The organism is Embleya sp. AB8, assembly GCF_049739465.1.
Classification (GTDB): domain Bacteria; phylum Actinomycetota; class Actinomycetes; order Streptomycetales; family Streptomycetaceae; genus Embleya.
The window spans coordinates 172,490-287,832 of the sequence record NZ_JBMHHY010000005.1 but is presented as its reverse complement, the minus strand read 5'-3'; the positions used below and the strand labels follow the sequence as shown (position 1 = coordinate 287,832).

85 protein-coding genes and 2 pseudogenes (1 of these 87 cut by a window edge) are annotated in these 115,343 nt (G+C 72.5%); 36 read left to right on the top strand and 51 right to left on the bottom strand.

What is annotated here, in order from left to right; translation table 11 throughout:
- A protein-coding gene (locus tag ABIA38_RS09630) for a methyltransferase domain-containing protein (RefSeq protein ID WP_424638075.1) crosses the window boundary here: on the top strand, positions 1-55 show its 3' end. It extends 1,151 nt beyond the left edge of the window; 55 of the gene's 1,206 nt are visible here — the last part of the coding sequence; the start codon falls outside the window, past its left edge; it ends in the stop codon at positions 53-55.
- 3 nt (positions 56-58) lie between these two features.
- Here ABIA38_RS09630 and ABIA38_RS09625 read toward each other — a convergent pair whose 3' ends face one another.
- Positions 59-874: an alpha/beta hydrolase gene (locus ABIA38_RS09625; protein ID WP_424638074.1), complete on the bottom strand. Its 816-nt coding sequence runs from the start codon at positions 872-874 to the stop codon at positions 59-61.
- A 307-nt stretch (positions 875-1,181) separates the two neighbouring features.
- Between ABIA38_RS09625 and ABIA38_RS09620 the strand changes: the two genes are divergently transcribed.
- A complete protein-coding gene (locus tag ABIA38_RS09620) occupies positions 1,182-1,454 on the top strand; it encodes a hypothetical protein (RefSeq protein WP_424638073.1) in 273 nt (90 codons plus the stop codon).
- A gap of 53 nt (positions 1,455-1,507) precedes the next feature.
- On the opposite strand, the gene ABIA38_RS09615 is transcribed toward ABIA38_RS09620, so the two are convergent.
- Positions 1,508-3,151, bottom strand: a complete 1,644-nt coding sequence (locus tag ABIA38_RS09615; protein ID WP_424638072.1) for an MFS transporter — start codon at positions 3,149-3,151, stop codon at positions 1,508-1,510.
- Between the two features lie 183 nt (positions 3,152-3,334).
- Here ABIA38_RS09615 and ABIA38_RS09610 point away from each other — a divergent pair, with 183 nt between their 5' ends.
- Positions 3,335-4,231, top strand: coding sequence for a helix-turn-helix transcriptional regulator (locus ABIA38_RS09610; protein WP_424638071.1), 897 nt, complete (start codon positions 3,335-3,337; stop codon positions 4,229-4,231).
- Between the two features lie 34 nt (positions 4,232-4,265).
- Here the strand turns inward: ABIA38_RS09610 and ABIA38_RS09605 are convergent, their stop codons facing one another.
- From ABIA38_RS09605 to ABIA38_RS09590, 4 genes are all read right to left on the bottom strand, one after another.
- Complete coding sequence (locus ABIA38_RS09605) at positions 4,266-4,745, bottom strand: MarR family winged helix-turn-helix transcriptional regulator (protein ID WP_424638176.1); 480 nt, start codon at positions 4,743-4,745, stop codon at positions 4,266-4,268.
- 76 nt (positions 4,746-4,821) lie between these two features.
- Positions 4,822-5,271 (bottom strand): DUF6196 family protein, encoded by a 450-nt coding sequence (locus ABIA38_RS09600; protein ID WP_424638070.1) that lies wholly within the window; start codon positions 5,269-5,271, stop codon positions 4,822-4,824.
- Between the two features lie 400 nt (positions 5,272-5,671).
- Complete coding sequence (locus ABIA38_RS09595; RefSeq protein ID WP_424638069.1) at positions 5,672-6,766, bottom strand: chitinase; 1,095 nt, start codon at positions 6,764-6,766, stop codon at positions 5,672-5,674.
- 190 nt (positions 6,767-6,956) lie between these two features.
- Entirely contained in the window at positions 6,957-7,616 is a 660-nt protein-coding gene (locus tag ABIA38_RS09590) for a TetR/AcrR family transcriptional regulator (RefSeq protein ID WP_424638068.1), read from the bottom strand.
- Between the two features lie 263 nt (positions 7,617-7,879).
- On the opposite strand from ABIA38_RS09590, the gene ABIA38_RS09585 reads away from it, so the two are divergent.
- Both ABIA38_RS09585 and ABIA38_RS09580 read left to right on the top strand, forming a co-directional pair.
- Positions 7,880-9,484, top strand: coding sequence for a flavin-containing monooxygenase (locus ABIA38_RS09585; protein ID WP_424638067.1), 1,605 nt, complete (start codon positions 7,880-7,882; stop codon positions 9,482-9,484).
- 78 nt (positions 9,485-9,562) lie between these two features.
- Entirely contained in the window at positions 9,563-10,735 is a 1,173-nt protein-coding gene (locus ABIA38_RS09580; RefSeq protein WP_424638066.1) for a MalY/PatB family protein, read from the top strand.
- 37 nt (positions 10,736-10,772) lie between these two features.
- On the opposite strand, the gene ABIA38_RS09575 is transcribed toward ABIA38_RS09580, so the two are convergent.
- Entirely contained in the window at positions 10,773-11,297 is a 525-nt protein-coding gene (locus ABIA38_RS09575) for a hypothetical protein (protein ID WP_424638065.1), read from the bottom strand.
- A gap of 176 nt (positions 11,298-11,473) precedes the next feature.
- Positions 11,474-11,989 (bottom strand): VOC family protein, encoded by a 516-nt coding sequence (locus ABIA38_RS09570; protein ID WP_424638064.1) that lies wholly within the window; start codon positions 11,987-11,989, stop codon positions 11,474-11,476.
- A gap of 335 nt (positions 11,990-12,324) precedes the next feature.
- Here ABIA38_RS09570 and ABIA38_RS09565 point away from each other — a divergent pair, with 335 nt between their 5' ends.
- On the top strand, positions 12,325-13,635 hold the full coding sequence (locus tag ABIA38_RS09565) for a helix-turn-helix domain-containing protein (protein ID WP_424638063.1): 1,311 nt from the start codon (positions 12,325-12,327) through the stop codon (positions 13,633-13,635).
- 146 nt (positions 13,636-13,781) lie between these two features.
- Here the strand turns inward: ABIA38_RS09565 and ABIA38_RS09560 are convergent, their stop codons facing one another.
- The 4 genes from ABIA38_RS09560 to ABIA38_RS09545 all read right to left on the bottom strand — a co-directional run bounded on the left by ABIA38_RS09560 (position 13,782) and on the right by ABIA38_RS09545 (position 17,124).
- The gene (locus ABIA38_RS09560) at positions 13,782-14,591 is read right to left on the bottom strand and encodes an SDR family oxidoreductase (protein WP_424638175.1); all 810 of its coding nucleotides are present in this window, start codon (positions 14,589-14,591) and stop codon (positions 13,782-13,784) included.
- Between the two features lie 53 nt (positions 14,592-14,644).
- Positions 14,645-15,385: a thioesterase II family protein gene (locus ABIA38_RS09555; RefSeq protein ID WP_424638062.1), complete on the bottom strand. Its 741-nt coding sequence runs from the start codon at positions 15,383-15,385 to the stop codon at positions 14,645-14,647.
- Between the two features lie 291 nt (positions 15,386-15,676).
- Positions 15,677-16,774 carry an Ldh family oxidoreductase gene (locus ABIA38_RS09550; protein WP_424638061.1) on the bottom strand — a complete coding sequence of 366 codons (1,098 nt, stop codon included), beginning with the start codon at positions 16,772-16,774 and terminating at the stop codon, positions 15,677-15,679.
- Positions 16,775-16,863: 89 nt separating this feature from the next.
- Positions 16,864-17,124, bottom strand: a complete 261-nt coding sequence (locus tag ABIA38_RS09545) for an MbtH family protein (RefSeq protein WP_424638060.1) — start codon at positions 17,122-17,124, stop codon at positions 16,864-16,866.
- An 832-nt stretch (positions 17,125-17,956) separates the two neighbouring features.
- Here ABIA38_RS09545 and ABIA38_RS09540 point away from each other — a divergent pair.
- The gene (locus tag ABIA38_RS09540; protein WP_424638059.1) at positions 17,957-20,284 is read left to right on the top strand and encodes a glycosyl hydrolase family 18 protein; all 2,328 of its coding nucleotides are present in this window, start codon (positions 17,957-17,959) and stop codon (positions 20,282-20,284) included.
- 118 nt (positions 20,285-20,402) lie between these two features.
- Here ABIA38_RS09540 and ABIA38_RS09535 read toward each other — a convergent pair whose 3' ends face one another.
- The 4 genes from ABIA38_RS09535 to ABIA38_RS09520 all read right to left on the bottom strand — a co-directional run bounded on the left by ABIA38_RS09535 (position 20,403) and on the right by ABIA38_RS09520 (position 24,998).
- Positions 20,403-21,260 (bottom strand): SAM-dependent methyltransferase, encoded by an 858-nt coding sequence (locus ABIA38_RS09535; RefSeq protein WP_424638058.1) that lies wholly within the window; start codon positions 21,258-21,260, stop codon positions 20,403-20,405.
- 279 nt (positions 21,261-21,539) lie between these two features.
- Positions 21,540-22,502: an agmatinase gene (speB, locus tag ABIA38_RS09530; protein WP_424638057.1), complete on the bottom strand. Its 963-nt coding sequence runs from the start codon at positions 22,500-22,502 to the stop codon at positions 21,540-21,542.
- A complete protein-coding gene (locus ABIA38_RS09525) occupies positions 22,499-23,410 on the bottom strand; it encodes a nitrilase-related carbon-nitrogen hydrolase (RefSeq protein ID WP_424638056.1) in 912 nt (303 codons plus the stop codon). The genes speB and ABIA38_RS09525 overlap by 4 nt, the downstream gene beginning before the upstream one ends.
- 1 nt (position 23,411) lies before the next feature.
- A complete protein-coding gene (locus tag ABIA38_RS09520; protein WP_424638055.1) occupies positions 23,412-24,998 on the bottom strand; it encodes a purine-cytosine permease family protein in 1,587 nt (528 codons plus the stop codon).
- Positions 24,999-25,143: 145 nt separating this feature from the next.
- Here ABIA38_RS09520 and ABIA38_RS09515 point away from each other — a divergent pair, with 145 nt between their 5' ends.
- Positions 25,144-26,784 carry a PucR family transcriptional regulator gene (locus ABIA38_RS09515; RefSeq protein WP_424638054.1) on the top strand — a complete coding sequence of 547 codons (1,641 nt, stop codon included), beginning with the start codon at positions 25,144-25,146 and terminating at the stop codon, positions 26,782-26,784.
- 57 nt (positions 26,785-26,841) lie between these two features.
- Here ABIA38_RS09515 and ABIA38_RS09510 read toward each other — a convergent pair whose 3' ends face one another.
- Positions 26,842-27,309: a DoxX family protein gene (locus ABIA38_RS09510; protein ID WP_424638053.1), complete on the bottom strand. Its 468-nt coding sequence runs from the start codon at positions 27,307-27,309 to the stop codon at positions 26,842-26,844.
- A gap of 113 nt (positions 27,310-27,422) precedes the next feature.
- On the opposite strand from ABIA38_RS09510, the gene ABIA38_RS09505 reads away from it, so the two are divergent.
- The 5 genes from ABIA38_RS09505 to ABIA38_RS09485 all read left to right on the top strand — a co-directional run bounded on the left by ABIA38_RS09505 (position 27,423) and on the right by ABIA38_RS09485 (position 33,697).
- Positions 27,423-27,599: a hypothetical protein gene (locus tag ABIA38_RS09505; protein WP_424638051.1), complete on the top strand. Its 177-nt coding sequence runs from the start codon at positions 27,423-27,425 to the stop codon at positions 27,597-27,599.
- A gap of 858 nt (positions 27,600-28,457) precedes the next feature.
- Complete coding sequence (locus ABIA38_RS09500) at positions 28,458-30,851, top strand: nitrate- and nitrite sensing domain-containing protein (protein ID WP_424638050.1); 2,394 nt, start codon at positions 28,458-28,460, stop codon at positions 30,849-30,851.
- Positions 30,848-31,360 (top strand): hypothetical protein, encoded by a 513-nt coding sequence (locus tag ABIA38_RS09495; RefSeq protein ID WP_424638049.1) that lies wholly within the window; start codon positions 30,848-30,850, stop codon positions 31,358-31,360. Before ABIA38_RS09500 ends, ABIA38_RS09495 begins: the two co-directional genes overlap by 4 nt.
- A 253-nt stretch (positions 31,361-31,613) precedes the next feature.
- On the top strand, positions 31,614-32,849 hold the full coding sequence (locus ABIA38_RS09490) for an ABC transporter substrate-binding protein (protein WP_424638048.1): 1,236 nt from the start codon (positions 31,614-31,616) through the stop codon (positions 32,847-32,849).
- Positions 32,850-32,899: 50 nt separating this feature from the next.
- On the top strand, positions 32,900-33,697 hold the full coding sequence (locus ABIA38_RS09485; protein WP_424638047.1) for a class I SAM-dependent methyltransferase: 798 nt from the start codon (positions 32,900-32,902) through the stop codon (positions 33,695-33,697).
- Between the two features lie 100 nt (positions 33,698-33,797).
- Here ABIA38_RS09485 and ABIA38_RS09480 read toward each other — a convergent pair whose 3' ends face one another.
- Positions 33,798-34,457: a response regulator gene (locus tag ABIA38_RS09480; RefSeq protein ID WP_424638046.1), complete on the bottom strand. Its 660-nt coding sequence runs from the start codon at positions 34,455-34,457 to the stop codon at positions 33,798-33,800.
- The gene (locus ABIA38_RS09475) at positions 34,454-35,653 is read right to left on the bottom strand and encodes a sensor histidine kinase (RefSeq protein ID WP_424638045.1); all 1,200 of its coding nucleotides are present in this window, start codon (positions 35,651-35,653) and stop codon (positions 34,454-34,456) included. Before ABIA38_RS09475 ends, ABIA38_RS09480 begins: the two co-directional genes overlap by 4 nt.
- A gap of 524 nt (positions 35,654-36,177) precedes the next feature.
- On the opposite strand from ABIA38_RS09475, the gene ABIA38_RS09470 reads away from it, so the two are divergent.
- From ABIA38_RS09470 to ABIA38_RS09450, 5 genes are all read left to right on the top strand, one after another.
- Positions 36,178-38,739, top strand: a complete 2,562-nt coding sequence (locus ABIA38_RS09470) for an ABC transporter permease (protein WP_424638044.1) — start codon at positions 36,178-36,180, stop codon at positions 38,737-38,739.
- Between the two features lie 54 nt (positions 38,740-38,793).
- Positions 38,794-39,495 carry a hypothetical protein gene (locus tag ABIA38_RS09465; RefSeq protein ID WP_424638043.1) on the top strand — a complete coding sequence of 234 codons (702 nt, stop codon included), beginning with the start codon at positions 38,794-38,796 and terminating at the stop codon, positions 39,493-39,495.
- A 205-nt stretch (positions 39,496-39,700) separates the two neighbouring features.
- A complete protein-coding gene (locus ABIA38_RS09460) occupies positions 39,701-40,291 on the top strand; it encodes a hypothetical protein (protein ID WP_424638042.1) in 591 nt (196 codons plus the stop codon).
- A gap of 164 nt (positions 40,292-40,455) precedes the next feature.
- A complete protein-coding gene (locus tag ABIA38_RS09455; RefSeq protein ID WP_424638041.1) occupies positions 40,456-41,601 on the top strand; it encodes a sensor histidine kinase in 1,146 nt (381 codons plus the stop codon).
- The gene (locus ABIA38_RS09450) at positions 41,598-42,278 is read left to right on the top strand and encodes a response regulator (protein WP_424638040.1); all 681 of its coding nucleotides are present in this window, start codon (positions 41,598-41,600) and stop codon (positions 42,276-42,278) included. Before ABIA38_RS09455 ends, ABIA38_RS09450 begins: the two co-directional genes overlap by 4 nt.
- A 19-nt stretch (positions 42,279-42,297) precedes the next feature.
- Here ABIA38_RS09450 and ABIA38_RS09445 read toward each other — a convergent pair whose 3' ends face one another.
- From ABIA38_RS09445 to ABIA38_RS09430, 4 genes are all read right to left on the bottom strand, one after another.
- Positions 42,298-43,497 (bottom strand): type III PLP-dependent enzyme, encoded by a 1,200-nt coding sequence (locus ABIA38_RS09445; protein WP_424638039.1) that lies wholly within the window; start codon positions 43,495-43,497, stop codon positions 42,298-42,300.
- Positions 43,498-43,627: 130 nt separating this feature from the next.
- Positions 43,628-45,355 (bottom strand): IucA/IucC family protein, encoded by a 1,728-nt coding sequence (locus ABIA38_RS09440; protein ID WP_424638038.1) that lies wholly within the window; start codon positions 45,353-45,355, stop codon positions 43,628-43,630.
- A gap of 52 nt (positions 45,356-45,407) precedes the next feature.
- Positions 45,408-46,823: an IucA/IucC family protein gene (locus tag ABIA38_RS09435; protein ID WP_424638037.1), complete on the bottom strand. Its 1,416-nt coding sequence runs from the start codon at positions 46,821-46,823 to the stop codon at positions 45,408-45,410.
- Between the two features lie 890 nt (positions 46,824-47,713).
- Positions 47,714-48,922: an ATP-grasp domain-containing protein gene (locus tag ABIA38_RS09430; protein ID WP_424638036.1), complete on the bottom strand. Its 1,209-nt coding sequence runs from the start codon at positions 48,920-48,922 to the stop codon at positions 47,714-47,716.
- A 279-nt stretch (positions 48,923-49,201) separates the two neighbouring features.
- Here ABIA38_RS09430 and ABIA38_RS09425 point away from each other — a divergent pair, with 279 nt between their 5' ends.
- On the top strand, positions 49,202-50,023 hold the full coding sequence (locus tag ABIA38_RS09425; RefSeq protein ID WP_424638035.1) for a siderophore-interacting protein: 822 nt from the start codon (positions 49,202-49,204) through the stop codon (positions 50,021-50,023).
- A gap of 45 nt (positions 50,024-50,068) precedes the next feature.
- On the opposite strand, the gene ABIA38_RS09420 is transcribed toward ABIA38_RS09425, so the two are convergent.
- Positions 50,069-50,992: a LysR family transcriptional regulator gene (locus ABIA38_RS09420; RefSeq protein ID WP_424638034.1), complete on the bottom strand. Its 924-nt coding sequence runs from the start codon at positions 50,990-50,992 to the stop codon at positions 50,069-50,071.
- A gap of 83 nt (positions 50,993-51,075) precedes the next feature.
- On the opposite strand from ABIA38_RS09420, the gene ABIA38_RS09415 reads away from it, so the two are divergent.
- Complete coding sequence (locus ABIA38_RS09415; RefSeq protein WP_424638033.1) at positions 51,076-52,011, top strand: EamA family transporter; 936 nt, start codon at positions 51,076-51,078, stop codon at positions 52,009-52,011.
- 15 nt (positions 52,012-52,026) lie between these two features.
- Here the strand turns inward: ABIA38_RS09415 and ABIA38_RS09410 are convergent, their stop codons facing one another.
- Positions 52,027-52,320, bottom strand: coding sequence for a DUF6343 family protein (locus ABIA38_RS09410; RefSeq protein WP_424638032.1), 294 nt, complete (start codon positions 52,318-52,320; stop codon positions 52,027-52,029).
- Positions 52,321-52,465: 145 nt separating this feature from the next.
- On the opposite strand from ABIA38_RS09410, the gene ABIA38_RS09405 reads away from it, so the two are divergent.
- Positions 52,466-52,753 carry a hypothetical protein gene (locus ABIA38_RS09405; protein ID WP_424638031.1) on the top strand — a complete coding sequence of 96 codons (288 nt, stop codon included), beginning with the start codon at positions 52,466-52,468 and terminating at the stop codon, positions 52,751-52,753.
- Positions 52,754-52,820: 67 nt separating this feature from the next.
- On the opposite strand, the gene ABIA38_RS09400 is transcribed toward ABIA38_RS09405, so the two are convergent.
- Both ABIA38_RS09400 and ABIA38_RS09395 read right to left on the bottom strand, forming a co-directional pair.
- Entirely contained in the window at positions 52,821-54,197 is a 1,377-nt protein-coding gene (locus ABIA38_RS09400; protein WP_424638030.1) for an MFS transporter, read from the bottom strand.
- On the bottom strand, positions 54,194-55,903 hold the full coding sequence (locus ABIA38_RS09395; RefSeq protein ID WP_424638029.1) for a CocE/NonD family hydrolase: 1,710 nt from the start codon (positions 55,901-55,903) through the stop codon (positions 54,194-54,196). Before ABIA38_RS09395 ends, ABIA38_RS09400 begins: the two co-directional genes overlap by 4 nt.
- 115 nt (positions 55,904-56,018) lie before the next feature.
- On the opposite strand from ABIA38_RS09395, the gene ABIA38_RS09390 reads away from it, so the two are divergent.
- On the top strand, positions 56,019-56,723 hold the full coding sequence (locus ABIA38_RS09390) for a TetR/AcrR family transcriptional regulator (RefSeq protein ID WP_424638028.1): 705 nt from the start codon (positions 56,019-56,021) through the stop codon (positions 56,721-56,723).
- A gap of 34 nt (positions 56,724-56,757) precedes the next feature.
- On the opposite strand, the gene ABIA38_RS09385 is transcribed toward ABIA38_RS09390, so the two are convergent.
- Positions 56,758-57,219 (bottom strand): ribonuclease domain-containing protein, encoded by a 462-nt coding sequence (locus ABIA38_RS09385; protein WP_424638027.1) that lies wholly within the window; start codon positions 57,217-57,219, stop codon positions 56,758-56,760.
- A gap of 14 nt (positions 57,220-57,233) precedes the next feature.
- On the opposite strand from ABIA38_RS09385, the pseudogene ABIA38_RS09380 reads away from it, so the two are divergent.
- Positions 57,234-57,710 (top strand): annotated as a pseudogene (locus tag ABIA38_RS09380) (RNA polymerase sigma factor); the annotation flags it as partial.
- A 194-nt stretch (positions 57,711-57,904) separates the two neighbouring features.
- A complete protein-coding gene (locus ABIA38_RS09375; RefSeq protein WP_424638026.1) occupies positions 57,905-58,537 on the top strand; it encodes an AAA family ATPase in 633 nt (210 codons plus the stop codon).
- An 18-nt stretch (positions 58,538-58,555) separates the two neighbouring features.
- Here the strand turns inward: ABIA38_RS09375 and ABIA38_RS09370 are convergent, their stop codons facing one another.
- Entirely contained in the window at positions 58,556-59,374 is an 819-nt protein-coding gene (locus ABIA38_RS09370; RefSeq protein ID WP_424638025.1) for a hypothetical protein, read from the bottom strand.
- Positions 59,375-59,503: 129 nt separating this feature from the next.
- Here ABIA38_RS09370 and argJ point away from each other — a divergent pair, with 129 nt between their 5' ends.
- Positions 59,504-60,700, top strand: a complete 1,197-nt coding sequence (gene argJ / locus ABIA38_RS09365; RefSeq protein ID WP_424638024.1) for a bifunctional glutamate N-acetyltransferase/amino-acid acetyltransferase ArgJ — start codon at positions 59,504-59,506, stop codon at positions 60,698-60,700.
- Here argJ and ABIA38_RS09360 read toward each other — a convergent pair.
- From ABIA38_RS09360 to ABIA38_RS09330, 7 genes are all read right to left on the bottom strand, one after another.
- Positions 60,688-62,376, bottom strand: coding sequence for a PucR family transcriptional regulator (locus ABIA38_RS09360; protein ID WP_424638023.1), 1,689 nt, complete (start codon positions 62,374-62,376; stop codon positions 60,688-60,690). The two genes, argJ and ABIA38_RS09360, sit on opposite strands and share 13 nt — an antisense overlap.
- A 317-nt stretch (positions 62,377-62,693) precedes the next feature.
- Positions 62,694-63,635: a GNAT family N-acetyltransferase gene (locus ABIA38_RS09355; protein WP_424638022.1), complete on the bottom strand. Its 942-nt coding sequence runs from the start codon at positions 63,633-63,635 to the stop codon at positions 62,694-62,696.
- Positions 63,632-64,585, bottom strand: coding sequence for an ATP-binding cassette domain-containing protein (locus ABIA38_RS09350; protein ID WP_424638021.1), 954 nt, complete (start codon positions 64,583-64,585; stop codon positions 63,632-63,634). Before ABIA38_RS09350 ends, ABIA38_RS09355 begins: the two co-directional genes overlap by 4 nt.
- Entirely contained in the window at positions 64,582-66,450 is a 1,869-nt protein-coding gene (locus ABIA38_RS09345; RefSeq protein WP_424638020.1) for a dipeptide/oligopeptide/nickel ABC transporter permease/ATP-binding protein, read from the bottom strand. The genes ABIA38_RS09350 and ABIA38_RS09345 overlap by 4 nt, the downstream gene beginning before the upstream one ends.
- A gap of 2 nt (positions 66,451-66,452) precedes the next feature.
- Positions 66,453-67,442 (bottom strand): ABC transporter permease, encoded by a 990-nt coding sequence (locus ABIA38_RS09340; protein WP_424638019.1) that lies wholly within the window; start codon positions 67,440-67,442, stop codon positions 66,453-66,455.
- A complete protein-coding gene (locus ABIA38_RS09335; RefSeq protein WP_424638018.1) occupies positions 67,439-69,013 on the bottom strand; it encodes an ABC transporter substrate-binding protein in 1,575 nt (524 codons plus the stop codon). The genes ABIA38_RS09340 and ABIA38_RS09335 overlap by 4 nt, the downstream gene beginning before the upstream one ends.
- Positions 69,010-70,488, bottom strand: coding sequence for a serine hydrolase domain-containing protein (locus ABIA38_RS09330; protein WP_424638017.1), 1,479 nt, complete (start codon positions 70,486-70,488; stop codon positions 69,010-69,012). Before ABIA38_RS09330 ends, ABIA38_RS09335 begins: the two co-directional genes overlap by 4 nt.
- A gap of 255 nt (positions 70,489-70,743) precedes the next feature.
- On the opposite strand from ABIA38_RS09330, the gene ABIA38_RS09325 reads away from it, so the two are divergent.
- A complete protein-coding gene (locus ABIA38_RS09325; RefSeq protein WP_424638016.1) occupies positions 70,744-71,592 on the top strand; it encodes a M55 family metallopeptidase in 849 nt (282 codons plus the stop codon).
- A gap of 71 nt (positions 71,593-71,663) precedes the next feature.
- Complete coding sequence (locus ABIA38_RS09320; RefSeq protein WP_424638015.1) at positions 71,664-72,566, top strand: serine hydrolase; 903 nt, start codon at positions 71,664-71,666, stop codon at positions 72,564-72,566.
- A gap of 366 nt (positions 72,567-72,932) precedes the next feature.
- Here the strand turns inward: ABIA38_RS09320 and ABIA38_RS09315 are convergent, their stop codons facing one another.
- Positions 72,933-73,667 carry a spermidine synthase gene (locus ABIA38_RS09315; protein WP_424638014.1) on the bottom strand — a complete coding sequence of 245 codons (735 nt, stop codon included), beginning with the start codon at positions 73,665-73,667 and terminating at the stop codon, positions 72,933-72,935.
- 592 nt (positions 73,668-74,259) lie between these two features.
- On the opposite strand from ABIA38_RS09315, the pseudogene ABIA38_RS09310 reads away from it, so the two are divergent.
- A pseudogene (locus tag ABIA38_RS09310) lies at positions 74,260-76,128 on the top strand (M4 family metallopeptidase); the annotation flags it as partial.
- Positions 76,129-76,808: 680 nt separating this feature from the next.
- The gene (locus tag ABIA38_RS09305) at positions 76,809-78,083 is read left to right on the top strand and encodes a DUF3533 domain-containing protein (protein ID WP_424638013.1); all 1,275 of its coding nucleotides are present in this window, start codon (positions 76,809-76,811) and stop codon (positions 78,081-78,083) included.
- A 287-nt stretch (positions 78,084-78,370) separates the two neighbouring features.
- Here the strand turns inward: ABIA38_RS09305 and ABIA38_RS09300 are convergent, their stop codons facing one another.
- A complete protein-coding gene (locus ABIA38_RS09300; protein ID WP_424638012.1) occupies positions 78,371-79,177 on the bottom strand; it encodes a GntR family transcriptional regulator in 807 nt (268 codons plus the stop codon).
- Positions 79,161-79,721 carry a GntR family transcriptional regulator gene (locus ABIA38_RS09295; protein ID WP_424638011.1) on the bottom strand — a complete coding sequence of 187 codons (561 nt, stop codon included), beginning with the start codon at positions 79,719-79,721 and terminating at the stop codon, positions 79,161-79,163. The genes ABIA38_RS09300 and ABIA38_RS09295 overlap by 17 nt, the downstream gene beginning before the upstream one ends.
- A gap of 181 nt (positions 79,722-79,902) precedes the next feature.
- On the opposite strand from ABIA38_RS09295, the gene ABIA38_RS09290 reads away from it, so the two are divergent.
- On the top strand, positions 79,903-80,328 hold the full coding sequence (locus ABIA38_RS09290; protein WP_424638010.1) for a hypothetical protein: 426 nt from the start codon (positions 79,903-79,905) through the stop codon (positions 80,326-80,328).
- Positions 80,329-80,487: 159 nt separating this feature from the next.
- On the opposite strand, the gene ABIA38_RS09285 is transcribed toward ABIA38_RS09290, so the two are convergent.
- From ABIA38_RS09285 to ABIA38_RS09265, 5 genes are all read right to left on the bottom strand, one after another.
- Positions 80,488-80,763: a hypothetical protein gene (locus ABIA38_RS09285; protein ID WP_424638009.1), complete on the bottom strand. Its 276-nt coding sequence runs from the start codon at positions 80,761-80,763 to the stop codon at positions 80,488-80,490.
- Between the two features lie 435 nt (positions 80,764-81,198).
- Complete coding sequence (gene menC, locus ABIA38_RS09280; RefSeq protein WP_424638008.1) at positions 81,199-82,308, bottom strand: o-succinylbenzoate synthase; 1,110 nt, start codon at positions 82,306-82,308, stop codon at positions 81,199-81,201.
- Positions 82,309-82,349: 41 nt separating this feature from the next.
- The gene (locus ABIA38_RS09275; RefSeq protein ID WP_424638007.1) at positions 82,350-83,138 is read right to left on the bottom strand and encodes a GNAT family N-acetyltransferase; all 789 of its coding nucleotides are present in this window, start codon (positions 83,136-83,138) and stop codon (positions 82,350-82,352) included.
- Positions 83,135-84,292, bottom strand: a complete 1,158-nt coding sequence (locus ABIA38_RS09270; protein ID WP_424638006.1) for a M20 family metallopeptidase — start codon at positions 84,290-84,292, stop codon at positions 83,135-83,137. Before ABIA38_RS09270 ends, ABIA38_RS09275 begins: the two co-directional genes overlap by 4 nt.
- A complete protein-coding gene (locus ABIA38_RS09265) occupies positions 84,289-85,326 on the bottom strand; it encodes a dipeptidase (protein WP_424638005.1) in 1,038 nt (345 codons plus the stop codon). Before ABIA38_RS09265 ends, ABIA38_RS09270 begins: the two co-directional genes overlap by 4 nt.
- A 410-nt stretch (positions 85,327-85,736) precedes the next feature.
- On the opposite strand from ABIA38_RS09265, the gene ABIA38_RS09260 reads away from it, so the two are divergent.
- The 4 genes from ABIA38_RS09260 (at position 85,737) to ABIA38_RS09245 (ending at position 90,931) form a co-directional block, all read left to right on the top strand.
- Entirely contained in the window at positions 85,737-86,864 is a 1,128-nt protein-coding gene (locus ABIA38_RS09260; protein WP_424638004.1) for an acyl-CoA dehydrogenase family protein, read from the top strand.
- Positions 86,865-87,117: 253 nt separating this feature from the next.
- Positions 87,118-89,106, top strand: coding sequence for a LodA/GoxA family CTQ-dependent oxidase (locus ABIA38_RS09255; RefSeq protein WP_424638003.1), 1,989 nt, complete (start codon positions 87,118-87,120; stop codon positions 89,104-89,106).
- Entirely contained in the window at positions 89,103-90,284 is a 1,182-nt protein-coding gene (locus tag ABIA38_RS09250) for a tryptophan 7-halogenase (protein WP_424638002.1), read from the top strand. The genes ABIA38_RS09255 and ABIA38_RS09250 overlap by 4 nt, the downstream gene beginning before the upstream one ends.
- Before the next feature lie 71 nt (positions 90,285-90,355).
- Positions 90,356-90,931 carry a Uma2 family endonuclease gene (locus tag ABIA38_RS09245; protein ID WP_424638001.1) on the top strand — a complete coding sequence of 192 codons (576 nt, stop codon included), beginning with the start codon at positions 90,356-90,358 and terminating at the stop codon, positions 90,929-90,931.
- Between the two features lie 42 nt (positions 90,932-90,973).
- Here ABIA38_RS09245 and ABIA38_RS09240 read toward each other — a convergent pair whose 3' ends face one another.
- From ABIA38_RS09240 to ABIA38_RS09220, 5 genes are read right to left on the bottom strand one after another with little or no spacing between them, the layout of a single operon-like run.
- On the bottom strand, positions 90,974-91,180 hold the full coding sequence (locus tag ABIA38_RS09240) for an MbtH family protein (protein WP_424638000.1): 207 nt from the start codon (positions 91,178-91,180) through the stop codon (positions 90,974-90,976).
- The gene (locus ABIA38_RS09235; protein ID WP_424637999.1) at positions 91,177-96,801 is read right to left on the bottom strand and encodes a non-ribosomal peptide synthetase/MFS transporter; all 5,625 of its coding nucleotides are present in this window, start codon (positions 96,799-96,801) and stop codon (positions 91,177-91,179) included. The genes ABIA38_RS09240 and ABIA38_RS09235 overlap by 4 nt, the downstream gene beginning before the upstream one ends.
- On the bottom strand, positions 96,798-100,070 hold the full coding sequence (locus ABIA38_RS09230) for a non-ribosomal peptide synthetase (RefSeq protein ID WP_424637998.1): 3,273 nt from the start codon (positions 100,068-100,070) through the stop codon (positions 96,798-96,800). Before ABIA38_RS09230 ends, ABIA38_RS09235 begins: the two co-directional genes overlap by 4 nt.
- Positions 100,067-103,237, bottom strand: a complete 3,171-nt coding sequence (locus ABIA38_RS09225) for a non-ribosomal peptide synthetase (RefSeq protein ID WP_424637997.1) — start codon at positions 103,235-103,237, stop codon at positions 100,067-100,069. The genes ABIA38_RS09230 and ABIA38_RS09225 overlap by 4 nt, the downstream gene beginning before the upstream one ends.
- A 2-nt stretch (positions 103,238-103,239) precedes the next feature.
- Positions 103,240-106,440 (bottom strand): condensation domain-containing protein, encoded by a 3,201-nt coding sequence (locus ABIA38_RS09220; RefSeq protein WP_424637996.1) that lies wholly within the window; start codon positions 106,438-106,440, stop codon positions 103,240-103,242.
- Between the two features lie 475 nt (positions 106,441-106,915).
- Between ABIA38_RS09220 and ABIA38_RS09215 the strand changes: the two genes are divergently transcribed.
- Both ABIA38_RS09215 and ABIA38_RS09210 read left to right on the top strand, forming a co-directional pair.
- Positions 106,916-107,119, top strand: coding sequence for a DUF6229 family protein (locus tag ABIA38_RS09215; RefSeq protein ID WP_424637995.1), 204 nt, complete (start codon positions 106,916-106,918; stop codon positions 107,117-107,119).
- Positions 107,120-107,210: 91 nt separating this feature from the next.
- Positions 107,211-110,111, top strand: coding sequence for a type 2 lanthipeptide synthetase LanM family protein (locus tag ABIA38_RS09210; protein WP_424637994.1), 2,901 nt, complete (start codon positions 107,211-107,213; stop codon positions 110,109-110,111).
- 65 nt (positions 110,112-110,176) lie between these two features.
- Here the strand turns inward: ABIA38_RS09210 and ABIA38_RS09205 are convergent, their stop codons facing one another.
- Both ABIA38_RS09205 and ABIA38_RS09200 read right to left on the bottom strand, forming a co-directional pair.
- Positions 110,177-112,042, bottom strand: coding sequence for an ABC transporter ATP-binding protein (locus ABIA38_RS09205; protein WP_424637993.1), 1,866 nt, complete (start codon positions 112,040-112,042; stop codon positions 110,177-110,179).
- A 250-nt stretch (positions 112,043-112,292) separates the two neighbouring features.
- The gene (locus ABIA38_RS09200) at positions 112,293-115,229 is read right to left on the bottom strand and encodes a helix-turn-helix transcriptional regulator (protein ID WP_424637992.1); all 2,937 of its coding nucleotides are present in this window, start codon (positions 115,227-115,229) and stop codon (positions 112,293-112,295) included.
- Between the last annotated feature and the right edge of the window lie 114 nt (positions 115,230-115,343).

Sequence of the window (115,343 nt, the reverse complement as noted above, 5' to 3'; positions counted from 1 at the left end):
CGAGCGCCCGCTGATCCCGCCGGCCCACGACTGGGCACGGATCGGCGGGGGTTGAGGGTCAGGCCGGCGGCGCGGGGAAGCCGGCGTCGGCAAACCAGGTCAGGCAGGTTTCGGCGAGTTCGGGCCAACCGTGGTCGACGATCAGCGAGTGGCCGCGGTTTTCGAAGCAGCGGTATTCGGTGCGGGCCAGGGAGTTGCGGTAGCGCGTGAGGGTGGCCCGGGTGAGCACGTCGGGAACGGTGTGGTCGAGCCCGCCGGACAGCAGCAGAAGCGGGCCGCGACTCTGGTTGCCGGTGGCCACCTTCGCGGCCGACCTCGGGGTGAGGTTGCCCAGGGCCAGTTGGAAGAGCGGTCGGGCCGGGCTGGGGATGGTCCACTGCTCGAACAACTCGTCCGACTCGCGCCTGGACACGGCGTTGGCGAAGGCGTAGCGGAACTGGTCCCGGTTCAGCGAGACCGCGCGCTTGGTGTTGGCCGGGTTGCGCAGGAACGCGAACGTCGACTTCGCCTGGGCGGGTCCGATCGCCTTGACCCCCTTGATCTGGCCGGGACTGATCGCCACCGCGGCGGCGGCGAGCCCCTGGCCCAGCAGGTGCTGGGCGATGAAACCGCCCACGGAGTGGCCGATCAGCACGGGTGGGGTGTCCAGGTCGCGGATCACCCGCGCGTGCGCTTCGGAGATCTCGGCGAGCCCGATCCCGGCCTGTCGGTCGGGTAGCCGGCGGGCCTCCGCGACGGTGTCGGGCACGCCCGGCCACTCCGGGGTCAGCGGTTCGTAACCCGCCTGGCGAAATCGCTCGACCCAGGGCTGCCAACTGGTCGAATGCAGCCACAGGCCGTGGATGAACACGACGGGAGTGCGCTTCGCTGCCATGCCTCGCCTCGCTCGCGGAGAGTCCGATTCGACGATCCTCGCCGGGCCGACGACCTCGTGCCGCGCCCGGCACCAGCCACCCGAAGATCCTTCGCCGCCACTGTCACACCGACCCGCCCCACGCCCGCCGACCGCACCGCGAACACGCCGAGCGCGCCGCCCGATTGCCGCAGTGCGGCCGCCTTGTCAAGGGGGCGGTCATGGGATTCCGGCTTCATGTATGGTTTCTACAGATGTGTAGAAGCTTGGTTTCGGCGGGCTCGACACAACGAGACCGCTCCGTCGCCTGCGGATCAGGGGTGGAACTGTGCTGAATGATCATCGAGAGCGGCCCACGGCCGACGGCCCGGATGTCGAATGGGTGCAGGCTCCTCCGGAGGAGGAGATCCGTCGCGTCTACGAACCGGTGGAGATTCGCAACCGCGACGGCAGTTGGACCCTGGGCCGGATCAACGCACGCTGGCACGGCCGGCACGGCGAGGACTGGTGCCGACTGCGGATCGTCGGCAGCCACCGTCCCGCGCAGTGGGTCCCGTTCGACCCCGAGGTGTTCGTCGAGTTGCAGATCGACGGCACCTGACCGACACCCCCTCCGACACCCCCGACATCCCGCACGGCCCGCCGACCCGCGGGTCAGCGTGCGGTCGTCGCGCACGGCTCCGGTCGACGCTCCCCGATCCCGCGACCGGCGGCCGGCGCGGCGGCCGACCCCGGCCCCGCCGATACCTGCACCGGCGCCGACACCGGCACCGAGTCGGCGGACCGGACCACCTGCCCGATCGCGCCCCGCCCGGCGCCCGTTTCGGCACTGCCCGGGCGCCGGCTCGGCAACAGCAGGGTCGCCGCGGCGGTCCCCGCGAGCAGCACGATCGCGACCATGACGCACTGCCGCATGCCCACCTGGAACGAGGCGTGTCGGGCGATCAGCGCGCCGAACGCCGCCACGCTCAACGCGCCGCCCAGTTGCCGACTCGTATTGAGGATCGCCGCCGCCGTACCGGCCCGTTCGGCCGCCACCGAGTCCAGGAGCATCGCGGTCAGCGGCGGTACGGTCAACGCGCTGCCGAGGCCGATCGGCACCAGCAGCAGCGCCACCAGCCACAGCGGCGTGTCCGCGCCGACCGCGAGCAGCCCGAACAGGCCCGCGACCACGATCAGTTGCCCGGTCAGGATCGGCAACCGAGGCCCGAAGCGCCGGGCCACGCCGGCCGCGCCGAGATTGAGCACCGCGAGCAGCCCGGTCATCGGTACGAACAGCAGGCCCGTATGCGCCGTCGACTGGCCGCGTTCGCGCTGGAGGTAGAGGCCGAAGAGGAACACCGTCCCGTAGAACGCCACGTTCAGCGCGAAGCCGATCGCGACCGACACCGACACCACCCGCTGCCGGAACAGTCCCAGCGGCAACATCGGTTCCGCCGCGCGCGCCTGGCTGCCGAGGAAGAGCGCGGCGGCGCCGACGGCCAGGGCCAGTACGGCCGCCACCCGCGTGCTGCCGAAGCCGACCGCGCCGCCCTCGATCACCGCGTAGGTCAGCGCGGCGAGCGCCACCACCCCGGTGATCTGGCCGACCGGGTCCAGCGGGGCCGGTCGCGGGGTCGACCGCGGCACCCGGGCCAGCATGGCCAGCGCCACCGCGCCGACCGGCAGGTTGACGAAGAAGATCGCCCGCCAGCCCCACAGGCCGGTCAACACGCCGCCGACCACCGGACCGGCCGCCGCCGCGACGGCGCCGCCCGCCGACCACAGCGCGATCGCCCGGGCCCGCCGACCGGCCTCGGGGTACGCCTGCCGGATCAGCGCGAGCGACGCGGGCAACATCAGCGCCGCCGCCGCGCCCTGCACGATCCGGGCCGCGATCAACGCACCGAGCCCGGGCGCCAGTCCGCAGCCGGCCGAGGACAGCGTGAACAGCACGAGCCCGATCCCGTACGCGCGACTCGCGCCGATCCGGTCGGACAACGCGCCCGCCGACAACATCAACGCGGCGAACATCAGCGTGTAGCCGTCCATCACCCACTGGAGCCCGGCCATGCCGCCGCTCAGGTTGTGCCCGATGTCGGACAGCGCGACATTGACCGCCAGCGCGTCCAGGGTGATCACGAAGAAGCCGAGCAACGCGGCGGTCAACACCAGGGCGGGTGCGGCCCGTTGCCGCGCGGGTTCGAGTCCGGATCCGGGTCCGGGTCCCCCGGATTTGGCTCGGCGTACCGAAGCGAAACGGTCGTACTGCGAGCGCATCGAAGACAACGACACCGACATCGACACCGACACCGACATGCGGAACTCCCCTGGATGGCCGGGCCGGACCCGTGCGGACCGGCCGTTCGCCCCGGCGACCTCGCCGGGCAGCACCCACCCTGCTCGTTCCGCGCGCGGCCGGGCAGAGCCGCGTCGTTCCTGGCCCTGTCACGGCCCCCCACCGCGTACCGCCCGCGGACCGGGTTTGCCACACTGGGCGGCATGAGCGAACAAGGCGGCACCGAGCTGGCCAGGTTCCTGCGGGCACGTCGGGCGCTCGTCCGACCCGAGGACGTGGGCCTGCCCACCGGCACCGGTCTGCGCCGCACCCCCGGCCTGCGCCGCGAGGAGTTGGCCACGCTCGCCGGGGTCAGCATCGACTACTACACCCGGATGGAACGCGGCCGGGAGCACCACCCGAGCCCGGCCGTGGTCGACGCGCTGGCCGGCGTACTGCGGCTGAACGTCGACGAGCGTGAGCACCTGCACGGCCTGGCCGCGCAGAGCACCCGCCGGGCCGCCGCCCCGGGGCCGACTCGCGAGCCGTCCCGCGCGGTCCGGCCCGGCGTTCGCCAACTGCTCGAATCGTTGCGCCCGAACCCGGCCTACGTGGTCGGCCGCACCAACGACCTGCTGGCCGCCAACCCGCCGGGGTTGCGTCTGCTGCACGGCATCGACGAATGGCCGGTGGCCCGGCGCAACCTGACCCGCTTCCTCTTCCTGCACCCGGCGGCCCGCGAGCTGTACGCCGACTGGGACACCGTCCTCCCTCCCAGCGTGGCCCACCTGCGGGCGATCGCCGGGACGGACCCGGACGTCCCGGGCCTGGCCGCGTTGGTCGGCGAACTGGTGGTGAAGAGCCCGGAGTTCGCCCGGTTGTGGAACCGCTACGAGGTGTGCGAGCGCAGCGCCGGGCACAAGCGCTTCCGGCATCCGGAGGTCGGCGAACTGACCCTGGGCTACGAGGTGATGGAGCTGACCCGGACCGACGGACAACGCCTGGTCGCCTTCCACGCGACCCCGGGCGGCCCGGACCACGACGCCGCCGTCCTGCTCGACCTGGCCGGCACCGGGGAACAACCCCGGACGGACCGCCACGAGCGCGACCTGCACGGCTGAGCGGCGGGATAGCCGCCGCGACTTGCCGTTCGCACTACGAACAATTATCGTTCGTAGCGCGAACGGATTCTCCCGTAGCCCCGTCGGCCAACTCCATGAAGACCACCGGCACCTCGTTGTCCAACACCATCCGGCCCAGCAGCTCGGCCAGCCGGGCCCGATCGGCGGCGGGCAGGGTCGCGGGCAGTTGCTCGACCCGCCGGCAGGTCTCGGCGTAGAACTCCTCCGCGAGCTCCGCCCCCTGCTCGGTGAGCGCGATCCGCACCGCGCGCCGATCCTGCGGATCCGGCTCGCGCCGCACCAGGTCGCGCTGCACCGTACGGTCCACCAGACCGGTCAGACTCGACTTGGCCAGCCCGAGCATGCCGCCCAGCTCGCGCATCCCGTACGGCTGCGGCATCAGTACGCACAGCAGCTGCCCCTGCTGCGGCGTCAGCCCATACGCCCGCCCCGACTCGGCATATACGGCATTCACCAAAAATGCCGAGCGCACCAATGCGGTGACAACCCCCATCGGCTCACCCGTGATTTTTCCCATTCCCTGAGAATAGGCCACGAATGGTCGACCACCGGGGGAATCAGCTGCTCGGTTACGGCCTCGCCCGCAACGACTCGACCACGGTGACGGCCTCGGGGAGCAGGTGGGTCGGGCAGCCCCAGTAGTCGTAGATGCCGCCTCGGGCGCGGTTGCTGCCGCAGACGACGAAGACGCCGGTGCCCAGGCGGAGTTTGAGGTGGGTGGCCAACCAGCCGACGAAGCCGCTGTTGTCCACCTCGGCCGGGAAGTGGAACGAGAAGACACCGAACCGCTCCACCTCGGCCGGCACGCTCGCGGCGTCGAACGGGACGAGCGCGCTCCACGAGTCCTCGTCGCGCACCACCGCCAGCAGATCCGCATCCGCGGACAACGTCGGCGGGTCGGACAGCGGCGTCTCCCGGAAGCACCACTCGCCGTCGTGCACCACGAAGGCGGCACGATCCAGGACGCCCCGAAGTCGGCGTTCCACCTGTTCCTGTGTCTCCATGCTCACATCCACCATCCGTCGACCCTAGAGGATCATCGGCGGGGCCGGTGGGGTTGAGGGTGCGGGTGCGCGGGGCGCGGGCGCAGGTGCGGGTGCGGGACGCGGGTGCGGGCCCGGAACGCGGGTGCGGGCGCGGGACGCGGAAGCGGGACGCGGAAGCGAGACGCGGACGCGGGTGCGGGGTGCGGGACGCAGGACGCGGGTGCGGGACGCAGGACGCAGGACACGGGTGCGGGACGCAGGACACGGACGCGGGTGCGGGCGCGCGACATCGGGCGCGGACACGGGCCCGGGACGCGGGTGGCGGAACGCGGGTGCGGACGCGGGCCCGGGACACAGGCCCGGAGCGCGGGACGCGGGCCCGGAGCGCGGGCCCTTGGGTGGGTCCGCGTCCGGGTCGGGTCGCCGTAGGGGCTCAGCGGCCCTGGAGTGTCTTCACGTTGTCTCCGAACGACCAGTTCTGGGAGCCGTCCCAGTTGAGGGACCAGGTCATCAGGCCCTTGAGGGCGCCGCCGTAGGTGTTCCACGCCTGGGCCACGTCGCCGGGGGCCATGTAGCCGCCGCCCGCGCCCGGTTGGGCCGGCAGGCCGGGGACCTGCTTGTCGTAGGGGACCTGGATCGTGGTGCCCTGGACGACCAGGCCGTTGTTGAGGCAACTGGTCTGCGCGGTGAAGCCGTCGACCGTGCCGGCCGAGTACGAGTCGCCGGCGCAGCCGTACATGTTGCCGTTGTAGTACTGCATGTTCAGCCACCACAGCCGGCCGTTGTCCACGTACTTCTTCACGATCGGCAGATACGCGCCCCAGATCGAGCCGTAGGTCACGCTGCCCCCGGTGACGTACGCCGTCTCCGGCGCCATGGTCAGCCCGAAGCCGGCGGGCATCTGCGCCAGCACACCGTCGATGATGTACTCGAGGTTCGCCTGCGACGTGGACGGCGTGTTGATGTCGCCGCCGCCGACGAGGCCGGTCTCGATGTCGATGTCGATCCCGTCGAAGTTGTACGCCTTCAGGATCGGCACCACGGTCGCGATGAACCGGTCCGCGACGGCCCGCGAGTTGAGGTCGATGCCCGCCGCCGCGCCGCCGATGGACATCAGGATCGTCGCGCCGGCCGCCTTGGCCTGGCACATCTCGGCCGGGGTGGACACCTTCACCGTCGAGTCCATGCCGTCCTCCCACAGGACGGTGCCGTCGCCCTGGATCACCGGGAAGGCCGCGTTGATCACGTTGTACCCGTGTGCGGCGATCCGTGGATCGGTGATCGGAACCCACCCGAACGGCGGATGTACGCCGTTCACCGCGCCGTCCCAGTTCTCCCAGTAGCCCTGGAGCACCCTGCCGTCGGGCCGCGGCTTGGTCGGACACCGGTTGTCCGGTGGGTCGGCGGCCTTCGCGGGGTGCGAAGTGCCGGTGGTTCCGGTGTTGTTCGGCGCCGCGGCGACCGACCCGGCCACGGCGAAGGCGATCGCCAGGGCGACCCCCAGGAGACGTGACGTCCGACCCATCATGCGCTGTTTCCCTTCCGGCACGTCGAGCGCGGCCGGGCACGGAAGGAACGTCCTGCGTGGCACGCCTACCTCCCGGGCGGGGACGGGCCCGGAGACTCACGTGGTGCGATTGCCACGACCGTAGAGTGGTCCGGACCTATCCCTCAATAGGTCTGGACCACTGGCAAACTCCGGCAAATGGCCGCCAAGTTCAGCGTGGCGGGGTGGGGGCCTGGTAGATGGCGGCGAGCCAGATGGCGAGGAGGGTGTCGACCGCTTCGGGCTCGGCCAGGGCCGGGGGTTCGGCGGCGAAGGTGGCCAGCAGGACACGTTCGTTCATCGAGGTGAGCGCGATCGCCAGGGCGCGCGGGGGCAGCCCCTCGGGGGCCGCGCCCCGGGCCCGTTCGGCGGCGATCGCCCGGGCGGCCCGCTGTACCCAGCCCTCCATCACCCGCGACCACAACTCGCGTACCTCACGGTTCGTGCCGTGTGCCCGGGCCGCCGCCAGGGTGACCGCGCGGTGTGCCCGGAAGGTGGCGAAGAAGGCGTCGATCGCCGCGCGCCAGTGCCCGACGGGGTCGAGGGCCAGCCCGTCCGGGGTGCCCGGTGAGCCGGCGTCGGCCTCGGCGATCACCCGGTCGATCAGGGCCAGCAGGACCGCCTCCTTGGCGGCGAAGTAGAAGTAGAACGTGGGCCGGGAGATGCCCGCGCCGCGCGCCAGGTCGTCGATGGAGATCTCGGCCAGGCTCCGCTCGCCGAGCAGTCGCTCGGCGGTGGCCAGGATCGCCTGTTCCCGATCGTCGCCCGAGGGACGCGATTCGCGCCGACCCCGGCGCGGGCGGGCGGTGTCCTTGGCGGGGGATTCGGTCACGCCCGCACCCTACCGTCCGGCGATGCGGACGACGTCCTGATGTTCGACATAGTGTTGACTCGGTCAACGATGTGTCGATAGCGTGGTCTCGCTACCTCCCCGCGGGCGCGTACCGTTCCGAGGCGTCGCTCCGGGTTGCCCTGTGTATCGCCCGATCCCGGGTGCCCGGCACCCGGTCGCCCCGACATCCGGTGGCCGCGACGTTCGGTCGCCGCAGACATCCGGTCGCCGCAGACAGCCGGTTGCAAAGATGGGGGAACGGCATGGCCACGGAACACGTCGACGTCCTGATCGTCGGGGCCGGTCTCTCCGGCATCGGCGCCGCGTGTCATCTGCGCCGGCGCTCGCCGGGCAAGTCGGTGCTGATCCTGGAGGGTCGGGAGGCGATCGGCGGCACGTGGGACCTGTTCCGCTACCCCGGGATCCGTTCGGACTCGGACATGCTCACCCTGGGCTACTCGTTCCGCCCGTGGACCGGCGCCGAGACGATGGCCGAGGGGGCGGCGATCCGGGACTACATCCACGACACCGCCCGCGAGCACGGCGTGGACCGGCTGGTGCGCTTCGGCCATCGGGTGCTCGGCGCCGAGTGGTCGAGCACGACGGCCCGTTGGACGGTACGCGTGCGACGCCCGGCCGGCGGCCCCGAGCGGCGCGGCGCCGCACCCGCCGACCCGCCGCCGACCGCCGAGCGGTCGAAGGACCGTCCCGACGCGACCGAAGTGGTCGAGCTGACCTGCTCGTTCCTGTTCGCCTGCACCGGCTACTACCGCTACGACCAGGGCTACACCCCCGAGTTCCCCGGCGTCGAGGACTTCGCCGGTCGGGTGATACACCCGCAGCATTGGCCCGAGGATCTCGACTACGCCGACCAGCGCGTAGTGGTGATCGGCAGCGGTGCCACCGCCGTCACCCTGGTGCCCGCGATGGCCCCCACCGCCGCGCATGTGACCATGCTGCAGCGCTCCCCCGGCTATGTGCTGGCGCTGCCCGCGCGCGACACGCTGCGCGGACGGTTGCGCCGAGCGTTGCCGGACCGGGCCGCGTTGCCCCTGGCCCGGGCGAAGAACGTGGGCATGATGATGTTGGCCTTCCAGCTCTCCCGCCGCGCGCCGGGCCTGATGAAGTCCGTGGTGCGCCGGGAGGCGGTGCGCCGGCTGCCGGTGGGCTACGACGTGGACACCCACTTCGCGCCGCGCTACGACCCGTGGGATCAGCGGATGTGCTTCGTCCCCGACGGCGACCTGTTCACCGCGTTGCGCGACGGGCGCGCCTCGATCGTCACCGACACCATCACCCGCTTCACCCGGTCCGGACTGCTCCTGGACTCGGGCACCGAACTGCCCGCCGACATCGTGGTGACCGCGACCGGCCTGAATCTGCTGGCCCTCGGCGGCCTGACGCTGACCGTGGACCAAACCCCGGTCGAACCGTCCGAAACGGTGGCCTACAAGGGCATGATGCTCTCCGGGGTGCCCAACTTCGCCCTCGCCCTCGGCTACACCAACGCCTCCTGGACGCTCAAGTGCGACCTGGTCGGCCACTACGTCTGCCGGTTGCTCAACCACATGGACGCGCACGGCTACCAGGTGTGCACCCCGCAACCCCCGGCCGCCGACGAGCCGTTGGAGCCGTTGATCGACCTGAAGTCCGGATACGTGCTGCGCGGTACGGCACTGATGCCCAAGCAGGGGCCGCGCACGCCGTGGCGGCTGCACCAGAACTACCCGCGCGATGTGCTCCTGCTCAAGCACGGCTCGCTGCACGATCGGGGCATGCGCTTCGGCCACGCGGCGCGGCGGGCCGACGCCGGCACCGAAGCCGCCGCGCCGGCCGATCGGTTCGACGCGCCGACCGTGCCCGGGTAGGCGTAGGCGTAGGCCTAGGCGTCGGTGCGACGCGTGCAGGCCGCCGGCGGACCCCCTCGCTCGCCTATCGTGGAGGTCATGACCACTGAGCGGGGACACATATCCGACGTCGCCAACCCGTTGCGCGCACTCACCCTGGCCGAGCTGCGCCGGCGGACCAGCATCAAGTGGCGCGAGTATCCGCCGGACGTCCTGCCGCTGTGGGTGGCCGAGTTGGACGTTCCGCTGGCCGAACCGATCGCCCGGGCGATCGTCGACGCCGTCGGCATCGGCGACACCGGCTACCCCTCGGGCACCGGATACGCCCAAGCCCTGGCCGACTTCGCGGCCCAGCGGTGGGATTGGCACACCCTCGCCGTGGAGCGCACCGCGATCGTGCCGGACGTGATGCTCGGCGTGGTCGAGTTGCTCAAGCTGATCACCGACCCCGGCAGCCGGGTGATCGTCAACTCGCCGGTGTACCCGCCGTTCTACGCGTTCGTCACGCACCTGGACCGGCAGGTCGTCGAGGCCCCGTTGGGCGCCGATCACCGGATCGACTTCGCCGTACTGGCCGAGGCCTTCCGGACCGCGACCGCCTCCGGCGGACGGGTCGCCTACCTGCTGTGCAGCCCGCACAACCCCACCGGAACGGTGCACACCGCCGCCGAGCTGACCGCCGTGGCCGAGTTGGCCGCCGAGTACGGGGTGCGGGTCGTGGTGGACGAGATCCACGCGCCGCTCGCGCCCCCGGACCGCTACGTCCCCTATCTGAGCGTGCCCGCCGCGGCCGACGGCATGTCCTTGATGTCCGCGTCCAAGGGTTGGAACCTGGCCGGCCTCAAGTCCGCCCTCGCGATCGCCGGCCCGGCCGCCGCCGCGGACCTGGCCCGGCTGCCCGAGGAGGTCTGGCACGGCTCCAGTCACCTCGGCGTGATCGCGCACACCGCCGCCCTGCGCGACGGCACGGCCTGGCTGGACGCGCTGCTCGCCGGTCTGGCCGAGAACCGCCGCCTGCTCGCCGAACTCCTCGCCGAACACCTGCCGTCCGTGCGCTACACCCCGGCCGAGAGCACCTATCTGGCCTGGCTCGACTGCCGCGCCCTGGCCCTCGGCGACCGCCCGGCGGCGCACTTCCTCGAACACGCCCGGGTGGCCCTGGCCTGCGGCCACGACTTCGGCACCGGCGGCGCCGGCCACGCCCGCCTGAACCTGGGCACCCACCCCGACGTGCTCACCGAGGCCATCCACCGCATGGCCGGCTCCCTCTGACCCCGGCGACCCCTCGGGCACCCGGCTCGCCGCGAGGTCAGTGCGGCGGGTCGGAGTCGGCCAGGTGTTGCAGGGCGTGTACGAGGTATGCGGCGGTCGGGGCGGTGTGGCCGGTGCGCAGCGCCCAGCGGGCCACCTCGGCCGGGAACTGTACGTCGGCGAAGCTGATCACCACGCCGCTGCCGTCGAGGAACAGCCGGCTGCGGGCGCTGCCCAGGTCGATCCAGGTCTCCGCGACCGCCAGCGCGGCGGCCTCGTCCGCGCACGGCAGGTAGGCGAATCGGCCGTCGACCAGGTCGGCGGGCAGGATCCGGGCGGCGCGGCGGACGTGTGCGAGGTGGTCGGCGAACGCGGCGGCGTGTTCGGCCTCGGTCCAGGGCAACCGCGAGCGCCACAGCAGGCATGTACACCACGCGGTGAATTCGTCGGACGAGTCCGGATCGGGCGCGGCGCGCATCGTATGGCGGGTCCGGATCCGCTCGTAGGTCGGCTCGGCGGCCTCCGGTCGTTCCTCGTTCTTGTCCTTCTCGCTGTTCTCGTCGTGCTCGTTCTTCTCGTTCAACGCGCGCTTCCGTTCTCGGTGCTGCCGGGGTGTTCGTCGCTCGGTGGGGTGTACGTCCACGTCATCCGGCACCGTAGTGCAACCGCCTGGTGCCGCGCCCGGCACTGGCGGCCCGGTCCGCGCCGCTCCGGGCGATGGACCGCTCGGGCCCGCCCGCCGAACGCACGGTCGCCGGCTCAGGACGGTGCCCCGGCGGCGGAGCCGGTGGCCAGTCGGCCGCCCCAGCGTTGCCTGGCCCGGTCGAAGTCGAGGGGGGCGCGGCGCAGTTCGTCCGCGTAGGACCAGTCCTCGGCCGGCACCCGCCAGATGATCTCCACCGCGATCCCGTCCGGGTCGTGCCCGTAGACGGACAGGTGCATCCCCTGGTCCAGGTCGCTGCCCAGGGCACCGGCCGCCGCCAGGCGATGGCGCAGGTCCTGGAGTTCGTCGATGGTGCCCACCTCGAACGCGGCATGGAACAGGCCCGGTCGGCGCAGCCCGTCCGCCGCCGCGTCGGCGTTCGCGATCAGGCCCAGGTCGTGATGGTTGGTGGAGTCCGGCGTCGAACGCAGGAAGGCCATCGCCGGCCAGTGCGCCGTACCGGCCAGGCGGGCGACCACCCGCAACCCCAGGACGTCTCGATAAAACCGGGTGGAGACGTCGAGATCACGAACGGACAGGACGATGTGGTTGATCCGACGGATGGTCATCATGACTCCTTGATACCGATATGTACGACCCGCGACGGCGGACGAGCGCGACCGATCCGCCGCTTCGCGGCTTGTTTGGCGCGTTTGCCTCTGCCCCGATAGCCGCCTGTTCACCTAAGGTGACTCTCTGGATGGGTGACACCTCGTACCCCCCTGCCCATCCACCGCTTCGCCGGCTCTCGCCCGCCGGTACAGCCGATTTCCGGACGGCGGTTCCGCGTCCGGAGAGCGCTCCACAAGAGCGCGCAGGCCACCGGCGGCAGCACGGTCGGACACCCCACAACCGGTGTACGGCCGGGCAGTGCCGACGGAATTCCAAACAGGAAAGGTTCGGTCCCGTGCAGCAGGTGAACTTGGACGATCACACGCTGTCGTTCGGTGCGGCGCTGCGCCACCACCGGCGGCAACAGGGCCTGTCCCTGCGCCAGTTGGCCGGGTTGGTGGCCTACAGTCCGGGCTGGCTGAGCCGGATCGAGAACGGCATGTCGACGCCGACCATGCAGCTCGCCCGGCTGTGCGACCGCGAGTTGGCGACCGACGGCGTGCTGGCCGCGCTGGCCGGCTCCGGGCTCGCCACCCGCCCCGGCCGGCTGCGACCGGCGCAACTCCCGGCCGGGCCGGCGCAATTCGTCGGCCGTGAGCACGATCTGCGGGCCCTGGACGCGCTGTTGGCGCACAGTACGCAGACGCACAGCCCGCTGACGGTGTCCATCGACGGTCCCCCCGGCGTGGGCAAGACCGCGCTGATGATCCGCTGGGCCAACCAGGTCTCCGCCGCCTTCCCGGACGGCGTGCTGTATCGGGATCTGCGCGGTCACTCGGCCGACGCCGAACCGATGCGCCCCACCGACGTGTTGGCCGACTTCCTGGCCGCATTGCAGATCTGCGCGCCGGCGGTGCCGGCCGACGTGGAGCAGCGGGCGGCGATGTTCCGCAGTGTGCTGGCCGGGCGGCGGATGTTGGTGATCCTGGACAACGCGGCGGACTCGCGACAGGTCGCGCCGCTGCTGCCGGGGACGGCGGGCTGCGCCGCGGTGGTGACGAGTCGGCGCCGGCTGACCGGGCTCGCGGTGCGGGCGGGGGCGGCCAAGGTGTCGCTCGGGCCGATGTCGCCGGAGGAGTCGTTCGCGTTGTTGTGCGCGGTGGTCGGCCCCGAGCGGATCCTGGCCGAGCCGGACGCGGCGCGCGATCTGGGCTGGCGCTGCGCGTACCTGCCGTTGGCACTGCGGATCGCGGCCGAGCAGCTGGCCACCCGGCCGCATCGCTCGGTTGCCCTGCTTGTCGGCGAACTGGCCGACGACGGCGATCGGTTGAACGTACTCTCCGACGGCGACGATCCCAACCTGGCGGTGCGTTCCGCGTTCTGGGGCTCGTATCGCGAACTCGACGCCGAGGCGTCCCGGGCCTTCCGGCTGCTCGGCCTGTATCCGAGCAACCGCATCCAGGCCTCCGTCGCCGCCGCGCTGATCGAACGCCCCCTGGCGCACACCCGCCGACTCCTGGAGAGCCTGGTCAGCGTGCACCTGCTGGAGGAGACCGGCCCGGACCGCTACCGTCTGGCCAACCTGCTCCGGGCCTACGCGGCCGAACGCGCGGATGCCGAGGACGCCCGGGTGGGCGACAACGACGCGGCGACGTCGGGTCGTTGAGTCCACCGCCCGGGAGCCCGAGTCGGCGGCGACCCGACGCGGCCCGGTCGTCGACCGCCGCGCCACCACCGGGCCGACCGCGCCGGTGGTCGCCCGGGGCGCTGCGCCCGGCCGCCGCGGGGCCGAACTCGCGGGCCGGCGTGGGGTCATCGGACTCGGTACCCGCCGTCCACCGCGAGCAGGCTGCCGGTGATCTGCCGGGCGTCGTCACCGGCCAACCACAGCGCCGCCCCGGCCACGTCGGGCTCGGTCGGCACGTTCGTCCGACGCGCGGGGAGGGACGTGGTCTCGGGCTCGTCGTAGCGCCCGGCCACGGACGTGTAGGGCGATTCGCCGGTTCCCGGGTCGTCGTGCAGCGTGCCGGGGCACAGTGCGTTGACCCGGACGCCGTAGGGGGCGTAGTCGAGGGCGGCCGCGCGGGTCAGGCCGATCAGGCCGTGTTTGGCCGCCACATACGCATCGAAGTTGCGGTAGCCGACCAGGCCGGCGGTGCACGAGACGATCACGATGCTGCCGCCGCGCCGCTTGACCATCACCGGCGCCACCGCCCGGATCAACCGCCGGGCGCCGCCCAGGTCGACCTCGACCAGGTCCTGCCACTCCTCGTCCCGGATCTCGTGCACCGGCCGGCCGGCGGGGGTGACGACCCCGGCGTTGTCGAGCACCACGTCCACACCGCCGAACCGGTCCAGGGCCAGCCCGATGGCCCGGTCGATCGCCGACGCGTCGGCCATGTCGACCGCCGAGGTGACCACCTCGTTGCCGAACTCGGCGCACTGGCGGGCGGTTTCCGCCAACCGGGTCGGGGACGCGAGCGGATAGGGGGCGCCCGGGACCTTCGAGGCGACGTCCAGCAGCAGCAGATCCGCGCCCTCCTGCGCGTAGCGCAGCGCGCAGGCCCGCCCCAGACCCCGGCCGGCCCCGATGACCACGGCGATCTTGTCCGCGAGTCGCATGGCGATCTCCTTGTCGTCTCCTCGGCGCCCGCCGGCCCCGAGTTCGGTCCGGGTCACCCACCGAATCCCGGTCCGGCCGGCCACCGGCCCACCGGTTGGCCCACGGTTGCCGCGATCAGCCGCAGCAGTTCGTCGGCGTGCCGGTCGGGGTACAGGTGCCCGCCCGGGAGTTCGGCACTCAACAACGGCATGGTGGTGGCCGGTTGCCACTGCTCCGTCTCCCGGGCCGAGACCAGTTCGTCGGCGGAACCGCGAACGGTCAGGATCGGCACGGGCAATCGCCGGGCGACGGGCGGCCGATACCGTTCGTACATCTCCAGATCCGCCCGCAGGGTTGCGAGCGTCGCCTCCCGAAGCTGCGGATCGTCCAGGGCCGCCGGCCGGTGACCGGCCACCTCCCGTACTCCGGCGGCGAGTTCGCCGTCCGACAGGTCGCCGACCCGCGGTCGGCGGCGCTGCCGAGGACCGGGCGCGCCGCCGGCCACCAGGACCGCGACGGAGACCCCGGCGACATCGACCAGCCGGTGGGCCAGTTCGTAGCCGAGGAACGCCCCCACTCCGTGGCCGAATACGGCGACCTCGGTGCGTCCGCGCAGGGCGTCGAGCACTCGTGGGATGAGATCGTCGATGGCCTCCTCGACGCTGCGCAGCGGTTTGTCGTCGATCAGCTCCTCGCGGCCGGGCAGTTGCATCGGCAGGATCACCAGGCCGTGTCCCTCGCGTCCCCACCAGGCGCGGAAGACCGAGGCACCGACCCCGGCGAAGGGCAGGCAGAGCAGCGGCAGGGGCTTCATCTCTACTCCGTTTCCGATCCGCTTCCCCGCGTCGCGAGCCGATGCGGTGGGGCGTCCCCGGCCCGGAGGCCGGGGCGGGTCCGGTTCCGGCCCGGACGGGTGCGAACGACGTTTCGGGTGACCGGTGTTCGGGTACGCGGTGCCCGGGTCGGCGCGGACCGCGCCGCGCGGGTGGCGAGGCGGGCGATCCGTACGTTCGGCTCTCGGTCGGAGCACGGCCGACCGACGCCGGCGCCGCCACCCGGGCATCCGCGTACTCCCTCCGGTGTGTCGGGCCGGCTCGGGCCCGGGTCAGGGCCGGCTCGACGCTTCCTCCGCACCGCGCGCGGCCACCGACTGCGGACTGCCTTCCGTAGCGGCGTCCCACGGGCGCGGCAGCCGGGTGGGCACGTCGAATCGGGCGCCGACCGCGATCAGGTCGGCGACGACCGAGCGCGGCAGCGGGATGCCCGCCGCGCGCGCCTGCCGACTGCGGTGCTCCGCGGCGCCGGGGAGCGGGCCGCCGGCCCCGTCCGGGTCGGCGCCCGCGAGCAGCAGGATCGTCTCCGCGACCATCGCCCGATAGGGCTCCAGGCCCCCGAACGCGTCCGGGTCGATCGCGATCAGACAGACCCCGCCGACCTCGCGCGCACCGTCGCCGATCGCGGCCAGACCGCCGAGCAGCGCGGCGCCGACCGCCAACCCGAATCCCCGCTGCAGCGCCGGGAATTCCGCGCCGTCGCCGGACCACCCGGGCCCGTCCTCGGGCGACGCGGCCCGGCTCCCGGGCTCGGCGAGCGACGCCGTCGACATGTCCACGAGCACCGGATGCGCGGTGCCGGGCACGCCCAACGCCCACGCGTCGGCCGCCGGGAACCGACCCACCCGCGTCCCGCGCCCGCCCCGGGCCGACTCGACCGCGCTCGCCGCCGCCGCGTGTCGACCCGCCGCGCCCACCGTGAGCAGTCCGACCAGACCGGCGTGCGCGAGGAGTTCGCAATAGTGCCCGAGTCGGCCCAGCCCGCCGCAGTGCCGAATCGTCGCCACGCCCACGCCGTGCCGGATCGCCGCCGACGCCACCAACTCGCTGGCCGTGCGGGCCGCGTAGGGCCCGAAGCCGCGACGCGCGTCCAGGAGCACGCTCGCCCCGCCGCGCCGCAACACCTGTGGTCGGGCGGCCGGGACCAGCTCGCCGCGCTCGGACTCGGCGACGTAGTGGGCCAATCGCGCCACGCCGTGCGCGTCGTGCCCGGCCAGGTTCGCCTCGATCAGATGCTCGGCGACCTCCGCGGCCACCTGTCCGGGGGCGCCCAGACGGCGACAGATCGAGTCCACGAACAGGGTCAACTCGCCGGGTGCCACCCGGATCGCGTCCGCGTCGGCGGCGGGCCGCCTCGTCTCAGTCGACATCGGATCGCCACCATCGGATCGTGGACCCCGGCGCGCCCGAAGCGCGCTCCCGGGGCGTCAGCTCACGCATCGCCTTCGTCGCCTTCCGCTCAGCCGGCCGCGGGGGCGGAATCGGCGCGGCGCCGCTCGGCGTCGGCACGCCGAGCCAGGCGCTCGCGTAAACTCCTGGGCCGCAGGTCGATCCACACCCGTTCGATATGCGCGAGGCATTGCTCCCGCGACCCCTCGACCGCGACCCCGTCGACGCGCACGATCCGCCAACCGGCGGGCACCGCGCGGCCGGCCGCCTGGATCGAGTACTGGTCCTCGTCGTTGACCACGACCGTCCACCGCGTGTTCTCGCTCGTCACTGCCGCTCTCCGCTCGTCGCGATCCGGTTGAAGAAAACGCGTTCGGCCGGCGGCTCGACGAACCCGCGCCGTCGGCAAGGAACTCGCCGACCGGGTGAGGCTCGCCGGGGTGACCGGGGACTCCGGAGGGTTGTCGGCCTCGGGGGCCGACGCGGACACCGCCGGCACCCCGACGAACCGGTCCATCACCTCGGCCGGAGCGCGGGTGGCATCGGGCGCGGCGGGCGCGAGGGCTTGGGTCGGGTCGGCCGCGGACCCGAAGGTCTCGGTCGCCCCGGCTCGGGTCCCACTCCCGGACCCGCCCACGGGTTCGCCGGATGTGCCGATCGGCGCCGGGGAGCACCGGCCACGGTCCGGGCCGAGCCGTTCGATCGAGGCCGGATCGTCCGACCGACCGCCCGGCCGACCCTTCGGCTCCCACGACTGGCTCGACATCGCCGTTCTCCATTCGCCGACGTACGCACCCGCCGGGTGCCGGGTGTCCGGCCGCCCGTTTCCCGCGTCGATCCGGCCCGCACCGCACCGTACGAACGCATGCCGACCACCCTCGACGGACCGTTGGGAGGGCGAAAGTGTTGCCCTGTTGCCCATTCGAGGAAACAGCCCGCAACTGTGGCCGCCGGTCCGGGCAACACCGCCGCGAACATCCACTGTTGACCTTTTGGTCCAGACCAATTACCGTCCAATAGTCGTTTTGGTCCAGACCAATTCGCGATGCGACTGCTTCTCGGTCGCGGTCGAGGTCCCCAACCCGTCGATCGTGACCACCCCGGTGAGGCGCGCGCGTGCACGGTTCCGCACCGCCCTGTTCCACGCACACAGGGAGAGAGCCATGTCCCCACACCAGCGCCGCGGATTCCCGTTCCGCGACCGATTCCGCAGCAGACTCCGCAGCCGGGTGGTCGCCCTGCTCACCGTCCTGGTCCTGCCCCTCGCCGTGCTCACCGGCCTGTCCGCCGGCACCGCGCAGGCCGCCGGCAAACTCACCGCGACGTTCTCCATCCAGGACAACGGCTCGTGGTGGAAGGGCAGTTACGTCGTCCACAACGGCGGCACCGCCGCCGTCACCGGCTGGCAACTCGAGTTCGACCTGCCCGCCGGCGTCACCGTGACCGGCAACTACTACGGCGACGCCACGGTCACCGGCAGCCATGTCTCGGTGAAGAACGCCTACTACAACGGCACCATCGCCGCGGGCGGCAGCACCGACCCGTTCAGCTACTGGTTCATCGGCAACGGCCCCGCCTCCCCGCCCACCCACTGCACGGTCGACGGCGACAAGTGCGACGGTACGCCCGACGCGCCGCCCACCGCGCCCGGCGCGCCGCACGCCGGCACCGTCACCGCGCACTCGATCTCGCTCGACTGGCCCGTCGCGGCCGGCGGCGACTATCCGGTGGCCGGCTACGAGGTGGTCTCCGCCGGCAACCCGGTGGCCACCACGGCGACCAACTCGGCCACCCTGACCGGGCTCACCCCGGCCACCGCGTACACCTACGCGGTCCGGGCCAAGGACACCCGGGGCAACCTCGGCCCGCTGGGTCCGCCGACCACGGTGACCACCGTGGATCCGGCGAGCGATCCCATTCCGCCCACCGCGCCGGGCAACCTGCGCAGCACCGGCAAGACGTCCTCGACGGTGTCCCTGGCCTGGACCGCGTCGACCGACAACGTCGGCGTCGCGGCCTACGACGTCTACCGCAACGGCACGCTCGCCAAGACGGTCGCGGCCGGCACCACCGCGGCGACCATCGACGCACTGTCCCCGGTCACCACGTACACCTTCACCGTCAAGGCCCGCGACGCGGCGGACAACGCCTCACCCGCCTCCAACGCGCTCGACGTGACCACGGACGACATCGCCGGCACCGGGAAGAACCTGCGGGTCGGCTACTTCGTCCAGTGGGGCATCTACGGCCGGCAATACTTCGTGAAGAACCTGGACACCTCCGGTTCGGCGGCCAAGCTGGACGTGATCAACTACGCCTTCGAGAACATCGATCCGGTCAACCTGACCTGTCTGGCCGGGGTCACCAAGGGCACCACCGCCAACCCGCAGGACCCCGACCAGGGCACCGGCGCGGGCGACGCGGACGCCGACTACGCCCGGCCGATGTCGGCCGAACAATCGGTCAACGGGGTGGCCGACGACGGTTGGGCCAAGCTCCGCGGCAACTTCAACCAGCTCAAGCAACTCAAGGCGAAATACCCGCACTTGAAGGTGGTCGTCTCGCTCGGCGGCTGGACCTACTCGAAGTTCTTCTCGGACGCGGCGGCCACCGACGCCTCCCGGCAGAAGCTGGTCAAGTCCTGCGTGGACACCTGGATCAAGGGCGACCTGCCCGCCTACAACGGCGCCGGCGGCCCGGGCACCGGGGCCGGCATCTTCGACGGGATCGACGTGGACTGGGAGTGGCCCGGCTCGGCCGACGGCCACGCCGGCAACCACTACAACGCCGCCGACAAGCAGAACCTGACCCTGCTGCTCGCCGAGTTCCGCAAGCAGCTCGACGCCACCGGCGGCGAGCGCAAGCTGCTCACCGCCTTCACCCCGGCCGACCCGGTCAAGGTGAACGCGGGCTGGGACACCTCGAAGATCTTCGACTCCCTGGACGTGGCCAACATCCAGGGCTACGACTTCCACGGCGCGGGCAGCGACAACTCGTGGGAGCCCAACCGCACCGGCCACCAGGCCAACCTCTACACCGACGCCCAGGACCCCTACCCGACCCACTTCAGCATCGACGACGCGGTCAAGATCTACACCAACGCCGGCGTCAACCCACGCAAGCTGACCATCGGGTTCCCGTTCTACGGGCGCGGCTGGCAGAACGTCGCCGACGGCGGCGCACACGGCGAATGGCAGTCCGCGAACGGCGCCGCACCCGGCCAGTTCGCCGAGGAGGCGGGCACCCGCGGCTATCAGAATCTCCTGAGCAGCGTGCCGAATCTGACCGTCTATCACGACGAACAGTCCATCTCGACCTACGGCTACACCGGCGCCGGCGGCCAGTGGTGGACGTTCGACGACGCGTGGTCGATCGGCAAGAAGACGGCCTATCTCAAAGCCAAGAACCTGCTCGGCGCGATGATCTGGGAAATGTCCGGCGACACCCCGAACGGGGGCCTGATCACCGCACTCGACAACGGCCTCAAGTAGCCGGCTCCCACCCCGAGTCCGGCACCGAGTCCCGCGCCGTGTCCCGTACCGCCGTCCGGTCGTCCCCCGGGCGGCGGTACGGCCGTGCTCGGGCCGGACTCGCGGCGGCGGCCGGCGATCAGGCGTCCGGTATTCGGCCCAGACCGCCGAGCATGGTCAGACCGGCCAACTCGGCCCGATCCGGGATCGGCTCGTCCGGGCGCCAATGCGGCAGCAACACCACACCGGGCTCGACGAGTTCGGCACCCGCGAAGAAGCCCTCGATGGTCTCCCGACTGCGGAACCGGCCACTGCCCAGGGTGGACAACAACACCCGTTCCAGCTCGCGCCCTTCGGGGGTGGAGTCGGAGAAGTGGGTGATCAACACGAAGCTTCCGGGGGCGAGGGCCTCACGATAGGCCCGAACCACGCCCGCCGGGTCGTCCTCGTCCGCGAGATGGTGCAGGACCGCGACCAGGAGCAGACCCACCGGCCGGTCCAGGTCCAGGAGTTCGACGATCTCCGGCCGGGCGAGCACATCCGCGGTGTCCCGCACATCGGCGGTCACCACCCGGGTACGGTCGTTGTCGGCCAACATCGCCCGGCCGTACGCGAGGACGATCGGATCGTTGTCGACGTAGACGACCCGAGCCTTCGGGTTCTCCTGCCGGGCCACCTCGTGCGTGTTGCGCACGGTCGGCAGACCGGAACCCAGATCCAGGAACTGATCGATGCCCTGCTGCGCCATGTAGCGCACGCCGCGTTCCAGGATCGCCCGGTTGAGCCGGGCCCCGGTACGGGCGTTGGGCATCGCGGCCATCGCCTTGTCCGCGATCGCCCGATCCACCGCGAAGTGGTCCTTGCCGCCCAGAATCGCGTCATACACGCGCGCGACGCTGGGCACCCCCGCATCGATCCCGGTCGGCAATCGGCTCGGCGAGGTCCGCGCCTCGTCCTCCGGCTCGATGCTCGACGGAATCTGCCATTCATCGGACACACTGCCCCCTGACCGGTGCTGACGTAGCGTCACACCCAGTAGCCCCCCGCGCAGGAGGTTAGCCGCCGAGGCGCGCACGTCGAGCGGAATCCACACTCCGTGCCGGGACTGTTACCCCACCGAGCATCGACCCGTCACACATCGCGCCGATTTCCGCACCCGAGGTACCACCCGACCGACGCGGACCCACTGCCGGCACTGTGAGCACGCACGATCACCCGTCTCGGCCGGCCGTCCCCCGTGCGGCCGGCCGAGACGGGTGGCTGCGCCCCCGACCCGTCAGTCCTGGAGGCCGTCGCGACGGTTGCGGGCCAGGACGGACAGGAGTTCGTAGCCGACGTGCGCCGCGGCGATGCCGGTGAGTTCGGCGTGGTCGTAGGCCGGGGCCACCTCGACGATGTCCGCGCCGATCACGTTCAGCCCGACCAACCCGCGCAGTGTGTTGAGCAGTTCGCGGCTGGTCAGGCCACCCGCCTCGGGCGTGCCGGTGCCGGGTGCGTGGGCCGGGTCCAGCACGTCGATGTCCACCGAGACATACACCGGCCCGCTGCCGAGCCGGCGCCGCATACGCTCGACCACGGATGCGACGGTGGCGTCCTGGTAGTCGTCGCTATGCACGACCTGGAAGCCCAGTACGCCGTCCTCGCGCAGGTCGTCGGGCCCGTACAGCGGCCCCCGGATGCCCACGTGCAGGCAGCGCGTCGGGTCGAGCAGACCCTCCTCGGACGCGCGGCGGAACGGCGTGCCGTGCGTGTACGGCTCGCCGAAGTAGGTGTCCCACGTGTCCAGGTGCGCGTCGAAGTGCACGACCGCGACCGGGCCGTGCGCCGCGGCCACCGCGCGCAGCAGGGGCAGTGCGATGGTGTGGTCCCCGCCGATGGTCAGCAGCCGGGTGCCGCGCGCGGCGAACTCCCGGGCGGCGGCCTCCAGATCGGCGATCGCGGCGCCGATGTCGAACGGGTTGACCGCGATGTCGCCCGCGTCGGCGACCTGTTGCTCGGCGAACGGCGAGACGTCCAGGGCCGGGTTGTAGGGCCGCAGCAGCTTGGAGGACGCGCGCACATGGGCCGGGCCGAATCGGGCGCCGGGCCGGTAGCTGACGCCGCTGTCGAACGGCACGCCCACGACCGCGACGTCCACGTGCTCGACCTCGTCGGCGCGCGGCAGCCGGGCGAAGGTGGCGGGGCCGGCGAAGCGGGGTACGCGCGTGGCGTCGATGGGGCCCTGGGGAGCGCCGGTCATCGTTCGGTCCTTCCGGTGGTGCGGTCGTCGGAGGCGTTGGAGGCGTTGGAGGCGTCGGGAGCGTTCGAGGTGACGGATGAGTCGAGGATCGGGCCGTACAACTCCGGTCTGCGGTCGGCGAACACGTCGTTGTGCGTGCCGATCCGCTTGTCCCGGGCGTCGGCGAGCCGGCAGCGGGCGATCAGGAGGTGTTCGGCGTCCTCGGCGGGCGGTCCGGCCAACGGGAAGCCGTCCGGGTCGACGATGATCGAGCCACCGACCCACGACGTGCCGCGCTCGGGCCCGGCCCGGTCGCACGCGGCGACGAAGACCCGGTTGACCGCCGCGTTCGCCTGCACCCGGGTGTCCTCCGCCGGCCGCTCGCCGGCCGGGCGCGGCGCGAACGGCCAGTTGACCGGTGCGCACAGCAGCTCCGCGCCCCGCAGCGTCGCGGTCCGCACCCATTCGGGGAACTCCACGTCGTAGCAGACCAGCACCCCGATCCGGCCCACCGCAGTATCCACCACCGGCGGCAACTCGCTTCCGGGAACGAAGAGTTCGGCCTCGCGACCCCACAGGTGCGCCTTGCGGTAGAGCGCCCGCACGCCGCTCGGGTCGACCAGCACCGCCGAGTTGCGGATCGCGCCGTCGGCGTCCCGCTCGGCGAACCCGCCGACCACGATCAGCCCGTGCCGTCGAGCCGCGTCGAGCCAACCGGTCACGGTCGGGCCGTCGACCGGTTCGGCCAGCGCCGCCGCCTCGGCCGTGTCGCGCAACACGTAGCCGCTGTTGACCAGTTCGGGCAGCACGACCACCTCGGCACCGGCCGCCGCGGCCCGCTCGATCGCGGCCAGCGCGGCGCGCCGATTGCCCTCGACGTCGCCGACGGACAGCACCAGCTGTGCGCAGGCCACCACGGTCTCGGTCACGTCACACCCCCGACGCCGCGCCGGCGCCCTCGAGTTCGGCCTCGCCGGCAGCCTCGGCGGCCCGCTCGGCGGTCAGGTCCAGGTCGCGGCACAGCCAGGCGTACAGCGCGCCGCCGACCAGCAGTCCGACCACGAACGACAGGTCCGCGCCGTCCAGCGCCTTCGCCACCGGTCCGGTGAAGAACGAGGTCTTGAAGAACGGGATCATCGCCGCGAAGCCGACCACGTAGGCGGTCAGCCCGCGCCAGGACCAACGGCCGTAGATGCCACGCGGATCGAAGATCGCGGTCACCGCGTAGTGGCCCCGACGGACGAGATAGAAGTCGACCAGGTTGACCGCGGTCCAGGGGATCAGGCCGTAGAGCATCATCAAAATGAAGTCGTTGAAGCTGCCCAGGTAGTCCTCGGGCAGCACGATCGCCACCACGAAGACGATCGCCTCGATCGCCACGATCCCGATCACCCGGACCGACACCGTCGGCCGCACCGGGCGGAACGCGTCCAGCGCGCTGGTCGTGGTGAGCATCGCGCCGTACGCGTTCACTGCCATGATGCTGATCAGCGCGAGCGAGGAGACCAGCACGGTGAAGGTGCCGAAGCCGGGGATGATGTCGTTGCCCACCTGGCGGACCGCGCCGATCGCGTCCGGGTCCGGCAGCGCGGAGGCGAGCAGTGCGCCGAGCGACATCAGCCAGGCCGCCGACCCGGCGGCGCCCGCGTACGTCCACCAGATCACCTTGCGCGCGGGCACGTCGGCGGGCAGGTAGCGGGAGTAGTCGGAGACGTAGACGGCATAGCTGATCTGGTAGCCGGCCGCGCCGGAGAAGACCACGAGGAATGCGGTCCAGGACATCCCCCCGCCGCCGGAGGGGGTGTGCACGTCGAGGTTGACCATCGCGCCGATGCTCAGCACGCCGAAGACCGCGATCAGCACGTAGGTCAGCCAGCGCTGGACCAGGTGCAGCAGATCGTGACCGACCACGGCGAGCACGATCGCGATGGCGATCAGTGCCGCGTACCACAGCGTCTTGCCGCCGGGCAGGACCGTCTGCAGACCCTGGGTGGCCAGCACCACGTTGAAGACGTTGAAGCCGACGTAGACGAACACGACCGCGACGAACGGCACGATCGCGCCGCGGATGCCGAACTGGGCGCGCGACTGGATCATCTGCGGCAGGCCCATCCGCGGGCCCTGGTTGGCGTGGAAGGCCATGAAGAAGGTGCCGAAGCAGGCGCCGAGCACCACGGCGAGCACCGACCAGCCCAGACCGAGGCCGAGCGCCGGGCCGATGAAGCCGGTGACCATCGTGGTGAGCACGAAGTTGCCGGTGAACCAGAACGGACCCTGGTGCCAGACCTTGCCGTGCCGCTCGCGGGCCGGGACGTAGTCGATCGAGCGGGTCTCGATGGCCACCCCGCCGGCGTGCGGGCCGGGCGCGGCGTCGTTGCCGGGGACGGCCGCGGCAGCGCCGGCGGCGGCAGCGGCAGCGGCAGCGGCAGCGGCAGCGGCGTTCGGAACGGCTGCCGGGGGAGCTGCGGCGGCGCGAGCGGCGGCCGGGGCGGCGCTCGATGGCCTGGTGGCGTCCATGGGCTCTCCTGCGGTCCTGCGTCCTGCGTGGTCGACGCGTCGGGGTCGACGGTCGGTGGGATGACGCTTGAAGGTACGCCCGGTAAACAACCGTAAACGATCGATATTGTGTCGAATCTGATTGGAACGGGTGGACACTATGTCCATGCCCTCATTGCACCTTCCGGCCTCGACGGTCCCTTCCGAGCCCGCCATACCCGATCTTTCCGGCATTCTGCGCATCTCCGACCTGGTCGCCCGGGCGGATCTGCGGCTGGCCGTCGCCTCCGGCGCCGAGCATCTGGATCGCCGGGTCGAGGCCGCGCACGTGTCCGAGCTGCTCACCCCGGGCCAGTGGCTCCAGGGCGGCGAGCTGCTGATGACCATCGGGCTGCTGCTCCCGATGACCGACCACGACTGCGCGGCGTACGTCCGCGACGTGGCGAGCGCGGGCGCGTGTGCCCTGGTCCTGGGCCTCGGCCGGGAGCTGCCGCACCAGCGGGCGCCGGAACCGCTGATCCGGGCCAGCCGGGCGGCCGGCCTGCCGCTGCTCACCGTCCCCGACGAGGTGCCGTTCATCGCGGTCACCAAGGCGGTCTTCGAGGCCCGCGCGGCCCAGCAGCGCCTCGCCCTGGAGCACGCCTTCGAGGCGCAGCGCCGGTTGACCGGCGCGGCGGCCTCCGGAAACGGCGTACTGGCCACGCTGCGCGCCTGGCGGGCGGCCACCGGGGTGGACGCGATCGTGGCCGATCCGGTGGGCCGGCTGGTCGCGGACAGCCTGGCCGGTCCGCCCGAGGCGCCGGGCGCCGACGGTTCGCCGGACGCGGTCGCGTTGCTCACGGCGAGTACCGATCTGATCCGCCGGGTGGCCGCGCGGGGCCTGCACGGCAGCGGGAGCAGCAGCGACGCCGAGGGGGTGCGCCTGGAGGTACAGCCGCTCGGCGCCCGGCGGCTGCGCGGGCTGCTGGTACTGGCGGGCCCGGTCGAGTCGGCGGCCCGGCTCCTGGTGTCCGGCCTGGTGTCGCTGCTGTCCCTCGAACTGGAACGGCGGCATCTGGCCGACGAGCCGGTCCGCCGCCGGCGGGCCGCGCTGCTCGGCCGGCTGCTCGCCCCCGGCACCACACCCGAACAGGCGCGCGATGTGCTGGCCGCCGCCGGGCTGGCCGCGACCGAGGTGCGCGGCGTGGCGGTGGGGATCGACGCGGACTCGGCGACCGGCGCCGGCGCCAACGCCGGTGACAAGGGGGCCGCCGACGCGGTCGAGCTGGCCGCCGATCTGGCACTCGCGCTGCCCGGCGGCCTGGTCCGAGTGGCGGGCGGCGCGGTGGAGGCGGTCTTCGGCGCGGATCTGGACGTCCGGGCCATCCTGGGCCGGTTCGCGCCCGGTCGGCCGGCGGGGATCGGGCCGGCCGCCGCGCCGGACGCGGCCGGGTCCTCGGTCCGCCAGGCGCGCAGCCTGGTCGCGCTCAGCCGGGCGGCCGGCCGGCCGGTGGAGGCGCGGCCGGGCAGTACCAGCCGGCTGTTGCTCGGCCTGGCCGACGCGGCCACCCTGACCGGCTTCGCGGACGCGGTACTGGGTCCGATCGACGCCGCCGATCCGGCCGGCGAGTTGGCCGTGACGCTGACCACGTGGTTGGAGACCGGCGGCTCCTGGGACGAGACGAGCCGCCGGCTGGACGTACATCGGCATACCGTGCGCAACCGCGTCGACAAGGCGATGCGGTTGACCGGCCGGCGTCCGCAGGACGGCGACGATCGCTTCGATCTGTGGCTGGCGACCCGCATTCGCCGCGACAGTCTGGGCTGATCCGCGCACCGGTCCGCGAACGTCGGCCGGATGTTCACCGCGGTCCGGCGGGCCCGATCACCTGACCACCGCCGGCGCGGAATCGGTCGGTCGCGCCGAGGTGGTGGATCGGCCCGCCCGGACCCGGGCCGGCACGCGCTCCAACGCGAAGCTGCCCGAGCCGAACACCACGATCAACAGCAGGGACCAGCAGAACAGTACGGAGAGTTCGCCGCCGTTCTGGATCGGCCACACGTGCAGCTTCTGGTGTTCCGTGAAGTAGGCGTAGGCCATCGAACCGGACGACAGGAACGCGGCGGGTCGGGTGCCCAGGCCGAGCAACACCAGGCCACCGCCCACGAGTTGGATGACGGCCGCATACCAGCCGGGCCATTCGCCGGCGGACAGTGTGCCGCGTCCACCGTCCGGGAAGCCGAACAGCGAGGCGGTGCCGTGGCAGGTGAAGAGCAGCCCGATGACGATCCGGTACAGGCCCAGGACGTGCGGTTTCGCGGATTCGAGGACGGCGTGCGGGAGTTGGCGCATCGAACGGCTCCTGGGGACGGAGTGCGGGAGATTGGTCCAGACCAGAGTCGAGCGGCGGACGCCGTACCGAACAGCCGGACTCGCCGGCTGTCACAAACTGGCACAGTGCCCGCGTGGACACCGTCGCTCGGGACCGGCCACGCTTCCCCTTGCCCGGCGACTTCCGGGACGGCGGGCAACCGCTCCCGGGCCGGTCGGCCCGGGAGCGGCGAGGGGGACGCGCCGCCCGCCGGCGGATCGGGGCCGAATCCGCGCACCACGTCGCCGCGTCCCTCGAACCACCCTGGTGAGCCGGGTCGTTCGCACTGCGAGACGGGCATTGCCCGCGCCCGACGGGGTGTTGGGGCCGCTCAAAGTGGCGACGCGCCACCCACTCGACCGGTGCCGGCCGCAAACGTGATGGTTACAACAGGGGTGCAACGACACCCAAGTTTCGTTTGACGTCTGGTGCATTCGCAGGGACAGTGTGTGTGCGCACCGATGCGAACAGTTGCCCTACCCGCAATCGGGCGTTTCCTGGTCGACCCCGCACCCCCTTGCGAGGAGTGATCCGTTCATGGGCGTCTTTGCGTCGAAAGCTCACGACCGAACGATCCCGGAGCGGTGTGCGGGTTGTCCGAGGACGCCGTTCTCGACCCCGATCTCCCGTATCCCGAGGGTGAGTTCGGCTCGGCTGAGCCGGCCGCTCCCGGCGCCCTAGCGGATCCGGGCCGGCACCGGCCGGCGGTGACTCGCGCGCGCCCGCCCGGCCCGGATCGCATCGACCGGCCCCGTCGGGCGATCGGATCGACTCCGAAGCGGAAGCGGAAGCGCCGCTACCGGCCCGGCGCGCCCGGCCGCCTCGATGCCCGGTGCCGAGCGGCCCACCGGCGCGACCCCGACCCGGCCGCCGTCCGCACCCGTGCCCGCTCGCCCGCGCCCGTCCCGCGTCGCCTTCCCTCGCATCCCGGCATCGCCGCAAGTTCCGTCCCATCGACCATCGTTCAGGGATCACTGCCCGTGTTGCGATTACTCCCCCACCCCCCACACATCGCCCACACGGCCCGACGAGCGCACACCGGGCCGATGCCCCGCCCGGGTCGGCTCGCCACCGCACCCTCGGGGCCGCCCGCTCCACCGCGTCGCTTCGGTCGAAGGGGCGAGCGCGGATGAAGATACGTCCCTTCCGCTCGGCCGGCGCCGATTCGGCGGCCGGTGCGGCCTCCGGTGCCGCGTCGACCACGGCCGCGTCGACCGATACCCCCGCCCCCCGACCGAGGTTGCGGACCCGGGTCGCGGCCCGGATCCGACCTCGTGTGCGTGGGCTGATCACGTTGATGGTCGTGGTCCCCTCCGCCGGCATGGTCTTCTTCGCCGGCTCGGCGATCCTGACCATGATCGAGCAGGCCCAGGCCGCCGACCACGCGCACGACCTGGTCCGGGTCGCCGCCGACGCGGGCGAGGTGGGGCGCCGGCTCCAGGTGGAGAGCGCCGCCGCGGTGAGCCTGCTCTCCCGCGGCCCGGGCCCGATCACCAGCGCCGACTACCGCAGCGCGATCGACGCCAGCGAAACGGCCGTGCGCACCTACCAGGACCGCCGCCGCGCCCTGGAACCGGTATCCACCGGCGAACGCGACGCGCTGGCCGCCGTCGACACCGCGCTGCGCGGCCTGCCGGGACTGCGCACCCAGGTCGACCAGCGCGGCGTGGCCACCTCCGCCGCGGCCGTGCGCTACTGGGCCTGGATCGGCGCCACCGTGGATCTGCGCGCCCGGGTCGCCCTCGATCCGGGTGTGTCCACCGGGATCGCCGGCCGGCTGCGCGCGATCACCGCGCTGGCCCAGGCCCGCGCCGCGCTCGGCCAGCAACAGGTCACCGTACTGCGCTCGTTGGACGCCGGGCCGCTGGGCGGGCCGGTACTCAAGGCGGCCTCCACCGCACGCGCCGCGCACGATCAGGCCCTGGAGGCGTTCGCGGTCACCGCGCCGAGCGCGTGGCGCGACCGGCTCGCCCGAGCCCTGGCCGGCCCCGAGATGATCCGGGTCGCGCAGACCGAGGACGCGCTCGGCCGCGACGTGCTCGAACCGGACGTCTGGCGCGCGGCGCTGGCCGAACGCGCCGACCGGCTCTGGTCGGTGGAGCAACGTGCCGACGCCGACGTGGCCCGCGAGGTCGCCGACGTCACCGGCGACCGGTGGTGGCTGGCCGGCGTCCAGGGCGCGGTGTTGATCGGCGCGGTGCTCGCCGCCGCCGCTGCCGCCGCATGGCTCGGCCGGCTGCTGCACCGGCGCCTGCAGACCCTGGCCGAGCGGGTCACCGTGATGACCCAGGAGACGTTGCCCGCGGTCGAGGCCGACCTGCGCCGCCGCGACGCGCTCGCCCCGCACGAGAGCGGTCGGGCGTACGCGCTCAAGATGCTCGGCCCGCAGCCGGAACGTGAGCGCGGCGCCGACGAGATCGCCGACCTGGCCCGCGCGCTGACCCAACTCGCCTACAGCACCGTCGAACACAGCGCCTCGCTGGTGCTGGCCCAGCGCGAGTACAACGACGCGCTCGGCGACGTGGCCCGGCGGATCCGGGTACAGACCAGCCGGGTCAGCAGCGCGCTGGACCGGCTCCAGGAATCCAGTCTGAGTGTCGAGCAACTGGGCACGGTCTTCGAGGTGGACCACGGCAACGAGGGCACCAAGCGGCTCGCCGACTCGATCGCGGTGCTCAGCGGACAACCACCGAACCGGCTGTGGCCGGACACCCCCCTCTACGAGGTGGTCCGCGCCGGCGCACAACGGGTGACCAGCTACGAGCGGTTGCCGGACATCGCCTTCAAGGGCATCCCCACGTCGGTGATCCTGGCCGGCGACACGGTCGGCGCGGTGACCCAGATCATCGGCGAGGTCGTGGACAACGCGGCCCGCTTCTCCGGGCGGCACGAAGTGGAGATCACCGCGGCGCGCACCGAGGCGGGTGTCCTGGTCCGGGTCCGGGACCAGGGCGTCGGCCACCGCGACCCGGAGTTGCTCAACCGGCGGCTGCGAGCCGACGTGGACGCGCTGCCGTCGCTGCGCCAGACCGGCCTGACCGTGGTCGCGCTCCAGTCCCGTCCGCTGGCCATCGACGTGGAACTGCGCCCCGGTCCGGACGGCGGGACGATCGTGGACATCGTGCTGCCGCACGCGATCATCGCCTCGGTCGGCCGCCATCGCCGCCGGGTCGAACACGCGAGCCGACCGGTCGCCCCGCCCCCGGGCACGGCCCCGATCGCGCTCGCCGCGGGCGCCAACGGCCACGGGAGCGCCAACGGCAACGGCCCGAGCACGCCCGCCGACGGCGCCGCCCCGCTGCCTCCGGCCCCGATCGTCGGCGGCCCGCTGCCCGCGAACCTGGCGCCGGAGTTGACCGCGCAGGGCCTCCCCCGCCGCGAACGCCGGACGGCGCAAGCGGCCCACTTCCGTCGTACCGCCCCACCCACCCGTGACATCGCGCAGGCCAGCGCCGCCGCCGCCTCGTTCGGGCGCGGCGCCCGCGACCTGCCCTTCACCCGGACCCCCAAGGAATCCCCATGACCGAGCCCGCCGTCGACCAGAGCGTGCTCGACGACTTCATGCGCCAGTTCGTGCACGACCATGCCCCCGACGTGCTGCACGCGGTGGCCGCCAGTGGCGACTCGCTGCTGGTCGCCCAGGCCTCCCTGCCCGGGCGGATCCGCGCCGACGAGGTCGCCCGCACGGCGTGGATCGCGAACGCCGAGAAGATCGCGTCGAGCGCGCCCGGTGCCCTGCTGATGCAGGACTACAGCGCCGACCTGATGGGCCTGGGCCCGGTCAGCGTGCTGATGTCGCAGGCCGAGCACGGCCTCCTGCTCACCATGGGCAACACCAGCCCGGGTCCGGACGGACAGGTGCACCCCTCCGCGCTGATCGTGGCGACCACGTGGAACGCCGACGTCGGCGAGCTGATCCGGGCCATGCACGCGCTGATGGAGCGCGTCGGCCCGTCCCTGACCCCGCTGGCGCGCGGACGCGGCCTGCAACCGCAACCCGCCCGCATGCCGGCCCCGAGCCGGGTCTTCTGATCCGGGGCGTGGCTTCGAACCCCCGCCCCGGCACCCGGCCGTCCCACCGGACGATTCGGCCACCCGGCCGCACTCGCCCGGCGTACTCGCGCGCCCCGGCCCACCGGCCACTCGGCGTGCCCGCCCCCCGCCGGCTTCCCCACGCCCACGAAACCGTGCGTCCCGCGCGCTCGTGGGCGAACCGGCCGCCCCTTCGGAGTTCGACCCAGTCAGATCACCCGGATCGCCCATCCAGCCCGAGAGAGAGACCGAGATGCGCTCCACCATCCGTAGACGGCTCCGCCGCACTCGCACCCCCCTGGCCCTGGCCACCGGCCTCCTGCTGGTCGCGTCCGCGTGCTCCGGCAGCGCGGCAGGCAACGACAAGGGCGCCAAGGGCTCGGACGCGGTCGCCAAGATCGGCCTGCTCACCCCCGCGACCGGCCCCTACGCGGCCGTCGGCGAGGACACCCGGGCCGGTCTGGAGTTGTACCGCGACACGCACGGCGGCAAGCTCGGCGGCCTCAAGGTGGACCTGGTGGTCCGCGACGAGGGCGCCGGCCCGCCGACCGCCGTCCCGGCCGCGACCGAACTGGTCAAGCAGCAGAACGTGTTGGCCGTCACCGGCATCGTCAGCGGCGGCAGTGTGGCCGGCGTATTGCCGGTGACCGCCGCCAACAACACCGCGCTGATGGGCGTCGCCGGCCGACCCGAGTTCCCCGACCCCAAACTGACCGCGCACGTCTGGTCGTTCAACACCCAGTCCTACGAGGCGGGCGCCGCCGCCGGGCCGTGGGTCAAGGACCACGTGTCCGGCCCGGTCTACGCGATCGGCCCGGACTACCAGGGCGGCTGGGACCAACTCAAGGGCTTCACCGACTCGTTCACCAAGGCCGGTGGCACGCTGGCCAATCCGGACGGGAAGACCACCTTCACCCCCTTCCCCGGCACCCAGAACTTCCTGCCCTACCTGAACAAGATCGCGCAAAGCGGCGCCAAGGCGGTCTACACCTTCTACGCGGGCACCGCGGCGGTCGACTTCGTCAAGCAGTACAAGACCTCCGAGGCGGCCAAACTGCCGCTGTACGGCAGCGGCCCGCTGACCGAGGGACGCCAACTCGACGCCCAGGCCGACGCCGCCGCCGGGATCACCACGTTCGCCACCTACGGCGCGGACCTGGACAACCCGGCGAACCGCGCGTTCGTCGCGGCCTGGCAGCAGCGCCACCCCGACCGCAGCCCGACCATCTACGCGGTCGCCGCGTGGGACATCGCCCAGTCCCTGGATCGGGCGATCGCCTCGGTGCGCGCGGACAAGAAGACGCTCACCCCGGAGGCGGTGAACACCGCGCTGGCCAACGTCGGCCAGATCGACAGCCCGCGCGGCGCGATGCAGCTGAACCCGGCCACCCATTCGCCGGTGCAGCAGTGGTACCGCTTCGAGGTGCGCAACGACGGCCCCAAGCGGGCCAACGTGGCGGTCGAGCAACTGGCCGTCCTCGGCGGCTGATTCGCCGCATTCCCCGCCCTCCCCACACCTTCCACCCGAGGAGCCGGCCCTTGTACGCGTTCGCCGAAGCCGACGACATCACCTTCCAACTGGAGACCCTGCAACGCCTCCTGGACCCCGCCACCCGCATGGTCCTGGACTCGCTCGACAACCCGGCCGGCCAGGAGTGGCTGGAGATCGGGTACGGCCTGGGCAGCATCGCCCGCGAACTCTCCCGCCGGATCGGCTCGACCGGTGTCGTGCACGCCACCGACCTCAACGAGCGCCCGGTGTCCGCGCCGATCGACGGCGCGCCGATCCGCACCTTCCCGCTGGACCTGCGCACCGACGAACTGCCGCCGCGCCCCTACCTGGGCATCCACGGCCGCCTTGTGCTGCTGCACATCGCCGAGCGGCGGGAGATCCTGCCGCGCCTGGTCGACGCCCTGGAACCCGGTGGCGTCCTGGTGCTCGAAGACTGGTACTGCCCCGAGCCGCCGCGCGTGTTGTCCTGCGCCGACCCCGCCGACGAGAAGATCTTCACCGAGGTCGTCGCCGGCATCCTGGGCGTGCTGCGCGGACGCGGCGCGGACCTGGAGTGGGCCGCGGCCACCAAGGACGCGTTCACCGAGGTGGGCCTGACCGACGTCCGGGTCACCCGCACCGACGCGGACTGCGCCGGCCCCGGCCTCGCGCACCGCCTCTACGCCTGCAACGCCCGGCAACTACGCGGCCGACTGGCCGAGTCGGGGCTGACCGACGAGGTCCTGGACCGCTTCCAGCAGATCGCCCTGCAACCGGACCTGGTCACCACCGGCTGGCGGCTGATCGCCACGGTCGGCACCAAGCCGAGCCTTCGCCGGGACTGATCCGACCCGACGACAGCGGACCTCCGGGCCCGGCCCGACGCGCCCACGAGTGGGCGAAGTCACCGGGCCCGGAGGGCTGTTCAGGCCCGCCGCGCTCGGCTCAGCTCATCAAGCCGCCCTCATAGGCCGCGATCACCAACTGCGCCCGATCCCGCGCGTCGAGCTTCAGCAACAACCGACTGACGTGGGTCTTGGTGGTGGACAAGGACAGATGCAGCCGCGCCGCGATCTCCGCGTTGGACATCCCGCGCGCCACCTCACGCAACACCTCGCGCTCGCGGTCGGTGATCCCGCCGAGCAGCGCCGGGGCCCGCACCGCGGCCACCGGACGCTGGGCGAACTCCTCGATCAGCCGCCGGGTGACGCCGGGCGACAGCAGGCCCTCCCCCGCCGCGATCACCCGGATCGCGGTGAGCAGGTCGGCGGGTGGCGTGTCCTTGAGCAGAAAGCCGCTGGCCCCGGCGCGCAACGCGGCGAACACATACTCGTCCAGATCGAACGTGGTCAGCACCAACACCCGGGTGGCCGGCGGGTTCGGTCCCTCGGCCAGTATCCGTCCGGTCGCCTCGATGCCGTCCACCTCGGGCATCTGAATGTCCATCAGCACCACGTCGGGCCGCTCGCTCCGGCTCAACTCCACGGCCTGCGCGCCATTCGCCGCCTCCCCCACCACGACCAGTTCCGGATCCGACTCGACCAGCACCCGAAAGCCCGCCCGAACCAACGCCTGATCGTCGGCGACCAGCACCCGAATGCTCATCCGCCCGCCCCCAGCGGCAGCCGGGCGAGCACCCGAAAACCGCCCTGCCGCCTGGGCCCGGCCTGGAACTCCCCGTCGTACAGGGCCACTCGCTCCCGCATCCCGACCAGGCCGTGTCCGCCCGCCGTCTCCGGCGGATCGGCGACCGGGCCGATCCCGTCGTCGGTGATCTCGATCCGGATGTCACGCTCGCCGTAGTGGATCGCCACCTCGCCCCGCCCGGTCGCGGCATGTTTGACCACGTTGGTCAGCGCCTCCTGGATGATCCGGTAGGCCGCCCGGTCCATCCCGGACGGCAGTTCACGCGGCGTGCCGTCGACCCGGACCGCGACCTGCAGCCCGGCCCGCCCGGTCTTCTCCACCAGGGCGGACAGCTCCGCCAGGCCGGGCGCCGCGTGGAAACCCGCGCGTTCGTCGGCCGGCGGCTGCTCCTCGCGCAACACCCCGAGCAGGCCGCGCAGTTCGCGCAGCGCGGAGCGGCTGGTGGTCTCGATCGTGGCCAGCGCCTTGGCCGCCTCGTCCGGTCGGGTGGCGCTCACGTGGTGCCCGACGCCGGCCTGTACGGCGATCACACTCATACTGTGCGCGACCACGTCGTGCATCTCCCGGGCGATCCGCAACCGTTCCTCGATCAGCGTCCGACGGGCCTGCTCGGCCTGCGCCCGGACCCGGCGTTCGGCCTGCTCACGCAGACCCGCGTGATAGGCGCGTTGTTTGGCCACGGTCACCCCGATCACCCAGAAGGCGACCAGCGGTCCGATCTCGGCGGGCAACCAGCCGGTCAGATAGGACCAGGCCGACACATCGGTTTCGGTCAGCAGCGGCCCGAGGCCGACCAGTACGGCGGCCGAGGCGATCAACGCGGCCGATCGACGCGGCGGTTGGGTCAGGCCCACCGTGTAGACCAGGAAGATCAGTGCGAGCAGCGGCGACTTGGCGTAACCGTGCGCGGCCAGCGTCGCATATCCCGCGCAGCCGAGCCCGAAGGCCGGCACCGGGAACAGTCGCCGCAACAACACCGCCCCGCCCAGTGCGATCTCGACCAGGACGAACAACGCGACGGGCAGGCCACGCTCGGCCAGGCCGTGCGGGGTCGGGCTGACCAGGACCACCACGAAGCCGGCGGCGATCGTGTCCAGCGCGACCAGGTGCCGCCGGGTCAGCCGTTGGGTGAGGGGCGGTCGGCTCTGTTCCACGGGCCGACGATAGTCGGCCCGCTCGGCGGGCGCGTCCGCCCGGAGACCGACCCGACGGCATCGGTCGCACGGCCGATGCCGCCGCCGGCCGGCGGCCCGCCGATCCGGTGCGTCCCGGGGTCCCCGGGCGAACGCGGTGGAGGGGGCAATGGCGGCTCGACGGCCGCGTCGCAGCAGCGGGGCCGAGTCACGACCCGGTCTCCTTCGGTTGCCCCCTCGCGGGCACACGTCCGCCCGGAGACCGACCCGGCCGCGTAGGTCCCGCGACCGATGCCGGTGGTGGCATCGGGCCCGCCGACCCGGTGTCTCCCGGGGGTCCCGAGCCGGACGCGGCGCAGGGGGCGGCGGCGGGAGTGTTGCGGCGCCGGGACCGCGTCGACGTGGTCCGCTTCGAGTTTCGAGTAGGGACGCCATGAACCACCGCACGCCGCCGCCCATCCCGGGCGCTCCGAGCCACCACGATCCGGTCGGCCGCCGCCCGGCCGCGCGGACCCGCCGACGTTCCACCGGGCGGGGTTGACCGCATGTTCCGGACAACCCTGCGCGGCTTCCTGGCGCAGCGCGGTCGGCTGCTGCTTTCCGGGCTCGCGGTACTGCTCTCGGTGGCGTTCGTGGCGGGCACCCTGGTCCTCGCCGACACCGTCACCCGGGCCGCGGCGGAGCTGTCGGCGGACACCGCCGCCGATGTGACCGTGGGTGCCCCGGAGCCGGACACCGAGGCCGGGTTGCGCTCGGCCGCGCCCGGCGGGCCGCCGACGTTGCCGGCCGGGGTGCCGGCCGCGGTACGGCGGGTGCCGGGGGTGGCCGCCGCGTACCCGGCGATCGAGGTACACAACGTGGCCGTGGTCGCGCACGGCGATCGGCGGGTCGAGGGCGCGGCCGGGGGACAGACCGTGGCCGGGAACTGGCGTCCCGAGCCGGGCTCCCCGGTCCGGCTGACCTCGGGCCGCGAGCCGCACGGGCCCGGTGAGGTGGTGTTGGACGCGGGTTCGTTGCGCCGAGCCCACCTCGGGCTCGGTGATCGGGTGCGGATCGTCGCGGTGCCCGGCGGCTTCGAGGCGGTGATCGTGGGTGTCGCCACGTTCCGCACCATCGATCCCGGCCGGCCGGCGGTCTTCCTGGACACCGCCGCCGCGCAGACCCGACTCCTCGGCGTGCCGGACGCGTTGACCTCGGTCCGGGTGGCCGCGGCGGCGGGCGTCTCCGACGCCGAGTTGGCCCGGCGGATCCAGGGCGCCCTGGGCCTGGGCGACCGTGCGCAGGTGCGGACCCGAGCCCAGTCGGCCGCGGCGGAGGCGGGCGAGTTGGGCTCCGGCGTCGACTTCGTCCGCAGCACGATGCTCGGCTTCGCCGGGGTGTCCCTGCTCGTGGCCGGGTTCCTGATCGTGAACACGTTCTCGATGCTGGTGGCCCGGCGCACCCGGGAGTTGGGACTGCTGCGGGCGCTCGGCGCCAGTCGTGGCCAGGTGCGCCGCTCGGTCCAGCTGGAGGCGCTGTTCCTGGCCACGATCGGCTCGACGCTCGGGCTGGCCGCCGGCATCGGGGTGGCCGCGCTGCTGCGCGAGGTGATCGGCGGCGCGGGAGTCGGCCTGGCGAACGCGCCGTTGGCGATCACCGCCCGCACGCCGATCGCCGCCTACCTGGTCGGTGTCCTCGGCACGCTCGTGGCCGCCGCCGTGCCGGCCGCCCGGGCGAGCCGCGTGTCACCGATGGCCGCGCTGCGCGAGGCCGCCGTCCCCCCGGCCCGGCGTCCGGCCCGGCGGCGTACCGTGCTCGGCGCCGGGATCGGCGTGGCCGGCGTCCTGGCCGCACTGGCCGGCGGCCCGCTCGCGATCGTGGGCGTCGTGCTGACCCTGGTCGCGGTCGTCGTGCTCGGCCCGCTCCTGGTCCGCACGGTGCTCCCGGTCGTCTCCCGCATCACCGCCCCGCGCGGCGGCGGCGGCATCGATCGGCTCGCCCGGGAGAACCTGGTCCGTGATCCCCGGCGCACCTCGGCCACCGCCGCCGCACTGGCGATCGGCGTCGCGGTGGTCGCCGCCACGGCCGTGCTCGCGGCGTCCGCGAGCGCGTCGATGGACGCCCGGATCGATCGCACGCTCGGTGCGGACCTCACCATCCAGAGCAGCAAGGGCGACGCCCCGCTGACCGCCGAGGTCACCGAGGCGGTCCGCCGGACGCCGGGGGTGGGCCGGCTGATCCGGCTGCGCGAGGCCCGCGTCGAGCTGATCACCGACGCCGGCCCTCGGCGTGCCTGGGTCCAGGGCGCCGATCCCGACCTGCCCGCCGTACTGCGCCAACGTTCCCCCACCGGCGCGTTGCTCCCCGCACCGCCGCCGGGCACGATCAGCCTGGGCGCCGGCTACGCCGCGAGCCTGCGCCTGGCGGTCGGCAGCCCGGTCCGGCTGCGCGGCCCGGCCGGTGCCGAAGTGTCCGTGACGGTGGGCGCGTTGCGCGCGCCGGACCCGGCCGGGCAGTCGATCGGGCGCCGGGACGCGCCGCTGATCGCACTCGACACATTGGCCGCGATCGCGCCCGGTGCACAGGACGCGATGCTCTTCGTCGACGCCGCGCCGGGCACCGGTCGGGCCGCGCTCAAGGCCGAACTGGCCCGGACCCTGGGGCCGTTCCCGCAGAGCTCGGCCCGGGATCGGGAGGAGTACAAGCACGTGGTCCGGGCCGGCATCGACGGCGTGCTCGACCTGGTCTACGCGCTGCTCGGCCTGGCGATCGTGATCGCCGCCCTCGGCGTGGTCAACACGCTCACCCTCTCCGTGCTCGAACGCACCCGGGAGATCGGCCTGTTGCGCGCGATCGGCACCTCGCGTGGCCGGATCCGCCGGATGATCCGCGCCGAGTCGGTGGCGCTGTCCGCGTACGGCACGCTGCTCGGGCTGCTCCTGGGGGTGGGCTGGGGGGTGGCCGCCCGGCGCGGCCTGGCGGATCAGGGCCTGGAGGTACTGGCCCTGCCCTGGCCGACGTTGGCCGTGATCGCCGCCGGATCCGCGCTGGTCGGCGTCCTCGCGGCGGTGCTGCCGGCCCGGCGCGCGGCCCGGATCCCCGTACTCACCGCGATCGCGGCGCAGTAGCGCGGGAGCGCGGTAGCGCTTCGTGAAACCCGATTCGACGACAAAGGAACTCTCATGCGGCCGAAGCACTTTCCCTCTCGACCCGGCCTGCCCGCAGTCGTCCTCGCGGCCGTCCTGCTCGGCGGATCCGCGTGCGCGGAGCCGGACTCCCCGTCGAGTGCGACCACCCGCCGGGTCCAATACGCCGTCGACGCGCCGGTCGGCCGACTGGTGATCGTCGGGGCGGCGGGTTGGGTGCGGGTGGTCCAGGCCGAGGCCGGGCCGGTCCGGGTCACCGAGATCAAGCACTTCGGGCGCGACGAGCCGAACGCCGAGCATGTCCTGACCGACGACACGCTCACCCTGCGGCACACCGCCCGGGACAGTGCGCAGGTCTCGTACGAGGTGACCGTCCCGCCGGGGCTCGCGGTCCGGGTCGGTACGACGTCGGGCACCATCACGCTCACCGGGTTGTCCGGCGATCTGGATGCGCACACCGGCCACGGCGGCATCCGCGGCGAGCGGTTGACCGCACGTACCGTCGTCGCCAAGGGCGATGCGGACGCGGTCGACCTGTCCTTCGCCGCGCCGCCCGATCGGGTCGACGCGGAGGGGGACAACGCGCGGGTCCTGGTACCGGCCGGGACCGCCTACGCGACGGACGCGAGCAGCGAGCACGGGTCGGTCGAGGTCGATGTGCCCCGCGATCCCGCCGCGCCGCACCGGATACGGGTGCATGCCACGTCCGGCGAGGCGCGCATCCTGCCCGCGCGGTAGTACCGAGCGCGGCACACACTGGCCCGTCGCGGTACCAGGCCCGGGGCGGGCGGATCAACCCGGTTGTCACCGCGTGGGGTGACGTCCATCGGCGGGCGGCTGCCTAGCGTGGAGTGCGCCGGGTGGGGCCGGTCGACCTCGACGGGCTCCCCCGCCGGCGCTGCGACTCCCGCGCGGGAATCGCACGGAGAGACGGGAAGCCGCCATGAGTGTGTTCACGATTTTGGCCGCGATCGCGATCGTGGTCCTGATCCTTCGCCGACAACTCGCCGGCGGACCGCTGCGCGCCAAGCGGGTGGTCCGCCTGCCGCTGATCCTGACCGTGATCGGCGTGGTGCTGCTGGCCAAGGGGCCGCGGCCCGGTCCGGTCGACGTGGGATTCCTCCTGGTCGGCGCGCTGATCGCGGCCGGGCTCGGGGCCGGCCTCGGCGCGATGATGCGACTGGAGTCCCGGGACGGCGCGCTGTGGGGGCGGATGCCGCCGCGCGGCCTGTGGTTGTGGGCCGCGCTGATCCTCTCCCGGGTGGTGCTGAGTGTGGCCGCGCACGGCATGGATGCGCGGGTGGCGAGTTCCGCGACGCCGATCCTGCTGATGCTCGGGATCAACCGGCTTGCCCAGGCCGGCGTGGTGACCCGGCGCGCGCAGGCCGCCGGGGTGCCGTTCGCGGCCGAGCCGGACCACGATCGGCGGGGCGGTGGCCCGAACGCGGTCCCCATCGGCGCCGGGGTGTCCCGGACGGGTCGACGGCGGGCGCGCCGTGCGGAGGCACGGGGTGGCCGCGTCGGCCGGCGATGACCGGGCCCGCCGCCCCCGCCTCGTCGGGCCGGGCCGCACCGGGAACGCCCGGCGACCGGGCCCGCGCGGCGACAACCACCGAGCCGGCCCGGTCGGGCGCCTACCCCAGATCCGCCCGACGCGGCGTACCGCTCGCCCGGCTCCGCGCCCACTACCCTCCCTATGTGCTGCGTACGGCGTCCTGGCTGGTCCGGACCGTCACATTCGTGGTCGTCACCGTCGAGACGTTTCGTCATGGGCGGGCGGGGGCCACGGCGTTCGCCGTGACGGTGCTCGCGTGTGTCCTGGCCGCGCTGGCCATGGGCATCTGGGCGTTGCTCGACGTCCGGGGCGGTCCGGCGCTGAAGCGGTCCTGGCGGCTGGCCGTCCCGCTCGCGGTGATGGCGGGCGGCACCGGCGCCGCGTCCGTGCTGCCGCACGGCGGCCCGTTGCTCGCGCTGACCCTGATCGCCGTTCTCGGCGCGGGCAGCGAATCGAGCCTGAGCGGCGGTTGGGCGGTGGCCGGCACCGCGGTGGTGGGCGGCGAACTCGGCGCGCTGCGCACCGATCAGGACCCGGCGACGATGATCGCCTTTCCGCTGCTCGCGCTCGTCGCACTCCTGGCCGGCCACAGCCGGCGGGCCTGGCGGGTGCAGGCCGAGCAGTCGGCCGCGCTGCTGGCCCGGGCCGAGGAGTTGCGGGTGGAACAGCACCGGGTCGCGGTGCTCGGCGAACGCACCCGGATCGCCCGGGAGATCCACGACGTCCTGGCGCATTCGCTCGGCGCGCTCGGCATCCAGGTCCAGGCCGCCCGCGCGGTGTTGACCGATCACGGCGACATCGACCGCGCGGTGGAGATCCTCACCGTGGCGCAGCGGATGGCCGCCGACGGGCTGGGCGAGACCCGACGGGCGGTACACGCGCTGCGCGCCGACAGCGAGCCACTGGATGTGGCGCTGGCCCGGATGGTCCGGGAGCACGAGCGCGGCCACGGCGGCTCGGCGCGGTTGACCGTGATCGGCGAGGTCGGCCCGCTGCCCCCGGAGTCGACCCTGGCTCTGGTGCGCACCGCGCAGGAGTCGCTGACCAACGCGGCCAAGCACGCGCCCGGGCGGAGCGTGCGGCTGACCCTGACCTCCGAGGATCGGTACCTGACCTTGACCGTCGACAATCCGCTCGGCGTGCGCGCCGAGGGCAGCGCCGGATTCGCCACCGTGGACGGTGGTTACGGCCTCACCGGGATGCGCGAACGCCTGCTGCTGCTCGGCGGCACGCTCGATACGGGGGTGCGGGACGGCCGGTGGACGGTCGTCGCGCGGGTGCCGCGATGACCGGCGACCCGGGGCGGCCGTTGCGGGTGGTGGTCGCCGACGATCAGGCCGCCGTCCGGGAGGGCCTGGTACTGCTCCTCGACCTGTTGCCGGACATCGAGGTGGTCGGCTCCGCCGCCGACGGCCGCCAGGCCATCGAGCAGGTCGCCCGGCACCACCCGGACGCGATCCTGCTCGACCTGCGGATGCCGGTCCTGGACGGCGTGGAGACCACCCGTCGACTGGTCGCGGAGCACCCGGAGGTGGCGATCGTGGTGCTCACCACGTACGCCGACGACACTTCGGTGCTCGCCACGCTGCGCGCGGGCGCCCGGGCCTATCTGACCAAGGACGCCGATCGGCTGCATGTCGCCCGTACCCTGCACAGCGCCGTCGCCGGGCTCACCGTGCTCGACCCGCGCGTACACGCCACGCTGCTCGCGGCGGCGGCCGATCCGCCGGTCGAGCCGGCCGGCGAGCCGGGGGTGCTGCCGGACGGGCTGACCCCGCGCGAGGCGGAGATCCTCACCCTGATCGCCTGCGGGCTGACCAACTCCGAGATCGCCCGGACCCTGTTCCTGAGCGCCAACACGGTCAAGACGCACATCAACCACGTCTTCGCCAAGACCGGCTCCCGCGATCGGGTGGCGGCGGCGACCTACGCCCGCGACCACGCCCGTGAACTCGGCCTCGATTGACGGAAGTTGCCGGCGCCCGTCACAGATGGTGAAACGTCGGGTGCGGATGCATCAGGAAGTCGTGGTGCGAGATGTTCCATGCGTACGCCCCGGCCATCGCGAAGGCGATCCGGTCGCCGACCCGCAGCCCGGTGACCGGTCGGCGGCGGGCGAACACGTCCTTGGGCGTGCACAGTTGGCCGGTCAGGGTGACCTCGCCGGCCGGCAGCGTCGGGCGCGGCCAGGGGTGCGGCCACGAGTGCGGGCCCGGTACGACGGTGAACGGCTGGTCGTGGCCCTTGGTCGCCGGGGTGCGCAGGTGGTGGGTGCCGCCGCGGAGCACGGCGAACGCCTCGCCGCGGCTGTACTTGAGGTCCAGTACGTCGGTGGCATACCAACCGCAGTAGGCGGTCAGCGCCCGGCCCGGTTCGATCCGCAGGGTCGTATCCGGGTGTTCGGCCAGGATCCGGCCCAGGCCCGCGCCCAGCCGGCGCCAGTCGAAGCGGGCGGTGGGGTCCGCGTAGTCCACCGCCATCCCGCCGCCGAGGTTCACCTCCGGGAGCGCGATCCGCTGGCGCTCGGCGAGCGCCCGGGTCCAGGCGACGATCCGGGCGGCGAGCGCGACCAGGGTGTCCGCGTCCAGCCCGCCGGCCAGGTGGGCGTGGATCCCGCGCAGCCGGACCCGGCCCGCGTCCGGGCCGCGCAGGAAGTGCAGACAGGACGCCACGTCGTCCGGATCCAGGCCGAACGGGGATGAAGCGCCGCCCATGGTCAGCGCGGCGCCGCGCAGCAACTCGGGATCCAGGGGCAGGTTGACCCGCAGCAGGATCTCCACATCCCGATCGGGCGCCGCGTGCCGGTCGGCGAGGGCGATCAGCCGCCGCAGCTCATGCCGACTCTCCACGTGCAGCCGACCGACCCCGGCCCGCAACGCGGCAACCAACTCCGCATCGGTCTTCCCCGGCCCGCCGAACGCCACCGGTAGGTTGGGCAAATGCGCCCGGACATGGGCGAGTTCCCCGCCCGAGGCCACCTCGACGCCGGACAGGTCGGCGGCCGGCGCGGCCAGGATCTCGGGCGCGGGATTGGCCTTCGCCGCGTAGTACACCTCGATCCGCGCGGGCAACGCGGCCCGGACGGCGGCGATGTGCTTCCGGAGTCCGGCCACGTCGTAGAGGTAGGCGGGCAGTTGCTCGGCGGGCAACTCGGCGACCCGGGTTCGGATGGCGGTCGGGATCATCGGGCGCTCCGGGCGGCGGTACGGCCGGGCCCGACGGGCGCGGTGTGGTCGGTGGTGGGGCGATCCGGCACGTGGGCGGGCATTCGCTCGGCGGCGCGACGAGCGACGCCGGCTCGGGCCGGGCGCGGGGTCATCGGACGCTCCGGGCGGGGGTACGGGCCGCGCCGGTGGGGTTCGGCGGAGCGAACGGCGAGGGGATGTGCAGGTATTCCGCCTCGCGGTCGGCGCGACGCGCCCAGCGGGCCAGGAGGTTGGCCTTGGCGGGTAGTGGTGCGCCCGCCAACAGGGCACGCAGCGGCGGGGGTTCGCCGTGCGCGGCGGAGCAGTCGGCCAGCACCGCGCGGACCCGCGCCCAGCCGCGGGCCTCCAGGTGCGGGTACGGGTCGGTGAGCGCCGCGAGCATCTCGGCGATGTTGTTGACCAACAGGCAGTAGGCCGCCCGATCCCAACCGCGACGTGCGTCGTAGGTCATCGGGCCGGCCACGGAGGCGGGCAGTGCGGCCAGGGTGGCCGCGTGCGGGCCGGCGAGCAGCTTGGTTCCCTCCATGTCGCGGATCAGCACCTGGCGCGGCCGACCCGCGTCGTCCACGGCGACCAGGACGTTCTGCAGGTGCGGCTCCAGCACCACACCGTGCTCGAAGTAGGCGGCCGGCACCGGCGGTACGAGCAGCCGCAGGTAGTCGTCCCACCAGCGCAGCGCCGCCGCCGGCCCGGCCGCCGCCGACAGCCGGGACACGTGCGCGGATCCGACCGCGTACTCGGCGGCCACCGCGCCGGCCAGCAGTGGTGTCGTCCCCGGCCGTACCCGCGCCGCCAGTCCGTCTCGGACGATCACCCCGAATCCCTCCAGGAGTTCGGGCGCCAGAGTCGGCGAAACACTGCGGTAGGCCGGTTCGCCGAGCAACCCGAAGTCGGGGAATCGAGCCGGCGGCCGAGCGCGCACCGGAGCCAGCGCGCGGGTCAGCGCCACCGCCCCGGACAGCTCGTACGCGGCGTTCCTGCGCACACAGTTGGTGATCCGCACATTCAGGCCGAACTTCAGGAACACACCCGCGCCGAAGAGTGTGCGTACCGACGCGGTCGGGGTGAACTCCGGCCCGCCCACGCCCAGATCGAGCACGTCGCCCCGGGCCGACGCGGCGCGCAGACTCGGGTGGCCGGCCAGGAGTCGATACTGCCACGGGCGCACCGGGAGCAGCGTGTATCCGGCCGGTGCCGCGCCGAGCCGGTCGAGCACGGCGGTGTCCTCGGCGGACAGCCGTTCCTGGGCGACCAGTTCGGTACGCACCGCCAACCGCCGCAGCAAGAACGCGGCCCGGGCCTCCGGTGCGTAGGCCGCCCAGGTCGCCGGATCGGCGCCGCGGGCCTTGGGCGTGGGATGGAAGCGGTGCCCGAACAGCAGCGCCTGCTCCGACTCGAGGTAGCGCGACGCGGGCGGCGCGGCCCGGCGACCGAGGCCCGCGACCACCCCGGCGTGGCTCGCGGCGACCTGGTCGAGGAACTCGTCGTTGCCCACCCCGGTCCGCAGGCCCAGTTCGGCGTGGATCCGCTCGGCCAGCTCGGCCCAGGTCAAGGTGCGCCAGGCGCCCCCGCGCAGTTCGGCCACCGGTCCGGTGAAGCGGTGGTCGCCGAGCAGGGTGTTGCGCCGGACGCGGACCCGCAGTTCGGTGCCGGAGTGGGCCAGGGACAGTCGCAGCCGGCCACCGTCGGGCTCGACCGCGGTCCGCCGTTCCGGGCCGCAGACCTCCCGGTTCAGGCAGTTGAGCAGCGTGTGGGCGACCGCGTCCCCGGCCGAGGGCAGCGCGGCGGGTGGGGTCGGCGGGGTCGTGGTCCGGGGTTGGGCCGACGGCAGCGGCATGGGCGACTCCAGTGGTTCGAGGTGGTGCAGGGGCGCGGCGGGGACCGGGCCGTCAGCGCGAATCGGCATCCCATCGCAGGTAGTTCGGCCCGGTCGTGTAGTACTTGTTGATGTCCGCCGCGCCGGATCGGGCCTTGTCCAGCAGCGTCCCGGCGGTGACCATCGCCTTCACCGGCAGCCGATCCGCCGCCGGCACCCGGCGCCGCAGCCACGGATCCGCCAACTCGTCCAGCCGATCCCGCACCAGTCGCAGCAGCCGCTCGCGTTCGGCGGGCGGCAGGGCGAACGCGATTGCGCCGACGCACAGATGCACGGTGATCGTCACGAACAGATCGGCGAGCGGGCCGTCGTCCGGGCTGTAGGTGCGCGCGTCGGCGAATCCGGCGGGTCCGAGTGGACATCGGGCCGGGTTGACCCGCGGGCCGTCGTTGTCCTTGAACAGCAGGCGCGGCGCACGGTCCTCGGCCAGCACCAGCGAGACGTTCTGCGGATGCGATTCGAGCGCGACGCCGTAGCGGAACAGCGTGGTCTGCCAGTCCAGCAACAGCGTGAGGTAGGCATCGAGCAGCGCGAATCGATCGCCGCCGTAAAAACGTTCGGCGACCCGGTCGAGGACCGGCGTGCCGGCCGCCGCGCGGGCGAGCAGCGCGGCGGCCGGGAGCACGAGCGCCGCGTCCAGCCCGGCCGGATAGCGCCGCACCAGCGTGCCGAGCAACTCGTCGTCGGCATGCAGTGTGGTCTGCTCGTCGGCGAGCAACACCCGCTCTCGAAATCGTGGTTCGCGGGCGATCAGCTCGGCGAGCAACCGTTGCCCGGCGGCGCCGTCGACGAGCGTGCCGGGTTTGATGGTGCGTCGGTTGAGCCGGCCGAGCGTGGCGATCGGCAGCGGAAGCTTGAGATGAACGGCGGGATCACGCGCGACCACGACGGTACGCATCGACAACGTCGGACGCACGTCCAGGTACGGCCGGTCGGTGCGCACGACCGCGGATGGGAGTCGATCGAAGGTCAACGGGTGTACGGGCAGGGCGAGATGGCTGCGCTCGAGGCGGGGCCGGCCGAGCTCGGTGGGGGTGGGCCACCAGGCGGGCAACGTCCCGGTACGGGTGGTCGCGTCACCCGGCAACAGCGCCCAACGCAGCCGGAAACTCGGATGGTACTCGGGCGCGTACCGCCGCAGCGCTTCCGCGTCCAGACCGGAACGGGCCCGCGCGGTCGGGTGGATGGGATGATCGACGTGCGCGGCCAAGGTATCCAACGCCGCAGCCGACCCGAGCCCGATCCACCCGCTGGGGTCCGGCCCGTAGCGCGCGGCAAGCCCGTCTCGCACGGCGGGCCCGGCATCCGCCAACAGCCGATTGGCCCGACCCGCCTGCCGACACTCCTCGGCAAAATGCTCGAAGCCGACCCGATCGCGCGGATCCGCCACCGCACACAACGCCGCCAGGACCGCATCGGTGCCGGTCAACCACGCACCGTCGGCGCACCCGAGCAGAAACGGCGCGCGAGCCGCGTACTCGCACTGAAACCCGTCGACACGCACCGGCAACAACCACCGGCCGGCTCCCGCTGCCAACCGCAACCACGTACCATCCGACCACTCAACCGGCACGGCCGTGGTCCGCAACCCCAAAACATCCTCACGCAACACGGTATCCAGCACCCGACACAACAGCTCGCCATCAACCGGGTCGACCGTGCCGGGGGCGGCGGGCGCGGCGGGGGCGGCCGGGGTGGCGGGCTCGGCGGGGGCGGCCGGGCTGACGGGGGCGGCGGGCTCGACAGGCGCGGTGGGCGCGGCAAGCACGGGGAACGCAGCGGGCGCAGCCGGCGCGGGGAGCGCGGGGAGCGGGATGCGCGTGGCAGACGCGGCCGGTGGGCGCGCGGCAGGCACAGCAAGCACGGCCGGCACGGGGAGCACGGCGGGCTCGGCAGGCACCGGGAGCGCAGCGGACGGAGCGGGCACGGGGAGCACGGCGGACTCGGCAGGCACCGGGAGCGCAGCGGGCGCGGGGAGCGCAGCAGGCGCGGGAAGCGGGATGCGCATGGCAGGCGCAGCCGGTGGGACGCGCGCGGCGGACGGAGCGGGCGCGGGGAGCGCGGCGGCCACAGTAGGCACAGCAGGCACGGCCGGCGCGGGTAGCGCAGGTAGCGGGATGCGCATGGCAGGCGCAGCCGGTGGGACGTGTGCGGCGGGCGCGGCAGGCACAGCGGGCGCGCCAGGCGCAACCGGCACAGCGAGCGCGGCAGGCGCGGCAGGCGCGGCAGGCACAGCAGGCACAGCCGCCGCAGGCGCCTGTGCCGACGCCGCGTCGTCGGCGTCTGGCGCCGATATCGGTACGTCGCCCGTGGCCCCCCTCACGGCGTGATGCTCCAGCTTCGCCCGGTCAGGAAGTCCTCGGCCGTGCGGTCCACCGCCGCCCGGTTCGGGCCGATCGTGCGCAGTACGCCGAGGTAGTCCCGGTTGGAGTGGTGCAGTTCGTGTCGTTCGCCGAGCGTGCGCAGTGGGTGGTAGTCGGCCCGGATCCCGCCGGGGAGGGTGGTGTCCTCGCGACTCGGGGCCGCGCTGAGCGTGCCCGCCCGGTCCGCGCACGGGTAGTCGAGGCGCGCATGCCGGTCGTTTCGTGCGCCGAGGTCGACCGGCAGGTCCGTGCCGAGGTGGACGCGCAGGATGTGCTCGAAGAGCGGGATGCCCAGGACGTCCGCGAGCAGCAGGTCGCACTGGTCGCCGATGGCCCGGTAGTTGACCTCGACCAGCCGCACTCGCCCATCGTGGACCACGAACTCCGTGTGGCACGCGCCGAATCCCACGCCCAACGCGACGAGTCGGTCCAGCACGGCGGCCACGATCGCGGCCGGCGGCTCGGCGACCAGGTCGAGGCGCAGCTCCACGAAGTGCGGCGGCGGCGACAGCCGAGTGTGGAACCCGCCCAGGACCCGCACGCCGTGCCGATCGCCGAGCGTCTCCAGGGTGTACAGCTCGCCCGGCAGGAACTCCTCGACCAGCAACGCCGCTTCCCCCCGGCGGGCCCGGATCTCCCGGCAGCGTGTGACCAGTTCCGAATCGTCCGCGACCAGCACCACGTCCTCCCCCGCGACCCCCTCTCGCGGTTTGACCACGCACGGGTACGGCGGTTCGAGGGCGAGCAGTTCCTTGGGCTCCCGGCCGGGCGCCAGTTCGGCGGCCCATACCGTCTCGATGCCGGCGGCGGCCAATCGGCGGCGCATCCGGGCCTTGTTCCTGGTCCGCAGCGCGGCCCGCCAGTCCTTGCCGGGCAGGTCGAACCAGTCGGCGGCCAGGGCCGCCTGCACCTGGAGATGGTCGCTGTTGGTGAACACCGCGTCGGGTCGCGGCGCCCGGTCGACAAAATCCACCACCGCGCGGAAGTCGCGTACCTCGCACTCCGCCACCCGCACCGCCGGAAACGGCGCGGCAACCGCGCGATGGCCCGCCGCGTGGGCCGGTTCGGTGAGCACCGTGACGTCCACGCCCATCCGCTGCGCGGCCGGCAGGAAGCCGTCGGTCACCGAGTCGGTGGGGTTGAGCGCGAGCAGGTACAGCCGCATGCGTGATCCGTCTCCCTCGGACGCGCCGCCCCGGACCTGCCTCGACCCGGACCCGAGACAACTTAGGGTAGCCATACCTGGTGGCCAAATCCGGCCCGACGCAGAGCCGTTCGGGTGGGTCGCGCGGCTCGTCGGTGATCCCGAACGGGCTTCGGTTAGGTTAACCTAACCTGGACATCGTCCCGTGTCGGCCCAGGCCGACCGTGTCCGAGAGGACGAGTTCCCATCAGCACCGAACGTGAACGCCGTGCGCAGCTGTACCGGCCCTTCCAACTCACCGTGGTCCGCAACACGCCGATCACCCGCAACGCCACCCGGATCACCCTGACCGGCCCGCGCCTGGCGGATTTCGTGCCGGGCGGACCCGATCAGCGGGTCAAGCTGTTCGTCCCGCGCGAGGGCCGACCGGCCGCCCGGATCACCCGGGACGAGCTGACCTGGCGCGAGGCGTGGGCCCGGATCCCCGAGGCCGATCGCCCCTATCAGCGCACCTACACCGTGCGGGCGCAGCGCCGGAATCCGGTCGAGATCGACATCGACTTCGCGCTGCACGCGCCCGGCGGCCCGGCCTCGCGCTGGGCCCGCACGGCCCGCGCCGGCGATGCCATCGAGCTGCTCGGGCCGACCGCCGTGCGCAACGGCGGCTACAGCTTCGAACCGCCCGCCGGGCGGCGGTTGTTGCTGGTCGGGGACCATGCCGCGTTGCCCGCGATCGGCTCCATCGTCGAGTCGCTGCCGGCCGACGCGCGTGGCCATGTGTTCGTCGAGGTGACCACCGAGGCGGATCGGCAGGAGCTGGCCGCACCGCCGGGGATGCGGGTGAACTGGCTGCACCGGGGCGATGCGCCGGCCGGCGAGAATCGCCTGCTCGACGCGGTCCGCGCGGTCCGGCCGCCGACCGAGCACGGCTATGCCTGGCTGGCCGGCGAGGCCGGCCGGGTCCGGGCGCTGCGGCGCCACCTCGCCGAGGAACGCGGCATGGACCGGCGCGCCATCGCGTTCATGGGCTACTGGCGGGTCGGCCACACCGAGGAGACCGCGCACACCGAGATCGCGCATCCCGAGCCCACCCCGCCCCGCACGGCGGCCCTCGCCCACTGAGCAGGCGGCCGACCGCCCGAACGCACCCCGACCGACCACCCCTGCTCACGCCGCGTGCCCGGCCGCCCGATCCACCAGCACCCGGTGCGCGGCCACCCGAGCCACCACCAGTTCCACGCCGGGCCGGAACTGGCCGCCGGGGCGGGTGATCGCGAACATCCGCCGCTCGACCTCGATGCCCGGCATCGCCACATGCCGCACGCCCGGCCGGATCGGCGCGAACGAGGGCACCACCGCAACGCCCAGATCGGCCGCGACGAAGTCCAGGATCAGATCCAGGCTGTCCGCGCGGTGTGCGATCCGGGGCCGGAAGCCGGCGATCCCGCACAGCCGGGACACCAGTTCGCCGTCCTGGTCGCCGCGCGAGTTGACCACCCACGGCAGCGCCTCCAGCGCACGCAACTCGCGGGGCACATCGATCCGTTCGGGCACCGCACCGCGCCCGGCCGGGACGGCGAGGACCAGCGGAGTGCGGCACATCATCCGCACCGCCGCGCCGTCGTCGCGAAAGCGCTGGAACAGGCTGTAGTCGTAGCCGAAGCCCAGGTCCACCCGGTCGTGCGCGAGCAGTTCGAGCACCTCGGCCGGCTCCCGCTCCTGGAGCTCGAGCCGCAGATCCGGATGGGAAAGCGCCAACTCCCCCGCCACCGGCAGCAGATCGGCCGAGATCGCGGCGGCGTACGCGGCCACCTTGAGCAGGCCGCTCGGCTCGCCGTCGGCGCTCAACACCGCCCGGGCCGCCTCCTCGGCGGCCAGGATGTCCACCGCCTGCTCGGCGAACCGGCGCCCGGCGCAGGTCAACCGGACCGTACGGCCGGTGCGCTCGACCAGTTCGGCGCCGGTCTCCCGCTCCAACGCGGCGATCTGCTGGGAGATGGCCGAGGTGCCGTATCCGGTCGCCTCGGCCACGGCACGCATGGTGCCCAGTCGATCGAGTTCGACCAGGGTACGCAGCAGACGGGTCTCCATCCGCCCATCATCCGCGCCGAGCGGATGGTCTGTCCACCAATCCGCGGTGGACGCGGACTGTTGTCCTCGCCTGCAATGGGCGCATGATCAAATCACCGGCCCCGCTGCTCGCGCTGGGCTCGATCGTCACCGTGCAGATCGGCTCGGCCGTGTCGACCCATCTGTTCGACGCGGCCGGCCCGGCGGGGACCGCGTGGCTGCGGCTGTGCTGGGCCTCGCTGTTCTTCCTGATCCTGGTCCGCCCCAAGCCGTGGCGGCGCTCGCGGGCCGACCTCGGCGCCGCCGCCGCGCTCGGGGTGGCCAGTGCGGTGATGACGGTGGGCGGATTCGAGGCGATCGCCCGGATCCCCCTCGGCACCGAGGTGGCGATCGCCTTCCTCGGCCCGTTGGGCGTGGCGGTGCTGCGCCGGCGCGATCGCTGGGGGCTGGTCTGGCCGCTGTTCGCGTTCGCCGGGGTGGTCCTGGCCACCCACCCGTGGCAGGGGGACATCGATTCGCTCGGCGTGCTGTTCGCGCTGATCGGCGCGTCCGGCTGGGCCGGATACGTGGTGCTCACCCAGCGGATCGGCGACCGGTTCGCGGGCCTGGACGGCCTGGCCTTCTCCATCCCGGTGGCCACGCTCGCGAGTGCCGTGGTGGGTGTGCCGCAGGTGGTCTCGGGGGACGTGACCTGGCTCGTGGTGCTGGAGGCGGCGGCGCTGGCGCTGCTGATCCCGATCCTGCCGTTCGCCCTCGAACTCCTCGCGCTGCGCCGGTTGACCACCGCCGCGTTCGGCACCCTGATGAGCCTGGAACCGGCCGTGGCCCTGCTGGCCGGCCTGGTTTTTCTGCACCAGGTGCCAGGGGCGGGCCAGTTGGTGGGCATGGTCCTGGTCACCATCGCCGCGCTCGGTACGGCCCGCTCCGAGAACGCCCACCGCGAGCCGGCACCGACCGCACCGGAAGCAGAGGTGCAGAAGGTAGTAGAGGTATCGGTAGAGGTAGCGGCACACGTTCCCGAGACCACGCGGCTCGACTGAGCGACCCGCCGCCGCTCACCGCCGGTGCCGCGCGGGGCCGCCCCGCTCGGCGCTCATCCGGCGGGCGATCACCAACAGGTCGATCCACGCGATGATCGCCGTCACCGCGCAGACGATCGCCGCGATCACCCAGAACGTGCGCACCTCGGCCACATCGCCCGCGGCGGCCACCACGCACACCGCGCACCCGATCACGAAGACCGGCAACGCGATCGCGGACATCACCCGACGCGCGGCGAGGTCGCTGCGCGGATGAGCCGCCTCGCTGCCGGGCGGGCGCTTCGAAGGAGCGCGATGACGCGCGTTCATACCATTTCGATACCCGACCGACACGTTCATACGCGTTTGCACGGGCCGGCACGGCGGAGGAGGCTGGAAACGTACGTGATCGAGCCCTCCGAAGCGCCCGAGGCGAGCGCGGAGCGCGATCCGTACCGAGACGCAGGTGAGATCGATGCGCATTCTCCTGACCGCCCGGATGAATACCGAGGTGGCCAACCAAGCCATCGCCGACGGTACGTTGCCCAAGACCATCCAGGGCATCGTCGAGCAACTCAAGCCGGAGGCCATCTACTTCACCGCCTTGGAAGGCGGGCGTTCGTGTCTGGCCGTGTTCGACATGCAGGACTCGTCCGAGATGCCGACGTGCGCCGAACCGTTCTTCTCGCTGGGTGCCAAGGTCACGATGCAACCGGTGATGAACCTCGAAGATCTCCAGAAGGGCTTGGGCGCGCTCGGCTGACCGCCGCCGAACCCATTGTCGAATTCCCGCGTGGATCAGTATCGAATTCCCGCCTGGATCGGCTCCGTTACCGGTCGCCCACCTTCGCGTCCGGGCCGTGGCGGTTCGCCAGTTCCCGGCGGACCTGTGCGTGGTCGGCGCGAGTCAGCGCGATCCGGCCCGCGCACCAGATGCCCGGGAGCAGCCAGATCGCCGTACCCACCGACATCAGCACCCGGATCGCGGTCCGGGCACCGGCGTCCGGATCGTCGCCGCCGGAGTAGCCGGCCGCCGCCAGGGTCAGCCCCACCAGCCACACCACCAGTGCGGCCACCGCCGTCTGGGCGAATGCGGCCAGCCCGTACACCGCGCCCTCGCAGCGCCGCCCGGTACGCAGTTCCTCTCGGTCGGCGACATCGGCCAGCATCGACCACCCGGTCACCGCGACCGCCATGCTGCCCGCCGAGCCGAGCAGGATCAGCGCCCAGAACAGCGCGTCGTCGCCGCGTCCCGGCAGCAGGAACAGACATTGCAGCACCGCCCAAACGCTGGTGAACAGCACGTAGGTGCGGGACGTCCCGATCCGGTCGGCCACCCGACGCACCACCGGCAGCCAGACCAGACCGCTGACGAACCAGGTCAGCATCACCAGCGACGCGGTGCCCTCGGCGTAGCCCATCACGTGCACCGCGAAGTAGATCGCCACCGCGCCGGTGACCCCCAGCGGCGCCCAGCCGAAGGCGAGCACCCCGAGCAGCAGCCGCAGGGTGGGCGAGCGCAACAACTCCAGGCTCGCGCGCGGGCCTTGGGCGTCCTCGGCGGGTTCGACGACCACCGGTTCGCAGCCGCGCGAGGTACGCCAGGTGACCAGCAGCCCGCCGGTGGCCGACAGTGCGCAGACCGCGCCGGCCGCCGACCAGCCCACCCGGTCGCCGCCGCCGAGCGCGTCGCCGAGCACGCCGTGCAACGCGAGCGGCGCGATCGCCCCGAGCAGCGCGCCGAGTTGGGAGAACGCGGTACGTACGGTGGCCAGCGCGGTGCGTTCCGCGTAGTCGGTGCTCAGCTCCGCGCCCAGTGCGCCATAGGGCACGTAGAAGACGGTCAGACTGGTGAACCAGGCGAGCACGACGACCGGGTAGTACACCGCGCGGGCCGCGCCGGTCAGCCCGAAGTCGGTGAACAGCAGCCATGAGGTCAGCGCGTACGGCAGCGCCGCCGCGAGCAGGAACGGGCCGCGCCGGCCGCGCCCGGATCGGTGTCGGTCCGAGCGCAGGCCGACCCACGGTTGCAGGATCGCGTTCCACGCGGTGCCGACCATCATCGCGAAGCCGCCGAGCGCGGGCCCGGCGCCGACCACGTCGGTGAGGTAGTACAGGAACAGCGTGGTGAACGCCGTCCACATCACCGCGTTGGCCCACTCGCCGCCGCCGTACCCCCAGCGCACCCGCCTGGGCAGCGGGTTCATCCCCGGCCGCCGAGGATCGGCAGGTCCAGGTGGGAGGGAGCCTTGCCGTCGTGGTGCACGGTGTGTCGGCCGGCGTGCGGGTTGCGGTCCCAGCGGTCGAACGCGCTGCCGGAGAGTTCCACGCCGATCCGGTGTCCGGCGGCGAATCGGTGTCCGCCGGCGCCGAGTTCGACCTCGGCGCGGTAGACCCGGCCGGGTTCGACGGGTCGCGGCGCGGCGGCCGGATCGCGGTGCGAGAGTCGGCGGATGCCCTCCTGGACCAGTTGTGCGTAGCCGTCGGGCCAGATGTCGAGCAGGGTCACGGTGACATCGGCGTCCGGCGCGCCGGTGGCCACGGACACGCTCGCCCGGACGTCGCCCAGGACGGTGACCGGGTCCGGGAGCGGCGTGCTGCGGTAGACGAGCACGTCCGCTCGCGCGTGCAGCGGCCGGCGGTCGGTGAGCGTCGTGGTCATCGCCCACGGATCGCGGCCCTCCCAGGCGGCGACCGGGTCGCAGGGGTCGTAGGCGAAAGCGGTCGGCGGCTCGTCCGGGGTCGGCGGCTCCGGCGTCAACTCGCCGTCCGCGCGCAGGAACAGGCGCAGCGGAACCGCGTCCGGCGGCGGCCAGGTGTCCGCGTACCGGACCGTGTCCTCCCCCGTCACATGCGCCCGGACGCGCGGCCCGAGCGGCTCGCCGGCCAGTACCGCGTCGGTGAACTCCAGGACCCGGTCCCACGAACGTGGCCCGGCCGGGATCGGGATCCGGCCCACCCGGCCGTCGAAGTCGCAGCTCGTCTCGTGATCGGTCGGCGCGAGGACCAGTCGGCGGCGGTCGCGCAGGTCGGGGCGGCGGCGTTCCAGTTCGGTCCAGCACTGGAGGGTGCCCGGCAGCAGATTGTCGTACCAGCCGCTCCACACCAGGACCGGCACCTCGACCCGGTCGAGCAGGTCGCGCCGATCCCCCTCGGCCCAGAAGTCGTCCCGGGCCGGGTGGTCCACGATCGCCCGGTAGTGCTCGGCGGGCAGGCCCGCCGCGTCCGCGATGTCGCGCACCGGCAGATGTCGGGTGTCGAACCGGTAGGGGTTGAGGTAGCCGCGGCCGGCCTGGTCGCACGCCCACAGCGCGGTACTCGACAGGCACAGCGCGCCGCCCTCGTAGAGCAGCGTGTACTGGTCCAACCCCATGTCGCCGGGCGCCACGCAGGCCAGCGCGGGATGCCCGGAGGCCGCCGCGGCCCACTGGGTGAACGCGTAGTACGACTCGCCGCTCATCGCGACCCGCCCGTCGCACCACGGCTGCCGGGCCACCCAGTCGATGGTGTCCCAGCCGTCCTCGCCCTCGTGCGCGAACGGCGTCCAGACCCCCTCCGAGCCGAACCGCCCGCGGACGTCCTGGAGCACGGCGGCATATCCGCGCCGGGCCCAGTAGCGGCCGACGGCCGGCATGTACGCGTACGCCTCGCGCACCCCGTACGGCATCCGGATCAACATCGCCGGGACCGGGGTGCCGATCGGCGCGCGGGTACGGTCCGCGGGCAGGTATACGTCGGTGCGCAGCCGGGTCCCGTCCCGCATCGCGACCATGGTCGCGCGTGAGGTGTCCACCCGGGGGAAACGTTCGGCGGTGGCCGAGGGCAACTCCTTGAAGGGCAGCGCCAGATACCGGTTGCCGGCCAGGTGGAGCCTGGTCAGGGCCCAGGTGATGTCCGCGGTGAGTCGACGCATGCCACGTCCTCGGGTCGTGCGGTCGGGGAGACGCGAGTGACGCTAACCTCGACGGGACGGGGCCGGCATGGGAACAATTCACGACGGATTCGCTACGGATTCACGACGGGGTGCGATGGCCGACGAACCACCGACGAGCCCCGAGCCGCCGGCCGACCCCGCACCGGCGGCCACCCGGCGCGGCCGGGGTCGGCCGCGCGAGGTGTTTCGCCGACCGGCGGGCGAGGGCACGCCGCTGGACCGGCGGCCGGCGGACTACCAGCCGACCACCCGGGCGATCCTGGCCGCCGCACATCGGGTGTTGCTGCGCGCCGGGACGCCGGGGCTGACCCTGGTCGCGGTGGCGCGCGAGGCGCACGTGGACGTGACCACGGTGTCCTACCACTTCGGCACCCGACACGGGCTGATCGAGGCGCTGATGGACATGTTGTACGCCGACCCGGTGGCGGACTTCGCCGAGCGCGCGGGCGCGGCGGCGACCCCGGGCGAGCGGCGGCGGGCCTATCTGGAGAGCGTGGCCCGGATGTGCGCGGACGGGGACGCGACCCGGGCCTATTTCGCGATCACCGCACTGGCCCTGGCCGACGACGCGCTGCGCGCCCGGCTCGCCCGGCTCAACGCGTGGACCGTCGAGACGTTCACGCGCGCGGTGACGGGCGACGGTGCCGGGGCGAGCCGGGAGAGCCGGGTATTGGCCGAGTTGGTGTTCGCGGCGGTGGACGGGATCGAACTGCACCACGCGATCGGCGGGGCCGACTATCCGCTGGACGAGGTGCTGGCGCTGTTGGCCCGGTTGCTGGCGGACGCCCTGCCCGAGTGAGCGGGGCGAGTGTGCGCCGGCCGGGTGGGCGTGCTCAGGAACAACCCGAGGCGATGCGACGGAAGTTGGCGTAGTGGTCGCCGGTGTACCAGACGGTGTCGTTGCCGGGATCCCGGACCAGCCGCTCGGCGTCGCGGTGGTCGCCGTGGTGCCGGGGGTTGACGTCGTATTCGCGGTAGAAGCCGTTGTGCGGCAGGTCGCCACTGCGGTTGCCGTAGACATTGCTGCCGCGGATCACCAGATCGGTGTTCGGCACCGGATAATCCGTGGGTCGATCGGCGTGCGGCCAGCGCAGGTCCTTCCAGATCGCACAGGCTTGCCCGACCTCGGCGGGGAACTGCTCGACGGGCAACGGCGGCTCGAGCACGTCGGCCGGCCGAACGGCGGCCGGTGCGGACGGCGTGGTGGTGGTGGCCGCGCGGGCCACCGGTACCACGATCGCGGTCAGGAACAGGGCCGCCACGGCGGTGCGGCGTGCGGTGCGAGGAGTGATCACGCGCTGTTCAACGGGTGCGCGGGCGACGGGACACGGGGTTTGTGGTCGGCTCGGTAAGTCTGAAAAGCGCCGTTCGGCTCTCCGTACCTGATCCGGATCGCCGGCGCCGTCGCGAGTACGCTCGAGATCGAACTCCACGCCGGCCCCGGCGTGCCGATCGTGGGTCCGGATGGTCGTACGGTCGTCGGGAACCCGCAACGGCCCGTCGGACAAGACAGGGTGTGACCATCACCCCGATATGCGATCGCGAGTTGTGGGAGCGGGCATGCGCAGGTGAGCCCGAGGCGTTCGGGGTCATCTTCGACCGGAGCTCCCGCACTGTCTACAACTTCCTGTCCCGCCGCACCGGTTCCTGGGCCGAGGCCGAGGATCCGACCTCGGCGGTCTTCCTGGAGGCATGGCGCCACCGAAGCGCCGTCACCCTGGACCGGGACAGCGCGCTGCCGTGGCTGCTGGGCATCGCCCGCAACACCGCCGCCAACGGCGGGCGGTCCCGTCGGCGCTATCAGGCACTCAAGGAACGCCCGCCCACCCCGTCACCGGTCCCCGACCACGCCCAGGACGTCGCCGATCGGGTTCCGGTCGGCGGCGGGCGTTCGCGGGCCCGGCCGCCGATCGGCGAGGCCGACGTGCTTGCCGCACTTGGTGAGTTCACCTTGCGGCGCCGACCATTTAGGGTCGTCCCATGCTCGTGTGGATCAACGGCCCCTTCGGGGGCGGCAAGACGCAGACCGCGCACGAATTGCACCGGCGGTTGCCGGGCAGTGTGGTCTGTGATCCGGAGCAGGTCGGCTTCGGCCTGCATCGTATGTTGCCGAGGGCGCTGCGCGGCGACTTCCAGGATCTGCCGGCCTGGCGGCAGGGCGTGTTCGAGGTGCTGGACCTGGCGTTGACCCGGCACGAGGGCACGGTGCTCGTGCCGATGACGGTGATCGATCCGGGCTACTTCCGGGAGACCGTCGGGCGGCTGCGCGAACGCGGCCACGACGTCCGGCACTTCGCGCTGCTCGCCGAGCGGGAGACGGTGTTGCGGCGGTTGCGCGAGCGGGGATTCGGGCGGGCGGTACGGCTGGTGGCAGGCAAGGAGGCGCCGCTGCGCCGGGAGACGTTCGCGGTGTCCCGCCTGGATCTGTGCCTGGAACGCCTGGTCGACCCGGAGTTCGCCGAGCACATCCACACCGACCGGATCGGCACCGCCCGGGTGGCCGACCGGATCGCCGCGTCGACCGGGTTGACCCTGACGCCGAACACCGACGGCCCGGTCCGCGGCCGGCTGCGCCGAGCCTGGACCGGGGCGAAGCACATCCGTTTCGTCTGAGCGATCACCGATCACCGATCACCCTTGCGTTGCCAACAACACGTCGAGCGGGAAGGCCTCGGCATCCGCCCGGGAGCGGGACAGATGCAACGCGGTGTGGAAGTAGCCCGCGCTCTCCCGGCCCCACGGATCCTCGGCGGCGGCGGTCACCGCGTCGACGGCGTACCGCTGCTCCCGCGCACTGGTGAAGCGGCGCTGTGGGAAGGTCCGCGTACCGGCCTTCTCGGTGACCAGTCCGTGTCCCCGCAGCCCGTCGGCGATGCCCTGGTAGGACCCGGTGCGCAGGACGAACGCCGCCACCCAGACCGACCCCTTCGCCTCGGCCAGGAACGGCCGAAAGGTCCGCGGTGACAAAAAGCTGGCCCCGCCGGTGACGGTGATCAGCCGCGCCGACCGCGCGGCCCGAAGCAGCTCCGCCGAGGGCGGCGCGAGTTCCAGATTCTCCGCGAATCCGGCATCCAGCAGCCCGACCGCCCGCGCATAGGCGATCGCGTTGCCCGCCACGTCGAGCCCGACCACGGGCACCGCGTCGGCCCGCCGCCGAGCCGCGAACCACTCGCGATCGGCCTCGATCAACGCGGCGGTGTCCAACGCCGCGACCGGGGGCGACCCATACCGCTCGTACAACTCGGCCAGCGTCACGTCGTGATTGAGCAGCGCCGCGTTGATCCCGTACGAACAACAGACATCCAGCACCACGCCGCCCGCGTCGCGCACGGCCACCAGCCGCCGAAATATCCCCTGCGCATGATGCGGTGTCTGGTACTCCCACTCTCCGAGGGCCCGAAAGAAGGCCCGGGGATCCGGCTGATCGTAGATGTGATCGAACCGACTCATCCCCGCCGAATCTCCGACATCGCTCACCACAGGAACCACCTCCCACCCGATCCGTGCCCGCACCCCACCCACCGCAAGCCCCGGAAAAATCTCGGCGCACCCCCCGGTCGCCATGCAAGAATATGCTTCATGCAACATGTCTATGCAGTCGATCGGTTCCGCGCGTCGCCGACCTGGCCGGTGGGCTTCCGGGCCTACACCGGACACGGCGGGTTGCGCGCCGACGGGGACGACATCTCGATCGTGGTGTCCGACCGGCCCGCCGTCAGCGCCGCGGTGTTCACCCGCAGCCGCTTCGCGGGCGCGGCCGTGCGGTTGAGCCGCGAGCATGCGGCGGGCCGCCGGCTCCGGGCGGTGGGCACGCTGGCCAAGAACGCCAACGTCGCCACCGGCCGGCCCGGGGACACACACGCGGCCGAAGTGGCCGGTCGGATCGCCGCGATCGTGGCCGTGCCGACCGACGAGGTGCTGATCGGGATGACCGGCGTGATCGGCCGGCCGCTGCCGATGGACACGATCCGAGCCCATCTGGACCGGGCCGCGCGGCTCGGCCCGGCCGGGTTCGACGCCGATCCGGTCCGGGTGGCCCGCGCGATGATGACCACCGACACGCGTCCCAAGACCGCCGAACGCACCGTCGGCCGGGCCCGGATCGTCGGCGTCGCCAAGGGGGTCGGCATGCTGGAGCCGGACATGGCGACGATGCTCGCCTACGTCTTCACCGACGCGGCCGTGCCGCCGACCGAGTTGGACGCCGCGTTCCGGGCCGCGGTGGACAAGAGCTTCAACTGCCTCAGCGTGGACACCGACACCTCGACCTCGGACACCGCCGCGATCCTGGCCAACGGCGCGGCCGGGCCGGTCGATCCGGCGGAGTTCGCCGCCTCCCTCGCCGACCTGTGCCTGGACCTGACCGAACAACTCGCGCGGGACGGCGAGGGCGCCACCAAGCTGCTCCGGGTCACCGTCGACCGGGCCCGCGACGACGCCCAGGCCAAGCGGGTCGCCAAGAGTGTCCTGAACTCGCCCCTGGTCAAGACCGCCGTGCACGGCGCCGACCCGAACTGGGGCCGAGTCGTCATGGCCGTCGGCAAGAACTCGGCGGACACCGACATCGACCCGAACCGGGTCACCGTCCGCTTCGGCGCACTGGAGGTCTATCCCGCCGACCCCACCCCCGCCGCCCTCGCCGAACTCGGCGAGTACATGCGTCGCCCGGAGGTCGACATCCACATCCACCTGGGCCTCGCCGGCGGCACGGCGACCGGGTACGGCTGCGATCTCTCGGCCGGCTATGTCCGAGTCAACGCCGACTACACCTCGTGAGCCCGTGGCCCGACCACGCCGCGGACCGGGGTGGGCACGGGCCCCCGGGGCAGGGTGAAGTCGCCGGCCCGATGCGCGGACCGGCCGGTGGGGGTGGCGTGTAGGCGGAGTTGGAACATCGCGTCGAAGCGGGCGTCGCCGTCGGTCAGGTCGATGGCGCCCACCTCGGAGAGGCGGCGCAGGCGGTAGCGAAAGGTGTTGGGGTGTACGTGTACCGCCGCCGCGGCGGCCGTCACATCGCCGAAGGTGTCCAGCCAGGCGGCCAGGGTCTCGGTCAGGCGGGTGTCGTGTTCGGCGTCGTAGGCGCGCAGCCGGGCAACCGGGCCGGCCGGGGCGTCGTCGGTGGCGGCGACCCGGTCGGCGACGTCGACCAGGAGCGAGGACACGTAGACGTCGCACAACCTGGCGACGCGCAGCGGTGCACGCCCCGAGCGCAACACCCGCAGTGCGCGGTCCGCGTCGGCGCGCGAGGCGGGCAGGTCGATCGCGCGCGCGGCCACTCGGCCGATCCCGACCACCGCGTCGATCCGCCCGCCGATCCGGGCCAGGAACTCCTCGGCAAGGCGGACCGCCCGCGCGTCCGACTCGGTGGGCAGGATCGCGTAGGTGAAGCCGCCCAGTCGTGCGGTGGCCGTGCGCGGGTGTACCGCGGCCAGGTGCAGGGCCAGCGCGTCCACGATCCGGTGCTCCTCGGCGGTACGTTCGGCCGGTGCCGCGTCGCCGACCACGGCGAGCGCGAGCACGCAGGCGGGCTGATGCGCCAGGCCCAGCCGGCCCGCCGCGTCGACCGCCGCCGGGCCGCCTTCCAGCACCGTGGCCAACAGGTCGGTGCGCAGCCTGCGTTCGACGTCCGCGCCCGCCCGCCGGCGCAGCAGGTGCAGCGCGACCACCTTGGCCGCCTCGGTCAGCGAGCGCTCCAACTCGGCGGACAGCGGCGCCCGTACGACCACCCAGATCGAGCCGAGGATCTCGTCCCCGGCGCGGACCGCGATCGCCACCCGGGGCAGTTCGGAGATGCCGGCCAGGTAGAGCGGCCCCTCGTTGCGGTAGAGGGTGTGGAACGCGCCGCGCTCCTCCAGGATCCGCAACATCTCGGCGGGCACCTGGCGGTCCAGGATGGTGGCGATCCGCGGCTCGTCCGCCTCGTCCTGGCGACTGGAGAAGGCCAGCACGCGCCCGCTGCGATCCTCCACGGTGACCGGGCCGTCCAGGAGCGCGGCGATCGCATTGGCCAGGGCGAACAGGTCGCCGGACGGCGCCCCGTCGAGGGTTTCGCCGGTCTGCGTGCCGCCCACCTCGTCCACCGCGAGCAGCGCGCGCAGCAGGGTGGCGACCTGGGACCAGGACGCACCCGGGGTGAGTGCCAGCACCACCACGCCGGTGGCCGCCACCGCGGCTTCGAGGTCGGCGTCGACCACGACCGGGCCGCGCACCACGACGGCGGGCGCGCCCAGGCCGGCCGCGCGGTGCACCAGGGTGGCGATGGCCGGTGTCCCGTAGACGGCCACGCCGAGCACCACCGCGCCGGGCAGGTGGGCGGGTTCGTCGTGCGGGTCGTGGATGAGTACGCCGGTGACCTCGCGGTCGGGGTCCGGGGTGCCCGCCGCCAGCTCGAACAGGGTCGAGCCGAGGTCGTCGATGATGCGTCCGAGCACGGCGCGCGGGTGGGCGGTCATCGGCCGCCCGCCGTCCCGGCGGGGGTGGGGGCGCTCGGCCGGAGGGGTATTCGCGGTATGGCCGGCATGTTCATGATCGGGGATCCAATCGGTCGACACGGGTCCCCCGTCGAGCACTTCGTACCGGCCACGTCGCCGATGACCGGTACGTGGGCGGCAGTCTAAACGATCTTGGAGCGGATGTGCGGATAAATCGCGGCCTGATCCGCGCCCGCAGGCCGGCCCGTTTCGCCCCCGTTCCGGCCCGGATCCGGGTCGGTTCCGCCCCGGTTCCGCCCCGGCTCCGCGCTGGTTCCACCCCCGTCGCACCTCCCGGTTCAGCGCCCCTTCGGGACCCGATCCAGCACGTACGCGCCGTGCCGGCCGAAGCCGCGCACCACCAGGCCGTCGGCCAGCAGCCCGCCCAGCACCTCGCGCACCGCGAGCCGCCACGCGCGTGCCGCCGCCGGGTCGGTCCGGCGCAGCGCCTCGATGTCGCGCGGCACCGCGACCGACACCACGTTCGCGTCCGTGCGGCCGACGATCGGCCGCCCGTCGGGTCCCACCTCGATGCCGGCCACGACCTCCCGCGCCGCGTCGTCGAGTTCGGCCGGCTGCGGCACCCCGGCACACGCCAGCGCGACCCGGTCGGCGGCCAGGTCCCAGCGGGCCAGCAGCCGATCCGAGTAGTCGTCGCCGTTGAGCGCGTCGGCCATCGGTCCGTAGAAGTCGGCCAGATACGCGGCCGGTACGGCGCCGAGCTTGGCCAGGTTGAAGTAGGCGTTGCGCCCGACCAGCGGGTCGAACGTCCAGGAGATCCGGGTGATCCCGCGCGCCAGGCACCACGCGCGCTGATGCACCTTGAGCGCGTAGCCCACCTCACGCCCTCGGGCGTGTCGGTCGACGCCGGCGATGTGCGAGTGCAGGCCGTCGGTGGCGAGCAGGGCCACGCAGGCGCCGGTCAGCCGGTCGCCGGTGTAGCTGCCCGCGACATAGCCGCCGGCGTGCGCGAACACCCGCATCAGGTCGGTGTTCATCATCGGGTTGGTCGGGGCCGGTTGCCAGACGCGTTGGAACAGGTCGCACGCGTCGGTCAGTTCGGCCAGGGTGTGCAGTTCGCGGATCTCGGTGTGGGCGGCCCGGGCCGCGCGGTCGGCCGCCGCCGCCGCGCGGTCGCGCACCGGATCGAGGTCGCGCGGGGCACCGGGGTCGGGTTCGGGTCCGCGGTCGGCGCGGTACAGGTCGCCGCCGGTACGCGCGCCCGCCGGTGTCGGGGTCATCGGGTCCCGGCCTCCGTCTCCTGTTCGGCCGGCACGGCCGCTTCCGCCGGCTTCGCCCTGGTCGCCTTGGTCGCCGCGTCGGCGACGTCGGCCGGCTCGGCCGGTTTCGCCCCGGTCCCGACCGGCACACGTACCGGCAGCGGCTCGCCGATCTGCGGCACCCCGGACAGCAGGGCCCGGGTGTACTCGTGCGCCGGGTTCTCGAGCACCTGTGCGGCCGGGCCGTCCTCGACCAGAACTCCCCGATCCATCACCGCGATTCGGTCGGCGAGGTAGCGCACCACGGCCAGGTTGTGCGAGATGAACAACATCGCGAAGCCGAGCTCGCGCTGCAGGTCGCGGATCAGGTTGAGGACCGCGCCCTGGACCGAGACGTCCAGCGCGGAGGTGACCTCGTCGGCGACCAGTACGGCCGGTCGTGCCGCCAACGCCCGGGCCAGCGCCACGCGTTGCCGCTGGCCGCCGGAGAGCGCGTGCGGCAACCGGCCGCTCAGGCTCGCGTCGATCCCGACCAGGTCGAGATAGCGGGCCACCTCCTCCGCGCGCCGCGTACGGTCGGCGCGTGGCAGCGCCTCGGCCACCGAGGCGCCGATGCTCAGGCGCGGGTTCAGCGACGCGAACGGGTCCTGGAAGACCAGTTGGATCGGGCGACGACCGGGCCGCCGGCCCTGGTCGACGCCGTCCACCAGGACGTGTCCCGCGCTGATCGGCACCAGGCCGACCGCGGCCCGGCCGAGCGTGGACTTGCCCGATCCGGAGCCGCCGACCAGGCCGACCACCTGCCCGGCGGGCACCTCGAGGCTGACGTCGTCGACGGCGGTCACCGCACCGCGCCCGCGCCCGTAGCGCACGCTGATGTGTCGCAGTTCGAGCGAACCGGACGTGGCGGTCGGCGCGGTGGGTCCGGTCGCCTCGGCGACGACCGGGCCCTGCGTACTCGCGGCTTTCATCGGACCTCCTCCAGTTCGCGGGTTGCCGTCTCGATCGGGTCCCAGCAGGCGACCTTGCGGCCCGGGCCGAGTTGCACCAGCACCGGCTCCTCGGTGCGACAGCGGTCGGTCGCCCGGGCGCAGCGCGGCGCGAACGGGCAACCGGCGCGGTCCTCGCCGGGCTCGGGCGGGCGGCCGGGGATGGTGGCCAGTGGCTCGTCCCGGTCGGTGGTCATGCTGGGCACCGCGCCGATCAGCGCGGCCGAGTAGGGGTGGGCAACGCCCGCGGCCAGGTCGCCGACCGGGAGTTCCTCGACGATCCGGCCCGCGTACATCACCACGACCCGGTCGCACACCTGGGAGACCACCGCGATGTCGTGCGAGATCAGCAACAACGCCGCGCCGGATTCCGCCCGTACGTCCCGCAGCAGGGCCAACACCTGGGCCTGCACGGTGACATCGAGCGCCGTGGTCGGCTCGTCGGCGATGATCAGCCGAGGTTCCCCCATCAGGCCCATCGCGATCATCACCCGTTGGCGCATGCCGCCGGAGAACTCGTGCGGGCGTTTGCGGACCCGCAGTTCGGGGTTGAGAATGCCGACCGCGCCGAGTCGGGCGACGGCCCGGGCCCGGGCGGCGGCGCGTCCGGCGTCGTGGTGCACCTCGGCCACCTCGGCCAGTTGCCGGCCGACGGTGAGCGCCGGGTTGAGCGAGGCCATCGGGTCCTGGAACACCATGGCCAGCGAAGTGCCCTTGGGTGCCTGCTTGTTCAGGTCGCGGTCGGCGAAGCGCAGGGTCCGGGCGCTGACTCGGCCCGGGTGCGGGACCAGGCCGGCGGTGGCCAGCGCGGTCAGGCTCTTCCCGGAGCCGGATTCGCCGACGATGCCGACCGCCTCGCCCTCGGCGACGCTGAGGCAGACATCGTGTACGGCGGTGTGGCCGGGGAAGCGCACCCGCAGGTGGTCGATGGTCAGCAGGCCGGACTCGGCCTGCTCGGCCGCCGGTTCGGCGACGACGGTCTCGGCGACCTCGGCCTGCGGCGCGCCGCGGCCCGCGTTCGCCTTGGCCACCGCCTCGCCGATCAGGCCGAAGGTGATGCCGGTGAGCACGATCGCGGCGCCCGGGCCGAACGCCGACATCGGGTCGACCATGACCCGGTCGAGCTGCTCGTTGAGCAGGCGTCCCCAGTCGTAGTCGGGCGGTTGCACGCCCAGGCCGAGGAAGGACAGCCCGGAGAAGGCGACCAGGATGCCGGCCGCGACCTGGGCGACGAACAGTGCGACCGGTTCGGCGATGTTGGGCAGGATGTGCCGGACCACGATCCGGAACCGGCCCACCCCGAGGATCCGCGCGGCGGCCACATAGTCGGTGCCGGCGATCGAGGCGGTCAGGTTCTGTACGAGTCGGGCGGTGGCGGGGGCGGCGCCCAGGCCGATGGCGAACGACGCGGCGAAGGTGCCGACGCCGAAGATGACCGAGAGGAAGAGTACGAAAAGCAGGCCGGGGAAGGCGACCAGCAGGTTGACCGTCGCGACGACCAGGCGGCCGGCGCGGCGGCCCAGGACGGCCGGCAGCACGCCGAGCAGCAGGCCGCCGGCCACCGCGATCAGCGTGGCGAACAGGGTCAGTTCGAGGGTGAGGCGGGTGGCCACCACCACCCGGGCGGCGATGTCGCGACCGAGCGCGTCGGTACCGAACAGGTGCTCGATGCCGCTGTGTCGGCCGATCTGGTCGGTGTCGATCCGCTCCGCGGTGTCGCCGAGCAACATCGGGCCGAGGATCGCGGTCAGCGCGATGACGATGCTCGCAATCGCGGCGGCCAGGCCCAGCGGGGTGCGCAGGACCAGGCGCAGCCTGGGCAGGCGCGGTGTGGGTGCGTGCGGCATCGTCAGCTCCCGCGGATCGTGGACTGGGGATCGGCAACGGCGACGGCGAGGTCGACCACGAAGTGGATCGCGAGGGCGGCGGCGCCGTAGACGAGCACGATGCCTTGGACGAGCGGATAGTCCTTTTGCAGGATCGCCTGGACGATGGTCATGCCCAGGCCGGGCCAGGCGAAGACGTTCTCGATCAGCACGGTGCCCGCGAGCAGGCTGCTGAGCATCAGGCCGCCGAGGGTGAGCGAGGAGGTGAGCAGGTTGGGCAACGCGTGCCGCAGGTAGACCAGTCGGGCGGGCAGCCGCTTGGCCCGGGCGGTGCGCATGTAGTCGGTCTCGAACACGCGCAGCGCCTCGACCCGAACGATCCGCGACAGCGCGGCGATCGGGGTGATGGCCAGCGCGAGGACGGGCAGTACGTAGGAGTCGGGGCCCTCGCGCAGTGCCACCGGGAACCAGCCGAGGGAGACCGCGAACACCGAGGTCAGGCCGACCGCCAGGAGGAACTCCGGGATGGCCACGATCGCCCCGGTCGAGGAGGCGAAGGCCAGTTCGCCGCGCCGGCGGCGGCCGTTGCGGGTGTAGACGGCCATCACCATGCCCAGCGGGATGGCGACCAGCATCACCAGGACGAAGGCGTAGATGGCGATTTCCAACGTCGCCGGCAACCGGTCGCCGATCATCGAGGACACCGGGACCCGGGCGGTGATCGATTCGCCCAGGTCGCCGTGGAACAGGCCGCCGACGAAGTGCCGGTACTGGGTGAGCAGCGAGTCGTCCAGGCCCAGTTGGGCACGACGCTGGGCGACCGCCTCGGGTGTGGCGTTCATCCCGAGCGATCCGCGAACCGGGTCGCCGGGGACGAAGTGGATCATCGCGAAGGCGGCGGTGACCAGCGCGGCGAGGGAGACCACCAGCCGGCCGGTGCGGCGCACCAGGAAGGAGGTCCACGGGCCGAGGCGGAAGTCGAAGGCGCGGCCGACCATGGTTGCCGTGCTCATCGTGCACCGCCCTTGCGCAGTGTGATCGGCACGATGCCGCCGTTGTCGAGTTCGAAGGACGCGCCCCGGGTGAACCAGGGGGTGAGCGCGTCCACGAAGGTCACCACATCCACACGTTTGAGCAACTCGGACTCGGCCGCGCTCCATTCGGGGCAGCCGGTGATGTCCGGCTTGGCCATCGCGAGCGCGGCGAGGCGCTGGTACTCGGGGTTGTCGAGGGAACCGAAGTTGAGCCCCTTGGGCGGGTGGGTCCCGCTGAAGAACGGGATGAGCTGGTCGGGGGTGGCCACCGAGAGCGGCCCCCAGGCGACCTCCCACTGACCGCCCATCAGCGTCGAGGCGTTGGTGGAGGGGTTGGTCGGTCGGGTGCTGACGTCGACGCCGAAGGACTCCCACTGTTTGACCGCCAACTCGGCGGCGGAGACGAGCTGGGAACCGTTCGCGCCGGGGTAGGGCATCGAGATGGAGAGCCGCTTGCCGTCCTTGCTCCAGCGCCCGCCGGACTTCTTCCACCCGGCCGCCTTCAGCAACTCGGCTGCCTGGGCCGGGTCGTGCGCCGGGACGTTGCCGGTGACCGAGTCGGTGACACAGGGCGGGGCCATCGGGATGCCGAACCGGGTCGGGGCCAGGCCCTTGCCGCCGGTGGCCACCGCGCCGATCTGCTTGAGGTCGAGCGCGGCGATCAGCGCCTTGCGCACCTGCGGGTCGGCGGTGACCCGATTGGGCGCCTCGTTGAAGATCAGCATGCCCCACGGGTCGCGCATGGTCGGGCCCTTGACGCCGGCCGCGGCCAGTCGGGAGCGGTCGGCGCCGCCGATGGGCGCGACGTTCAGTTGTCCGCCGAGGACCAGGTTGGCCCTGGTGGACTCGTTGGCGACGACCTTGAAGATCACCCGATCCGGGGTGGCGCTGTTGTCCCGCCCCTCCGGTCCCCAGGTGTAGCCCGCGCGCTTGGTGAAGGTGAAGTGGTCGCCGGGGACGACCTCGGTCAGCCGATAGGGGCCGGTGCCGTCGGAGCCGTGCGCCAAGGTGTCCTGCGCCTGCATGCCGGTGGGGCACACCAGGCGCAGGAACGCGGTGCCGCGGACCAGGAACGGGGTGGGCTCCGCGGTCTTCAGGGTCAGCGTGCCGGCCTCGTCGTCGCCGGTGGCGCTGACCCCGGTGGGCACGAACAGGCCGTTCACGGGCGACTGGGTGGCCGGGTCGGCGATGTAGTTGTACTGGGCCGCGATGTTGGACGCGGTCAGTGGCGCGCCGTTGCCGCACGTCACGCCGCGTTTGAGGGTGAAGGTCGCCGAGGTCGAGTCCGAGGTCCACTTCTCCGCGACGCCGGAGACGATCCGGCCGTCGGGCATGACGTTGACCAGCGAGTCGTAGGCGAAGCGGTTCATCGACACCGCGGTCGAGACCAGCGTGGTCAGCGGATTCATGGTGCCGGGGTCACCCAGGATCCCGACGGTGACCGTGTCGCCGCCGCCGGCACTGCCACCGGAGCCGGTCCCCCCACATCCGGTGGCGAGCAGCACCGACGCGACGGCAGCCGCTGCGGCTCCGCGCGGGGCGCGTCTCATCGCGCGCCCCCGTCGGCACACGCCGCGCCGGCCCGGTCGGCGGCGTGGTCGCCGACGCCCGGCTCGCCGGCCACCACGCGCGGGACCGCGCGGGTCATGTGCAGGAAGCGGGCCCGGTCGCCGTCGCCGACGAACGCGTACTGGTCGTGCCGCCCGTTCTTCGCCTCGACGGCGATCAGCGTGCGGGCGTCGCGCACCACGAGCCTGCTGGTGCGCACCTGTTCGCCGGCCATCCGGGCCGCGACGCCGACGGTCCGCATGGTCAACTCCAGCCCCTCCTCGGAATCGACCACCTCGAACGCCATCACCGCCGAGGTGTATCGGCCGACGAAGTAGCGCGCGTCCACCACCGGCGGCTGCTCCGGCGGCGCCGAGGGCAGCGGGACCAGCACCTCGGCCGTGCTCGCGAACACGTCGCGGACCAGGTCGTACATCACGCCCAGGTCGCCGCCGTTGGTCAGGATCGCGATCGACACACCGCTGTCGGGAGCCACCCGCAGGATCGCGCTCTGCCCGACGGTGCCGCCGTCGTGGCCGATCACCGGCCCGCCGGCCCAGTCGAACAGGTTCCAGCCCAGGCCCCATGCGGTGCCGACGGCCTCGGTGTCGGGCACCCGCACCTGCGGCACGCGCATCGCCAGCGCGGACGCCTCGGACAACAGGCGGGTGCCGTCCGGCAGCAGGCCCCGGGCGACATGCGCGGCGGCGAACGCGACCAGGTCGCTCGCCGTGGTGGTCAGCGTCGAGCCGGCCGGCGCATTGGAGCGCGGCATCTGCCAGATGGGCGCCTTGGCGTTGGTGCCGTCCGGACCGGACACGTGTCCGATCGCCACCCGGTGCAGGATCGCCTCGTTCGGGTCGGTGGCCACCCGGGTCAACCCCAGCGGCACCGCGATCCGCTCGCGGATCGCGGCCTCCCAGGTCTGCCCGGTGAGCACCTCGACGATCCGGCCGAGCGTGACGAACCCGCTGTTGCAGTAGGAGAACATCTCGCCGGGCGCGAAGAGTTGGCCCGCACTGTCCGCCATGGCCGCCACCAGCTTGGCCACCGCGTCCGCCCCGGGGCCGTAGTCCTCGAACAGGTCACCCTCGAACCCGGCGGTGTGGCACAGCAGTTGACGAGTCGTCAGAGAGGCGGCGGCGCCCTCGTCGACGACCTTGAAGTCCGGCAGGTAGGTACGCACGGGCACGTCGAGGTCGAGCACACCCTCGTCGACGAGCTGCATGATCAGCGTCGCGGTCCAGACCTTGGTGATCGACCCGATCTGGAATATCGAGTCGGGGGTCGCCGGATACCCGAACTCCACATCGAGCACACCCGTGGCCGCGGTGACCGTCTCCTCGCCGATCCGTACCGCGACGCTGGCGCCGGGAATGTTGCCCCGCTCGGCCAGTTCACCGAGTCGCTTCGCCAGGTATTCGGCCGTTGGCAGCGCCCGAACGGCGGCATTTCCGGGCTGATCGGCTTGTCCCATTGTGGGATACCTCCTCGGAAGGCGGCGAGGGTGCCGCAGTGGACGATCACGCTAGGCAGCGTCCGAAAACCTCGAATCGTCGTCGTGGACGAAGAACCGCCGTCGAACCTGTCCGAATCACCGACGCCGAGTCGACCCACCTCGGGCGATCCTCGGCAGTGGCCGCCGACGGTCCGCCCGTCGACCGTGCCTAGGCTCTGTCCGGCGACGCGCACGGCGGCCGGCCGGCGTGGGGACGAGGAACGGGAGAAGCCGATGGACGTGTACATCTCGATCGACATGGAGGGCGTGGCCGGGGTCGCCACCCTGGACCAGATCTGGCGTGGCGGCAGCGGCTACCCCAGGGCGCAGTTGCTGATGACCGGCGAGGCCAATGCGGCGATCGAGGGCGCGTTCGCGGCGGGCGCGGACAACGTACTGATCAACGACAGCCACGGCACGATGGACAACCTGATCGCCGAGGACCTGGACCCCCGGGCCCGGATGATCCTGGGCTCCCCCAAGGCCCAGTGCATGGCACACGGCCTGAACCGGCAACACGCGGTCGCGTTGTTCGTCGGCTACCACGCGGCGGCGGGCAAGCCGGGCGTGCTCTCGCACACCTTCTCCGGCAACTTCACCTCGGTCCGACTCAACGACAAGTCGGTCACCGAGGCCGAGGTGAACGCGCTGATGGCGGCCCAGCACGGAGTGCCGATCGGGCTGGTCACCGGCGACAACCAGGTCTGCGCGGTGGCCCGGGACGTCTTCCCCGGCGTGCGGATCGCGGAGGTCAAGTCGGCCGAGGGGTGGGCCGCGGCGGACACCATGCACCCCTCCCGGGCCCGCGACCTGATCCGCGAACAGGCCGCCCTCGCGGTGACCGACGCCGGCACGCTGCGCCCGCTGCCGATGCCCGACGAGCTGATCCTGGAGGTGGGCTTCCAACTCCCCCTGGCCGCCGAGTTCGCCGCCGCCGTCCCCGGCGCCGAACGCCTGGACCTGCTCACCGTGCGCTGCGCCGCGCCCGACCCCGACGGCGTGATGAACCTGATCAACGTCTGGTACACGGTGGCCTCGCACACCGCGATGACCCACCTGCCGAACACCGCCGCCAAACGCTAGCGCCGCACCCGGCACTGGACATCTCCCTCTTCCGGGCCCCTCGCGGGCACCCGACCACCCACGGAGCGCACATGATCACCGACCAGGCACCGGTCGAGCCGAGCAAGAGCATCCAGGCCGTCTTCAACGCCGCGGAGGTCGACGGCTACCTGCACGTGCGCGACCTCGACGGCCCCGACGAGGTCGACTTCCGGGCCGCCGCGCCGGTGGTACTGGCCTCGGTCTTCAAGATCCCGATCGCCCTCGAGTACGCCCGCCAGGCCGCGACGGGTCGGCTGGATCGGGCCGGCCGGCACCTGGTCACCGACGCCGACAAGGAGGGCGACGGGATCGGTACCGACGGCTGCGCGCACGACGTGGAGATGAGCGCGCGCGACCTCGCCTACATGATGATGACGATGAGCGACAACGCCGCCACCGACGTGGTGTTGGACCTGGTCGGCCGGGGCAACGTGCGGGCCACGCTGGACGAGTTGGACTGTCGGAACACCTCGGTCTCCGGCTGCAAGGAGTTGTTCGCCGACCTGGCGGGCGAGTTGGGCATCGACCCGACCGCATCCGACATCAACGCGCAGGTCGCGCGGATCACCCCGGACCGGCTGCGTGTGCTCAGTGTCCGCGACCCGGCCCGCACCGCGTCGACCACGCCGCGCGAGATCACCAAGCTGCTCGCCGCGATCTGGCGCGACGAGGCGGGTCCGGCCGAGGCGTGCGCGGAGGTGCGCGAGATCATGGGCCGGCAGATCTGGCCGCACCGGCTCTCGTCCGGATTCGAGAACGAGATCAAGGTCTCCGGCAAGACCGGCACGCTCTGGGGCGTGCGCAACGAGGCCGGTGTCGTGGAATACCCCGACGGCAAGCGCTATGCCGTCGGGGTATTCCTGCGCTCGGAGGAGATGGGCTTCCGTCTCCCCCGCGCGGACGCGGCGATCGGCCGGGCCGCACGGGTGGCGATCGACCACCTGCGCGGCTGAACGACGGCGCGGCCGGCGGTTCGAAGCGGATGCCACGCCGCCGGCGACCCGTGACCGGCCGGGCACGATACCCGACTCGGCCCACCGAACGGGGCGCCGGGCGAGGCGATTTCGGGCCGGATGGGCGGTGTCGGTCGCCGTACGGTCCGGGCCCGACACACCGGGTGGGTCCGGCCCGCCGGGTAGGTTTCCGGCCTCCCGCCGGGTGGGTCCGGCCGGCCGGTGGGTCGCGGCGTAGCCGGCCCCATTCCGGCCACGCGGACGGTGTCGGTCGCCACACCGACCGACACCCAAGCGCCTACCACGCCCGGCCCGCCGGGTCGGGGCGCACCGCAGCCGGCCCCTTCGGACGACGCGGGCGCCCGGTCACAGTGCCAGGTCGGCGCCCTTTCGGGCCACGTAGACGGTGTTGGTCGCCGTACCGTCCTGGAGGGGATTGGCGAAGTCGACCACGTGTGCGCTCGATTCGGCGAATACCTGCGCCAACACCGCGCCGAACTCGGCGTCCGGCGGGTCGTTCGACCACAACGCGAAGACGCCGTCCGGGTGCAGCCGATCCGCCAGCGCGCGCAGCCCCGCGGGGCGGTAGAGCGCGGCGTGGCTGGGGTGCAGCACATGGCGCGGCGAGTGGTCGACGTCGAGCAGGATGCCGTGCCACCGCCGGCCCGGCGCGTCCGGGTCGAACCCCCGGGGGTCGCCGGCCAACGCGAAGAAGTCGCCCCGAACCAACCGGCAACGCGGATCGCCCGCCAGCCCGGCACCCAGCGGCACCAGGCCGCGCCGATGCCAGTCGATCACCTCGCCGAGCGCGTCCACCACGATCAGGTCCCGCACGCGGGCGTCGTCCAGCGCCGCCCGGGCCGTGTAGCCCAGACCCAACCCGCCCACCACCACGTCGAGTTCGGTGTCCGGCGGCAGCGCGGCCAGGCCGAGTTCGGTGAGCGCGATCTCGCCGGCCGTGAACAGGCTGGACATCAGGAACTCGTCGCCGAGCTTGACCTCGTAGACGTCCTCCCCCGTGGCCGGATCGCGCCGGCGACGCAGGCTGATCTCGCCCATCGGCGTCGGCCGCCAGTCGAGTTCCTCGAAACGCGCGCTCATCCGTGCACCCTCAACCGTGTCGACCCCGCTCTCCGGCGCCGGTGGTTGGTCAGCCTATAGAGCACCCGAGCGCGGCGCCCCACCAACGCGCCGGATCAGGCCGGCGGCAAACCCGCCGGGTGGTCGGTCGGGCGGTAGCCGCCGCTCGGCCGGCAAGAGCCCCGGAAGGCCCCGCCGTCCGCGTCGAACCGGAGCGTGGCGGGCCCGTCCACGTGGATCCGGACCCGGTGCCGTAGAGGAGTTCGACACTCGACGGGCCCGTCCGCGAGGGGGACCGCAGCGAAGTCCGCCCCCACCGTCCGGCCCGACCATCCGGCCCGGCGCAGCCCGACGGCCGGGTCGACCGACTCCGTGCCGATATTCTCCGCTACGCCCAACTCACAAGCCCTGCGCGGAGTTTGACAGATTTTGCCGGACGCGTGGCGGTGCATTGTTCGGGACCGGACCGCCGTGTGAGCGTTTGCCGATCGGGCACGGACCCGGCGGTCACGCTCGTCGGCGGTTCGCTCACCTCGCGAACGCGGCCGGCGAAAGCCGGATTCGTGGTCGAGGTTTACCTTCCACTCAAGGAGCCTCGATGAATCGCAAATCGATGACGGCCGGGACTGTCCTGGCCGTTCTCGCCGGGTTGGTGGTCTCCACGACCGCCCAGTCGGCCTCGGCCGACCCGTCTCCCCCTCCGCCCGGCTCGCAGGCACAGGCGGTGGCTGCCGCCGACCGCGCCGTAGGCAGCGGCATGGACTCGCTCGCCAAGGGTCCGGACGAGCAGTACCAGCGCCAAGCGGTGACCCCCTGGGTCAACGACCTGTACTCGGTCGCCTACGAGCGCACCTACCGCGGCATCCCGGTGGTCGGCGGCGACGCCGTCGTCCTCGCCGACGGCCACGGCCGGGTCCGCGCGACCCAGTCCGCGACCAGTGCCCGAATAGCCGCGAACACCACGGCCACGATCGACGCCAACGCGGCCGAGGCCACGTCCAAGGCCAAGTTGGCCGCGGTGGACCGGGTCGAGTCGCACCGGCTCGTCGTCCGGGTCAAGGACGGCAGCAGCAACCTGGCCTGGGAAACGGTACTGGTCGGCCGTACCGAAACGGCGCCCAGCCACCTGCACGTCTTCGTCGACGCGAGCACGGGCACGGTGCTCGACACCTACGACGACGTCAAGGCCGGCACCGGCAACAGCCAATGGAACGGCCCGAACCCGCTCGCCATCGACACCACCAACTCGGGCGGTACCTACTCCCTGCGCGACCCGAACCGCCCCGGTCTGACCTGCTCCGACTACGACACCGGCCAGGTCTTCAGCAAGTCCACCGACTCGTGGGGCAACGGCCAGGCGTCCAGCAGGGAGACCGGCTGCGTCGACGTGATGTGGGCCGCGCAGCACGAGTGGAACATGCTCCGTGACTGGCTCGGCCGCAACGGCCACAACGGCACGGGCGGCAGCTGGCCGGTCAAGGTCGGCCTCAACGACGTCAACGCGTACTGGGACGGCACCGGCGTCTCCATCGGCCACAACCAGGCCAACCAGTGGATCGGCGCGATGGACGTGGTCGGCCACGAATTCGGCCACGGCATCGACCAGTACACCCCGGGCGGCGCCGGCACCGAAGCCGGACTCGGCGAGGGCACCGGCGACATCTTCGGCGCGCTGACCGAGGCGTACACCAACGAGCCCGCGCCGTACAACACGCCGAACTACACCGTCGGCGAGATGGTCAACCTGGTCGGCCAGGGCCCGATCCGCTACATGTACGACCCCTCCGTCAAGGGCGACCCGAACTGCTACAGCTCCTCGATCCCCAACACGGAGGTGCACGCGGCGGCCGGCCCGCTGAACCACTGGTTCTACCTGCTCGCCGAGGGCACCAACCCCACCAACGGCCAGCCCACCAGCCCGACCTGCAACAACACCACCCTCACCGGGGCGGGCATCCAGCAGGCCGGCAAGGTCTTCTACGGCGCGATGTTGCTCAAGACCAGCGGCATGAGCTACGCCCGCTACCGCACCGCCACGCTCAGCTCGGCCAAGGCACTCGACTCGACCTGCGCGCTGTTCAACAAGACCAAGGCCGCGTGGGACGCGGTCAGCCTGCCCGCGCAGTCCGGTGACCCGACCTGCACCGGCGGCCCCGCGCAGAACGACTTCGCACTCAGCGTCAGCCCGAACTCCGGTACGGTGCAGGCCGGTTCCTCGGTCAGCGCGACCGTGGGCACGACCATCACCTCCGGCACCGCGCAGACCGTGGCACTGACCGCCTCCGGCCAGCCGAGCGACGTCACGGTGAGCCTGACGCCGAGCTCGGTCCAGTCCGGCGCGTCCGCGACGCTGAAGGCGACCGCCGCGGCGAACGCCGCGAACGGCACCTACGTCATCACGGTGACCGGTACCGGGCCCAACGCGACCCACACCGCCCAGTACACCCTGACCGTCGGCAGCGGCGGCCCGGGCGGCAACGCGCTCCTCAACGGTGGCTTCGAACAGGGCACCGCCAACTGGACGCAGAGCGCCAACGACATCACCAACAGCACGCAGAACGCCGCGCACAGCGGCTCCTGGTACGCGTGGATGATGGGCTACGGCTCGACCGCCACGGAAACCTTGTCCCAGGCCAACGTGCTGATCCCGAACTCCGGCTCGCCGAAGTTGCGCCTGTGGACCAAGATCACCACCCAGGAGACCGGGTCGACGGTCTACGACACGCTCAAGGTCCAGATCAACGGCACGACCCTGGCCACCTACTCCAACGTCGACGCCAGTAGCGCCTACGTGCAACGCACGGTCGACGTGAGCGCCTACAAGGGCCAGACGGTGACCGTACAGTTCGCGGGCTCCGAGGACTCGTCACTGGCCACCACATTCCTCGTGGACGACGTGAGCATCTCCTGACCCTCCTGACCCTCCTGACCCTTCGGATGCTCCGGATGCTCCGGATGCGCCCGATCGCCCTGCTCGCGTGATCGCGCGCGACCACCGACCGCCCTGCTCCCGGCGCCCCACGCCGGGAGCAGGGCTTCGCGATGTACGGGCGGGGTTTCGCCGGGCGACGAGGGGGCGACCATCACGCCCGAGGCGGGCGTACCCGCCGGGTGTCCGCGCGGGTGGCCGGTCCGCCCCTCGGTTGGTTCGTCTGGAGTGTGATGGCCTCGACTCGGTCCGCCCCCTGGGTCGGCGCGCGGCAGGTGTTGCGCAATCCGCGGATCTGGGTGATGCCCACGGTCCTCGTCGGACTGCTGGCCTTCCTGCTGTCGATGTTGTACATGGGTGGCATCCTCGACCCGCGCGGCGACCTGCGCCGGCTGCCGATCGGGCTGGTCGACGCGGACCGGGGTGCCCCGAACGCGGCCGGCGGGCCGAGCCTGGGCGCGCGGATCACCGCCGGCATCGCGGCTGCGCCCGATCCCGGGCGCACGGTGTCCTGGCGGGTCCTGGACGAACGCTCGGCCCGGCGCGAGCTGGCCTCGGGCAAGCTGTACGGCGCGATCCTGGTACCCCCCGACTTCACCGCGACGGTAGCCGCCCTGGGCACACCGACCGCCGGCGCGCGCCCGACGATCGCCGTACTGACCAACCCCGGCGTGGGCAGCCTGGCCTCGTCGTTGGCCACGAGCATCGCGCAACAGGCCGTCCGCGGCGCGTCGTTGCAACTCGGCGCGACGCTGGGCGGATCGGCGGGGCCGGACCGAAGCGCCGCCGCGAGCCTGCTCCTGGCCGACCCGATCGCGGCCCAGGTCACGGTGGGCCACCCGATCGGCCCACGCAGCGGCCTGGGGCTGACCGCGTTCTACTACACACTGCTCCTGGTCCTGGCCGGCTTCCTCGGCGGCAACATCATCTCCAACGGCGTCGACGTCGCACTCGGCTACGTGGCGAGCGAGATCGGACCGCTGCGCACGGAACGCCCATTGGTACACGTCACCCGAACCCACACCCTCGCCATCAAATGTGTGATGTCCGCGGTCCTGTCCATGCTGACCGCCACCCTGATCATGCTCGCCACGATCGGCATCCTGGACATGGACGCCGCCCACCTGCCGCTGCTGTGGATCTTCTCGGTCTGCGCGACCACCGCAGTCGGCCTCGGCGTCCAGGCCATCAACGCGGCCTTCGGCGGAATCGGCCAACTGGTCAGCATGTTCGTCTTCATCGTGCTGGCCCTCCCGTCCTCCGGCGCCACCATCCCGCTCCAGGCGCTGCCACCGTTCTACCGAGCCCTGTCCGTCTTCGAACCGATGCGCCAACTCAGCGACGGCGTCCGGGCGATCCTCTACTTCGACGCCCGCGCCGACGCGGGCTTGACCAGAGCCTGGCTCGGCATCACCTTCGGCATCCTGGCCGGCCTGGCCTTCGGCTTCGCCATGACGCGGTACTACGACCACAAGGAACTGCACCGAATCGCGCCCGGGACCGAGTAGCGCCGAGCAGCACTCGGCCCTACTCGGGTTCAGCCGGCCCGGTTCAGCTCCTTGACCATCGCCGAGATGTCGGAGTGCCTGCCCTCGACGCTCTGCAAACCGGCGATCAGCGTGTTCCTGACGGACTCGCCCTGGATATCCTCCTGCGGAACGACGGCGGCATGGCGTTGCCGGCCCGCGGCCGGACCGAAGACGACCTCGACCGGATCAACGGCGTCCGTCCCGAGACATCATCGAGTGGCCCTGACCGAAGGCGCCTTCAGCCGCTTTGGACGTCAACGCGGGAATCAGGTGCCGCGCGGCTCACCCGACGGTCCGGGGCCCTCCTCGGCGAACTCGTACTGAAGTTCGTACAGGTGGCCCGCCTTCGCCATCACCGTGACCTCGATCGGTCGGTCGCCATCGGTGTAGACGACACGCAGGGTGCGCAGGATCGGGAGGTCGCTGGGTAGTTGCAGGGCCTCGTACTGCTCCTGTGTGGGGATGCGCGCGGAGACGCGGTCGACCGTTCGGCGCGGCGGATGGCCCAGGTCGGCGAGGAGGGCGGGGGTACCGCCTCGGATCCTGCGGGCTTCCGCCAGTGCCGTGCCCTGGGCCAGTTCGATCGGGTAGTAGGAAGTGACCAGTTCGACCGGATGCCCGTCGTGGGCGAGCAATTGGCGTCGGATGACCGCGACTTCGGTCTCACCCGGCGCCAGACAGGCGGCCACGTCTCCGGGTGGGCGCACCTCCGCGACGTCCAGGAGTCGGATGCTTCCATGCTTGCCGTGCCGAGCGGCCTCGGTGAGCCACCGGTACGGCATACCCGGCTCGGCCGGGCGCCCGAAATCGGCCGGTCGTACCGTCTCCTGACGATGCTCGCGAACCGTTACGGCGGCACCCGCGCGGCCGATGACCAGGCGCTCGTCCTTCAGTACCTGTAGGGCCTTCTGAATGGTCGCGTTCGACGCGTCGAAGCGCTCCTTCAGCCGCTGTGTGGACGGAAGGTCTGCGCCCGGAACGAGGTCGCCGGACATGATCTCGTCCCGCAGATCCGCAGCGATGCGCTGGTGCAGCGGTCTGCGGTCGAAGGCGTCTTCAGCCGCTTTGGGCATCTCGGCCAATCCTTGTCTCGTAGCGGAGTCGCTGGGTAGCAGCCGGAAAGACGGACACGTCCACCTGGAAGGCTTCGCCACCGGCGTCCAAGGTCACCCGCACCAGCCGCAGCACCGGATCGTGCGCACCCAGCCCCAGGGTCTCGCACTCACTCGCATCAGGAAGCCGGGCACCGACCTCTTCCCGCACGCGGTGACCGGTGTGGCCGAGGTTCGCCAACAACGTCACCGCACCGCCGGGGATCTTGGCCGTTCCGGTCAGCGCCGTCCCATGTGCGATGGCCACCGGGTAGTAGGTGTCGGTCAGTTCGGTGGCCTCCCCATCGAGCAGGATGATCCGCCGCCGCTCGACCACGGGCGCGCCCTCCGGGATGTCGAGCAACGCGGCCACCTCACGGGACGCTGTCACGTCCCGAGCATGAATGATGCGCTGACCGCCCTTACGCCCCCCGGCAGCGGCCACCACGCTCCAGGCGTCCCGCTCCCCCTTCCCACGCGGCGTCACGTACGGCGTGGACACGTGCACCCACTCGTTACCGCCCACCGGATCCCCTTGATCGCTTCGGAAGTCGTGAACCTTACTGCTTTACACACTAAGCGCATAGGTCGACAGGAGAATCTTGCTGCTTTTCGCGAAAGGCAATATGATCTGCGCAAGAGGGTGGATCGGCCGTGTCCATGGCGGCTTGAGCCCCGCCCGGCAAACGACCGTCGAAAGGAGAGTCATGGCGACGGAGATACCGGATCCCAGCGTGACTGTGCTGCCTGGGATTGGGCGGCCGGGAGTGGTGCAACTCGTCGTAGAGGGTGCGATGTCGGCGCATCGGCGGCGGCTGTCGGGGCCGGTGACCGTGTCGATGTCGCTCGAAGCGGCCACCAGCGTCGTGGATCACATCGTGCAGTGCCTTCCGCTTGAGGAGCAGCGTCGCGTGGCGCGTCATGTTTTGGCTCGGGTGGGAGCGGCCACCGGGGCCGTGTATGGCGGACCTCCGCCGACGCCGGAGCAGTGTGCGGCGTTGATTGCGGATGGGTTGGCATTGATCGCAAGTTGTCGAAACGACATTCGAGAGGATGGAGGACCTCATGGGTCAGCGGAAGTCCCACAACGAACCGACATCGAGTCTTCCCGGCTGGTTGCGGGTGACGGCTGAGAGTCGGCGCGCGTATCGGGAGTGGGAGGCGGCCGGGCGCCCGGCCGCGCCGCATTCGTATACGAGTGGTGGTGGGTACGGCTGGGTTCCCGCCGTGCATTCGGAGGCCTACCGGAATGTGCACGGCTCGCGCCCTACATGAGGTGTACGGAGCTCGCGTCAGGCGCCGGGTGTTCGGGTTACTTCGAAGACCTCCACCATTCGGCGGAGTTTGGCCTCGACCCTGGCTGCGTCTCGTGGTTGGACGGTGAGTTCCACCGTGGCCGTGCCGGATTCCGTGGAGATGTAGGTGAGTCGGTCCACGCCGTGGTTGTTCACCGTTGCCGCGACTCGCGCGAGGGTGCCTTGGCCGTGGCGCATTCGGGCGATCAGCAGGGCCGATTCCGGGACGGTGGGCCGGGGGGCTTCGAGGACCTGGGTGCCTTCGTCAACCATGAGGTGTTGGCTCCTGTCGAGTGCCGAGTGGGGTGGGGTGGGGTGCGAAACCGGGCCGGGAAAGCAGAAAGACCCCTCGCGATGCGCGAGAGGTCTGCGTGCGGACGGTGGGCCGCAGGGAAATGATCGTCCTGGTAAGCCCGATGTCGGCACGCTGCCGGTAATAATCATCCGACGTCGCATGACATCGAAGTTCGCACACCCACCACGCGCCGTCCAACGTGTCTCATGATGCGGATGGGATTGGGATTGGGATTGGGGATGGGATTGGGCGTGGGGGTGGGACCGGGGGTGGGCAGGCGGGTGCCGACGGCGCCCGGCCGATTGCTCGACCGGGCGCCGTCGACGGCTCTGCTCGGCTCGATCCCCGCCCGCTCAGCTCGATTTCGGCCGGCTCAGCTCGATTTCGGCCGGCTCAGCTCGATTTCGGCCGGCTCAGAACTTGATCCACTCGCTGGACGTGGTCACCGAGTCCAGGATGTCGGCGATCGGCTCGATGCCCAGGCCGGGGCCGGTGGGTACGTCGAGGTGGCCGTCGGCGAGTTCGAACGGCGTGGTGATGTCCGTGGCGTAGTAACGGCGCGAGGCCGACGTGTCGCCCGGCAACGTGAAGCCCGGCAGCGCGGCCAGCGCCACGTTGGCGGCCCGGCCGAGGCCGGTCTCCAGCATGCCGCCGCACCACACCGGGACGCCGTGCGCCACGCACAGGTCGTGGATCGCCTTGGCCTCCAGGTAGCCGCCGACCCGGCCCGGCTTGACGTTGATGATCGAGGCCGCGCCGAGGGTGAGCGCGGCGGCGGCGTCCTCGACCGACTCGATCGATTCGTCCAGGCAGATCGGCGTACTCATCCGCTTGGCCAACTGGGCGTGCTGGATCAGGTCGTCGTCGGCCAGCGGCTGCTCGATCAGCAGCAGGTCGAACTCGTCCAGCTTGGCCAACTGCCGCGCGTCGGCCAGCGTGTACGCCGCGTTCGCGTCCACCTGGAGCAGCAGGTCGGCGCCGAACCGCTCCCGCACCGCCCGCACCGGCGCCAGGTCCCAACCCGGCTCGATCTTCAGCTTGATCCGCACATAGCCCTCGTCGACGAACCCCCCGACCGTTTCCAGGAGTTCCGGGATCGAGTCCATGATCCCGACCGACACCCCGCACGGCACCCGATCCCGCGCCGCGCCCAGGAAGGAGCCGAACGACTCGCCGGACAGCCGCAGTTGCGCGTCCAACACGCCCGTCTCCAGCGCCGCCTTGGCCATCCGGTGGCCCTTGAACGGCTTCAGCGCCCGCTTCACCGCCCGCGCGCTCACCCGCTCGCCCAGCGCGGGCAGCGTCGGGATCAGATAGCGCTTGAGCACGTCGGCCGCGCCTTCCACGTACTCCGAGCTGTACAGCGGGTCGGACATCGCGACGCATTCGCCCCAGCCCTCCGCCTCCGGTGTGACCACGCGCAGCAGCAGGATGTCGCGCGCGCTCTCCACACCGAACGAGGTGCGGAACGGTGCGCGCAACGGCATTGCGATCCGGCGCAGTTCGATTCCGGTGATCTTCATGGTGCCAGGGCTCCCGATCTGTTCGAGGATCTTGTTCGCGTTCACGCGGTAGGGGTGGCGCGGGTGAGGACGTAGCGGGTCTTGTCGTGGAAGCCGATCACCCGCGCGCCGTCGGCCAGCAGGCCGCCGAGGACGTCGCGCAGCGCGATCCGCCACTCCTTCGCCGCGCCGGGGTCGGTGCGCCGCAGCGCCTCGATGTCCGCCGGTACCTCGACCAGCAGGTGCTCGGCGTCGGTCCGGCCCAGGACCGGCAGGTCGTCGCGGTCGGTCAGCGCGGCCACCGCGTCGGGTGGTACGACCACCGGGATGGGTGCCGACCGGGCCGCCGCCGCGACCTGCGGGTCGGCCAACTCCCAGGCCACCAGCACCCGATCGGTGTCCGTACCGCCGTTGATCGCGTCGTCGACGGACCCGTAGAAGTTGGGCAGGTAGCCGTCGGGACGGCCGGCCAGCTTGGCCACGTTGAAGTAGGCGTTGCGGCGGATCAGCGGATCGTAGGTCCAGGTGATCCGGCTCAGCCCCCGGTCCAGGGCCCACTCCCGCTGATGCAGCTTGAGCGCGAAGCCGGCCGCGTGGCCCGGCCGGGCGCCGGTGATGTGCGAGTGCATCGTACGGGCGATCGGCGCGCCGAAGAACGCGACGGTGGCGCCGGCCAGGCGCCCGTCCGCGTACGCCCCGGCAACGTAGTTGCCCGCGTGCGACAGGGCCCGCATCTGCTCGACGTTGATCGGCGCGTTGCCCGGTGCCGCGCCCCAGATCTCGCAGAACAGGGCGCATACGTCCTCGAGTTCGTCGAGTTCGTGCAACTCGCGGATGATCGGCGCACTCATCGGACGACCGCCTCGATCAGGCCGGCCAGGAGCTGTGCGCGCGGCGCCAACTCGGCCACGATCACGTGCTCGTGGTCGGCGTGCGCGCCGCCGCCGACCGCGCCGAGCCCGTCGAGCGTCGGACAACCCACGCCCGCCGTGAAGTTGCCGTCGGACGCGCCACCCACGGCAGCGGACCGCAGCGGCGGCAGGCCGCGATGGGCCGCGGTGAGGCCGGCCAGGTCGAACAGCGCACTGGACGAACTCTCCTCCAGCGGCGGGCGGTTCGGGCCGCCGAGCACCTCGATCCGGGCGCCGGGCACGGTCGGGGTCAGACCCCGAATCAACTCGTCCACCCGGTCCTGGGCCTTGCGGGTGGGCACCCGTACGTCGACCGTCACCTTGGCCCGCGCCGGCACCGTGTTGGTCACCGAGCCGGCGCCGAGCACCGTCGGGGTGACCGTGGTCCGCCACCCACCGGACGCGCCGGCGCCGCCCTCGTCCGCCCGGGCGGCCAACTCGCCCAGGGCCAGCACCAGATGCGCGGCCTCGACCGCCGCGTTGATCCCCTTCTCCGGCTCCAGGCCCGCGTGCGCGGCCTTCCCGTGCACCACCAACTCGTACATCGAACCGCCCTTGCGCGCGGTCTTGAGCGCACCGCCGTCGGCCGACGCCTCCAGGACGAATGCCGCCGCGCACCCGCGCGCGCAATCCTCGATCAACTCGCGCGACGTGGTCGAGCCGACCTCCTCGTCACCGGTGATCAGTACGGCGATCCCGTCCAGGGAATCCGACGCGGCCAGCGCGTGGAACATCTGCACGAGACCGGCCTTCATGTCGAACACGCCCGGCCCGCGCGCGATCCCGTCCCGCACCGACCACGGGTGGGTCGCCAGCGAGCCCATCGGCCAGACCGTGTCGTGGTGGCCGACCAGGAGCACCTTCGGCGTACCGAAGACCCAGCGCAGGTGGGTCACCCCGCCCAGGACGATACGCTCGGGTGCGACGCCGCCCAGATACCGGGCACCCTGCGCGGCGACCACATCGGCACTGCGCGCGACCGCCGCCAGGTCGGCGGAGAACGATTCGCAGGTCACCAACTCGGCCAGATCGGTGAGCATCGCCTCGGTGTCGAACGCCCGCGCGGCGGCGGCGCTCGTCGTCGGGCCGGTCATCGGGCCCGGCCCAGTTCGGCGCGGAAGAGCCGGGCCACATTGCCGCCGAGGATCGCCAGGATCTCCTTCTCGCCGAACCCGCGTCGGACCAACACCTCGGTGAGCGCGGGCAGTTGGGCCGGGCCATCGAGGTCGGGCAGGGTCGCGGAGGTGTCCACGCCGGGGTAGTCGGCGCCCTCGCAGCACGGCGGGGTGACGTCCTCGAGCACCTCGCGCAGGAAGTCGGGGCCGATCCCGACATGATCGATGCCGGCCACCTCGATCACGTGCGCGATGTGATCGACGATCCCATCGATGGTGTGCTTGGTCCGGTCCGCCGAGACGAAGCCGGGAAAGAAGTTGACGCACACCACGCCGCCCGTGCCGGCCACACCGCGGATCTGCTCGTCGGTCAGGTTGCGGTGGTGGTCGCACAGCGCCCGGGTCGCCGAGTGGCTGGCCAGCAGCGGACGGGTGGCCTCCGCCAGGACGTGGGCCACACCGGTGGCGCCGAGGTGGGAGATGTCGAACACGATGCCCAGGCGTTCCATCTCGCGCAGCGCCTCGACGCCGGCGTGGGTCAGCCGACTGCCGGTGGCGTCCTCACCGCTGCCGTCGCCCAGCGGCGAGCGGCCCCAGTGCGCGATCGAGGCGACCCGGACGCCGAGCCGGTAGAGCGTACGGAACAGCTCCAGGTCGGCGTCCACCCCGGGCGCGCTCTCCAGCGCCAGGACGAGCGCGATCCGGCCCTCGGCGAGCGCGGCGTCGATGTCGTCCCCGGTCAGGCACAGCTTGACCGCGTCGGGATTGCCCTCGGCGATCGTGTGCGCGCACTCGACCATCCGCAGTGTCCGGCGCAGCGCCCCTTCCGGGCGGAACTGGTCGTCCACGAACACCGGCAGCACCTGTACGTCCACACCACCCTCGCGCAGCTGCGGCAACCACTGTTCGCGGAAGAAGCTCGCCCACCTTCCCGGTGGTCGCTCCACCACCGCCATCAGCAGGTCGTTGTGCGTATCGGCGACCACGGCACGGGTGTGCAGTTCGGCGCTCATGTCGATTCCTTTCGGTCGAGGTGTCAGCGACGCTAGGCCGCCGTGCGTGTCGGGTGCTTCGTCCGAATGACCAATGCTGTCGTGGCTTTCCGTCACCGAGCACCAAAGCCACGGTGTGGTCGGCGCATCGATCGACCACGTTTGCCGGACGCCTTCGAGGAGGTTTGCGCACCGGGACCGGGGCCGGCAAAGGCCATGGTGGCGGGCGACGAAGAACCGGTCCCGGCTTCGTCGCGCCGGACGATCCGCAAGTGCCGCCCCGGCACCTACCGTGCGCAGGTGACCCGGGCTCGCCGGGCCCCAGGGCGGGTCTTCAAACCCGATTCGGGGGGCCCGCCCGGGTGCCTGGGATTCCCTTCCCGGCCCCGCCCGTCCATCCCAGGCCCGCCCGTCCATCCCAGGGAGCGCCCGTGCCCGTCGATCGCCTGCTCCCCACCGACGAAGCACACGACCTGATCGCGCGGACCCGGGCCTTCGCGGACCGGGAACTCGCGCCTCGGGTGACCGAGTGCGAGCTCGAAGCACGCTACCCCACCGGCCTGTTCGCCGCGCTCGGTCGGGCCGGTCTGTCCGGGCTACCCTATCCGACCCGGTACGGCGGTGGAGGGCAGCCGTACGAGGTCTACCTCCAGGTGTTGGAAGAACTGGCCGGCCGCTGGGTGGGCGCGGCCGGCGCGGTGGACGTACATACCCTGGCGTGTCTGCCGACGGCCCGGCACGGCACCGACGCACAGCGTGAGCAGTGGCTGCCGGGGATGCTCGACGGCACGCTGACCGGCGGGTACGCCCGAGCCGAGCCGCACGCCGGGGCCGATCCGTCGGCGATCACGTGTCGGGCCGAGCGGACCCGGGCGGGGTACGTACTGCTCGGCACCCAGGTCGGCGTGGCGCACGGCGGCCGGGCGCACTTCCAGACGGTGTTCGCCCGGACCGGTCCGGGTCGGCCGGACGTGTCGTGTCTCCTGGCGCCGGGCGCGGACGAGTACCTCTACTTCGGCGCGCCGGAGGAGTCGACCGCACTGCGCGCGATGCCGACCACCGGCGCCTACTGGGACGGTGTCCACCTGGAGCCGGAGCGACTGATCGGGCGACGGAACGAGGGCCTGCGGATCGCCTTCGAGGTATTGGACGCCGGCCGCCTGGGCGTCGCCGCGTGCGCCACCGGGTTGGCCCAGGCGGCCCTGGAGATCGCCGTCGACTTCGCCGCCGGACGCGAACACCGGCTGCTCGCCGAGCGGTTGGGCGCCGTCGAGTCCGCCCGGGCGATCTACCTGGACGCGGCCCGGCGCCGCGACGCGGGCCTGTCGTACAGCCGCCAGGCGTCGGTGGCCGAACCGATCGCGGTGGCGGCGGCGGTCGAGGCGACGGGCGAGGCGCTACGCGTGCTGGGCCCGGTCGCCGACACGGACGAATTCCCGGTGGCCCGCTACGCGAGGGAGGCCGCCACCCTGCACCGCCGCCTGGCCCCGACGGCGCCGGCCACGGGTCCGCCGAAGGACTGCCGCGACGGGTCGGGGTTGGCGGCGGTGGGTGGGTGAGCTGGTAGCGCGCCCGGCGATGGGTCCACCGCGTACGGCGTTGCGCCGCCCGGTAGTTCGCGACCGCGGCGGAGACCGACGGGCGCCGCCGCAGGCGGTGGGAGCACCTCGGTCCGTGCCCCGAGCGCCACATGTGTCACCCGAGCGGCCCTTGCGCCGATCAGTGCCATTGGCCAGCGTGTAGGCGCGCCCGCACATCGTGTGCAGATCGCGCCGGTCGGGCGTGGGGGCGGACGAGAGCATGGGGAGTGCCGTGAGCGAAGGCAACGACAGCGCCGGCCATCATGGGCGGGTGGACGAACCCATCGTCCGGATTCGGATCCATCCCGCGATCGGCATCGCCCGGGTGGGGAACAGCACTCGGCCGGACGGGTGGTTCTATGGTCCGGAAACGCCGAACCCGCCGGTGTCCGCGCCCGGTTCGGTCAAGGATCGGGATGGGGCGATCAAGCGCCAGGCGGCCCGGTTCCGGCTGTACGGCTACGCGGCCGACGGGCGGGTGTTGCGCGAGGTGACCCGCGCCGACCAGGGCACCACGATCACATGGGGCGTGCACGTGGCCAATCGGAAGGCCGCCTGGTACGAGTTCCATCTGCCGCTCGACATCCCCGACTCGCGGGATCCGGCGGCCAAGCCGTCCGTACGGCGCAACCCCCGGGTCACCGACCGCCGTTCGCTGGTCATCGATCCCGGGCGCAAGACCCTGAACGCGGCCGGCGCCGGCCCGGTGGCGTTCGCCGGCGGGCGCTTCCTCGGGCGGGTCGACGTGCCGCTGGGCGAGATGCGTACCGACGAGCACGGCCGGTTGGTGGTGCTCGGCGGGCACGGCAGGTCGGGGTCGCCAGATCACGCGCCGCTCGCCTCGGTGACCAACAACGACGGCTGGTACGACGACATCTCCGACGGCCCGGTCACCGCGACGGTCACCATCGGCGGCGCGGCGATCCCGGTGGACCCGGCCTGGGTGGTGGTGGCGCCGCCCAACTTCGCGCCGGACGTGCGGACCTTGCGCACGCTGTACGACCTGCTCTTCGACGTGTTCGTGACGACCGGTCAGCTGCCCTTTCCGGCCAAGGTCTCGTTCGGCGAGCACATCGAACCGATCCTGCGCCGATTCTGCGATCTCCAGTGGGTCAACGCCGGGTTCGCGGCGCAGTTCGGCTGGTCCGGGCCGGAACACTTCCTCGCTCCGGAGACACTGAAGCGGTTGGCCAGTCCGGCGGACAAGTATCACGAGCTGCGCCGGCAGGTCTACACCGCGTTGCGCGACTACGACCGCGACGGCAGGTCGCCGACGCCGTGGCCGTGGTTGTACGGGGACGGCATGGCGAGTGTGCCCAGGACCGTGCGGCAGCACCTGACGTTGTCCCCGACCCAGGACAGATTGTTGCTCGCCTGGTCGCGCGGCGAGTTCGACGGCACGCCGTTCGCGGGCTACCCGCACGCGGTGGAGGACGCGCCGCTCGCCGCGCAGCCGGGGCTGTTGGATCGGGCCGCACTGGACTTCTGTGTGGCCGACGCGTTCCATCCCGGGATCGAGGTGACCTGGCCGATCCGGCACGCGTCGATGTTCGCCGCGCCGTTCCGGATCCGGGCCCGGGCCGAGGGTGCGGCCGATCCGGACTATGGGAACACGCTCACCCCGGACGCCGCGCTGGCGGCGAACGGGCCGGTGTACGCGCAGGGTCCGGGCGACCTGAGTCGCTGGATGGCGGTGCCGTGGCAGACCGATACGGCCGGGTGTCGGGCGGGCTACGAGGCACAGGCCGGGCTCGGGCCGCGCTACGACCCGTACGTGCCGACCTTCTGGCCGGCGCGGGTGCCCAACCATGTGCTCAAGCAGAGCGACTACGAGACGGTCAACCGCCCGGACGGGCCCGGAACGCTGGACCGCGAGGCCGCGTTCGCGCACCGCGCGGTGTGGTTGCGCGGGCTGACCGGGGCCACGCCGGAGGCGCAGCGGCGGCAGATGGTGGACGGCTGGTACAAGCTGGGCATCGTCGAGGTACGGCCGTACACCGTGGGTGACGGCCGGTTCCCGCCGCTGATGCAGGTCGAGTCGACGCCGGAACCGCCGTTCGACCGGGCGGCGGACGCCAACAACCTGGTGAACGTGCACGTTCCGGAGCCGGCCGGGTCCACCGCGGTGGTCCTGGCGGTGGCCGAGGCGACCGGGCAGGACGTCGCGGACGTGACGGTGGGGCACATCGACAACATCGAGCCGTACCTGGACTCCAGGTGACCGGGGCCGGGGTGCCGATCGTGTGCCGCCGCTACGACGTCGTGGTCGCGGGTGGTGGTCCGGCCGGCGCCTCGGCCGCGATCACCCTGGCCCGGGCCGGGCGTTCGGTCCTGCTCGCCGACGCGGGTAGCGGGCCGGCGGCGATCGGCGAGGCGCTCCCGGCGGCGGCGGGACGGTTGTTGGCCGACCTGGGCATCGCCGACCCGCTCCCCGGCCACCTCGCGTGCCACACCACGCTCTCCGCGTGGGGTTCGCCGACCCTGACCGCCGTATCGAGCATCACCGACCCGGACGGCCCCGGCCTGCACCTCGACCGCCCCCGCTTCGACCGCCAACTCCGCGAGGCCGCACGGACGGCAGGCGCCGAGGTGGCCGAACACACCCGAGTGGGCGCGCCGTTCCGGAACCAGGACGGCACCTGGTCGGTCCCACTGGGCCACGAACTCGTCGGCGCCACCTGGCTCGTGGACGCAACGGGCCGCCGCGCCGGCCTCGCCACCACCTGCGGCAACGCCCGCCGGCACACCCAGGACGCCCTCGTGGCACTACACGTCACCCCGACCGACCACACCGAATCCGACGCAAGCACCCTGGTCGAATCCACCCCCGACGGCTGGTGGTACACCGCCCGACTCCCCGGCAACCGACGCCTACTCGCCTACTTCACCGACGCCGACTCCCCCACTGCCCACCCGGACCACTTCCGCACCCGACTCGCACAAACCAACCACATCGCCGAACGGATAGCCGACCCCAGCACCGAGGCCCCCCGCCGCGCCGCCGCCCACAGCGCCCACCTCACCCCGGTCTGCGGCACCGACTGGCTGGCCGTCGGCGACGCCGCAATGGCCGTCGACCCCATCTCCTCCCAGGGCATCCTCACCGCGCTGTACACCGGCCTGACCGCCGGCCAAACCATCCACGCAAGCCTCGCCGGCCACCCGGCCGCCCAAGCCGACTACCAGTCCCGCATCACCACCCTGTTCCACGCCTACCGCCACAACCACCACACCACCTACACCGCCGAACAGCGGTGGGCGGAACAGCCGTTTTGGCGGCGGCGGCAGATGCCCACACAATCCGTTCACCCGTTTGAGGGGTTCCTGGCAGAACCGCACCCTGCCACCCAGGAGCATCCGTACGGTTTGGGATCGACGGCGGCACATCGGCCCGGGTAATGGCCCGGTGCGTTGTCGGCGGTAATCATGGAGACATGACGCGACGCGAGCCACAGAAACGGAGGCCACCAGTGACCACGGTGACCGAACGCGTAGGCATGCCTGTCGAGGAATTCGAGCGCATCGCCCGCGACACCGCCGAGTCGGTACGACTGGAGCTAATCGGCGGCAAGGTGGGGGTAAAGGCGATGGCCGACGGCGACCACATCGAGATCGTGATGTGGCTGGTCAAGCTGCTCGCGCGGCTACGACCGGAACTCACGCTGTACGTGGAGCGCGGTCTACAAGTCGAGCAGTACCGTAAGGGTCGAGCCCGTCCCGACGGAACCCTCGCGCACGAAGAGACCTTTAATGCTCAGGGTGAATGGGGTGACCCTTCCGCAGTTCTCATGGTCTTGGAGGTAACTTCGTTCGACCGCGACACCGACCGCCGCGATCGCGAGGACAAACCCCGTGCCTACGCTGAGACCGGCATCCCGCTGTACCTTCTGATCGACCGTGACAGTTGCGAGGTCGCCGTGTATAGCGACCCCGCCGATGGTGCGTACACCACCTTCGTCAAGCGACCCTTCGGCAAGCTGGTTCACCTCCCGGCTCCGGTCGATGTCGAGCTTGAGACCGAGCGCCTCTGGCGCTGGGTACGTTGACGTTGCCGGCGAGACCCCTTCGGGCTCGCCGGCAACGTTCCGTCAGTCCCCCGTCGACTCCCGCGTGCTGCGCGGCCGCATGTCCGTCCAGACCCGGTCGATGTGGGCCAGGCAGTCGGGGCGCGTGCCGGTGAAGCCTTCCGCTTGCCAGCCTGCCGGGATGTCTCGGTCGGTGGCCCAGACCGAGTATTGGTCCTCGTCGTTGATCACGACTCGGCAGATGGCTTCGGGTTGTTCGTCGGTGGTCATACCTTCTCCAATTCGAGTTCGGATGACGCGGCGGCGGTGGTCGCGGCCGTCCGCTTCTTGCGGCGTTCCTCGATGCCGATCAGGTCGTCGGGCATCGCGTCCGGGACCTCGTCGTCGAAGTGCGAGAGCACCCGGTGTCGGAACGAGGCGAGCGCGAGCAGGATCATCGCGGACGCGCACAGCAGGTACAGGAATCCGGTGCCTCGGCCATCCCCCACGCCGATCACCCGACCGACGCTGGAGGCGAGCGCCCCGCCCGGCCTGAACAGCGGTTCGAGCAGGTGCACCGCCAGCGGCGCGATCACCCCGAAGCCCAGCGGCAGGGTGGACCACGCGACCATCGTGTTCAGCGCGATCACCCGGCCGTGGAACCGCTGCGGCACCTTGACCTGGATGATCGTCGCGTAGATCCCGTTGAGCAGGGACAGGCCGAAGAACACCCCGAAGAAGCCGATACCGACCAGCACCGGCGAGGGCCGCAGCCCGGCCACGAACGCGAACACCGCGATCAGCATGGTGGCCAGCAGGATCCCGTGCATCCGGCGATGCCGAGGCCCGCCCCACACCCCCATCGCCACTCCGCCGAGCAGCGCCCCCGCGCCACCCGCGACGCCGATCACACCGGCGGTGTGTACCGATCCGAAGGACAACACCAACGGCGTCATCAACACCAGCATCGGCGCCAGGAACACGTTCAGCAGTGCGAAGTAGAGCAACATCGTGCGGAATCCGGCGTGCCCCATCGAGTAGCGCACCCCGTTGGCGATCTCCTTGACCATCGTCTCGCGCCGGGTCTGCGCCATCGTGTCGGGGAACGGGACGAACGCGACCACCGTCACCGCGATCAGGAACGTAGTGATATCGATCAGCAGGATGCCGCCGAGTCCGATGCTCGCAAGCAGCGCCACCGCGATCAGCGGGACCACCAACTGGGCCAGCCCGGTGGACATTTGCACGATGCCGTTGGCGTGTCCCAGATAGCGCTTGGGCACCAGTTGCGGTACCGCGGAGTTGTAGGCGAGCCGCTGGAAGGTGGCGGTCACCGACAACACCACCAACAGGCCGTACACCGAGCCCACGCCCAGTTGCCCCGCCCACAGGAGCAACGCCATCACCACCTGGACCGCGCCCGCCGCGCAGTCCGCCGCCAGCATCACCGACCGCCGGCTGTTCCGGTCCACCACCGCGCCCGCCAGCGGCGCGATCACGATCCCCGGCACCAGTGCCAGCACCGAGAACAGCGCGAACTGGGTGAGGGAATCCGTACGCAGATAGATCCAGATCGGAATCGCGAACTCGGTCAGCGCCGACCCGGTGATCGAGGCGAGTTGCCCAAGGGCCACCGCCATGAACCGGCTCATGCTGGGCCGTACCGCGCGCCGATCCGCCGGCCCGACGTCCACCACGGAGCCCGATCCCGAGCCCGGTACCTGCTCGGCCTGCGACCCGGCCTCGGCCCCGGAGACCCCGTGCAGCCACCACCCGGCATCCTCCCCGCGCACCGCCCGGGTCAGTGGCTCGGTACGATCGCGCGCCATCGCGTCGTGCGTCGCGGTGACGATCTCGGCCAACTCCTCGGCCCGGTAGCGCAGGAAGTAGTGCCCCGCCTCGTCGATCACCACCAGTGCGGTGGCGGCGGCCATGAAGTGCCACTCGCGATAGCGCTCCTGGTAGAACTCCGTACTGGGGTCGCGCTCCCCGATCACCGAGATCACCGGCGCGGCGAGCGCCGGCATGCCCTCGGCCATCCGCCGGGTGAAGTACGCCTCCGAGGTCAGCCCGTCCTTGCGCATGTTGCGGATGATGAAGGTGACCTGCTCCTCGTCCAGGTCGCTCAGATCCGCGCCCATCGAGGTCAGCCAGTTCAGGTGCACCCGGTCCCCGCGCAGCCGTTCCAGTCCGGCGAATCGGGACAGCGCGCCGAGCAGGCCGCCTTCGGGCCGGGCGAACGGGAAGATCGCGCCGAGGTAGACCGCCTCCAACCGGCGACCGGACTGCTCCAGGAGGTGGGCGATCTGCGCGGTGAGCGCGCTGCCCACCCCGCAGTGCCCGTACAGCGCCAGGGGGCCATCGACCCGGGCCAGGATCTCGTCCACACACTCCCGGGCGACCTCCTCGATCGGCCGAGGCGCCTCGGGCATCGACAGGTCGTGGCCGGGAATCGCCACCGAGTAGAGCGAATGACCCGCCGGCAGCGCATCGGCCAGCGGTTGGAAGACCACCGCGCTGCCCCCGCCGTAGGGGACGCACACCAGCGAGAGCACCCGCTGCCCGGCCGGCACCGGTCGGGTCAACTCGTGCAGCAGCGACCGGGGTTCGTTCTCGTCCACCGGCCGGGCAAGCAGTTCGGCGAGTTCGCGGATGGTGCGGTGTTTGAACAGCTCCAACAGCGAGACCTGCCGACCGCCCGGGGGTAGTGCCTTGCGCAGCCCGGCCAGCACCTGCATGGCAAGGAGCGAGTGCCCACCCAGTTCGAAGAAGTCGTCGGTGACGCCGACCGCGTCGAGTTCGAGCACCGCAGTCCAGATCCCGACCAGCGCCTCCTCGACCTCGCCGACCGGCGCCACCCGCTCCCCACCGGCCGCCCCGCCGCCGGCGTCGGGTTCGGGCAGCAGCGCCCGATCGACCTTGCCATGTGCCTTCAGCGGCAGCCGATCCAGCCACACGAACCGCGACGGCACCATGTACTCCGGGAGCCGCAGCAGCAGTTCGCGCCGCAACTCCGCAGCCGCCGGCGGCTCGCCCGGATCGTCCTCCGGCGGCACCAGGTAGGCGATCAGCCGCTGCCCGCCCACCGGCCCGCGCGCGTCCACCACGGCCTGACCGATCGCCGCGTGCGCGCGCAACGCCTCCTCGATCTCGGCCGGTTCGACCCGGTAGCCGCGAATCTTGACCTGCTGGTCGGCCCGCCCGAGGAACTCGAGGTCGCCGGTGGGCAGATACCGCCCCAGGTCGCCGGTGCGATACAACCGCCCACCCGGCGGGCCGAACGGGTCGGGGACGAACCGGTCGGCCGTGGCCCCGGGTCGGCCCAGATACCCGCGTGCCAACCGGGCGCCGCCGATGTGGATCTCGCCGGTGACGCCGATCGGTACCGGTTCCAGGTGCGCGTCCAGGAGGTACACCCGCGCGTTCGGCAACGGCCGCCCGATCGGCGTCACCGTCGAGGTCACCGCGGCCCCCGCGCGGATCCGGTAGGTGGTCACCCCCACCGTGGTCTCCGTCGGCCCGTAGTGGTTGACCACCGCACAGGTCCCGAGCCCGGCCAGGTCCCGGGTCCACTCCCAGGCCGAGCCCTCGCCGCCCAGGATCAGCAGCCGCCGGGGCAACAGGCGTTCGGCGCCCACCTCGGCGGCCAGTCCGGCCAGATGGGACGGGGTCATCTTGAGGTAGTCGACCGGATGCCGCGCCAGGTAGTCGGCGAACTCCGCGCCGGACAACCGCTTGGGCATCAGGTGGAGTTCGCCGCCGGTGGTCCAGGCCAGATAGAGCGCGGTGATCGCGAAGTCGAAGGACAACGACTGGGCCAGCCCGTAGACCGCCCCCGGCACCACCTCGAACCGCTCCCGCACGCCGTCCAGATAGGCCAGCGCCTCGCGATGCTGGACGGCGACACCCTTGGGCCGTCCGGTGGATCCGGAGGTGTAGATGACATACGCCAGATTGCCCGGCCCGGCGCCACCGGCCGGCGGCGCCGCGTCCGCCGCCTCGATCGTGTCGCGTTCCCGATCGAGCAGCACGACCGGACCGGTGTGTCCGACGGTTCGCTCGCGCAGCGTCGTATCGGTGACCAGCACCCGGACCCCGGCGTCCGCCATCATGAACGTCAGCCGTTCCACCGGCTGTTCGGGGTCCAGCGGCAGATACGCGCCACCCGCCTTGAGGACGGCGAGCACCGCCACCGCGAGGTCCAACGACTGCTCCAGGCACAGCGCGACCGGCGTCTCCGGGCCGACCCCGCGCGAACGCAACACTCCGGCCAGGCGGTTGGCACGCGTGTCGAGTTCGCCGTAGTCCAGGGTGGCGCCCTGATGGGTCACCGCGGGCGCCCGTGGATCCCGCGCGACCTGTGCCTCGATCGCCCGGGCCAGCGTGGTGTGTTCCGGCAGCGGCCGGGCGGTGTCGTTCCAGTCCGTGACCAGTCGGGCCCGCTCCGCCGGGCCCAGCAGGTCGATCCGGGACAGCCGCGTGTGCGGATCGGCGACCACCGCCCGCAGCAGCGTCTCCAGGTGCCCGGCCAGCCGGGCCACGGTCGCCGCGTCGAACAGGTCGGTGTTGTAGGTGAGGAGCCCGTGCATCCCGGTCGGCGTCTCGAACACGAACAGGCTCAGGTCGAACCGGGTCACCCGGGAGTCGGCGGTGAACCAGTCGTGGTCGAGCCCGGTGAAGCCGCGTTCGCCGCGCCCGTAGTTCTGCAGCGCGAAGGTGACCTGGAACAGCGGCGTCCGGGACACGTCGCGGACCACGTGCTGCCCGCGGACCACCTGGTCGAACGGGAAATCCTGGTGGGCGTACGCATCCAGGCTGCTCTCCCGGACCCGGCCCAGGAGTTCCGCGAAGGTCGGATCACCGGCCAGCGGCGCCCGCATGGCCAGCATGTTGACGAACATCCCGATCATCGGTTCCAGATCCGGATGCGGACGCCCGGCGATCGGCGACCCCACCGCGAAGTCGGTCTGCCCGCCGTGCCGGGACAACACCGCCTGCCACGCAGCCAGCAGGGTCATGTACGGCGTCGCACCGTACGCCCGACCCAACTCGCCGATCCGGTCCGCGAGTTCCGGCTCCAGGGTGAAGGTGTGCGCGTCCCCGGCGAAGGTCTGCTGCGCCGGCCGGGGTCGGTCGGTGGGCAGCGCCAGGGTGCCCAGGCCCGCCAGCCGGTCCCGCCAGTAGGCGGCGGCCCGTTCGCCCTCGGACCCGCCGAGGCGCTGCTGCTGCCAGGCCGCGTAGTCGCCGTAGCGCACCGTCGGCGCGCGCACCGGCGACTCGCGACCGTCGACGAACGCGTTGTAGTCGGACATGAGTTCGTTCACCAACAGGTGTACCGACCAGCCGTCGGCGACCAGGTGGTGCAGGGCCACCACCAGGATGGTGTCCTCCCGGTCCAGGGCCACCAGCGCGGCCCGCACCAGCGGTGGCACCTCGAGGTGGAACGGCCGGGCGAACTCGGTGCCGACGAGCGCGGCGGCCCATCGCTCCCGGGCCGCGAGGTCGAGTTCGGCGGGCGGGGTGTGCCGGGTCAGCGGGATCTGCAACGGCGGCTGCACGGTGGCCACCGGCCGACCGTCGGCGCTGGTGGAGAAGGTGGTGCGCAGGCTGTCGTGTCGGGCCGGCAACTCGTGCAACGCCCGCTCCAGGGCCGCCTCGTCGAGGTGCCCGCGCAGTCGCAGGGCGAACGGGACGGTGTACGCGGCGGTGCCGGGGGTCAGGTTCTCCATGAACCACAGCGGGATCTGCGCCGAGGACAGCGGTACCTCGGCCGAGTCCGGCAGCCGCGGGATGGACGCGGGGGCGGCCGTCGCCGATCGGCGCAGCCGCTGCTCCAACAGGGCCCGCTTGGCGGCGGACAACCCGTTCGGCCGGGCCGCGGGCCGGGTCGGGGGCGACGGCGTGAGTGTCATCGCGAGTCTCCTGTCTCGGCCCGGTCCAGGACCAGCCGTTCGGCGTCCGCTTCGGAGAGCGTGTCGAGGTCGACCAGCAGCAGTTCCTCCACCGCGGCGGCCAGTCCGGCCACGGTGGGGTCGGCGAACAGGGCGCGGATCGGCACCGCGAGTTCGACCGCGGCGCCGAGCCGGGCCACCGCCCGGGTGGCGAGCAGCGAATGCCCGCCGAGCGCGAAGAAGTCGTCGAACGCGCCGACTCGCGGCACTCCGAGTACCTCGGCGAAGATGTCCGCGACCAGTTCCTCGGCGCTGTCCCGTGGGGCGACGAATTCGGCCGTCGGGCCGGTCGGCGGCTCGGGGTCGGGCAGCGCGGCCCGGTCCAGTTTGCCGTTCGCGGTGAGCGGCAGACGAGCCAACGGCACGAATACGGCGGGTAGTTGATGGGTGGGCAGGGTGCGGGCCAGCGCGCCGCGCAGGGCCGTCGGGTCCGGGAGGGAGGTCGCGCCGTCGCCGTGCGGGACCAGGTAGGCGACCAGGCGCGGATCGCCCTGCTCGTCCCGGAGCTGCACGGTGGCCTGGGCGATCTCGGGCCGGGCGACCAACGCCGCCTCGATCTCCCCGAGTTCGATACGGAAGCCGCGCAGCTTGATCTGCCGGTCGAACCGGCCGAGGAACTCCAGGGCGCCGTCCGGGCGTTGCCGGACCCGGTCGCCGGTGCGGTAGAGCCGGGCGCCGGACGGCCCGTACGGGTCGGGCACGAAGCTCGCCGCGGTCAGGCCCGGGCGGCCGAGATAGCCCCGGGCCAGCCCGGCGCCGCCGAGGCACAGTTCGCCCGGGACACCCGGCGGCACCGGTTCGAGATGCCGATCCAGTACGTGGGCCCGGGTGTCGGCCAGCGGGTGTCCGATCGGCGGACGGGTACCGTCCCACGGTCCGCCGGCCCCGCCGGCCAGCCCGGCCGAGGTGGCGATGACCGCGGTCTCCGTCGGGCCGTATGTGTTGACCACCTCGACCCGGTCGCCGAACAGCCGATGCCATCGGCGCATCGCGGCGAGGTCGGCCTGATCCCCACCGAGGATCAGCAGCCGCAATCGGTCCGGCCAGGCCGTTCCGGGGGTCTGGGCGACCAGTTCGTGCCAGTAGGGGGTGGGCAGGTCGAGCACGGTCAGCGTGCGTCCGCCCGGACCCGCGAAGAAGTCCGGAAGCAGTCCGTCGGCCGGAGCGAGCACCAGTGTGGCGCCGGACAGCAGGCTCGGATACACCTCTTCGACGTGCGTATCGAAGCCGAACGACGCGAACTGCAACACTCGGTCGGCCGGTCCGGTCCGGTAGCGGTCGCGCATCCAGGCGACCCGGCAGGCCAGTGCCTCTCGGGTGATCAGGGTGCCCTTGGGCTGCCCGGTGGAGCCGGACGTGTAGATGATGTAAGCGAGTTGCTCGGGTTCGGCGATCGGGGCGAGCGGTTCGGCCTCGGCCTCCGGTCCGGTCCGCGTCGTGGTGTCGTCCAGGATCAGCAGCGGCGGCTCGAAGGACGCGAAGCGTTCGGCGAACTCCGGCCGACTCAAGACGCGTTCCGCTCCGCTGTCGGTCAACATCCAGTCGATCCGCCGGTCCGGGAGCGTCGGGTCGACCGGCAGGTAGGCGCCGCCCGCCTTGAGCACGGCGAGCAGCGCGACGATCGTCTCGATCGAACGCTCGGCGCACACCGCGACCACCGAGTCCGGACCGGTGCCGGCCCGGCGCAACAGTCGGGCCAACCGATTGGCCCGCGCGTCGAGTTCGGCATAGCCGATCCGGACGTCGCCGCACTCGACCGCGTCGGCGTGTGGTGTGCGCAGCGCCTGGACCTCGAACGCGAGTACCGGATCGGGGCGTTCACCGCCGGTCGGACCGACCGCGGCGGCCAGCACCCGGGCGCGCTCCGCGGCCGGCAGCAGCGGCAGCCGGGACAGCGGCGTGTCCGGCTGTGCGACCGCGCCTTCGAGCAGCGTCTCGAAGCAGCGGGCCAGCCGGGCCACCGTCTCCGGCGCGAACCGCTCGGTGTCGTAGACGAACTCGACGACCAGCTCGTCACCCTCCGGCCAGACCTCCAGGGCCAGGTCGAACTTGGCCTGCCGGAAGCCGGATTCGAAGCCCTCGGCGGTCACCCCGACCAGCCGCAGGCCGGCGCCGGCGGGTGGCCGCAGGGTGAGCATGGTCTGGAACACCGGCGGACTGTCCGGATCACGGTCCAGGTCCAGCGCGGTCAGCAGCCGTTCGAAGGGCACCTCCTGGTGCTCGTACGCCTGGAGGGCCACCGTGCGGGTCCGGGCCAGGAAGGTCCGGAACGTGGGGTCCCCGGCGGTGCTCCCGCGCATCACCAGCATGTTGAGGAAGTAGCCGACCAGCGGCTCGTACTCCTCCTCGTCCCGGCCCGCCAGCGGCGAGCCGACACACACGTCCTCCTGATCGCAGTAGCGCGCGAGCAGGGTCTGATACGCGGCGAGCAGGGTCATATAGAGGGTGACCCGCTCGCGTCGGGCCAGTTGCTCGATCCCGGCGCGCAGTTCGGCGGGCAGGTGGTGGGTGACCGTGCCGCCGCGACCGGCCTGCCCGCCTCCGGGCGTCCGCGGTCGGTCGACCGGCAGGTCCAGGGTGGGCGCCCCGACCAGCTGTTCGGTCCAGTAGGTCAGTCGGGTCCGGAAGTCCGGGGAGTCGACGAGTTCGCGCTGCCGCTCCACGTAGTCCGTATAGCGCAGCGGCAGCGGGTCCAACGGCGATGGGCGTCCGTCGACGAAGGCCGCGTACAGCGCGCAGAGTTCGCTCTCCAGGACGGTCATCGACCAGCCGTCGGAGACGATGTGATGCAGGGTCAGGCACAACACGTGGTCGTCCCCGGCCGGGTCCAGGCGCAGCAGGCTCGCCCGGAACAGTGGGCCGCGGGCCACGTCGAACGAGCGGTTGGTGCGCTCCGCGACCAGTTCGCGGGCCCGCCGTTCGCGTTCGGCCGGGGCGCCGGTGACGTCCACACGTTCCAGGGCGAAGGCCCCGGGCGGGCCGATCACCTGGGTCGGGACGCCGTCCTCGGCGGGGAAGGTGGCGCGCAGGCTGTCGTGGCGCGCCACCAGTTCGGTCAGTGCGCGGTCGAGCGCGTCGACGTCGAGCGGGCCGCGCAGTCGGTGGATCTGGAACATGTTGAACGCCGCTTCGCCGGGGTTGATCCGGTCGAGCAGCCACAGTCGTTCCTGGCCGGCCGACAGCGGGTGCGGGCGGGCGGGCGGAGCGTCGTTTCGGGATGGGGTGTTCATGGCCGCCGTTCGCCTCGCATCGCGGAGACCGCGCTGGTGAGTCCGGTGATGGTCGGGGATTCGAAGAACACGTGCAGCGGTACGTCCACGCCCAGGCGCTTGCGGATCCGGGCGCCGATTCGGGTCACGGTCAGCGAGTGGCCGCCCAGGTCGAACAGGTCCTCGTCGGGGCGGATGTCGTCCAGGCCGAGCACTTCGCGCCAGATCGCGGTGATCTCCTCGGTCGGACCGTCGGGCTCGGCGGCCAGGTCGGCTCGGTCCGCCGGGGCGGATGCGGCCGGCGGGTCGGTGTCGATCGGCTCCACGATCCGCAGGCGCGGCGGCGCGGGCAGGGCGGCCCGATCCAGTTTGCCGTTGGGGGTGAGCGGCAGTCGTTCCAGTGCGACGTACACACTCGGCACCAGTGCCCGGGGCAGCGTCGCGGCCAGGTATACGCGCAGTTCCGCCGAGCTGGGGGCGGCGGCACCGCGCGGTACCAGGTAGGCGACCAGATACGGCCCGTCGGCCGCGTCGTCGCGGAGCAGCACGGCGGTCGCCGCGATCTCGTGGTGTTCGAGCAACGCGCGCTCGATTTCCCCGAGTTCGATCCGGTGGCCGAGGATCTTGACCTGGTGGTCCACCCGGCCGAGGAATTCCAGCCGGCCGTCGGCCAGTCGGCGGGCCCGGTCGCCGGTGCGGTAGAGCCGCCCGCCGGGCGGGCCGTACGGATCGGGTGCGAAGCGGTCCGCGGTGACCCCGGGCAGGTTGCGGTAGCCGCGGGCCAGTCCGCTGCCGCCGATGTACAGGTCGCCCGCGACGCCGGTGGGCACCGGGGCGAGCGCCGGGTCCAGGACGTACATCCGGGTGTTGGCGATCGGTCGGCCGATGCTGATCTCCTCGTCGTCGGGGCCGATCTCCGCGGTGCTGGACCACACCGTGGTCTCGGTCGGCCCATACGCGTTGACCAGCCGCCCGGCCCGTCGGCGCAGTTCGCGGGCCAGCGGCGGGGGGAGCGCCTCGCCACCGGCCACGGCGAACACCGCGGGTTCCTCGAAGCCGGCGTCGAGCAACATCCGCCAGCCGGACGGCGTGGCCTGGACGTGGGTGACCCGTTGCCCCCGGATCAGCCGGAGCAGGGCCCGGCCGTCGCGCACCTCGGCTTCCCGGGCGAGGACCAACAATCCGCCGGTGATCAGCGGCACGAACAGTTCCACGGCAAAGATGTCGAACGATGCCGAGGTCAAGCCGAGCCAGACCGCGTCCCGTTCGCTGTCCAGGGTGTCGCGCATCGCGGCGAGCAGGTTGGCCAGCGCGCCGTGTTCGATCTCCACGCCCTTGGGCCGACCGGTGGAGCCGGAGGTGGCCAGCACATAGGCGAGGTCGTGCGACCTCGGCGGCGCCCCGCCGCCGGCCCGGTCCGGGCCGCCGTCCTCGATCAGCAGTACCTGCCCCGCGTGCTCGGGGAAGCGGGACAGCAGGTCGCGTTCGGTCAGCAGCACCGTCGCGGCGCAGTCGGCCAGCACGCCGGCCAGCCGGGCGGCCGGGTATTCCGGGTCGAGGGGCAGGTAGGCGGCGCCCGCGCGGAGGACGCCCAGGAGTGCCGTGGGCAGCGCGGCGGTGCGGCGGACGCAGACCGCGACCAGGGTGCCCGGTCCGATGCCGGCGGCGCGCAGCCGGCCGGCGAGCGCGTCGACCGCCGCGTCCAGTCGGGCGTAGCTCAGTCGCTCGGCGCCGCAGTGCACGGCCGGTGCCTGCGGAGTGCGGGCGACCTGGGCGGCGAACAGTTCGGGCAGGGTGGCCGGGCCCTGCTCGCGCGCGGTGTCGTTGCCGTCGGACAGGATGCGCTCGCGTTCGGCGGTGGTCAGCATGGGCAGTCGGCCCAGCGGGGTGTCCGGGTCGGCGACGATCGCGCGCAGCAGGGTCAGGTGGTGGCCGGCGATGCGTTCGGCGGCGGCGCGGTCGAGGGCGGCGGTGGCGTAGTGCAGGTTGAGGGTGATCCGGTCCGGGTCGTCCAGGCATTGCACGTGCAGGTCGCCGCGGGCGGCCCGGTTGAACATGGTCCAGTCGATCTCGGCGGGGAGTCCGGCGAATTCCGGCACCTCGGTGCGGCGCCGGTAGCTCATCGACACCGGGGCCAGTGCCAGGCGCGGGGTGAGCCCGGCGACCACCCGGCCGAGCGGTACGTCGCGCACCGGGTAGAGCTTGCGCAGATCCGCGCGCAGGGCCTGCGCGAAGTCCCGGAAGGGGGTGTCCGCGCCGGGGTCGGTGTGGATCGGGAGTTCGTTGACGTAGGGGCCCACCCGGTCGCGGTTGTGTGGGGTGCGGGTGCCCAGGTCGATGGCGACCGTGGCACGTTCGTTGCCGTAGCGCCACAGTTGGGTGTGCAGCGCGGCGAGCAGCAGGGCGAAGGTGCTGACGCCCAGGAGTTCGGCGGTGCCGGCCAGGTCGCGGCGCAGGTCGTCGTCGATGGGGATGGGTACGGATTCGGCTGGGCCGGCGGCGCCCGCGGTGCGGCGCCGTCCGGGCAGGATCGTGGCGGGTGGTTCGGCGTCGGTGTCGGCGAAGCGGGTGCGGGCCAGGGTGACGCGCCGGGTGAAGTCGGCCGCCGCACGCGCGAGGTGTTCGGCGTCGGCCGGTTCCGCCGGGTCGGGCAGATCCGGTTTGGTGCCGGTGCCGAACGCGGCGTAGTGCGCGCCGAGTTCGCGGATCAGGATGTCCTTGGAGCCGCCGTCGAAGGCCAGATGGTGGGCGACCACCAGGAACACCCGCGCTCCGGGGCCCGCGTCGATCAGGGTGAAGCGCACGAGTGGGCCGGTGGCCGGGTCGAACGGGTGCAGCGTCTCGCGTCGGATCAGCTCGGCCAGCGCGGCCGGGCGCCGCTCGATCGGGGTGTCGGTCAGGTCCACGCGGCTCAAGCGTGGCACGACGTCGGCGGGGACCAGCCACAGTTCGCCCTCGGCCTCGCGCAGCGCGCCGGCAAGGACCGGGTGGCGCGCGACGACCGCATCGCAGGCGTCGGCAAGCGCCTCGGGGTCGAGGTCGCCGGTGAAGCGGACGGCCAGCGGCAGGTGGTGGGCGGTGCCGGTGGGTCCGGCGAGCTCGGTGAACCGGATGCCGTGCTGGGCCGGTGAGACCGGGGCACGGTAGGGGGGTTCCGGCGGCAGGGATACCGGCTGGGTGTTGCGCATCGTCAGCCCTTCTCGGTGATGGTCGGTGGGTGCGCCAGGGCGTCGGCGTCCCCGAACACCGGCGCCCGGGGGTGGTCGAGTGCATGGGCGCAGGCCGTGACGAAGTCCTGCGCGAGGCGTTCGACGACGGCCGGCTCGAACGCGCGGTCGTTGTACAACAACCAGCCGGCGATGGTGCCGTCCGGCTGTTCGGCGAGCGCCAGTTCGGGCACGCCCAGATCGGGTCGGCCACCGGGTGTGGACCATTCGGCGTCCAACTGCCGGGGCAGTTCGAAGGGTTCGGAGAGCAGGCCGAGGAAGTGGGCCCGGTCGGTCCAGCTCTCGTAGCGGATCCAGGCCGCGTCCGGAAAACGTGGATAGAACTCGGCGAACGGGTACGACTGGTGTTCGGTCGCGGCCAGCGCCGCCGCCTTGACCCGGCCCAGGAGTTCACCGAAGGACGGATCGCCGCCCAGGTCGATCCGGATCAGCAGGGACTGCACCAGGCAGCCGATCAGGTGCTCGCTGCCCGGTCGCGAGCGGCCCGGCACCGGCGACATCACCACGATGTCCCGGACGCCGGCCGCCTTGGCCAGGACGCTCGTCCAGCACGCGGTGGCCAGCATGAACGGGGTGGCGCCGCACTCGCGGGCGGCGGTCCGCAGCCGCTCGACCCGCGCGGCGGGCAACTCGAAGCGCACCGAGCCGCTGTGCAGCCGGCCGGTTTCGACCCGGCCCGGGAAGGGGTCGATCGCGGCGGGTGCCCCGGCCAGCGCCTGCTCCCAGAACGGGCGGGTGCGCGGCCATTGTGCGCGCGCCCAGCCCAGGTGTGCCGAGCAGGGCAGCGTGATCGGCGGCAGCGGGGCGGGCCGATCGGCCCGGAACGCCGAGTAGACGAGCGCGAGTTCGCGCAGCAGCACGCCCATCGACCAGCCGTCGAAGACCATGTGATGGACCGCCAGGATCAGCACGTGGTCCTCGGCGTCGAGTTCGATCACCAGGGCGCGGACCAGGGGGCCCTCGGCCAGGTCCCAGTGTTGTTCGCGCTCGGCGCCGGCGTATTCGCGGGCGAATCGTTCGCGGGCGGCCGGGGTGTCCCCCTCGGCACGTATCCGGCGGATCTCCGGGGGCAGGTCCGGGCGCAGGATCGCCTCGGCCGTGCCGTTCGTGTAGCGAAAGACGGTGCGCAACGCCTCGTGTCGGCGCACCAGTTCGCCCAGGGCCGCGGCCAGGGTGTCCGGGTCGAAGGTGTCGGTGATCCGGATGCCCACGCTGACCGGGCCGACGTCGCGCGGTTCGGCGGTGGCGTACATCCAGGTGAAGAAGTTCTCCTGCTGTGCGCTGAGCGGCATCCGCAGCGGTTCGGCGGCCGCTTCCGGGACATGTTCACGGATCGTTTCGGGGCGGGCCCGGGCCTCGTCGATCCACCGTGCCTGGGCGGCGAGTTCGGGCCGGTCGAAGGCGAGCGAGGCGGGTGCGGCCAGGGCGAACAGGCGTTGCACGGCGGCGGCCAGCCGGGTGGCCTTGAACGAGTCCCCGCCGAGCGCGAAGAAGTCGTCGTCGGGGCCGGGCGCCCGGGCCCCGAGCACCTCGCCCCACAGTCGGCTCAGGGCCGCCTCGGTCGCGGTCGTGGGCGGGCGCCGGTGCGCGGTGTCGCCGGCGCCGAGCAGGGCACGCAGTTCCGGTTTGACCGCCTTGCCCGCCGGGTTCCTGGGGAGGGTGTCCAGGCGCAGGATCCGGGTCGGGATCTCGTGCCGGGCCAGTCGTTCGCCCAGGAACTCCCGCAGCTCGTCGGTCGATACGTCGGCGCGCAGGACCAGTGCGGCGGCCGGCATGGTGCCCATCACCGGGTGCGGAACGCCGAACACGGCGGCGTCGGCGACGGCGGGGTGTTCGTGCAGCGCGGCCTCCACCGCGAGGGTGGAGATGCGGACCGCGCCGGACTTGATCAGGTCGCTGTCCCGGTCGATCAGGTACAGGTAGCCGTCGGCGTCCAGCCGGCCGATGTCGCCCATCCGCACCCAGCCGTCGGTGAACACCTCGGCGTCGGCGTGCGCGTCGCGGTAGTAGCTGCGCGGGGTGGTGGGCGAGCGCAGCCAGATCTCGCCGGCCTCCCCGGTGGGGACGACCGTGCCGTCCGGGCCGACGACGCGCAGGTCGTCCCGGCCGGTGCTGCGCCCCACCGAGGTCGGCCGGGCGGCGTCGAAGACCATGATGGTCTGCGCGGGGGCGGCCTCGGTCGAGGTGTAGGAGTTGACGATGACGGCGTCCGGGAATGCCTCGGTCAGGCCCAGCGCGGTGGTCGCGGGCAGCGCGGCGGCGGTCGAGCCGAAGAGTTGCACGGTGCGTACGTCGTGCCGGGTCCAGGCCCGCGAGTGCACCAGCTCGGCGGCCATCGCCGGCACGGTGAACACGGTGCCGACCGCGTATTCCGCGATCAGCGCACAGAACCGCTCGGCGTCGAAGGCCGGCGCGCACAGTGCGGTCGGCGCCGCGGTCAGCGCGTTGAGCAACATCGTCTGCGCCGCATTGGTGCCGATCGGGAAGGCGTGCAGGAAGTGCCGGGAGTGGGCCAACTGCCGTCTGCGTGGCGCTGGTTCGAGGCCGTGGGCGAGGTTGGCGTGGGTGGCTGCGACGCCCTTGGGGGTGCCGGTGGTGCCGGAGGTGTACAGGATCTGGGCGAGCCGATCGGGGTGCGGTGTGGGCAGTTCGAACCCGTCGCCCGCGGCGGGAGCCGCGGCGATTTCGGCCAATGTCGCGGTCCACGCGCCGGTGTCGGCCGGCCGGATCCCGGTGCCGTGCAGCACGCCGCTCGCCGCGCAGTGGCCGAGCATCGTCCGGATCGTGGCGGGCGGGACGCGCTGCGGCAGCGGCACCGCGACCGCGCCGGCCCGTTGTATCGCGCAGTAGGCGACCGCGTAGTCGGCCCATTCCGCGCCGCCGAACAGCAGTCCGACGCGATCCCCCTCGCGGACTCCTCGGGCACGTAACTGCCGGGCCAGGGCCGTGGATCGGTGGTCCCAGGCGGCGAAGGTGAGCCCGTTTCCGGGTGTCCCGGGGACCAGGATCGCGATCCGGTGGGGGTCGACCAGGGCGCGGGCGGCCAACAGGCCCGGCACGGTCGTGTCCGATTCGGTGGAGCCCGTCGTCGGGCCGATCAATTCCCGGCGGGTGTCGGCGGCGGTCATGGCGCCGCCCGATTCGGCGTCGGTGCGAGCAGGCATGGGTGGGCTGTACGCATGGTTCTCTCCGGGGTAGGAGTGCTGAGTTCCGAGCGCCGCGCAGGCCGCTTCGGTCCGCGCTCGAAAGGCGGAAATGCCGTACAGGAACCGCCGATTCGGCCATGGAGCGATGGCCGTCGGCGACATCCCCAAGACTGTCAATGGACTAGACCAATGACAAGAGCCGGCCCGAATCCCGGTACCGATCCCGGGCGGAAACCAGGTGGTCGGGCCGCCGAAGCGGCCGGTCGGCCGGTCGCGCCCGGCCGAGCGGGGGCGAGCGAATTCCCTCGATCGCCGGTACGAAACCCTCGATTCCCGGCCGGGAAAGGCGAATTCGGCTTCTCAAGAACAGGTCTGTCGCCACCGGCGTTCCGGCGCTAACGTGTGCCTGCCGCACTTCCCTAACCAAGGGTCGATGCTCGGGGAACCCGGCGTACCCGCCGGACATCCGGGTCATCGGCGGAAAGGTATCGCCATGCGCACCGCATCGATTGCCACCGGAAACACCGTCGTCAACGCCTGGCGCTCGGGCGCCGAAACGGCCGACGGTCAGGACAACCCCGCCGGTTCGCTCTACATCGGCGGATCCGCAACGGAACAGGGCCTCACCGAGATCGACGTCGCCGCGATCAGCTGCGGCACCGCGTGTTCCGCGTCGCGCACTCGCTACTGCTGTTGACCGAACCTCACCGACCCGCCGTCCCGACCCGGTCGCCCCGTGCGACCGGGTCCGGGCGGCGGGTCCGTCTCGAATGGGTGGCGATCCGCGCATGGCGATCCCGGTCCGGCCCCGGCCCGTCGTCACCTACGACGACGCGGGTGAATTCGATACCGCGTTCGAGCCCCTGATCGGTCCCGCCGTGGACCGATTCCGACGCGAACTACGCTTCCACTTCCCGGAGTTGTCCACGAGCGAGCGGGAGATCCTGCGGCGCGCCGCCCGCCGCAGCGTGCTCGGCGCGGTCCGGCCCCGGGCCAACCGGCTGCTCCTGCTCGAACTGCACGCCGCGCGGATGTCCGGCCGGCTCACCCGCGCCACCAGCGAGCAGCGCTGGGACGAATTCCTGGAACTCGCCGGCGAGCCCGCCTTCTGGACCGAACTCGACGCCGAATACCCGGCCTTCGCGCCGCGCCTGGAGCGGGTGATCGAAAACCGCCACACCGCGCTGCTCGACCTGGTCCGCCGGCTGGCCGCCGACCGGCCGCGGCTGGCCGACCTGCTCGGCAGCGCGCCCGGCGAACTCCTCGAACTCGCCCTGGACGCGGGCGACTCGCACCGGGGCGGACACACCGTTGCCCTGCTGCGCTTCGAGGCCGGCCGTGTGGTCTACAAACCACGCCCACTGGACGTGGACGTCGCGCTGGCCGGCACCCTGGACACACTGCTTGCCGGCACCCCGCGGGCGGACCGGATCGCGGTGCCGCGGGTGTTGCGCGGCGCCGACTACGGCTGGGCCGAACACATCGGGCATCGATACTGCGCCGACGCCACCGAACAGGCCCGGTTCTACCGTGGGTTGGGCGAGTGGATGTGCGTCGTGCAACTCCTCGGCGGCACCGATCTGCACTCGGAGAACGTGATCGCGCGCGGGCCGGTCCCGTGGGTGGTGGACTGCGAGACGTTGTTCAGCCCCGAACCGCACGTGGGCCCCACCGGGCTCGGCGACGCCTTCGACACCGCCGCCGCCTCGGTCCGGCGGACCGTGCTGCGCACCGGCCTGCTGCCGATGCGGTTGGGCCAACTCGCCCTCCAGGGCGTGGACATGTCCGCCGTGGGTGCGCTGCCCGAGCAACAACCGCGCGTCCCGGTACCGGTGATCGCCGGCGCCGGTACCGATCTGGCCCGACTGGTGATGGAGCCCGCCGACGTGGCCGGATCGGCCAACCTGCCCGATCCCGACGCCGATCCGCTCGCCCATCAGGACGACATCGTGCGCGGCTATCGCGACCTGCGCGCCCGCCTCGAGGGGCGGGATCGGGCCGGGCTGCTGCGCCCGGCACTGGACGTCTTCGCGGGTTGCGATCTGCGGGTGGTACTGCGGCCCACGCAGGTCTACGTCGAGATCGGCCGGATGTTGTGGCACCCCGCGTCGCTGCACGACCAGGCGCCGGCCGTGGCCCGGGCCGAGGATGTGCTGATCCGGCAGGCCAGGGCGCTGCACGGGGCGCCGACCGATCCGGCGGTGGTCGCGGCCGAAGTCGCCGAACTCCTCGACGGTGACATCCCGTTCTTCGCGATGCGGCCCGAGCACGGCCGGATGAGCGGGCCGCGCGGGACCGGTTGGGGCGAACCGGCCCAGCTGATCGACGCGAGTGTGGCGCGATGGCGCGCGGGGGACCCGGAGTTCGAGGAGGTGATGATCCGCTCGGCGCTGCTCGGCGTCTACCGCGACCGCAGCGCGATGCCCGAGGGCGAGCGGCAGCACGAGGTGGCCACCCGGCACGGCGACCTGGAATCGCGCCGCCGCGAACTGGCCGCCGAACTGGCCCGCGACCTGTGTACCCGGGCCGTGGTCGGGGCGGACGGCACGGCCACCTGGATCGGGCCGGTGTACACGGACAACGGGTTCAACGTACGGCCGTTCGCCGCCGACCTGTACAGCGGGCAGGCCGGGGTCGCGCTCGCTCTGCAGGCGTATCTGGCCGAGTCGCGCGCCGGGCGGGTGCCGATGCCGGCCGAACTGCCCACGATCGCCGACGGTGCGGTCCGGGCGCTGGCGGCGATGGAGGACGCGGTGCCGACGAACCGGGTCGGCGCGTTCGACGGGATCGGCGCGGCGGTGCGGACGTGGTTGACGCTGGCCTCGGCCTCGGGCCGAGCGGCCGACCTGGACCGGGCGATCCGGCACGCCGAGCGCGCACCGGGCCTGCTGGCCGGGGACACCACCCTCGATGTCGCGGGCGGCGCCGCCGGCCTGATCGTGCCGTTCCTCGCCCTGGCCGAGCGGACCGGCGAGGCCCGATGGCGCGAAATCGCGGAAAACGCCGCCGCGTTGCTGGCCGAGCGAGCCGTCGTCGAAGCGGAACTCGGCGCCCGCTGGCCGACCGCACTCTTCCCCAACGGCATCGGCGGCTTCGCACACGGCGCGGCGGGCATCGGCTGGGCGCTGGCCCGGCTGGGCCTGGCGGGCGAACACCCGGAACTGCTCGAACTCGCGGACGCGGCTTGCGCGTTCCAGGACTCGCTCTACCGCCCGGAAGAGGGCGGCTGGCTCGACTGCCGGGAGGAGGGCGAAACCCTGTTCCTGGACTCCTGGTGCCACGGCAGCACCGGCATCGGCCTGGCCGCGTGGGACCTGCACACCCGCACCGGGTCGCCGGCCCACCTGGACCGGGCCCTGCGCGCGGCGGCGGCCACGTGGCGTACCGGTTTCGGCTGGGACTACACCCTGTGCCACGGCGACCTGGGCTCCTGGGAACTCCTGGACACCGTCCTGCGCGGCGCCCCCGAGCAGTTGCGCGCACGGGTGCCCGACGCCCCCACGCACGACGAGTTGGACGCCCTCCTGCTCACCGCCCTGGAAACCTACGGCCCACACACCGAGAGCACCGCCCACACCACCACCGCCGCCCTCCTGCCCGGCAGCGCGGGCGCCCTCCACCAACTCCTGCGCATGCACCGCGGAAACGACGGACGGGTGCCCTCCCTCCTCCTGCTCGACGAACTCTGAGCCGACCACGGCGGCGCGCACACATGTCGGCGGGCGCCGGCCCCTGCGACCCATCGGCCGCGCCGCTAGTCGGTGTAGGCCGCCGCCTGGATGCGGTACAACTCGGCGTAGTCACCACCCTCGCGCATCAACTGGTCGTGCGTACCCTGCTGGACGACCTGCCCCGCGCGCAGCACCACGATCCGATCGCACTCGCGGACCGAGGCGAGGCGGTGGCTGATCAGCACCACCGTGCGACCCGCCGCCAGCCGGCGGATGTTCGCGTACACCGCGTGTTCCGCGCGCGCGTCCAGGGCCGCCGTGGGTTCGTCGGCGATCAGCAGTCGGGCGTCCCGGTAGAAGGCGCGCGCGATGCCGATCCGCTGCCACTGCCCGCCGGACAGGTCCACCCCGGCCCGAAACTTCTTGGACAACAACGTCTCGTATCCGTTGGGGAGTTGGTTGATCATTGCGTCCGCGCCCGCGTCCCGCGCCGCCTGTTCCAGCGCGGTACCGTCCGGGTCGGCCCGATCGGCGCGGCCCAGGACGATGTTGCCGCGTGCGGTCAGCGGCCAGCGGGTGGGCTGTTGCATCACCATCGCCACCTGGGACCGGATCCCGACCGGATCGACCTCGGCCAGATCGGTGGCGTCCCAGTGCACCGTGCCCTTGTCCGGCCGGTAGAGCGCGGCCAACAGCAGGGCCAGCGTGGTCTTTCCGGACCCGTTCTCGCCGACCAGGGCCACCGTTTCGCCCTCGCGCAACACCAGGTCCACCCCGCGCAGCGCCGATCGGGCACTGCCGGGATACGCGAAGTAGACGTCCCGTAACCGGATTTCGGCAAAACCCACCGGCACCTCGCGAACCCCCTTCGGCCGGGCCCGGTCCGCCGCCTCGACGAGGAACGTGTGATAGTCGGTGATGTACAGCGACTTCTCGTAGAGCCGATCGACGGCCACCATCAACGTGGCCAGCGAACTGCTCGCGGTACGTACCGCGAGCACCGCCGTACCGGCCACCGCGAGCGGCACGATCTCGGCATGCACCAGCAGGCCGAGCGCGACGTAGGTGGCCCCGAGGGCCAGCCCGGACAACGTACGCCCGAGCAGGCCGATCCGGACCTGCGCGTACCCGACCCGGACCTCCGCGCGCTCGACCAGCCCGGCCAGCCGCCGGAATTCGGTCAGCAGCGGCTGCTCGGCGGTGCCCGCCCGCACCTCGGCCGCCGCCTCCCGGACGGTGAGCAGATCCGCGAACAGCCACATCCGGCGATACAACGTCATCCGCTGCACCATGCCCTCGAAACCGAGCCGGGCCGCGCGCAGCGCCGCCCAGCCCCGCGGGGCGATGGACAGTGCCAGCAGCGGGAGCAACACCGGATGCAGCCCGGTCACCACCCCGATGCCGACCAGCAACCCGACCAGCGCGCCGAGCAGTTCGACCGCGTGTCCAAGGGCCAGTTGCGCGTGGTCGATGCCGCGGTCACGGGCCCGGGCCAGCGCGTCGTGCCAGTCCGCGTCGTCGAAGGCGCCCAACTCCGCGCCCACCGCCGCCGCGTGCAGCCGTTCCTCGGCCACCCGGCGGATCCCCGGCGACAACCGCGCCTGGGTCGCGGCCACCACGGTCTCCAGGCCGGCCCGCACCGAGGTGGCCAGCACCACCGCGATCACCGCCGGCAGCGCGGCGCCGACCCGGTCGGGCGCCGGTCCCGAGGCGAACAGCGCCCCCAACGCCCGTGCGGTGGCCAGCAGTGCCAGTGCGGTGGCCACCCCGGCGGCCGACTGGGCGAGCAGCAACACCACCGCCGCCCGCCGACTCGCGGTCCGGGCCAGTCGCCACACCTGCCCCAGCGCGACCGGCAGCCGAGTGACCAGTTGCCACAATCCGGCACTCGCCGCCTCCCCGTCGAACGGCGTGTCGTAGCCCTGCCCCAACTCGTCGAACTCGCCCATCTCCACAGGCTCTTGCCCCGCCATCGCAGACCCCTCCCGGCCGACACGTAGGGTATGCCCGGGAGCGGGGCACGCCACCGGTACCGAAGGCAGACCCGGGCCGCGACGGACCGCTCCCGCCGCGCACCGGACCCGGGGTCGGGCCGGAACCGGGTGCCCGGGCACGCCAGCACACTCGGCATCGTCGGCCTGGTCGGCCTGGTCGGCCTGGTCGGCCTGGTCGGCCTCGCGCTCCCGGTCGCGGGCCGGGTCAGCGGTCGGTGAGCAGTCCGCTGCGGCGGGCCAGGGCGACCGCCTCGGTGCGTCCGGACGCGCCGACCTTGGCCATGATGTTGGACACGTGCACGCTGGCGGTCTTGGCGCTGATGAACAGTTCCTCGCCGATCTGCCGGTTGGTGCGGCCCTCGGCGAGCAGTTCCAACACCTCCCGCTCGCGCGCGGTCAACTCCATCGCGCCGGCCGGCGCCGGGGTCGGCCCGCCCAGTCGGGCGCGCCGGATCGCCGCGTCCACCGCGTCGCGCAGCGGTACCGCGCCCAGTCGCTCGGCGGTCTCCCGGGCCCGTCGTACCGGGTCGGCCGCCTCGTCCCGCCGCCCGGCGGCCACCAGTGCCTGGGCCAGCCGCAGTTCGCAGCGCGCCTGCTCGAAGACGTTGCCATAGCCGTACGCCTCGACCGTGCGCTGCCACAGTTCGACGTCCGCCTCGCCGCACACCCGCGACCACTCGGCCTCGGCGCGCAACAACCAGGCGACGCCCTCCGGTCCGCTGCGCGGGTAGCGCCGGCCGGGCCAGGACGCGGTGGTCCGGGCCCGTTCGATGAACTCCCGTCCGCGCGCCACCTCCTGGGCGGCGCCCTCGTCGTCCCCCGCCGCGCGCAGTTCGATCGTGGCATCGCCGATCGCGGACAGGGCGAGCGCGGCCAACCGGACGCCCGCGTCCGGATAGGGGTTGAGGTCCTCGGCCAGCTCGGTGATGGTGCGCCGGGCCCAGTCCACCGCGCCCTGTGTGTCGCCGCGCCAGGCCGCCTCGTCGGTCAGCGCCAGGCCGCCCACCAGGACCCCCAGCCAGTTGAACGGCTGCGCGTCGAACAGGGCGCGCGCCCGTTCGCGTACGCCCGGCTCGCCCCGGCCCAGCGGGACGAAGATCGCCGCCTCCGCGACGTGTCGGAACGCGGACGGCACCTGCGCCGGCACCATCGCGACCGCCTCGTCCCAGCGCCCGGCGGTGTACAGGAGTTGGGCTCGCAGATAGCGCATCTCCAGCGAATACGGCGAGGTGGACGGGGTGGTCCGCCCGCCCAGTTCCAGGCCGTCGTCCAACCAACGCAGGCTCTCGTCGAGGAGGCCGGCCTCGTAGCTGCCCATGGCCAGGCTGAACAGCGCCCGCAGCTCGATCGTCACGTTGCCCGACTTGCGGGCCAACTCGCGGGCCTGACGCAGCCGTTCCCGGCCGTCCAGGGCCTGGCGGCCGGCCCACTCCAGGCCGGTCAGCGAGATGATCGCGTCGGCGAGGGCATCGTCGGTGCCCAACTCGTCGGCGACGGCCAACACTTGGCGGCCGATCCGGCGCGCGGTCTCGTCGTCCTTGAGGTAGTAGGCGGCCTTCACGTGGGTGGCCGCCGCCCACAGCCAGGTGCGGGAGGGGGGTTCGGCGGGGATCATCGCGAGCGCCTGGCTGCTGTACTCGAACGCGGCCTGGAGGTTGTCCACGCTCATCAGGCTGGAGGCGAGCGTGTAGCGCACGGTGACCTCCAGGTCGGGGTCCGCGTTCGTGCCGACCCGATCCAGCGCGTTGCGCGCGAAGGCGACCGCACGATGCGCCTCGCCGGCGTGTACCGCGGCGGCGGACGCGCGCAACATCAGGGTCACGTCGTCGCTGTCCACCAACTCCCGGGCGCCCGGCACCACGTCCCACAGTTCCAGGGCCGCTTCCAACCGGCGCATCTCCTCGGCGGGCGCGCCCATCCGGGCGGCGTGGTCGGCCGCCTCGATCGAGGCGGCGAGCGCGCCGGGCAGGTCGTGACTGGCCCGGTGGTGGTGGGCACGTTCGGCGGAACTGCCCGCCCGGCGCCCGGCCTCGCCGAGCAGGCGGGCGAACACCGCGTGGATCCGCACCCGTTCGCCGGGCAGCAGGTCCGCGTACGCCGCCTCGCGGATCAGCGCGTGGCGAAACGCGTAGGTGTCCCCCGCCGCGGTGACCAGGAGGTGTCGCCCGATCGCCTCGCGCAGCGCGGTCTCCAGTTCGTCGTCGGGCAGTTCGACCGCGTCGCGCAGCAGCCCGTGCTCGACCCGCCGGCCGGCCACGGCGGCGGTGCGGATCACCCGCTGGGTGGTGCCGGACAGTTGCTCGATCCGGCTGAGCAGCACGTCGGCCAGGCCGCTGGGCACGCCGCCGGCGGTGTCGTCGGTGGCGGCACGCAACTCCTGGGCGTAGAAGGCGTTGCCCTCGGCGCGTTCGACGATGGCGCGTACGGTGTCCTCGGGCAGCGGGTCGGCGTCCAGGCCGCGGACCAGGCGGGCCACGTCCTCGTCGGCCAACGGGCGCAGATCCAACCGCCCGACGGAGGGCAGTCGGACCAGCTCGGCCAGGAGCGGGCGCAGCGGGTGTCGGCGATGCAGGTCGTCCGAGCGGTAGGAGACCAGTACGGTCAGCCGCTGGTGGGCGGCGGCGCCGGGCCGTTGCGGCAGCAGCCGGCTGAGCAGGAAGCGCAGCAGGTCCCGGGTCGACTGGTCGGCCCAGTGCAGATCCTCGACCACGAGCAACACCGGCGCCCGCTCGGCCAGATCCCCCAACAACGCCGCGACGTCCTCGAGCAACCGCAACCGCACCCCGGAGTCGGGCAACTCACCCGCGTACTCGGCGGCACCCCCACCGGCCCGGAGCAACCGCTCCACGGCGGGATGCCCGGCCGGCACGTCGCCATCCAGACCACGCAACACTTCGACAAACGGCAAATAGGGCAATCCGACGTCACCGAGGTCGACACAATGCCCGGTCAACACGGTCATCCCGGCCCCGGCCGCCCGGGCACTCGCCTCGGCCAGCAACCGCGTCTTCCCGACCCCGGCATCCCCGGCCACCAACACCGCACAGGGATCCCCACCCCGCCCCCGCCCCAGCGCCTCCTCCAGCCGCGCAACCTCCTCACCGCGACCCACCAGCGCCAATCCCCAACCCAAGTCACTCACGCCGCCATCTTCACATGCCCCCACACCAGACCATCCGGCCGGCTCGCCGCAAACCACCCCGGCTCGCCCGGCCGGACCAAGGCGACACCCACCGTCGGAGCCAGAACGCAACTC

Excerpts from the sequence above, each read along its gene's own strand:
- ABIA38_RS09625 (WP_424638074.1), bottom strand. The coding sequence starts at position 874 with ATGGCAGCGAAGCGCACTCCCGTCGTGTTCATCCACGGCCTGTGGCTG.
- ABIA38_RS09615 (WP_424638072.1), bottom strand. The coding sequence starts at position 3,151 with ATGTCGGTGTCGGTGTCGATGTCGGTGTCGTTGTCTTCGATGCGCTCG.
- ABIA38_RS09610 (WP_424638071.1), top strand. The coding sequence starts at position 3,335 with ATGAGCGAACAAGGCGGCACCGAGCTGGCCAGGTTCCTGCGGGCACGT.
- ABIA38_RS09605 (WP_424638176.1), bottom strand. The coding sequence starts at position 4,745 with ATGGGGGTTGTCACCGCATTGGTGCGCTCGGCATTTTTGGTGAATGCC.
- ABIA38_RS09600 (WP_424638070.1), bottom strand. The coding sequence starts at position 5,271 with ATGGTGGATGTGAGCATGGAGACACAGGAACAGGTGGAACGCCGACTT.
- ABIA38_RS09595 (WP_424638069.1), bottom strand. The coding sequence starts at position 6,766 with ATGATGGGTCGGACGTCACGTCTCCTGGGGGTCGCCCTGGCGATCGCC.
- ABIA38_RS09585 (WP_424638067.1), top strand. The coding sequence starts at position 7,880 with ATGGCCACGGAACACGTCGACGTCCTGATCGTCGGGGCCGGTCTCTCC.
- ABIA38_RS09580 (WP_424638066.1), top strand. The coding sequence starts at position 9,563 with ATGACCACTGAGCGGGGACACATATCCGACGTCGCCAACCCGTTGCGC.
- ABIA38_RS09570 (WP_424638064.1), bottom strand. The coding sequence starts at position 11,989 with ATGATGACCATCCGTCGGATCAACCACATCGTCCTGTCCGTTCGTGAT.
- ABIA38_RS09560 (WP_424638175.1), bottom strand. The coding sequence starts at position 14,591 with ATGCGACTCGCGGACAAGATCGCCGTGGTCATCGGGGCCGGCCGGGGT.
- ABIA38_RS09555 (WP_424638062.1), bottom strand. The coding sequence starts at position 15,385 with ATGAAGCCCCTGCCGCTGCTCTGCCTGCCCTTCGCCGGGGTCGGTGCC.
- ABIA38_RS09550 (WP_424638061.1), bottom strand. The coding sequence starts at position 16,774 with ATGTCGACTGAGACGAGGCGGCCCGCCGCCGACGCGGACGCGATCCGG.
- ABIA38_RS09540 (WP_424638059.1), top strand. The coding sequence starts at position 17,957 with ATGTCCCCACACCAGCGCCGCGGATTCCCGTTCCGCGACCGATTCCGC.
- speB (WP_424638057.1), bottom strand. The coding sequence starts at position 22,502 with ATGACCGGCGCTCCCCAGGGCCCCATCGACGCCACGCGCGTACCCCGC.
- ABIA38_RS09520 (WP_424638055.1), bottom strand. The coding sequence starts at position 24,998 with ATGGACGCCACCAGGCCATCGAGCGCCGCCCCGGCCGCCGCTCGCGCC.
- ABIA38_RS09515 (WP_424638054.1), top strand. The coding sequence starts at position 25,144 with ATGCCCTCATTGCACCTTCCGGCCTCGACGGTCCCTTCCGAGCCCGCC.
- ABIA38_RS09510 (WP_424638053.1), bottom strand. The coding sequence starts at position 27,309 with ATGCGCCAACTCCCGCACGCCGTCCTCGAATCCGCGAAACCGCACGTC.
- ABIA38_RS09500 (WP_424638050.1), top strand. The coding sequence starts at position 28,458 with ATGAAGATACGTCCCTTCCGCTCGGCCGGCGCCGATTCGGCGGCCGGT.
- ABIA38_RS09495 (WP_424638049.1), top strand. The coding sequence starts at position 30,848 with ATGACCGAGCCCGCCGTCGACCAGAGCGTGCTCGACGACTTCATGCGC.
- ABIA38_RS09490 (WP_424638048.1), top strand. The coding sequence starts at position 31,614 with ATGCGCTCCACCATCCGTAGACGGCTCCGCCGCACTCGCACCCCCCTG.
- ABIA38_RS09480 (WP_424638046.1), bottom strand. The coding sequence starts at position 34,457 with ATGAGCATTCGGGTGCTGGTCGCCGACGATCAGGCGTTGGTTCGGGCG.
- ABIA38_RS09470 (WP_424638044.1), top strand. The coding sequence starts at position 36,178 with ATGTTCCGGACAACCCTGCGCGGCTTCCTGGCGCAGCGCGGTCGGCTG.
- ABIA38_RS09465 (WP_424638043.1), top strand. The coding sequence starts at position 38,794 with ATGCGGCCGAAGCACTTTCCCTCTCGACCCGGCCTGCCCGCAGTCGTC.
- ABIA38_RS09460 (WP_424638042.1), top strand. The coding sequence starts at position 39,701 with ATGAGTGTGTTCACGATTTTGGCCGCGATCGCGATCGTGGTCCTGATC.
- ABIA38_RS09450 (WP_424638040.1), top strand. The coding sequence starts at position 41,598 with ATGACCGGCGACCCGGGGCGGCCGTTGCGGGTGGTGGTCGCCGACGAT.
- ABIA38_RS09445 (WP_424638039.1), bottom strand. The coding sequence starts at position 43,497 with ATGATCCCGACCGCCATCCGAACCCGGGTCGCCGAGTTGCCCGCCGAG.
- ABIA38_RS09440 (WP_424638038.1), bottom strand. The coding sequence starts at position 45,355 with ATGCCGCTGCCGTCGGCCCAACCCCGGACCACGACCCCGCCGACCCCA.
- ABIA38_RS09430 (WP_424638036.1), bottom strand. The coding sequence starts at position 48,922 with ATGCGGCTGTACCTGCTCGCGCTCAACCCCACCGACTCGGTGACCGAC.
- ABIA38_RS09420 (WP_424638034.1), bottom strand. The coding sequence starts at position 50,992 with ATGGAGACCCGTCTGCTGCGTACCCTGGTCGAACTCGATCGACTGGGC.
- ABIA38_RS09415 (WP_424638033.1), top strand. The coding sequence starts at position 51,076 with ATGATCAAATCACCGGCCCCGCTGCTCGCGCTGGGCTCGATCGTCACC.
- ABIA38_RS09410 (WP_424638032.1), bottom strand. The coding sequence starts at position 52,320 with ATGAACGCGCGTCATCGCGCTCCTTCGAAGCGCCCGCCCGGCAGCGAG.
- ABIA38_RS09405 (WP_424638031.1), top strand. The coding sequence starts at position 52,466 with ATGCGCATTCTCCTGACCGCCCGGATGAATACCGAGGTGGCCAACCAA.
- ABIA38_RS09400 (WP_424638030.1), bottom strand. The coding sequence starts at position 54,197 with ATGAACCCGCTGCCCAGGCGGGTGCGCTGGGGGTACGGCGGCGGCGAG.
- ABIA38_RS09395 (WP_424638029.1), bottom strand. The coding sequence starts at position 55,903 with ATGCGTCGACTCACCGCGGACATCACCTGGGCCCTGACCAGGCTCCAC.
- ABIA38_RS09390 (WP_424638028.1), top strand. The coding sequence starts at position 56,019 with ATGGCCGACGAACCACCGACGAGCCCCGAGCCGCCGGCCGACCCCGCA.
- ABIA38_RS09375 (WP_424638026.1), top strand. The coding sequence starts at position 57,905 with ATGCTCGTGTGGATCAACGGCCCCTTCGGGGGCGGCAAGACGCAGACC.
- ABIA38_RS09370 (WP_424638025.1), bottom strand. The coding sequence starts at position 59,374 with ATGAGTCGGTTCGATCACATCTACGATCAGCCGGATCCCCGGGCCTTC.
- argJ (WP_424638024.1), top strand. The coding sequence starts at position 59,504 with ATGCAACATGTCTATGCAGTCGATCGGTTCCGCGCGTCGCCGACCTGG.
- ABIA38_RS09360 (WP_424638023.1), bottom strand. The coding sequence starts at position 62,376 with ATGACCGCCCACCCGCGCGCCGTGCTCGGACGCATCATCGACGACCTC.
- ABIA38_RS09355 (WP_424638022.1), bottom strand. The coding sequence starts at position 63,635 with ATGACCCCGACACCGGCGGGCGCGCGTACCGGCGGCGACCTGTACCGC.
- ABIA38_RS09350 (WP_424638021.1), bottom strand. The coding sequence starts at position 64,585 with ATGAAAGCCGCGAGTACGCAGGGCCCGGTCGTCGCCGAGGCGACCGGA.
- ABIA38_RS09345 (WP_424638020.1), bottom strand. The coding sequence starts at position 66,450 with ATGCCGCACGCACCCACACCGCGCCTGCCCAGGCTGCGCCTGGTCCTG.
- ABIA38_RS09340 (WP_424638019.1), bottom strand. The coding sequence starts at position 67,442 with ATGAGCACGGCAACCATGGTCGGCCGCGCCTTCGACTTCCGCCTCGGC.
- ABIA38_RS09335 (WP_424638018.1), bottom strand. The coding sequence starts at position 69,013 with ATGAGACGCGCCCCGCGCGGAGCCGCAGCGGCTGCCGTCGCGTCGGTG.
- ABIA38_RS09330 (WP_424638017.1), bottom strand. The coding sequence starts at position 70,488 with ATGGGACAAGCCGATCAGCCCGGAAATGCCGCCGTTCGGGCGCTGCCA.
- ABIA38_RS09325 (WP_424638016.1), top strand. The coding sequence starts at position 70,744 with ATGGACGTGTACATCTCGATCGACATGGAGGGCGTGGCCGGGGTCGCC.
- ABIA38_RS09320 (WP_424638015.1), top strand. The coding sequence starts at position 71,664 with ATGATCACCGACCAGGCACCGGTCGAGCCGAGCAAGAGCATCCAGGCC.
- ABIA38_RS09315 (WP_424638014.1), bottom strand. The coding sequence starts at position 73,667 with ATGAGCGCGCGTTTCGAGGAACTCGACTGGCGGCCGACGCCGATGGGC.
- ABIA38_RS09305 (WP_424638013.1), top strand. The coding sequence starts at position 76,809 with ATGGCCTCGACTCGGTCCGCCCCCTGGGTCGGCGCGCGGCAGGTGTTG.
- ABIA38_RS09300 (WP_424638012.1), bottom strand. The coding sequence starts at position 79,177 with ATGCCCAAAGCGGCTGAAGACGCCTTCGACCGCAGACCGCTGCACCAG.
- ABIA38_RS09290 (WP_424638010.1), top strand. The coding sequence starts at position 79,903 with ATGGCGACGGAGATACCGGATCCCAGCGTGACTGTGCTGCCTGGGATT.
- ABIA38_RS09285 (WP_424638009.1), bottom strand. The coding sequence starts at position 80,763 with ATGGTTGACGAAGGCACCCAGGTCCTCGAAGCCCCCCGGCCCACCGTC.
- menC (WP_424638008.1), bottom strand. The coding sequence starts at position 82,308 with ATGAAGATCACCGGAATCGAACTGCGCCGGATCGCAATGCCGTTGCGC.
- ABIA38_RS09275 (WP_424638007.1), bottom strand. The coding sequence starts at position 83,138 with ATGAGTGCGCCGATCATCCGCGAGTTGCACGAACTCGACGAACTCGAG.
- ABIA38_RS09270 (WP_424638006.1), bottom strand. The coding sequence starts at position 84,292 with ATGACCGGCCCGACGACGAGCGCCGCCGCCGCGCGGGCGTTCGACACC.
- ABIA38_RS09265 (WP_424638005.1), bottom strand. The coding sequence starts at position 85,326 with ATGAGCGCCGAACTGCACACCCGTGCCGTGGTCGCCGATACGCACAAC.
- ABIA38_RS09240 (WP_424638000.1), bottom strand. The coding sequence starts at position 91,180 with ATGACCACCGACGAACAACCCGAAGCCATCTGCCGAGTCGTGATCAAC.
- ABIA38_RS09235 (WP_424637999.1), bottom strand. The coding sequence starts at position 96,801 with ATGACACTCACGCCGTCGCCCCCGACCCGGCCCGCGGCCCGGCCGAAC.
- ABIA38_RS09230 (WP_424637998.1), bottom strand. The coding sequence starts at position 100,070 with ATGAACACCCCATCCCGAAACGACGCTCCGCCCGCCCGCCCGCACCCG.
- ABIA38_RS09225 (WP_424637997.1), bottom strand. The coding sequence starts at position 103,237 with ATGCGCAACACCCAGCCGGTATCCCTGCCGCCGGAACCCCCCTACCGT.
- ABIA38_RS09220 (WP_424637996.1), bottom strand. The coding sequence starts at position 106,440 with ATGCCTGCTCGCACCGACGCCGAATCGGGCGGCGCCATGACCGCCGCC.
- ABIA38_RS09215 (WP_424637995.1), top strand. The coding sequence starts at position 106,916 with ATGCGCACCGCATCGATTGCCACCGGAAACACCGTCGTCAACGCCTGG.
- ABIA38_RS09210 (WP_424637994.1), top strand. The coding sequence starts at position 107,211 with ATGGCGATCCCGGTCCGGCCCCGGCCCGTCGTCACCTACGACGACGCG.
- ABIA38_RS09205 (WP_424637993.1), bottom strand. The coding sequence starts at position 112,042 with ATGGGCGAGTTCGACGAGTTGGGGCAGGGCTACGACACGCCGTTCGAC.